Here is a 115,343-nt window from a genome sequence, read left to right as displayed (position 1 = left end):
ATTATTCTCGTTCGGTCCTGAGGTACCATTATCAGCAGCTATGTTCGCGTGCACCTACTCCGGTGAATGCCTCATCCGGTTTGCAAAGGCCTCTTATGAAAGCGAGGTGCAATTGTTTAGGATGGAAATTCCTCTCGAACAGCCCTCAACCGCAAACTGGTGTTTTGCTTCTGAAAAGTTCTACTGCGCCGCCTTGGACCTGAACCGTTCTACATATTAGGAAGTTGTTTAGCTATATTCCAAACATTTGTTAGCCGGATTTCAAGCGAATGAAGTGGGTTTTTAGAAAATTTTCAAATTAAACGGGATTTATGATTGTCATTTATGAAAATAACAATTAACTTTAGACTAGTAGAAAAAATCAAAAGAAGGTTGGCGACCCTCTTTTTTTTACTGGTCTGTGCAATCGTTTGCCCAATATTCCTTCTCTCTAAATGAAAGTTATTGCAATAGCAGGTTGCTGAAAAGATCAAATGAACTGATAGGTATGTCAGCAAAAGGTAAGTTGAACTGGAAGCCCATGAAACTCTAAGGGATTCCGAAACAAGAAAACTTCCAGCTGACAGGAGATTTGGAGCGTTCTTTTAAAAGTGAGTTATATTATTCAGACCCGTTGAACAATGAATCACGTTTTACACCTTCTTTCTCAACAAGTGCACCTAACGGTTAACGCCTTCGGTACAGAATCGGTACACGTCCAAGCCATTGGTCCAAGTAGTAACAAGAGAAAAGGCTCCTCTATGAAGCCATTTTCCTTTCAGAGCCCTATTCCACTACGCTCCCGTTAGTTTCCTTAAAGCATCACTTAAGGAAAACTGTTTTCATCAAAGTCTTTGCTGTTAGACGGTAATTGCTAGTTAATCATTCTTTTTATCAAGATTCTGGTATAGATGTATCTGATTTTTGAATTAAGTAGCAAGACCAAAATGCCAGTTTAAGAGGCATGGTTACCTGATTGCTTATGTAGGTTTAATTCAATTGGCTAGTGCTCTTGGTTTCAATTGGCTTTAGCCTGCTAAGAATGGATCTGGCAAGTTCGCTATTGTCTTACCACGCTATTTGTCACTGCTTGTTATGTGCAAACGATTGCATTTTATCAGTTTCAGAGCATGACCAATCACTAGGCATAGTCAGCTATAGGAAACCCTGTTAAAAGTTTTCCCTAGGACTAGAAGATTTACAAACACAACATCAATCAACCACTTAAAATGTTTAACCTATGAGAAGTATTCTACTTGGGCTAAGGTACCTACTGGTGATTCCGCTGGTATTTGCCTTCACTACCTTTGCAACCGCTCAAGGCCGAACCGTACAGGGGAAAGTTGTAGATGAGAAAGGAGAGGGCTTGATTGGGGTAACCGTTCTCCTGAAAGGTACTTCAACTGCAGGCGCAACAGGGGTGGATGGCACCTATACCCTGAGCGTGCCTTCTGAAGCCGGTACGTTGGTTTTCTCTTACGTGGGGTTCAAAACCCAGGAGGTGCCTATCAATAACCGGTCAACGGTCAACGTGATCCTGGCTTCAGACTCCAAAACCTTTGACGAAGTAGTGGTAATTGGCTATGGTACCGTCAAGAAATCTGATGTAACGGGTTCTGTGGCATCGGTTAGGGGCGAGGACCTTACGGCCATTCCTGTGACCAATGCCCTGGGAGTGATGCAGGGGAAAGTACCAGGCTTGGATTTGACCACTGCCAGCGGTCAGGCAGGTGCTTCGTTGAACTTAAGTATCCGGGGGAACAGATCGGTGAATGCCAGTAACCGGCCATTGGTGTTGGTAGACGGTATCCGCTACGATGGACCTTTGGATGTAAACCCCAATGACATAGCCTCCATGGAGGTGCTCAAAGATGCCACCGCTACCGCTATCTACGGGTCTTTAGGGGCCAATGGCGTAATCCTCATCACTACCAAAAGTGGGGCAGCAGGTAAGCCAAAAGTAACCCTCAACTCTTACTATGGCATTCAAACACTGAATGGCTACGCAGACATCATGACCGGACCGGAGTGGGTACAATTGAGACGGGAAGCCCGCAGAACCGTTGGGGAGTGGAGTTCTCCAGCCGATGACGAGAAGATTCTACCACCCGCTCAGTTTGATAACTTCAGAAACGGAATCTGGACAGACTGGGCCGATCAACTATTGGGCACTGGTAGTCAGCAAAATCACCAGATTGGTATTTCCGGCGGCTCAGACAAGTTAACCTACTATCTGTCTACTGAATACTTCAATGAAAAGGGTCTGCTAAAGATGGACCAGTTAAAACGGTACAGCGGTCGGCTGAACATTGGATATAAGTTGCTGGACAATCTTAAGATCAGTACCAGTTTGTTGTATGCGCAAAGAGATCAGGATTTCAGACGAGATCCGTTAAACCAGGCTAATAAGATGAGTCCTTTGGGTAGGCCTTATGATGATGAGGGCAACTTTCAGGTGTTCCCGGTAGGCGATGCTTCCACCCTGAACGCTCTGGTAGATGAGCAGCCTGGCGCCTTTGAAAACAATGAAATCAACCGTCGGTTCTTCGGGAACCTGTCAGTAGACTACAACCCTATCAAAGACCTGACTATTACCTCTAGGTTTGGAATTGACCAATCCAGCTCCCGAAACGGCTTGTTTGCCGCCACCAATACCATTGATACTGGTCCTAATGGCCTTTCTCTGGCCCGGGCTGAGTTAGGTAATTTTTCCAGATTCACCTGGGAGAACTTCGCAAACTATACCAAGGCTTTGTCTGACAGACATGAAATTTCCGTTTTGCTGGGAAGTAGCATTTGGGGCGAAAGAACCGAGTTGTTTGCTGCACAGGGCAGAAACGTGTTATCCTCTACCTTGAAATTCTATAACCTGGGCGCTTCACAATCGGCCTACCAGCTGGAAAGTAACCTGGTGGAAAGAAGCATGGCCTCTTTCTTTACGCGGCTGAACTATAAATTGATGAACAGATACCTGTTCACATTGGTAATGCGCACAGACGGAGCCTCAGTGCTTGCTACCGGTAAAAAGTGGGATTACTTCCCATCTGCTTCCGTAGCCTGGATCTTGAAAGAAGAGAGTTTCCTGCAGAATGTAAATTCCATCACAGATTTAAAACTACGGGTAAGCTATGGAGTTTCGGGGAACAGCCAGATAAGTCCCTACATGACCTTGGGTGGTTTAGGCAGGTCCACTTACGCCTGGGATGAAACCCCAGCATATGGGTATTATCCTGGTGCGCTTTCCAACCCCAACCTTAGCTGGGAGACTACCGCCACTGCCAACGTAGGGTTAGATTTCGGATTCTTTAATAACAGACTTACTGGTACTTTAGACATGTATCAGCAAGATACCAAGGACCTCTTGTTGGAACGCCTTTTACCTACTACTTCTGGGTATGAGCGAGTGATTGACAACATTGGAAAAGTACGGAACCGGGGGGTAGAGTTACAACTGAGCACTGTAAACCTGGACAAAGTAGATGGCTTCAGATGGACTTCTGATTTCAGCTTCTCCAGAAACAAAGAAGAAGTACGGTATCTGGGAGATGGCGTAGAACGTGATTTGAGCTTTGGTACTTTTGGCTTGCACGTAGGCCATCCTATCAACAGTTTCTATGACTATGAGAAAATAGGTATCTGGCAATTGGGCGAAGAAGAACAAGCCCTTAAAAACCAGCAGAAGCCTGGCGATATCAAAGTGAAAGACCAGAACGGCGATGGGGTAATCACCCCAGCAGACCGGGTGGTAATAGGAAACGGAGTTCCTGACTGGACCTTAGGGGTGACCAACCGTTTCAGCTATAAGAACTTTGATCTTTCGGTGATGGTGTACGCCCGCGTGGGTCAGACCATTATTAGTGAGGCCGCCGGTTCTTACAAGGTAGACGGGTTGGAAAATGGCCCCATGGTAGATTACTGGACCCCTGAAAACCCCACCAACGCCTACCCAAGGCCAAATGCCAGCACCAGTCGGGCCAGTACCCGGTACTACACCACCCTACAGTATGTAGACGGTTCTTTCGCGAAGGTGCGGGATTTAACGTTGGCATATAACTTCCCTAAAACGCTGATTAGTGGGCTGAAACTTTCCCGCCTGAGAGCTTATGTAACCGCTAAAAACTACTTTATCCTGTACAGCGAGATCAAACCCTATGACCCGGAAAGAGGCGGCTCACTAAGCTTCCCGATGACAAGACAAATGGTGTTTGGTTTAAATGTTGAATTCTAAGAACCGGAGGGCAAATCATGAAAAAGTTATTGTATAAAATCTTGTTGCCGGTGAGTTTGCTGGCTACCCCTTCTTGCGAATCATTCCTGAAAGAAGAAAACGTCTCGGGACTCACTGCCGATAGCTATTACAACACCGTAGAGGGTATTGAAAGCTTGGTAAACTCGCTGTACACCCCCATGCGGTTCTGGTACGGGAAAGAAAATGGCATTGCTATCTCTGAACTGGGCACCGATATTTTTACCCGTGGCAGCGGGATGGAAAGCCCACCCATCGCCTTGTATAACTCAGACTTATCTGGTGCCAACACAGCCCTCAACTTCTACTGGACCCGGTTCTACGCGGCCTTGAATGCCTGTAATGCGGCCGTGGCCAGAATACCTCAGTCGCCGCTGGCCGATAACCTGAAGCCGGTGCGTGAAGGGGAGGCCCGTTTCCTGAGAGCCTTTTACCTGTGGCACATTGTGGAAACCTGGGGAGGCGTTCACCTGTCTACCACCGAGACCATTGGTGTGCAAACCACCGCCAACCGCACGCCTGTGGAGGCGTTTTACACCCAGATTTTCCAGGACCTGGAATTTGCCAGTAATAACCTTCCGGTTACCACCAACCAGTACGGCCGGGTGACCAAACCAGCTGCAGAGGCGTTCAAAGCCAGAATGCATCTGTACCGGGGCCAGTATGCAGAGGCTGCTGCTCTTGCCAAAAAGGTGATCAATGACTATGGTTTCAGCCTGGTGCCAACCTATGAAGGGCTCTGGAACATCGCTAACATCAAAAATCCGGAGGCCATCTTTGTTGTGAACTTCACCGCCGACCTGATCCTGAACCGGGAGTTTGACGGGCTAACCAGTGCCACCGCAGATGATATCCTGCTGCGCGATGGTGGTAACAACTCACATATGATGTTCCTGATGACGTATGACCAGCTTCCGGGCATGCAGCGGGACATCCGGTATGGCCGACCTTTTTCACGGTTTATGCCTACTGCTTATTTGTTAGATCTGTTTGATGAAACCAAAGATTCCCGTTTCAATGCCACTTTTGAAACGGTGTGGTATTCTAACCGACCTGGTACTTATAAAGTAACCACCTCTACCGGAGCACAGAAAGACGTTACTTTCAAGGCAGGGGACACTGCCATCTATGCTACCAAGTACGTGGTACCTGCTGCGGTGAAGGATGCCAAGCCTTATACTATTATTGACCGCAGCCGGACCTATGCGCCAGATGGAGCGCCCATGGTGCGGGACCGCTACATGTCCCTGAAGAAATTCCTGGATCCGTTAAGACTGACCATTTCTCAGCAGCAGGGACGCAGAGACCATTTTGTGCTCAGGTTAGCCGAAATGTACCTGATTGCCGCCGAGGCAGAACTGATGCAGGGCAGACCCAACGATGGCTTGCCGTTCATCAATGCCGTCCGCAGGCGGGCAGCCTTGCCCGGAAAACAAGCCGAAATGGAGATTACTGCCGAACAGCTAACGGTAGATTTCATCCTGGATGAGCGCGCCCGGGAGCTGGCCGGTGAGCAGCAACGCTGGTTTGACCTCAAGCGCACAAACAAATTGGTAGAACGCGTAAAAGCCCACAACCCAGATGCCGCCACTAATATCCAGGCGTTCCATATGCTAAGGCCAATTCCTCAGGCGCAACTAGACGTGATCACCAACCCCAGTGAGTTTACCCAGAATGATGGTTACAATTAGAAATCAAAGCGGGAGATGAAAACATCTCCCGCTTTGATTTTAAGGCAAAAGTGAACTTAAGAGTTGATCATGCCAGGTAGGAGATGCATGAGAAAGTCTCTTGTTTCAGATACTTTTAAGCAAGCAGTTATTCTGTGTTACTTTGATAAAGGTAGCATGCAGGAAGTAATTTACTTAGATCTACCCTAATGGCTCCTTCATGTCAAAGGTACTTAAGCCCATTTCTGTATTTAAATAATGCCTACATTGGTCACTGATAGAAGGTTAAGCTGCATGAAAAGCTCTGATCAAAGTACCAATAACTGGAATTGCTCCTTTTATATGAAAGTTAGCGGTAAAAGATAAATATTGAATGATGAAAATTCTTCCACTATTTCTTTTAGTATTGCTTTCGTCATGTGATTTCGGGATTAAAAAAGGTGCAGAATTGACGGAAGATGAAATAAGTTATATTCAAGGTCTTGGCATACTTGATGAGAAAGAGAAAATAATTCTCTTCGACTCTCAAATGGACATCAAAACGAGCGGAAACTTTATATCGGACAAAAGATTAGCTTCTTATTGGATAGACAAACGCGACAAGAGAAAAAACGAGGTGAATTTCGTTTACTATAAGGATATAGACACAATTACATACAAGGACTTATCTAAATCACTTACTTATGCGTCCTTCCTGGAAGCTGTAAAAAAAGACGGCAAAAAGATGAAGGTATATGTGGGCGGAGACAATAATGCGATTAGATACTTCTATAAAGTAGCAAACAGAGAATTGAAGAAAAACTTCTAACCGCTAACAACACCTAAACGACGGCTGCAGACCGACGGCCTGCAGCCGTCGTTTAGCCCAGTCCGTTTGGGTACATTATAGTAGAAAAATAAATTATGGTAAGACATGCTTTAATTTTATTCATAATAACAGTCATTCTAAGTTCTTGCTCTTTAGCTAAGCAAGGAGTATATTATAATGAAATGGCAGAACCTCCACAAGTAAAATTAGAGAACAGCACATTAGTTTTCTCGACAAAGAACTCATCTAGAAATTCAACTCTAATTATTTATAAAGTTGAAGCCAAAGCTAACAACGACAAGAAAGTATTAGTGGTCACGGCGAAACAAGTTGCTCTCAAAAAGGCCCTCAACTCATTTGAAATCCGACTTGATGGATTAGGAATAAAAGACATTAATGGCTTGACCATAAACTGGATTGACCCTGACGGAAATAAAACAGCAATAAAACTATAAAATAACGTGCCTAACAATGTGTAACGTCAACCTGTGGCCGACGGCCACGCGCGTCGGTTATACGAGATCGTTGGCAACAAGCTATATAGATAATCAGATGAAGTCAGTATTTCTTTTCCTTACCTTATATGCAGTTGGGATTACTGATTCCTTTGGTCAAACGTTGAGCAAAACGTATGTCGATAGGTGGATTGCAGGAACTTTTCCGGATTCAAGCATAGATAGCACCGGTCTATATATTTTGAATGGACATCTTGTTGATGCGGACTCAATTGATAAGAAGTTAAGCTCCTACTCACAATCCGACTTGATACAGATAGACTACTTTGATAAAGCTACCGCTGAAAACTTAGTTATCTGCGCCCCACCTAGAGGAATTACGCTGTTGACTACTAAAGGTAACCAGAACAAAAAAACGATACGCGAGAGCTTCTCTAAGGCAAAAAGAGAATTTACCCGGAGTGCATCTAACCTCAGCAGCCCAGAAGAACTCCCTGTTTTGATAATCAATGGACAGCTAATTAAAAATTCAGAAAGTGGACCTGTGTTGAAAAACTTAAGAAAAGCGGATGTTATAGGAATAAACATTATTAGAAGGCCCGTTTCCAGGCAGCTTTATGGAGAGAACGGTAAAAACGGATTAGTCGTAATTTCAACCAAATAGAAAAGAAAGCCAGTTGCCAACGGTTAGTATAAAAGATGGAATCTCATAATAACTGGAAGTCTAAAACCTTAGAAAGTCTTGAGAAAGATGTTTAGCCTTCAGAAGATTCAGGGTGTTTTGTAGGTTATTCAAGCTTTTTACTGTTCACTGTCATTGGCTAAGACGGACAGTGAATTGGTTTAAAACGACCCCTTCTCACAGCGTAACCGCTATCTGGTTGTATAATCACCCCGTTGGCAACCTGTTGCAGTAAGATACCAACGGGGTGAGATGTAAGGGCATTTGCTTTTACTAGGGGGTGGTTAAAACTTTCTCATAGGCTCTTCTAGGGCTTCCTCTGAAATACACCTCGCCACAATAGACATACCCCAGTCTGTCAAAAATTGACATCATGGCTAGGTTATCAAAATTGGTGTCGGCTTTGATGCTGTGTATATTATTACTCAGGGCAAACTCTTCTATAAACCCAAAGATTTTCTTGGCTAACCCTTTCCCAAGGTATCCTTCTGCAAGCGCTACCCTATGGACCACTACAAAATCATCGTTTGTGAGCCATTGTCCTATGATTTTGGCGTATTCTGGCTCGTTGTTGATCATGAGAGCGCTATAACCAATAACCGTTTCCCCTACGGTTAAAACATAACCCGCTCCGGTTTCAATGTCTTTTTGTACCACATCCGGGTTGGGGTAGCCGTCTTGCCATTGATTGCTGCCGTCCTGCTTTCTGCGAAGTATTGCTCCCTGCAAAATCTCCCAAATCTGGGAGTGGTCTGCCTGGGTTGCCTTTCTGAAGGTGTATTCCATTCTTAATGTGTATTCAAATACTGTAAGTTGTAAAAGTGATTAGCTGCTTAAGGATACATCGGTTGGTATACGCTCAACCAATATTGATTCCTGGTCTGTTTTCTGCTGGAGTAATGCTTTCCGTATCATATAACAGAGGATGATGTTTATACAGGCTAAGAGCAGAAATGCGTAAAGAAAGACTGTAACACCAAACTGCTGAATCAGAAAACCACCTGCAAAAGGCGTCAGGGCCTGGGCAATCAGAGGTAAACGAGCTAATTGCCCGATCATTACCGCATAATGCTCTTGCCCGAAGACAGATAAAGGCAAGGTCCCTCTTAGGATAGAGCGCATTCCATTGCCCATCCCAAAGAAGATTACTCCAAGAAATGCCCCCCTGGGATCCAGGAAAAACAAAAGAATTCCCGCTACACTGGCGAAAGCCGAGACGATGGCGGTTTTGACAGGCGTGATGTTGGATAAAACTAAATTCAATACCCTAACACCTGCCTGGCTTGGCCCTAGAAAGGCAACAATGCTGAGCACAGTTGCCATTGCCAGCTTCTTGTCCAGAAGAATATCTATCAGGTGCACTACAATTCCGGTTGTCAGGATTGCGCCTAATGTGAAATTGATGAGCAGCAAATAGTAGATCTTTGATCTGTACAGTTCCTTTGTACCTGCTTTCTTTTGATTTCCCTCATGTGGATTCGCTGCCGTGCTTTTTGCCGAAGGAAAGACATAGCTATGAATGGGAAAGATGGTCAGCAATAAGATGGCCGCATAGATAAAGCAGGTAGTACGCCAGTTGAAACTACTCTCCAACATTGATACAAGAGACCAGGAAATGGTAGGAGCCAGGCTGGCAATTAAGGTCACCTGAACAATGGCTTTGCTTGTATGCTCTCCATAGTTTTTGCCAATCGAAGCGAACAGCGCATCATACAAGCCCATCCCCATGGCAACGCCAATGATGGTCCAACCCAGCAGGAACAGGAGAAAGTGCTCTGACAAACCCAGAACCGTCAACCCCAGGGCCATGACCACGCCTGCATATTGCAAGACAAAGTTTCGCTCACTAGAGCTGATTAGTTTCCCTATGCTGGGCAGCAACAAGCCTGAAACTAACAGCGACACCGACAAGCAGCCATAAACCATCTGGTAGGTCCAACCGGTTTCTTTCATGATCGGTTCTGCCAGCACCGATAGGATAAAGTAAGAGCCACCCCACAGCAAAATTTGAGCAATACCCAAAGCCACGTTCTTCAAAAGAGACGGCTTCGGGGTTTCTAAAGAAGCATCCACAGTAATTATTTTCGCGCGACAAAGGTCCGAAGAATCAACAGATTCGGAAAACCTTATTTCAATAGATTGTATGGGTAAATCCGATCTGCAAAAGGAGAGCTAAGAAACCGCAGCCGTCAGCGTGTTTCCGGGGTATTTTCCCTGAAGCTGGTCTGAAACGAATTTGCATAGAAAACCCCTCTATCTTGCCTCACAAGGAAGCAGGATAGAGGGCCAGCAATGATCATTCAGGGGGTTACACCCCAACAAACTTTTTGTCGGTGGCAGGGGAAGTCAAGGGGAGCCGGATGGTGAATTGGGTGCCTACGCCAATTTGGGAATCAACCAGGATGGTACCCCGGTGCTTTTCAATGATGCCGTGAGAAATTGATAGCCCTAAACCCGTTCCTTCGCCCACGGCCTTGGTGGTGAAAAAGGGCTCAAAGATCTGCTGCTGCACTTCCTCTGACATGCCCACTCCGGTGTCTTCAATCTGAATCACTACTTCCTCCTTCTCCTGGAAAGTAGTGATGGTGATGGTCCCTCCGACTTCCATAGACTGGGCCGCATTGCTGAGTAAGTTCATGAACACCTGGTTCAACAAACCTGGGTGGCAGTCTATTTTAGGTACCTGCCCATAGTTTCGCTGTACCTTGATGTGGTCTTTGAGTTGCGTGCTCAGGATGACCAGGGTAGAATCCAGGCCCTCATGGATATCGGCTTTTTGCAGGCTGCTTTCCTCCAAGCGGGTGAAGGTTTTAAGGCTTTTTACAATCTCTTTGGTACGGGTGGCACCGTTTTTTACGCAGTTCAGAAGCTGGGCAGATTCTTCAATCAACTCTTCTACTTCCAGTTCTTTCTTCAGCTTTTCCAGCTTCTGCAACTGTTTTGTGTTATCGGCACCGGGTTTCAGGGCCATGTACCGGGTGAACACTTCCCGGATATCGGAGAAATTTACCCGCAGGGAGTCTATGCCCGCCGACACAAAGTTGATAGGATTGTTGATCTCATGCGCTACCCCGGCGGTTAACTGACCAAAGGAGGCCATTTTCTCTGTCTGGGCTAGTTTCTTTTTGGTGCGGACCAGGCTTTTATATGTCTGTTCAAGGTAGGTGCGTTGGCGTTCAAGTTCCTGCTTTTGGGCATCAATGACCGCATTCTTCACCTGCAGCAGCTGGTTGGCTTCTTCCTTCGTGCGAAAGGAAAACAAAACAAACGTTGCCAATATCAGGAAAACCAACCCAATGAGCAGGGCTTTCTGCATAGGCTGTTGATGCAGATTGATTTTTTGCAGATCAAACTCATGCAGAGCCAGGCTGATATGCGCCTGTTGCCTCACCGGCACGCTGGGAACGGTAAGCTCAGAAAGTTTATTTACAGGGCCTGTTTGGGCCAGGGTGTCCTGTACTTCCAGCAGCAGGTTATGGTAATGGAAGGCTTTTTCATAGTCAGAGAGCTTGCCGTAGGCCTGGGCTATGCCCGCGTACGCCTCGGCTAATTCCCCGGTTTCTCCCAAGGAAAGGGCAAGGCTTCTGGCTTTGGCAAAAGTGGTCAGGGCCTGGTTCGCCTGGCCGCCTTTTACCTCCAGGTGCCCAATGTAATTCAAGGCCTGGGCCACCTCGCGGGTAGCGGCGACGGATTCGGCCAGGATCTTCGCTTTTTGGTGATACACCAGGGCTTGCTCATCTTTGCCCAGTACCGAGTGCAGTGCCCCAATGTTGTTTAGGAGATGACTGGCTCTTACCTCATCGCTTAGTTTATTAAAACGCTCTAAAGATTGGTTCCAGTAGCGCAGGCCCAGAGTGTGGTTTCCCTGGTTTACATACACCAACCCTATGCTGCTCAAGGCGTAGGCCTCTCCTTTGGAAAAGTGATGCTTTCTGGAAAGTTTCAACGCTTCTGAAGCGTATTCAAGCGTTTTGGTATGGTTTAATCCCTGGTAGGCATTGCTTAACTGCAGTAGTAGGTTCACCCGGGAGGTATCTTTTGCTGATCTCAAAAGGTCCCTAAGATGATCCAGCGGCTTTTGGTGCGCAAAGGCTGAAATTTGCAGAAATACAGTGAGCACCAGATACATTGCTACTTTCATGATGCTTGTGTTAGGTTTGGTGTCTGCTATTTTGGTAAATACTTTACAGTCAGTTGAATAGTTCCTGTAAGGCGCTATTTGAGTAAATTCATGGCCTGATAAAGTAATATTATTTGTTTTAATTGTATAATGTACGCGTTCTGTATTTTAAAACCAAGAACGATGTTCATTTATTATGTTTATCAAATGTCCGTTTGGAGCTGGTTTATAAAAAGTAGCCTCTAAACGAGACGGGCTTTGTCTGGTTGGAGCCAGGAGGTAGCTAGTATGACAGCGATTGCCGCCCGGAAAGTAGACCAGTGTTCCTGAATATCGTGCGATAGAGCACCTATCGTCGGTTTCAGAACGCAGAAGAAACTAAAACACCTTAGGCTTTTCTTTTAAGAAAGGGCTGAGCTGCAACTGCTTCTTTCTTAAAATAGAAACCTAAGGTGCTTCTGATTCTGGGCTACTTTCTGAAAAGGAGGTGTAAAAGGGTGGAGTAGGGGAGTTATCTGATTTGGTTTTTTTAGCTTAGTTTGGTTTCCACAAAGTACATGTCTACCTCGCCTTTGTTTTTAGCCAGCACTTTTCCGCGGTAAAGACACCCAAACCATTCTTTCACGGCCTCAAAGGTTGTCTCAGAGATGTTGACCCTGCCTCGTTCGCCACAGGATTCAATGCGGCTGGCAATGTTCACGGTATCGCCCCAGATGTCATAGGCAAATTTTTTGCTGCCAACTACGCCTGCTACAAGAGGGCCCGTGTGAATGCCAATGCGCAAATCCCACCTAACTAATCCCTTTGCCTCCCTTTCATCGTTGAAGCGCCTCATATAATCCTGTATTTCTATGGCGGCTAAAATGGCGTCTACCGCATGGGTTTTGTTTGGAACAGGAATGCCGCCGGCGCACATGTAAGAGTCCCCAATGGTTTTGATTTTCTCCAGGTTGTTCTTCTCTATAATAGAGTCAAAGACCAGAAAACAGGCGTTCAGCTCAGACACCAGTTCATTGGGGCTAAGCCCCTCGGCAATTTTGGTGAACCCTATGAAATCAGTGAAAAGAACGGTGGCGCTCTCATAGTAATGGGGCGTGGCTGCTCCTTTTTCTTTCAGTTCGTTGGCCACTTCTACCGGCAAAATATTCAACAGTAGCTTTTCAATCTCTTCTTTCTGCAGGTTCACCTGCTGGGTGCGTTCCTCCACTTTCTGCTCCAGCACTTCATTGGCCTCCTGAAGCTCATGAATCAATTGTTTGTTTTTGCGGCGCAACTGAAAGGCCTCTATGGCATTGTCCAGGGTGATTTTTAATTCCTCTTTGTCCCAGGGCTTGGCAATGTAGCGGTACACCTGCCCGGTGTTAATGGCGTCAATAACAGACTCCATGTCGCTGTAACCCGTCAGGATCATGCGGATCATGTCCTTTTCATCCGGGAGGTTTTTCAAGAACTGAACGCCGGTCATGCGAGGCATGCGCTGGTCTGTGATCACCAGGCTGGCATCCAGCGATTTCAGGATCTCCAGTCCTTCCTCGCCAGATTTGGCCGTATGCACATTGTAGTGTCTCCTGAACGCCGATTTAAAAACCACCAGATTATCCTCTTCATCATCTATGTAAAGAATGGAAGGTTTTTCAGAGACTTCGGTGAGTGGGGAAGCAACTTGTTCCAAGGTCATGTTTTCCATAATGGTAAAGGGGATAAGAGGTGGTCTGTTTGCTTACTGGTGTTATTCTACGGTCTCCAGTTTCTGGACCTGGGAGACTGGGGTAAATTGCAATGGAATTCTGATGGTGAACTCAGTACCCTCGCCGGGGTGGGATTCTACTTCTATCTTGCCTTTGTGCTTCTCAATGATGCCGTAGGAAATGGAAAGCCCCAGACCGGTGCCTTCGCCCACGTCTTTGGTGGTAAAGAACGGCTCAAAGATGTGTTTCTTCACTTCCTCAGTCATGCCCGTTCCCGTATCCCTGATCTTAATGACGGCATAATCATCATCTGTGTAGGTTTTGATAGCGATGGTGCCCTCCCCGGGTATCGCCTGGGCGGCATTGTTCAGGATGTTCATGAACACCTGGTTCAGCTGGCCCGGATAACAGTTGATCTCCTGCAGGTCGCCGTAGTTGCGCACGATTTTGATCCGGTTTTTCAATTGGTTGTTCAAAATAACCAGGGTAGAGTCTAAGCCTTCGTGCAGGTCTGCTTTTTTGAGGTTGTCTTCGTCCAGGCGGGTGAAGTTTTTCAGGCTTTTCACTATCTCCTTGGTGCGGGTGGCGCCGTTTTTCACGCTGGAGAAAAGGTGCTCAGATTCCTGAATAAGGCTTTCTACCTCCACTTCTTTTTTGAGTTTTTCCAGCTTCAGCAAATGTTGGGTATTATCTTCGCCGGGCTTCAGCTGGAAATATCCTTTTGCCACTTCCACAATGTCTGCAAAGTTCACCCTAAGCGATTCTATGCCCACAGACACAAAGTTGATGGGGTTATTGATCTCATGGGCAACCCCGGCAGTGAGCTGGCCCAGAGAAGCCATTTTCTCTGACTGTACTAACTGCTCCTGGGTGTTGAGCAGGTCATTATAGGTTTTCTCCAGATGATCCCGCTGGGTGGCCAGTTCTTCTTTCTGGGCATTGATCTCGGCGTTCTTGCGCTGCAACAATTGGTTCGCTTTTACCTTGTTCCTGATGTTAAAGAACAGAACCACCGCAATGATGATGATGAGCCCCAAAACCGCCAGCAGCGCATTCCGGAAAACCTGCTGCCGTTGCAGACTGGCTTGTTTCAGCTGACTGTCTTTGGTTAACAGGTCAATCTGGTTCTGCTTTTTCTCGTTCTGGTAGGCGGCTTCCAGGTTGTTGATTTTCTCTTTGGTCTCGGCGTTGTACAGGGTGTCTTTTATGCCCAGCAGCAGCGACTGGTATTGGTACGCTTTCTGGTAATCTGCGAGCGATTGGTAAGCCTGAGCTAAGCCAGCGTAGGCATCTTTCAGTTCATGGTTTGCCCCTAACGCACTGGCAATGCTCTTGGATTGCAGGAAGGTAGCCAGCGCCTGGTTTGCCCGGTTCAGCTTAAGGTTAATCTGACCAATGTAATTCAGGGCCTGGGCTTCTTCCAGCTTCGCTGAGACAGAATTGGCAATATCCCGGGCTTTCTGGTGCTGTTCCAGAGCCTTTGGCAAGTCTCCGCGGGCAGCATACACCTTGCCTATGTTGTTCAAGGTATAGGCTACTTTGTCTTTGATACCATCGGTTTGTAAGATGTTCAGGGCTTCCTGGTAGTATGACAAGGCTTTGTTGTGGTCACCTTTGACAAAATAGATTTCGCCAATGTTCACAGTAAGTGTACCCAGAGTGGTCTTATCCCCAATCTCCTTGCTGAGCGGCAAGGCCCGCAGGTAGTAGGCCAGGGCTTTGTCTACGGTTGCAGGGTTGTTGTAATACTCCGCCCCAATGTTCAGCAGCGCAGTGGCGATCCGGAGTTTATCGCCACTTTCTTCTGCCTTCTTCAGAGATTTAAGGTAGAATTCAATGGCTTTGGCTTCCCACCCCTGGATAGAGTAAATCACCCCAATGTTACTGAGCATGTTACTAGCCCCCACTTTGTCGCCCAGCTGGTTGAAAATGGCTAATGAACGCTCCCAGTAACGGATTACCTCTGGGTAATTTCCTACGCTTACAGAGGCCAGTCCCAGGCTTTTCAGGGCATAGGCTTCTCCTTTCGGAAAATGGTGAGTTCGGGAGGCGGCCAGTGCTTCCTGGGCATAGGCAATGGCTTTGGCCTGGTCTGATCCGTTATAGGCCTTGCTCAACTCCAGTAAGATGTTCACCCGTGTGGTGTCTGTGGCGGTTTTGAGCAGGGCCTGCAAACTGTCTTGGGAAGCGGTTTGGGCCACCAGTAAGTTTGACAGAAGAAAAGAAAGCAACAGCAACAATGATTTTTTCATATCTCATGCTTTAAAGTGCTTCTAAGTACTCTCAGGTCTGCAGCCATTCCTGTTGAATCAGGAGTGGCTGGTGCCTGGGTTTACAAGTTGTATCCGGGCGTTCCTTTCTGCGGAGCAGCGTTACTCCCGTTTCACAAGTCTGAAAGATTTCACCTCGTGTCCGTATTCTACCTTCAGCAGGTACACCCCGGAGGCAAGATGTCTGGTGTTCAGGATATGAGCAGCGGTGCCTGCTTGCAGGGTCTGCCGTTTTAGGCTCGTTTTTCCCAAAACATCTACAATTGACACAGTTACTTCTGTTTCTTCCAGGGTGCTTAAGTCAAGGGACACCTCATTCCCTATGGGGTTCGGATACACCCGTATTGCTTCAGTGGCCTGTTCCGGGATGGTTTCCAGTTTGCTGGCCAGTACACCCTGCGGCGTGGTAGTAGCACAAGGGGAGATTATGCCAATATTGCTTTTGCATCTGGCGGAAGTGGAACTAGCCGAGGAAGCGACAGACGTCTTTTTGACTCCCTGGAAGCTGGTTAAATCCCAGGTTAGTTTAGAACCATCAAATTCCACCGAGAACGCGTAATTTCTACCCGGTTTGAAGATGGTAGGAATCATGGTTCCGTTTACAAAGCAAGGCGGTTGCGTACCGGCAAAAATGAGCTTGTTTTCACTGTTGAGCGGTAAACCCACGGTTTGGGTATTGGGGTTTTCATACCAGAAATGGGCAATATAGAACCCCGGCCGACTAGAGACCTGCACGCATTCCAGAATGGGTTTCACGGCTCTTACCCCAGTTCCTATGGGGTTCACAAAGAAGTTGCCGGGTTCACCGTAGGTCACATTCACGTTGGGCGACAGGAGGGAAGCAGGTGCCCAGCGGTGCGCTCCCAGGGTGTACCCGGTGATCAGGTTAATAGAAAACAGTCTGGAAAGAACCTCATCTGCTTCGTTCAGGATAAGGATAGATTTCTCATTGTTGGCAGGCCCTACGGTGTTGGTGTTCAAAACCCGTGCGGCATTCAGGACCCTAGCGGCGTTAATCACCCGGGCTCCGTTGATTACCCGGGCGGCATTCATGAGGTAGGTGGAATTGAAAACGGAAGATATGTTCAATTCGCTGCTGTTTACCTCATTCAAGAGTCTGCTGCTGATGTTCAGAACCCGGGTGGAGTTGATGACCCGGGCAGCACTGGTTTCGGCTAGTTCACTCACCAGAAAGCTCCGGTTTCTGATAGACTCTATGTTTAGCAGCTCGGCTTCGGTGACTAACGCTACTTTGTTTGTCTGAAGCGCCAGATGGGTCTGTAGCAGGTTATTGCGCACCAGTTCAATCCGGTCGCTGGTGTTCCTGATGGGTGTGGGGAAATTGAAGGAGTATGCAAACCCAGTGATGGGAGCGCCCTCGGCAATGGCCACATCCCGGGCTCCTATTTCCAGCGCGATTTTCTCAATCTGCAGTATACCGGGCTCATACACCATCTCGTACTTGTCAGACCTCGCCAAGAAGGGATGACCCGCCACCAGAGATGGCGTAACCACATAAGCTCCCACATCGCTTAGGTCGGTGGCCAGCGTCGTGAACCTTATATCGCTTGACCTAAGGCTATCATTGGGGGTAAAGGTGGCGGTAAAGGTTGGCAGGGCGTCACCGTAGCCTTTGGTCAGGGTATTGGCTTTTATACTGATAACTTTTTTAGGGAACAGGTACAGGGGCTTAGAGCAACCGCCGTCCCCACCTTTGATGCTGGTAGACGGGCTGCAAACCTCAATAGAGGGGTTCCCTGCATAAGCCGGAATCACGGTCTCCAGCTGCGTCTCGCTGATGTAAACCGTAGGAAGTTCTGTGCCGGCAAACTTGATTTTGGAGATGCTGCCCTGGCTGGTTCCCTTGAAGTAGTGCCCCTGTACAATCAGTCTGCTTCCCGCCGATACGCCATTAGGGGTAGAGATACTCAAGGCAATAGGGGTGGGCGTGGCAAAGGTGGAAATGGCATTGTCTGGCCTGATGAACCCATACCCGCTGGCCACATCAGGCCCGGCCGGGCCCATGTCCAATGCCGAAGTCCGTAACAGGTTTCTTACAGCCGCCGGAGCTAGGGTTGGGCCAGAAAACTTCACGTGCGCTTCCATTACCAGGGCCGCGGCGGCGGCGGCGTGGGGAGCCGCCGCGGAGGTCCCGAAGAAGTTATAGAAAGAATCCCCGTCATTGTACAGCACCCCAATGGGAACCGTAGTATTGCCTCCGTTGGGAGCCACAAAATCTGGTTTGCTTCGGATGGTGGCCCCAGCCGCAAGAAGAGGCGTGCCCCCCCTGGAAGAAAAAGAGGCAATGGTGGGCACCGGAGTATTGTAGCGGGGAGTGTTGGAGTACAGAACTGCGCCTACCGTCATGGCTCCGGCGGCATTGGCGTGGCCGGTGATGGTGGAGGTACCTGTGCGGTATTCTCCAATGCCTGCGTTGCCTCTAAAGATAATGTACTTGAACACCACGTTTGGGTCAAGGGTGGCGCTGGCATTCTCTACCACTATGTTTGCCATAGCACCGCCCGCCGATACTTCAAAAGACATGCCCTCAAAAGGAAACGTACTGGCCCGGTTATATCCAATAATGATGTTGCCCTGGTCATCTGTTAAGTAGAAGTCCAGGTCTTGCCCAGTAGAACTGAACCACTGCATGCCCAGGGTGTAAGTTCCCTCGGCCAGAAAAACCCGTTGCCTCACATCGCCGCCGCCAAAATTGTGTTTCCGGTTGGTAGCCGGGTCTACGGGTGTGAAAACTCCCTGGTAGGAACGCTCCCCAAAATTACCGGCCGCAGAGAAATAGGCGACTCCCTGGGCCACTACCTCATCTACCGCCTGGGCTACAATCCCATCCCTGAAGAAGGGATCGTCTATGTACGTGATGTCATCTACTATAATGTTGCAGCCCGTGGCTTTCAATTCCCTTATGCCTTGTGCCAGGTCAATGGGGCCATCAAACCCGGTCCTGAATACCAGCGCGGCTTTGGGAGCCACATCAAAGATGGTTTCCAGAATTGCCCGGCCTTCGTCGGTGCCCAGGTCAGAACCGTTGGGCAAGTCTTTTAGGATCTGCACCGGAAGCGGGTTGATGGGATTACCAGGACCGGGTAAATCACCCTGTTGTACCCCCAGCAAGGCTCCATTGCCTAACCTCGCATTGTAACTGTCTGAGAGTACCCCAATCTTGTTTCCCTGCCCCTGTACACCAAAGGCAGTCCGGAGCAGATCGGTGCGTTGGGCCAGATCTCCCTGGGTGGTAGTGGCTCCGCCGTTGGTTAATGGGGTGAAAACTGGCATTGCCAGGTCCAGGCTGGTTAGTCCATTCAGGTTAGGCAGTTTGGTAATAGGCAACCAGCCGGTGATATGCAGATTGCTGATTTTGGGGTTTAACAAGCCAAGAATCTTAAGGTCATTCAGTAGAGTTGTAACCGCGCCTTGCACGGCATACAAACTGATGAACACATAGTCCTGGCCGTTAAACTTCTCTATCTGGTAGACCTGGTTGCTTTTCAAAAGCCCCGACTCTGGTAAAATGGTGAGTTCTGACCCAATCTTGGACAGGTTCTTTCCCGGCGAGGTGATAACGGGCGTTATGTTGCCTCCGGTGGCGCAAGCGGTGGAACTGCTACTCGCCGAAATGGATCTGGGTTTGCCGCTGGGGCCAATGACGGTCCAGACAAGCACCGGACAATCAAACTTCACTGAAAAGGCAGCGAATACCCGGCCTGGTTTAAAGGTTGTGGGTACTTGCCCGGCTAATACGGTGGCGTCACAAGACAGGGAACTGTTTTCCGGAGGAATGTAGGTCTCAGTTTTACTGGGGTTATTGTACCCAAAAACAGCCTCAAATTTGCTATCCGCCGGATTCCACTTCACGCATTCCAGCATGGGGATAATTTCAATTTCGGTGGTGGTAGTCTGGGCAGTGGAAAAAGGTAAATGACAGAAAAAACTTAGGAAGAGGGTGCAAAAGAGAACGAGTGCTTTAACCGGCGCAGCAGAAAGGGGATTTCTGAGGCTGCCCAGATTAAGTTTAGTAAAGGTTGCCATCATGAAGGGTGTCATTTAGGGATGAATGGGCCAACGTAGGAATGAAAACGCCTTCTGATTGCAGGGGGAGGGAGGGCGTGGCAAGGAGCGGGAGAAAAGGGAGACCAATAGGAATTCTTAGGCTTGCAGTAAGCGAAAGAGTGAAATAGAAGAAGTAAGCCCTGCTTCCAATGGAGGGTACAGGCTGCGTACTTCTTTGATATTTACAAAGGGTACTCTACAGGTTTGTTCTACAGCTCTTTTCCTGAAATGTGCTAGAAACCTTTTCCCGGAGATGGGATGGTGGTGAGGGGCTTTGATTCCTTACAACCCAATAGAGAAGGAGATCAGAAGTATTACAAAAATTTCCTGCCAAGATACTAAATAGGAGGGGTTTATTCAAGAAAACCCTTAACATAATACAGAGGGAGTGGCTAGACCATAGAGCCAGCTTTACGTAATGGTGCGAGTTTTATAGGCTTATTGCTATCAATAAGGAAAGCGGTAATCTGTTTCAGGGCTGGATTTTGGAAATGTTCTCTAAACCAAATGCTAATAGGAAGGATGCACCCGCTTTTGAGTTGGGCTTTCGCAGGTTCTGACAAACGGGCAAATGAGCTACTTTTCTCAATGACTGCTTACTTCACTACCAACTTCTCGTTTCTCGGTATTCCTAAAACCTCCAGGTTGGCGTTCTGGAGGAAATCCTTTGCGTAGGTGTAACCGGTAGCGGCAATGGCATCAAAGTTATTGAGGTCCAGCAGGCTGAACTTGCCCACCGGCGGGTTCATGAAAAGGTGCAGGTCGTTGATTTGTTTCCGCTGGTGAACCATGCTGGAGAGAATGGTGGACTTGAGCATGATGGCCGAAATACTGGGGCTTTTATACCGTTTCAGGAAGGGGAGGAACCGCGAAAAGAAGAGATGCCAGCCGCTCGGCAGATTGGTATAGTTCAGTTTGTATTCTTTGTCTTCCAGCAGGTTCACGCCAATCAGTTTTCCGCCGTAGCGGGCTTTCATGACATCCACCGGGAAATTGTTGAAGGAAGCGCCGTCTATGAGCAGGTTGTTTCCTTCTACCACCGGGGGCAACACGCCTGGAATGGAAACCGAAGCGGTTACGGCTTTCCACAGCGGCCCACGTTCATGCACCACCATTTCAGAGAGCGTGTAGTTGCTGGAAATACAGAAGAAATTCAGCCAGAGGTCTTCTATGTGATGCTCCCCAAAATACTTTTTGTTGGTAGCCTGCAGTTTGTGCCCTTTGATGAGCGACAGAACGGGCAAGGTATAATCGCTCATAGGTTTATCGGTGACAAAGGCGCTTCTACCTTTCTGATAGATTTCCTCGGGGCTCCATTCATGGGCTACGGCCGCCGCAATGATAGCGCCTATACTGGTGCCGCACACCATGTCTATGGGAACCTCTGCCTCGTGCAGGGCTTTGAAAATACCGATGTGGGCAAACCCTTTGGCTCCGCCGCCGCCAAAAACCAATCCTATGCCTTTGTTCATGAGCATGCGGGCTAAGCGGTTCAGGTGTTTGCTGTCCTGGAGCCGGATGTTGTAATGCCGGGACACTGGTCGGTTCTCCAGTAGCGCGTGGGTTTGGGCAGGCTGTTGGGTTTCGGGCGGGTACAGCAGGGCTACTTCAATGGCCTGGTTCAGAGATGGGTCACCGCCGCTGAAAAGAAAACGCTCCAATTCAGAAAGAGCAGATCCGTGGGAGGCTTCGGTCAGGAGCAGGACTTTATCGGCTTGCCGCAGGCAGTGGTTGGTCCACTCCAGGTTCTCGGGGTCTGCCTCAAAAATCACAAAGCCGTGGTCCACAACCTGCTCGGCCATCCAGTTATGGATCTCAAAAAAGCGTTCCTGGGGAGATAGCGAAGAATCACTCAACGATAGGGGAAGCAGTTCCTTGTGGACGTACCTGATCCTGTACTGGTTTTCCAGGGTGTTCACCAGTTGGTGCATGAAGTCCCGGGTGACAGGACTAGCAGTGGCGGGAACCAGCACAAAATTGGTGTTTCTGGCTGGCACCCTGGTATGGTGCATGGTAAAGGTGAGACGGTCAATGATAAGTTTGGAAAGCGTGACTACTACCTCGGGGTGGTGGGCTACCAGCTCATCAAAATCAGACTTAAGCAGTTTGGCCAGCATACAGGTGCGCATGGCCACAATGGTAGCCGAGCGGGTCTCCCCGGTGATGAGCGCCATTTCACCTACACTTTCGCCCTGGGCAATCTCGCCTACCCCGCGGGCCTCCGGGGTGTTGAAATCTACCCAGGCCTTCAACCTTCCCGATACCAACAGGTACACACAATCTCCCACCTCGCCTTCCCGGCATAGGATTTCCCCCCGGGGGAACTCAACCCACCTGAATTTCAGCAGCAATTCCTCCAAAACGGGTTCCTGCAAATGACTGAACTGGGCTTGTATAAGGTGTTTTAACCTTGCCATACGAGCCCCTGGCGGATGGTTCTCCTGCAGGGGCTCTGATACATAATCTTGTTCCATAAGACTGGGTTTTTAAAGGTAATTCATTGAAATAAAGTTAGTTAAAATATACCCTAAAAGATAGCGAGAGAAGGGGAGTAAGCATGCATAGACCTCGGATTGGCCTGACTCCTGTCCGGTATAAACCTTGCCCACTGAAGGAACTTATGTTTATAGGCTAGATTCTGCAAAGAAGGATTAAATGGGAAACCAGATGCTTAAAGGAAACCAGCTAGTTTCTTAATGACCAAGCAACACTGGTGAAGACAAACCAGTGAAGGATTTGAGAAGAGATGAATGCGTTTAAAGCCTGATTTTACCAATTCTGCACAAAAATGAAAGATATAATTTGGTTTAGGCAAAAAGGGTGGCCATATTGTTCTGTCAATAGCCATAAGGAGACAACTAGCACCCAGGTGCTTTTTTTAGATGAAGATGCGCAATCGATTGCGCTTTAGAGCTTGTCCCTTTTGGCATTGGCGTTTATGCTTAACTACACAGGTTTTCCTTACTATGTCCTGAGCAAATCTGCAGTTTTAAAAAGGATAAGCCTGTTTCAGGAAGGGAAAGGAAAGCCTGCAATGCAAACCACATGAAATTAGAACACTTTGCCCTCAATGTAGAAGACCCACTGGGCATGACAGATTGGTACACCCAACACCTAGGCATGCGGGTGATCCGGCAGATGAAAGAAGCGCCTTACACCACCTTCATTGCCGATGACAGCGGCCGAATCATGGTGGAGATTTACCTGAACCCGGTGGCGGAGGTGCCCCCGTACCGCACCATGAATCCGCTTTTGGTACACCTGGCCTTCGTGTCAGAAAACCCTGCCCAGGACAAAGAACGCCTGTGCGCTGCGGGTGCCACCCTGGAATCAGATCAGCACCTGGAAGACGGCTCTCACCTGGTCATGCTTCGTGATCCCTGGGGCTTAGCACTGCAACTCTGCAAACGCGGTACGCCCATGCTGGCGCGGGTAGAATGGTAAGGTACCATATGTTTTCCCCCTGATTTCAGAAAAATGACCCCAAAACAGTATTTGCTGGGAACCGCGATGGCAGTGCTGCTGAGCGCTCTCTGTTCCTGCGGCCAGAAACCCATGAGTCAAAGTAGCCAGAGCAACCAGGCCATAGAGGCCGATCCGTGGGGATACGCCCAGAAGGTGTTGAAGCAGATCAAGGCACCCACGTTCCCCAACCGTGATTTCAACGTGCGCACGTATGGCGCAGAGGGCAACGGTACCACAGACTGCTCGCAGGCCCTTAAGCAAGCCATAGAAGCTTGCCATAAGGCGGGCGGCGGACGCGTGGTGGTGCCCGCCGGCAAATATCTGTCTGGACCTATTTACCTCAAAAGCAATGTGAACCTGCACCTGGAGAAAGGCGCCACCATTCTGTTCTCCACTGATCCTAACCAATACCTGCCCATGGTGCATACCCGCTGGGAAGGCATTGAGCTCATGAACTACTCGCCGCTGATCTACGCCTTTGAGGAAAAGAACATTGCCGTTACTGGCGAAGGCACCCTGGACGGGCAAGCCTCCAACGAGCATTGGTGGCCTTGGGTGGGCAGTCAGCATTACGGCACCAAAGCCGGACAGCCTACCCAAAAAAGCCCCGGCAACCGGGACCGGTTGTTTGAGTTAGCCGATAATTATGTACCCGTGGCCGAAAGAAAGTTCGGGCCCGGGTATTACATGCGGCCGCAGTTTGTGCAGCCCTACCGTTGCGAGAATGTATTAATCCAGGGCGTGACCATCCAGAACTCGCCCATGTGGGTGCTGCACCCGGTGCTGTGTACCAACGTGACCATCCAGGGCGTGACCGTGGAAAGTCAGGGACCCAATTCCGACGGCTGCGACCCCGAGTCCTGCAAGAACGTGCTCATCAAAGATTGTTACTTCAACACCGGTGATGACTGCATCGCCATAAAATCGGGCCGTAACGCCGATGGCCGCCGCATCAATGTGCCCAGCGAGAACATCATCATCCAAGGGTGCACCATGATCAACGGGCACGGTGGCGTGGTGATTGGTAGTGAGATCACGGGCGGTACCCGCAATGTGTTTGCCGAGAACTGCAAGATGAACAGCCCGCTGCTGGACCGTGCCCTGCGCATCAAGTCCAACTCGGCCCGTGGCGGATTGGTGGAGAATGTCTATCTGCGCAACATTGAGGTAGGCCAGATCAAGCAACAAGTGGTGCGGGTGAACATGTTCTATGATCCGTCAGAGCCCAAGGGAAATAACATACCGGTGGTGCGCAACATTGAGGTCCGTAACATGAAAGTGCAGAATGGCGGCGATGTGGGCGTTCTGCTGGAAGGCTACGAGCAATCGCCGGTAGAGAACCTGCGCCTCATCAACGTGGAAATCAACGGGGTAAAACAGCCCTACAAGTTCTCTAACGTCGAGAACATCCTGTTTGAGAACGTAACCATCAACGGCGAAAAAGTCACCTTGCCCAAAGAAACTGCCTCCAACTTGTAATCTGGTTTTATGATGAAGTATACCTCTGCTCTGCTACTGTTCTGCTTTTGCTGCCTGGGGCTTATGTCTTTCATGGTCAATGAGAAACAGCCCATCACTGTGTACCTGATCGGGGATTCTACCATGTCCATCAAGGAAACCAAAGCCTACCCTGAGACCGGTTGGGGCATGCCGTTCAGGTATTTCTTTGATTCCAGCGTTACGGTGGAAAACCACGCCAAAAACGGCCGAAGCACCCGCACGTTCATAGAGGAAAACCTGTGGCAACCGGTGGCCTCGTCTATGAAAGCCGGCGATTACCTGTTCATCCAGTTCGGGCACAACGATGAGGTAAGCACCAAGAAAAGTTACACTACCGAGGCCGACTACAAAGCCAACCTGGAGCGGTTCATTTCCGAGGCCCGAAAGAAGAAAGTAATCCCGGTGCTCATCACTCCCGCCGCCCGCCGCAAATTTGATGTAACCGGCAAGATTGAGGAAACGCACGCGTTGTACTCGGGCATCGTGCGGGCGGTGGCGCAGAAGCAGAAAGTAGCCTTGATTGACCTTGACCGCAAAAGCCAGGCCTTGTTGCAAAAGCTGGGGCCAGAAAGCTCTAAGCTGTTGTTTATTCACCTTAAACCCGAGGAGCATCCCAACTATCCGCAGGGCAAGGAAGACGATACTCATTTCAACGAGCTGGGCGCCCGCGAGATGGCCCAGATTGTCTTAGCCGAAATGAAAGCCCAGAAACTGGATCTGGTTGATAGACTGGTAAAACCGCAAGTGAAACAGTAAAAGATTTCTTCCGGTTGGCGCGCGTTTGCAACTCATTTTCGAATCACGCTACTGATCGCTTTTCCTCTTGTTCTTATTACACCAACCAGATCAGGAAGGCGGAACACTAGCAGTAAACCCGGGCCAGTGAGGAGATTACAGTTGAAAAATCATGCCTTTCTGGAGAGGCCCAAAACGGGAGTAAACTCGTACATAAAACCAAATCGTCTGGTAAAACTGGCTCCGTTTCGGGGCTGTTGTTCAGAAAGTAGACACGAAACGGAGATTCTGTAACCATCAGCCCATATGAAATCAGCCGCTGCCTTTCTCTTCTGTTTCCTTTCTGCCTGGCTGGTTTCTTCCTGTGCCGTACAGAAGCCGGTGCAGTGGAAGATGGAGACCTTGTCATTAATAGGCGGGCATCCTACCACTGTTTTAGGCAATCCCAAACTGATCTCAGGAAAAGGAGGAGCGCAGGTAGTGGCTTTCGATGGGCAAGACGATGGCTTACTGGTAGACCACAACCCTATTGCCGGGGCCGAGGAATTCTCCATTGAGGTGGTGTTCAAACCCAATGCAGCCTGGCCGGCCAACGTGGAGCAACGTTTCCTGCACATAGAAGACATGGGCACCGGGCAGCGCCGTCTGCTTTTGGAACTGCGGCTGAACAACCGGAACCAGTGGTACGCCGATTTCTTCCTGCGCACCGAAAACGGAGCCCTCACCCTCATTGACTCTACCAAAACGCACCCGGTAGGCGAGTGGGCCACCATGACGCTCACCTACAAAAACAAGCAACTGAAAGGTTACGTGAACGGGCAACTGGAGCTTTCCGGCGAAATTGAGTACCTGCCCATCCCGGCCTCAGCCAAAACCTCCATCGGTACCCGCATGGACAAACGCTCCTGGTTCAACGGCGAAATCCAGAGCATCAGAGTCTGGAAAACCGCCCTTCAGCCTAAGAAATATTCTAACTTTTTGTAAGCTGAGCGCTGCTATTCCAAGTTCCTCTACCACAGGTCCCTCGCTCGCCTCTGGCGAGTGTGCGTTATTCTTCGGCCTCTGGCCGATATGGGGGAAAGTTTAATAATTCACATAGCGGCGAGACGCCGCCTGATAACGCACACTCGCCAGAGGCGAGCGAGGATTCTGATAAAGATGTAACTCACCAGAAACAGAGGAGGCGTTTTAAGGCAGGTTTGTTGAAATCTGCCTTAAAACGCCTCCTCTGCTTTTCAAGTTTTTCCTTACAAAGTCATGTACTTCCGCACTTTATCAATCATCTCAGAGGAGCCAATGACCAAGGGGCAGCGCTCATGCAGTTCAGATGGTTCTTTGTCTAAGATGCGGTCAATTCCGTCGGTGGCCTGGCCGCCGGCTTGCTCGGCAATGAAGGCGAGCGGGTTGCACTCGTAGAGCAGACGGAGTTTGCCGGTTTTGTTTTTGGAGGAGCCCGGGTAGAAGTAGATGCCGCCTTTCAGAAGATTGCGGTGGAAATCGGCTACCAGGGAGCCGATGTAGCGGGAAGAGTATTTTTGCTCTTTGCAGAACGCCAAATAGTTCTGGATGCCCAGGGGGAAGTCGCTTACGTTGGCTTCGTTGCAGGAGTACTGCTTGCCGCGGTCAGGTATTTTCATGTCGGGGTGGGAGAGGAAGAATTCGCCCAGGGAAGGCTCGTAGGTGAAGCCATTCACGCCGCAGCCGGTGGTGTAGACCAGCATGGTGGAGGCCCCGTACAGAATGTATCCGGCAGCCACCTGTTGGGTGCCTTTCTGCAGGCAATCTTCCAGGGTGCCTTCCTGGCCGCCATCGGAGAGGCGACGGTAAATCCCGAAGATGGTGCCCGTGGGAATGTTCACGTCAATGTTGGAGGAACCGTCCAGCGGGTCCATGGCCACAATGTACTTGGCGTGGGAGTTACCGGTATGAATCAGGTTTTCCTCTTCTTCTGAAACAATGGTGCAGACCTCGCCGCCGTTGCGCAGCGCCCTGATGAACCGGATGTTGGCAATCACATCCAGTTTCTGCTGGTCTTCGCCCTGAATGTTTTGTTTGCCAAATTTACCAACCGTGTCCTGATCGGCGCGGCTAATCTCCCGGCTTACAATCTTGGCGGCTAACGCAATATCTCTAAGTAGCTGCGATAATTCACCGGTAGCAAAAGGGAAATCTTCCTGCTTTTTCATGATAAACCGGTCCAGGGTAGTGCCAACGGGAAGGGCTAATGCATCGTTCATAAGGAGAGGTACTTAGTTGATAATGAATATATTATATTTTGATAGAATAAAATAAAGTAAATAAAAAGCCCCGTGCCCCAAACTCAGATGCCCGCGCAAAGCTGAAATGGAATGAGGTACGGGGCCTACTTAGTATGTATTAATCAGCTGGCCTTTTGCCAGCCTTGGGCTGCTTTCAGATCAAAGAGACACGCCGCGTTTCCACGGAATGAAATCATCTTGCTGCAGGATTTTCTCTTTTACTTCAATGCGACCGCTGGCTACCTCAATGATGAAATCCAGCACGTCTTCGCCCATTTCTTCAATGGTTTTCTCGCCAGAGATTACGGGTCCGGTGTCAATGTCAATGATGTCTGGCATGCGCTGCGCCAACTTGGTGTTAGAGGAGATTTTGATCACCGGAGTGATAGGGTTACCGGTGGGCGTTCCTAAACCAGTGGTGAACAGCACAATGTTGGTACCGGCACCTACCAGCGCCGTCGTGCACTCCACGTCGTTACCAGGGGTGCACAGCAGGTTTAAACCGGGCTTTTTCACGTATTCTGGGTAATCCAGCACGTCTACGATAGGGGAGGTACCGCCTTTCTTAGCCGCACCCGCCGATTTGATGGCATCGGTGATCAAGCCATCGCGGATGTTGCCCGGGCTGGGGTTCATGTCAAACCCGGAACCAACCGCCTCAGCCGAGGCCGCATACGCGCGCATCAAAGAAGCAAAGCGCTCAGCGGCTTCCTCAGACTCGCAGCGGTTGATCAGTTCCTGCTCCACTCCGCACAGCTCAGGGAACTCAGACAGCACGGTGCTACCGCCCAGGGCCACCAGAATGTCTGAGGTATGCCCAATAGCGGGGTTAGCCGAGATACCGGAGAATCCGTCAGAGCCGCCGCACTCCAGACCAATGGAAAGCTTGCTCAACGGAGCGGGTTGTCTTTTCTGTTTATCGGCTTCAATCAGGCCTAAGAAGGTCTGGCGGATAGCCTTGGACATCAGTTCTTCCTCAGTGCCTTCTTTCTGCTGCTCCAGAATGTAAAGCGGCTTAGAGAAGTTAGGGTTGAGGGCTTTGAGTTTGTTTTCCAGGATGCTCACCTGCGCGTTCTGGCAACCCAGGCTCAGCACGGTAGCACCGGCCACGTTAGGGTGATGGATGTAGTCGGCCAACAGGGCGCAGAGCATGTCTGAGTCTTGTCTGGTTCCGCCGCAGCCGCCCTGGTGCGTCAGGAACTTGATGCCGTCCACGTTTTCAAACACGCGGCGTTGGGCAGGGGCCTGGGTTTTCTGCAGGGTTAAGGTTTCAATGGCATCGGTGTTGCCAGACTGGTACAGGTCTACCATCTGCTGCACATACGACTTGTACACATCGCGCTGGCCAAAGCCCAGCTCGTCCAGGAAGGCCTGCTTGATGATGTCTACGTTACGGTTCTCGCAGAATACCATAGGAATCACCAGCCAGAAGTTGGCGGTACCTACCTGTCCATCGGGGCGGTGGTAGCCCATGAACGTGCGGTTCACCCACTTAGACACGTCCGGGGCCTGCCAGCCAATGGTTTTGGTTTTGCCGGTAAAGCCGTTTACCTGGTGCTTCACGTTGGCGGTGGTGAGTACGCCACCCACCGGGATGTCGGTCACGGCCTTGCCCACCAGAGATCCGTACATCAGGATCTCGTCACCAGCGGCAATAGGGGCTTGGGCAAACTTGTGTTTTGCCTGCACGTCGTCAACCAACACTATCTGAGCGCCATCATATTGAACGGCCTCGCCTTTCTTCAAATCCGTGAGTGCTACCAGCACATTGTCATTCGGATGGATCTTTAATATTCTATGTAACATATCTCTGAACAGGTAGGATGTGCAATCGATTGCGCAAGATATCAATATTTATGAGATATTGAAAAAATCTGAATCAATTCTCTTAAAAAATTAAAGTTTTTTAATGGAGGTTAAGGCAGGTGTTTTGGGGTTTCCATTTTGGGAATGGAAAATGGCCGGTAAGGGCAGCATTCTGGAGAAAAGAAAGCGTTTGCCTGGTTCCATTTGCTTTGGGGTTTGTCTTGCGGTTAATAGGCAAACGGTTGAGCACCGCAAATAATTCCGGTTGATTCGGGGCTGTTTTCCGGAAAACAGCCCCGAATCAACTGGAGGCTTATAGCACCGGTAGGAAAGTCTGTAACAAGCGGTGATTATCTACCCACGATCTGATCCATCACCCAGGCGGTACGGGCGCCGGACTCCCCGTGGCTGGGGCAGGTTCCCTGACCCGTGAGTTCCTCTGCCATGGTTTGGATAAAGGGCTGCTGCACGTGTGCCGGTGGGGGCAGGAAGAATTCCTCGGTGCCTTTCTCGGTTTCCAACTTAATGGGCTCCAGCGCGAAAGAGGGGAAGGTGATTCGTCCTCGGCTGCCAATGATCTCTATCTCGTCTTTGAACTGGGCGGGGGCCACGGTAAAGCACCAGATGCCGGTACCCAAGATCCCATTCCCAAACCGGAACTGACCCGTCACGATATCCTCGGCAGGGTAGAGGCCCGCCTGGTTCGCGACCTGACCGGAGGCGGAGACAATGGGCCCGAGCAGAAAATCCAGGTAGTCTAACTGGTGCGAGGCCAGGTCAAAGAACAGTCCGCCGCCGGCAATCTCGGGCAGCACGCGCCAGGGCAATTCTGCCGGGTTTAGGTTCTGCTGCGCCGGATGAAACAGCTTGATGTTCACGAACCGCACCTCGCCAACGGCGCCGCTGTCCACCAGCTCTTTCACTTTGAGGAATGAGGGCAGGCACCGGCGGTAATAGGCGACAAACAAGGGTACCTGAGCTTCCTGGCAGGCTTTTACCATTTCCTGGCACTGGGCGTGATTCAAGGCCATGGGTTTCTCTACGTACACTGGTTTGCCTGTGGCCGCTACCTTTAGGGTGTACTCTGCGTGGGAACCGGGCGGCGTGGCAATGTACACGGCATCTACATCGGGGTCCTGGATCAGGGCCTGGGCATCATCGTACCACTTAGGCACCCCGTGGCGCTGGGCGTAGTCTCTGGCTTTTTCGCCGTTGCGCCGCATCACGGCTACTAACTGGGAGTTGGGTACTTTCTGGAAAGCCGGTCCGCTTTTGACCTCGGTCACGTCACCGCACCCAATGATGCCCCACCGGATGGTCTTTGTTTTTTCTTCTGCCATTGCTCATGTGCGGTGCCATTCTGGGTACCGCTGCTTAAAAGTAAGCGTGTTCTGCCCAATCTCAGAAGTTCAACAGGTTTTTCTTTAAGGCTTTGTTGGTTTTAGGCCTGTTTTGCCTGAAACAAGGCGGAAACGCTCAAGACACTGCGGGCTTAAGGAGCGCTTACTCCCTGTAATTCCTTTGCTAGATTCTGCCTGGCTTGTGATTCTAGTTTAGCCTGAAATGGTGGAGTTTTAAAGATGCTTTCCTGATCCAGAAAATGGCGCAGCACCTTTTTACGGCCGCTATGGTAGAGAAAATCTGGGTAGAGGCTGTACTCTTTCCTGATTTGCTGGCTGTACTGGTGATAAAGGTCCCAGGGGGCGCCTAAGATGGCCAAGTCAAAGTCCAGCAGGAAATCGGTGTCAGGATTTGGATTAGAGCGATGTGATTTGGTAGCCAGAATCATTTCTTCTACCAAGGCCACCTCGGCTTGTGGCACGCCTAACTCCGGCAGCCTCTTACTGGCCAGTTGGGCACTCTTTTCCTCGTTGTCTGACCTGGAGGAGCTATAGACCGCGTCATGGTAAAAAATGGCAAACCTGACCAGGGCAGGAGCGGTCAGGTTTGCCTCAAATTCATCGGTTAAACGCAACAAGGCTTCAATATGCCTCAGGTTGTGGTAGTGCCTGGACCTGGACGAGTAGGCTGCTTCCAGCTCTTCCCACAATCTGCTAAGCAGGTTCTGATTAACTGAATAACCAGCGGCAGTGCGCTGCCAGGTTTGCCAAAGGTATTGCTCCATACAAGCGGGTTTTTCTACTTAGTTTCCTGGGTTAAGGCTATTTTCAGGATCTCACTGCTTCTTTGAACGGATACTTCTTCCATCTTATAGCCTACATGAGATACCACTAAGATCGCTTTTTGGGTGGGGAGCTCCAGTTCAAATGATCCATCTGCATTGGTGATGACCTCAGTAGTGGTGCCTTTCAGGTGGAGGGCCGCGCCGGAGAGAGCTTCGCCGGAGGCGTTGAGTACCCGGCCGGTGAGTTTCCAGGTGTTTTGCCCGCCAGAGGCCTGAGTGCTGGTGGTACCCGGCTGGTTTTGCCCGAAGTGGCTTTTGTTAAAATAATGATGGTACACCACCTCGCCTAAGGCAAAAAGCAGCACCAGCAAAACCGCTGCCGTTTGCCAGGCCGGCCACTGGAAAACCCGGCGCTTGCGTTTTTTCTGGGCTAAGAGGTTCTTTAACCGGCCACGGGTTTCCCGTACGGCGGTGCGCACCCGGGCGGGCTGGGCCAGGGTCATGCCTTCCACCAGGTCTGAGCAAAGTTCACAGGACAGGAGGTGCCGTTCCACTTGGTGGCTGAGGGGAGCGGATAGTTCCCCGGTTTGGTACTGCCGCAGCACCTCCAGCGAAGGATGCTCGTCGGGGCCCCAGTCTTCGGGAAGATTATTCCTGCTCATAGTTTTTATTCATGTAGTTTTTGAGGTTGCGTTTGCCGTTCTGGATGTAGCTTTTTACCTGGCCAATCTCAAATCCGGTCAGTTCGGCTACTTCTTTGTAACTCTTTTTCTGCAGGTAGAAAAGCTCCACGCAGGTGCGTTGCTCGGGTCCTAAGGTAGTGAGGGCTTTGCTTAAGAGCTGCAGTTCCGTTTCCTGGTCGTTTTCCTCAGAAGTGTCCAGAAACGCGGCTTTCTCTACCAAAGGCAGGGAATGGTTTTCCAGCGAGTCGGTGCCCCGGCTCTTCTTGGACCGCAGGTGCATGAGGCAGTAGTTCTTGGCCAGCACGTGCAGCCAGCTTTTGAAGTTGGTGATCTCATGTTTGTGGAGCGCCGTGATCAGCAACTCAAAGACGTGCATGGTAGCGTCTTTACTCTCGTCCTCGTCTTTGAGGTACTTCAGGCACACCAGGTACACCATCTCGGTGTAGCGCTCAAACAATTCCCCCACCAGGGCTACATCGCCCGTTTCCCGATACTGCTGTATCAGTTCCAGGTCTTGCGGCGGCTTTGAGCGGGAGAATAGCTTTAGAAACATGCGGCTCAGGTAGGTTAAGCGTCAATAAAGAAACAGATAAAAACTCAGGGACAAAACATGCAAAACAGCTTCTCGCTTTTAGAACCAAGATGCCGCAGAGCTTCATTTTCCATAAGGCCTGTCTTACATTTTCCCGCTAAAAAGGCAGATTAACCTGCTTTTGCCGCTATGTCTCTGATTCCCAGAAATAAAAAATCACGTTTAAGGGCCGTTTTATGTAAAACAAGCCCTTAAACGTGATAGATAGTGTCTGAACAAGAAGAGGAGTTTCCGGAAAGCTATTGTTTATGATGGACCACCAGCAGCGGCAGAAACGTGTTGGCGGCAATGTCCAGGAGGTTGTCATGCGCGAAGGGATTCAACCGAAAGCCTTTAGCCCGATAGCCCGCCACCAACAGGTCTGCCTGCTGCCTGAAACAGAACTTAAGAATGCCCTCGCTCGGGTTTCTATCCACCTCCAGGTGCGTGGAGGCTTTCTGGCAGGGCAGGCGTTTGAGCAGAAGGGCCAATCCGGCCTCGGCCTGTTGTCTGTTCTTCATGGTGTCTTCCTCTAGAATGTGCAATACCTGCAACTCGGCCCTGAAGTGGGTGGCCACCTGGCACACCAGGCAGACATCGGTGAGGGATTCTCCTTTCAGGTCGGTGACAAACACAATCTTGCTGGGCGGCCGGAAAGTAGCGTGGGGCGGAACCACCAGCACGGGGCAATGGGCGTCTCTGATGAGGCGCGCCGTGGCAGATTCCCCAAACTGTTCCTGCAGGCCTTCGTGGCCCAGCACCAGCAAATCGGCCTGTTCTTCTTTGGCTACCTGCAGAATGGAGTTGGTGGTGATACCGTACTTGATCTTGCTCTCATAGGCCACAGGGGCAGCGTGTTCCTGCCCGTTCATCTGTGCAATCAGGGCGTCTAGTTTGTCTTGCTGGTGATGGCGGTACTCGGGGTCCTGAATGGCCTCCACATAGGGCAGGGCTTCAAAGGGCGCCAGTTCTACTATCACAGGCTCGTACACGTTGTGGACCAATACAATGCGGGCACCAATATACTGTGCCAGGGCATCTGCGTATTTTATGGCGTTTTCTGAGCACGCTGAAAAATCGGTAGGACAGATGATCGTTTCCATGGCAGTAAATGCTTTAGGTAAGAACAAGTGAATGTCTTCTGTAATATACTGATTTTTAAGTTTATATGGGTGTTTTAGTGGGCGTTTGTTTTCTGGCTTGTTTTGATAAATCAGATGAAACTGAGCCTACAAGAGATGGGTGTTTATGCCGCCCCGAAGTGGATTTTAACCCATCAGAACCAAAAGTAGCAGCTAGGCAGAAAGCACTTTTTCTTATGGTTGATGACTCTTCTTGCAGCAGGTTTTTGGCCTGATTTTGCGGAAAAACCTCTGAAACGCGGAGCTGATCTGCTTCAAAAAATTGACCTTTTCCTATAACTTCTGAAAAAACAACCGTATTAAAACGCTTAGAATCAGGGTAACTCTGTTTTGCGGAGTGTTCGTATTGTTGTAACGTATGAAAAAGGAAGAGATTTATTTCCCCGATTGGCAACGGCTATTGATCGGGAACACACCGTGGGAGTTTATGGCCGAGGTGCTGCTGCGTACGTTGGTCATCTTTATTGTACTTCTGGTGGTGCTGCGGCTGATGGGGAAACGAATGAACGGGCAGTTAACCATTTCTGAATTGGCCGTGATGGTGACCTTGGGGGGGATTGCCTCGGCTCCTATGCAATTGCCAGACAGGGGAGTTCTGATGGGGGTAGTGGCGTTTACCTGTGCCCTGGTCTTTCAGCGGGGCATCAACCTGTGGGCTTTCAGAAGCCGGAAAGTAGAGGTGGTCACCCAGGGAGATTTGTGCATGATTCTAAAGGAAGGGGTCATGCTGGTAAAGGAACTGGAAAATTCCCGCCTGTCAAGAGATCAGGTGTTTGCGGCATTAAGAACCCATAACATACAGCATCTGGGTCAAGTAAAACGATTGTACATAGAGGCAAGCGGAGAATTTAGCGTAGTGAAAGCGAAGGAGCCGAAACCAGGTTTACCCATTATTCCCTTAAGAGACCAAGCCCTCCTGAAATCCTTGCCCAGTGATAATAACTATTCTGCCTGCACCCGCTGCGGCAATGTAGGAGAAACAAACCAGGTGAAAGGGACCGCATGCCCTTACTGCTCCTGCACAGAGTGGATTCCCGCCGCCAAATAACGAATTACCATGAAACCGGAAGATATTCAAATTACAGACTGGCTCCGCATTGTATTAGGTGAGGTGCCGTGGAGCTTTCTCTTTGAAATTGTCATACGCGTAGCGTTCATTTATTTTGTGCTGATGCTCTCCATGCGCCTGATGGGGAAGCGGATGGCTGCAATGCTGAGCAGAACCGAAATGGCTGCCCTGGTGTCTCTGGCGGCGGCAAACGGGGTGGCCCTCATGGACCCCTCCCGGGGCATACTCCCTATTGCCATTATTGCAGTGGTGGTGGTAGGCATTGAAAGGGTCCTTGCCTGGCGAAGCACCCAGGACGCCCGGTTTGAGCGTAAGGTCATGGATGACCTGGACGTGCTGGTAAAAGATGGTTGTCTGCAACTGGATGTAATGGAAAATGCCAGGATAACCCGGGAGCGCCTTTTTGCCGAGCTCAGACATGATGAAATCTATAACCTGGGCAAAGTACAGCGCGTCTACATGGAAGCCAACGGCTCTTTCACCCTTTTCCAGTTCCCAGAAGAGCGCGCAGGCCTGTCCCTGGTGCCCATCATGGACCCGGATTTTAGAAAGGAGCAGCAAGACGCCCCCGATACCTATGCCTGCGGTAGTTGCGGTCAATTATTGAAACAGCCTCAGGAACCCGGTATTGATTGCCCATCCTGTGGGGAAAGAAAGTGGGAAAAAGCAGCGCTCTCCTGAAAGATCAAAAACGTGCGGCTGGCGAGAAGTGACTTCAAGTGGATTCAGGAGTTCTCTTCAGACTGCTTTTTTGAAAAGACCGTAGCCCCCACACTGGCAGCAATGACGCAGGCAATAGAGAGCCATTGGGTAAGGCTGAGGTGCTCCTGCAGGAAAAGCAACCCAGACAAAGCGGCCACGGCCGGGTGCAAACTCATCAGGATGCTGTAGTTCTTGGAAGAAAGTTGCCGCAGGGCGTTCATGTCCAGCGTGAAAGGGATAGCGCTGGTCAAGAGCGCCACGGCTATTCCAAGCAGCAGCAGAGGTCCGTTCAAAGCACTCAATCCACCGCTGAAAACCCCGAAGGGCACCACCAGTAACGTAGCGAACACCATGCCTACGGCAACCGCATCTCCGCCTTTCATGAACTTGGAGACTTTGCCGCCCAGCAATATGTAGCCTGCCCATAAACTTCCGGCCAGGGCCGCACACAAGACACCCACTAAATCAATGGAGTTGGTGTTCCAGGGAGCAATCAGGGCAATACCTAACCCGGCCAGTGCAGCCCACATCAGGTCCAGCAGTTTTCTGGAACCTATGATGGCTAGGGCTAAAGGTCCCATGAATTCAATGGTAACGCCCAGGCCCAACGGAATCCGTTTGATGGCAAAATAGAAGACCAGGTTCATGGCTCCCAGGCAAGTTCCATAGCCGGCGCAATACAAAAGCTGCCTCCTGTTCAGCTGAAGGAGGTTGGTTCTAAAGAAAGCCAGCAGAATGATAGCCGAAAACCCAATGCGGAGAGATGCCGTGCCGCTGGCCCCTAGAACCGGGAACAGGTACTTCGCTACGGAGGCACCCGTCTGCACGCTTACTATTGACAAAAGCACCGCCGGTACAGCCGGTAGCACATAGTTACTCTTGGGAAATGCTTTAAATAGGTTCATTGCAGAAGTAGCCAACCTGCTGCGGGAAATTACCTTAAGGCATCACTCCCAAAGTTGGCTGAGCGCAAGTTACCATTCTCTTTGTTTTTAGCTCTTTTCTCTAAAACTGATGGAAAACTAAAACGTCTGGTCTTTGAAAGAAGAAGCTTTAAAAACTGGACCAAACCTGCCTTACATCGTTTTAGAAGTACTTTTTGAAATTCTGCTTAAAACCAGCCCGTTTCTAAGCCACTGGCGCCGGTTTCTTAGTGGCGGTCCGTTGGTTCTGGAACTGATAAGAGGTAGCGGGCAAGGTTAGCAGGGGAACAAAGGCCCTCAAAGCTAATTTTCTGGTGATGCTGTGGTGGAACAGTTCTTCCAGTAATCCGCGGTCCTGGATAGAAACGGCCAGCACCTCTGCCTGGTCTTCCTGCACAAATTCCTGGAGGCCGGCAATGATGTCATTGTTCCGCAATTGGGCCACGCTGTAGCGGTTATGCGGGAAATGTTTGACAATGCTCTTAAACACCTGGCTGTCTGAGACTATGTTCAGCTGCTTTTCAGATTGGATGTTGATGATGTTCACCTCGGCGTTGAACCCAGAAGCCAGTAGGAAGAGCTGTTTCAGGTACACGGTTTCTTCCGTTTCAAAGTCTGAGGCGTAGGCAATGTGCCGCACCGGGGAAAACGTGGTATGGGCTGGAATCACCAGTACCGGGCAAAGCGCTTCTTTGATGTAGGCCGAGGCGTTGGTGCCCATCAGGCTGTCCAGGAAATTTCCCGCTCCGTGGGTACCCATCACCACCAAATCCACGGCTTGGGTCTTCACCAGCTCATTCAGGTGCGGAATAAGCGGGCCGTACAGGCAAAAGGTCTCGGTCTCAAAATTGAATTCTTTCTTTATCAGTTCCGCCACCTTAAAGAGCTCCTCTTCGCAGTCTTCAATCAGTTGGGAATCCAGGGAGTAGAGCGGCAACCCTTCTGGCATAACCGAGGCCGGAAGGTTAACGGTATGCACCAACAGCAGCCTGCTCCTGGTCTGACGAGCAAGAGCAGCAGCATATTGCACGGCGTTGGCAGCGCAGGAAGAGAAATCGGTGGGGACTAAGATGGTTTTCATGCTCGCAGATAGGTTAAGATTCAAAACTGTAGGCTGAACTCTTCTGCAAAGCTATCGGGTGCCGGGTGGGTTGGGAATGATGCCGGTCAAAGCATTTAATGACTTTGGTCATGCCGGCGGTTTTCCTGCTATTTTCCACAAAACATGCCTGAAAACAGATGCGTACTCCTTATTTCCGGCCCAGAAATGACAAGAATCATTGTGGAAAGGAGCCCGAGTGGTTACTTTTATAAAAACATCTGACCTTTGGAAGAATCTCTGCAGCGCCCTCACCAGATGCACCTGGACGACCAGGCCCGCTTACAAGCCATCATAGACACCGCCATTGACGGCATCATTACCATTGACCAACGGGGGATCATTGAAACCGTGAACCCGGCGGCCGCCCGTATCTTTGGCTACCGGCCCGAAGAAATCATTGGCAAGAACATCAAGATTCTGATGCCGGAGCCCGACCAGAGCCGGCATGACGGCTATATGGAAAATTACCACCGTACCGGGGTAGGACAGATTATTGGCAAAGGTCGTGAGGTGGTGGGGCTGCGCAAAGACGGATCCGTGTTTCCGTTTCTGTTGAGTATTTCTGAGGTGAAATTGCAGGATAAGGTCATTTACACGGGCATTGTGCATGACATCTCGCAGCAGAAGAAAGCCGAGCAGGCCCAGCGCGAAAGCGAAAACAAAATCAACTCCATCATTCAGGCGGCGGTAGACGGCATCATTACCATTGACACCCGCGGCATCATTGAAATGGTGAACCCCTCGGCGGCCCGGCTTTTCGGGTACAGTGAGGAGGAACTGATCGGCCAGAACATAGGCCTGCTCATGCCCGAACCCGATCATAGCCGCCACGACCAGTACATGGAGAACTACCACCGCACCGGCCACCGCAAAATCATTGGCATTGGGCGGGAAGTCTCGGGGCGGAAGAAGGATGGCTCGGTGTTTCCGCTATACCTGAGCATCTCTGAGGTGCAACTCACCGACCGGAAAGTGTATACCGGCTTTATCCATGACATTACGCACCAGAAAGTAAGCGAAGAACGCCTGCGCCGGTACGCCGCCGAGCTGGAGCGCAGCAACCGTGAGTTGCAGGACTTCGCCTACGTGTCTTCGCATGACCTGCAGGAACCTTTGCGCAAAATTCAGGCCTTTGGCGATAGGCTGAAGACCAAGGAGCAAAACAACCTGAGCGACCAGGGCAAGGACTACATTGACCGCATGCTCAACGCCGCTGTGCGCATGCAGAACCTCATCAATGACCTGCTTACCTTCTCCCGCGTGACCACCAAATCCAAACCGTTTGAGAAAGTGGATCTGAACGAGGTGCTTAACGGGGTTTTGTCTGACCTGGAGATCACCATTGAGAAAACCGGTACCGTGATTGATCGTTCGCCGCTGCCCACCATTGAGGCCGAGCCTACCCAGATGCGCCAATTGTTCCAAAACCTGATCAGCAATGCCATCAAGTTCCGGAAAGAAGACGTGACGCCGGTGGTGCGCATATCGGCCCGGCACGTGCAGCGCAAGGCCCACCTCACGTCCACGCCCGGCGATGTGCACGTGGAGATTGAGGTGGAAGACAACGGCATCGGGTTTGACGAGAAGTACCTTGACCGCATTTTCAATATCTTTCAGCGCCTGGAGGGGCAGAAGTACGAAGGCTCCGGCATTGGCCTGGCCATTTGCCGTAAAATAGCCATCAGGCACGGCGGCGACATCACCGCCCGCAGCCAACCCGGGGTAGGCACCCGTTTCATCATCACCCTGGCCACTAAACACCTCCAGGAATAGACCTTACAGAACTATGACCTCAAACAAAAGAACCATCATCATTCTCATTGCCGATGACGACGCCGAAGACCGCATGCTGGTAAAAGACGCGCTGGAGGAGAACCGCTTGACCAACCAGATTGAATTTGTGGAAAACGGCGAGGAGCTGCTGGATTACCTGCACAACCGCGGCAAGTACACAGACAAAGCCAAATACCCCACGCCCGGCCTCATCTTGCTGGACCTAAACATGCCCAAGAAAGACGGCCGGGAAGCCCTGAAGGAAATCAAGTCAGACGAGCACCTGCGCGTGATTCCGGTTGTGGTGCTGACTACCTCCAAAGCCGAGGAAGACATTCTGCGCACCTATGACCTGGGCGTGAGTTCCTTCATTGCCAAACCGGTAACGTTCGCGGCCCTGGTAGACGTCATGAAAACCCTCACTAAGTACTGGTTTGAGATTGTAGAACTACCCAAGGCCTGATTGATTGATTGATTGATTGATTGATTGATTGATTGATTGATTGATTGATTGCGGATTTAGCTTTCTATGGCTTACTATCTATGGCGCGGAAGTTACTTCTGTGCCTAACGAGTGTTGAAAGGCACGGAAGTAACTTCCGCGCCATAGGACATGAAAATTTATGTTCTTAGAAGAGTCACTCAAAGAATGGCAAACCCCCATTAAAAATCATGCCTCCATTTAACACCTGTTTTCTTGAAAACAGCTCCAAAACAATAGTAGAACCCCATGGCAGACAGTATCAGAATCCTGCTGATAGACGATGATGAAGATGATTTCGTGATTACCCGCGACATCATCATGGACATTACAGGCCGCAACTATCACCTGGATTGGACTTCCTCTTTTGACGAGGCCTTGTCGCTCATCCGGGAGAAAAAGCACGATGTGTACCTGGTGGATTTTTTTCTGGGAGCCCATGACGGGTTGGAGCTCATCACGCAGGCCGTGGCCGAGGGTGCCACCGCGCCCTTCATCCTGCTCACCGGCCAAACCGACCGTGAGACCGACGAGAAAGCCATGCGCGCCGGTGCCCTGGACTACCTGGTGAAAGGCACTTTTAACCCGTATGACTTGGAGCGCTCCATCCGGTACAGCATTGAGCACGCCAAAAGCCTGGCCGAAATCCAGTCGCTCAACGCCCAACTGGAGCAGCGCGTGGAGGAGAGAACCCAGGAATTGGCCGAGGCTATCCAGAAACTGGAGAACACCAACCGCATTTTGTATGAGGCGCAGCAAGAAATTGAGAAAGCCCTGCAGAAGGAAAAGGAGCTGAACGAACTTAAATCACGGTTCGTGACCACGGCCTCGCATGAGTTTAGAACTCCGCTGAGCACGGTGCTGTCTTCGGCCTCCATCATCGCCCGCTACAAAACCACCGAGGAGGACCAGAAGCGGTTGAAGCACGTTGACCGAATTAAATCGGCGGTGCAGAACCTCACCGTCATTCTGAATGATTTCCTTTCCATTAGCCGCATTGAGGAGGGCAAGGTGTACAACATCCCCAGCACGTTCAACCTGGTTTCCTTTGCCAATGAGGTAGTGGATGAAATGCAGGCTTTGGTGAAAGACGGGCAGAAGATTGTGTACCGGCATGAGGGCTCAGAAATGGTGGAACTGGACAAACAACTGCTCAAAAACATCCTGATCAACCTGCTGTCCAACGCCAGCAAGTACTCCGCCGAGGGCAAAACCATTCACCTGTCTACTCACGTTACACCAGAAACCAGTATCATTACGGTGCAGGATGAGGGCATAGGCATACCGGCGCAGGACCAGACGCATTTGTTCACGCCGTTTTTCCGGGCGCAGAACGCCACCAACATCCAAGGAACCGGCCTTGGCCTTAATATTGTGAAGCGGTACGTAGAAGTCATGGACGGTACGCTTGATTTCAAGAGCGAACTGAACCAGGGCACCACGTTTACCATTACTTTTCCGCAAACTGTGTAGCTATGAAAAAAATACTTCTGATAGAAGACAACCAGGAAATCAGGGAGAACACCGCCGAGATCCTTTCACTCGCCAACTACCAGGTAGTAGAAGCCGAAAACGGGAAAGTAGGCGTGGATCTGGCCCGCAAAGAGCAACCCGATCTTATCATCTGTGACATCATGATGCCCCAGTTGGACGGCTACGGCGTACTGCACATGCTAAGCAAGAACCCTGAGACCTCCAGCATTCCGTTCGTGTTTTTGACGGCCAAATCAGAGAAAGAGGACTTCCGGAAAGGCATGAAACTGGGCGCCGATGACTATCTCACCAAGCCCTTCGACGACCTTGAGTTGCTGGATGCCGTGGAAATGCGCCTCAAAAAGAACGAGATCCTGAAAGCCGAGTTCCAGAAAAACGTGCAGGGTCTGGACGAGTTCATTCAGGAAGCCAAAGGCTACGAGGAGCTGAACAAAATGATCTCAGACGAACGCCGGGTCACGGTTTTCAAGAAGAAGCACAACCTGTTTCTGGAAGGTAATTACCCCAACGCGTTGTTTTTTATCAGCAAAGGCAAGGTGAAAACCTACAAAGCCAACGAAGACGGCCGCGAGTACATTACCAACCTGTACAAAGACGGCGATTTCATTGGCTACCTGGATCTGCTGGAGGAAAAGCCTTACCGTGAATCGGCCATGGCGCTGGAAGATTCAGAAGTGTACCTCATACCAAAGGAAGACTTTTTCTCGCTCCTGCACCAGAACCGCGATGTGGCCAACAAGTTCATCAAAATCCTCTCCGATAATCTGGCGGATAGAGAAGACCGGCTCCTGAAACTGGCATACAACTCTGTGCGCAAACGCGTAGCTGAGGCTTTATTACTGGTTGAAAAGCAGTACCAACAGGAAGGAAACAGCATCACTGAGATGTCCATTTCCCGCGAGGACCTGGCCAGCATTGTGGGCGCTTCCAAAGAAACCGTCATCCGTACCCTCGCCGACTTCAAAGACGAGAAACTCATAGACACCCGCGGCAGCAAAATCTTCATCCTCAACTCCCAGAAACTCGCTAAAATGCGGAACTAGGTAGATAATGAGAGAATGAGTGAATGAGAGAATGAGAGAATGGGTTTTGAGGCAGATTTACGGAAAACAGGCTTAGAATTCAGGTGTACTGTTATCAGACCATTTCGCTCAACTCATTTCGCTGGCGCGAGCGTCCCGCTCGTGTCCGCACGCATTTTGCGATAGTTCTGCTATGCTTATCAGGAATTAAGTTGCTCTATTAGTTAAGCCTTTAACTCTTTTCTGTCTTCTTGGAAAGATCTTGTGGGCGAACTAGAAAGGCGTGAAGGAAACGATTCTGCCGATATCGTTCAACAGATCCTTTCAGGATGACATGCTAGCAGGATTGCATTGTCCTTCGGAATGCGTACTGACACGAGCGGGACGCTCGCGCCAGCGGAAAGCATAAAAGATAGTCACGGAAGTAACTTCCGCGCCATAGTGGGGGCCATAGTAGGGTATCAACAATAAACCTACTACACTATAATTCTAAATAATCCTAAGCATCCCAACAATCCAGAAAATCCTGCTCCAGGAATCCATCAGCTGAATCCCGGTTGAGACTGACCAATTCCATTCCCGAAACTGACAAACATCATATTTCCTGGAGCAGGTTCTGCTGAAATTTGCATTGGAATTCAGACTAGACCATGCAGATACCCTTCAAAGCCCTTACTCTTTCTTATAGACACGCCCCCATAGCGGTGCGGGAGGCAGTTGCCTTAAATGAAATCGGGTGCCGGAACCTGTTGGATAAGATCAAGGAGTTCACCCAGAGCCAGGATGTGCTGGTGCTGTCTACCTGTAACCGGACTGAGGTGTATTATGCTGCGGAGCAGGACTATTCCAAAGAGATCATCAAGCTGATTGCCCTGGAGAAAGGCTTTATTGCCACGAGTGAGATTGCGCCTTATTTCAAACATCTTACCCGCCCGCAGGAAACGGTGCAGCATTTGTTCAACGTGGCCATTGGGCTGGAGTCTCAGGTGGTGGGCGACATGCAGATCATGAACCAGGTAAAGAATGCCTACCAGTGGGCCGCTGATGCCAACATGGCCGGCCCGTTCCTGCATCGTCTGCTGCACACCATCTTCTTCACCAATAAACGCGTGGTGAACGAGACGGCCTTCAAAGACGGCGCCGCTTCGGTTTCCTACGCCACGGTAGAGTTGGTGGAAGAACTGACCAAAGGCCTGGAGAACCCAAAGGTGCTGATGCTGGGCGTAGGCGAGATTGGAGCCAATGTTTGTGATAACTTCCAGAAGTCTGAAGTGCGCAACATCACCATCGCCAATCGCACCCATCATAAAGCCGCGGAATTGGCCCAGAAATGCAATGCCCAGGCAATTTACTGGGAAAACGTGTGGGAAGCCATGGCTACCGCCGATGTAGTAATTTCCTCGGTTCCCGGCGATTGCTTCTTCATCAGCAAAGAAGTGATTGCCCAGATGAGGGAGAACCGGCCTTCGTTCTTCGTGGATTTGTCTATGCCTCGCAGCATTGACAGCGCCCTTACAGAATTAACAGGAACGGAAGTGTACAACGTAGACAACATCCGGAACCGCGCTACTGAGGCTCTGGAGAACCGGTTAGCGGCCATTCCGGCGGTGCAGGAAATCATCTCTGAAGCCATAACGGAGTTCCAGACCTGGACCCGCGAGATGAGCATGTCGCCGGCTTTACAGCAGTTCAAAAACCGGTTAGAGGAAATCCGGCAGCGGGAGGTGGCCCGTTACGTGAAACAACTGGGCGAACAGGAGAAAGAACTGGTGGAAACCATCACCAAGAACATCTTGAACAAGATTGTGAAAATGCCGGCCCTGGAGTTGAAAGCCGCTTGCCAGCGCGGAGAATCAGAGGCCTTGCTGCAAGGGTTAAGTGCTTTGTTTCACCTGGAAGACAAACCTGTTGCGGTTTAACCAGGGAATGTTCAATTATTATCTATAAAGTGCTAATTGCTGCTGCTTTATTGTGTTTTAATATATATTAATCAAAATATAGTTTAAATAAAATTTAATACTTCCTATTCCATTCAAGATTGAATAAACCAATTCAGTAGTTTGTCAGTGTTTTGTGAGATAAAAAGAGAGCCGGACATTTTGCCCGGCTCTCTTTATATCTCAATAGGTTAAATGCTTTCGTGTTAGGGTCCCTTTTCTCGGCTAAGCATCTGGGTGGCAGAGAATAGGCTCAGGGGTAAGATTTCTTAGAACTGAATCCTTTTTGGGTGTACAAGCAGGAGCGGCAGGTTGGTCCGGTAGGTATGCTCCAGTTCTGGCTGGAATAAGCGCTCCCAAGCATCAGCAGAGTGGGCCCCCATTACCAGCATATCAGTGTTGTGGCTTTGGCAGAACTGGTTGATTCCCTCGGTAATGCAGGCGTTCACCGCTACATGGTGGGTAATGCGCTGGTAAGGAATCCGTTTGCTAAGCCTTTGCATTTCTTCCATGGCAAACTGACGGGCCGTTTCATCTTCTTTGGGAAGCACGTGCAGTAACTGCAGTTGCGCTCCAAAGTAGCTGGCTAACTTAAGAATCAGGGTCATGTCAGACAAGCAGAAGCCTCTCAGATCAGTGGCCAGCACCATTCTGCGGATAGGTCTGAAAGGAGCGTTGTTAGGAACCATCAAAACGGGGCAGGATACCTGTTGCACCACCCGTCCGCTCAATGATTTGGTTACAATTTCTTTCAAGCCTTGGGTAGCCGTAGTGCCCATTACCACCAGGTCGGCTCTTTCTTTCTCAGCCAGGGTGGAGATAGATTGGTTTGTTTCACCAAATCCGATCCTGGTCTTATACGCTACCGGTATGCCCCATTCAGTTGATTCCAGAGAGGCCTTTATGTGTTTCAGCTTAGCAAGTTGTTTCTTCTCCAGCTTACCTTCATCCTCCAGGGTATCAATTGCTTCGTTCCCGGTTACGACCACTGCCGCTTCAACTGGTTTGGTGATGTTATGAAATAAAATTATCTGCGAATTGATCCGTTGCGCAATCTCATCTGCGTACCGGATGGCGTTCTCAGAGCTTTTAGAAAAATTAGTAGGGCATAGTATAGTTTGCATATAGAATAGTAATATTTAATTGGCAGACGAAAGTTACCAACTAAATAGTTCCTGCAAAATGACTTTAATCATGATTTTTGTAGGATTCATCCATGAATTAAGTAGTTGTTGTAAAATAGGGTGTTTATACTTTTTCTGAATTAAGTATAAATACTATGAAGAACTCGTGCTAAAACTGTTTTAATATTGATTTCAGCAAAACAGCTCTAAAACAGGGATTTCCTGACTCACGGGTTAAAACCTGAGTTTTAATAGCATGTGAGTGGTAAACAGAAGGGAATGAGCGTCTGGCGAAGAACACCTGGAGGGAAACCAATTCTTATTGCTGGAGGAGGGAGCTCAGAGAACCAAAAACTCAAAAGGTGCAAATGCCTGTTTCCCGGGAACCTTGGTGCGCTAACGAATTAACAGCAGGAATCAGCTGATCTTTGAACTACTCTTTGAGGTGAAAGGAATTATGTAAAACGCCGCATCGGTTTTAGGGCTGGTTTTCTAAAAATAGCCCTAAAACCGATGCGGCGATTATCTCAAATCTGTAAGGGAAGCAAAGGCAGAATCAATCTTTCCAGCGCCACTCACCGGCAATTTTCAAGGGTTCCTTTAAGTTGCTTTGTAACAGAAACGCTTTGGTTTCTTCATCGGTGAGGTGCTTGGCCGGTAGGGTAGGAGCATCGGCGAGGCCGTACAAGAGCATGCTGCTGAACCGCACGGTATTTTTCATGCCTTGCTCGTCTACCAGTTCAAAAGAATCGCAATCGGCGTGGTAGCAGTCTCCGGCTCCTTTAGGCAGTTTTCCGCCTGAGGAACCACCCGTGGGAACGCCGTGCAGCATAAACGGTTGGTGGTCTGAATGCAGACCGGCCCGCGCGCTGAAACTGTTCTTGAAGGTAGTGTCTATTTGGGCAGCCATGGCCCCGATGGACTGGAACAAACCTCGGCAAGATTCCTGGCTGGCGCTGTAACCTTTCGGGTCATTGGTCATGTCATAGTTCAGCATGAACGCCAGTTGGTGTATGGTTTTGTTTTTGATGGCTTCTGCCACATAGGCCTCAGAACCCAGCAAGCCTTCTTCCTCGCCCATGAACATGACAAACTCAATGGTGCGTTTTGGCTTCAGTTTCAGCGCCTGAAAAGTACGCGCCATATCGATCACCGAGAAAGACCCGATGCCGTTGTCTATGGCGCCGGTGGCTAAGTCCCAGCTGTCTAAGTGCCCGCCCACCACAATTTTCTCGTTCGCCAGGGAAGTGCCTTTGAGCGTAGCAATCACGTTGCGGGCTTTGATTTTACCCGAGAAATTGCTCATATCAACCTTTGCGGTCACAGGTTCTTTCTTCAGTTGTTCCTTCAGCTTCATGCCGTCTTCCAAACCAATGCAAACTGCCGGAATAGTAATTAGTTTTCCGGTCACTGAGGCGGTACCGGTAAGCAGGGTGCCACCGGCCACGGTGTTGATGATGATGATTCCTTTCGCGCCATTCTTAATGGCCAGGGCGGTTTTCTCTGAGCGGTGCAGGCTGCGGGTACCCTCCGGGGAGCCGGGTAGCACGCCTAAGTACACCAAGGCAATCTTGCCCTTTACGGCATTGGGCTTGGCGGAATAATCTGCTTCCAGGCCGTTCCCCATGTCCACCACTTGCCCGGTCAGGTTGACTTTTACCGGTGAGTGCGCCAGGGAAACAGATTTTACTTGCCGGAGGTGACTCGCATCCGGGCCCACCTGCAGTTTAAGATCTCCCCGGCTCCAGCTTTCCACCTCAAACGGTTGGTATTTCACATCTGTGAATCCGTAGGCTTTGAAAAGGTTGTAGGCAAATTCCTCGGCTTTCTTGCCGTTCTCAGAACCCGTCATGCGGTGCCCAATGGTTTCAGAGGCGGTTTTCAGGGAGCTGTAGGCCTTGGAATTGGTTTGAACCTCGGTGTTGATCTTTTGGAAAACTCCTGGCCAGGCCGGATCGCCCTGGGCCATCGTCTGGAAGGAAAACAAGAAGGCAAAGGCACTAGCTGCCCAATACTTTTTCTGAAGCATACGTGACGGATTAGATATGTGCAGGGAAGATACTAGATGTAATTTTAGGGGCCAACCCTATACTGTCTGGAACCAAACACCCTGAACTAGCAATGCTTAGCTAAGTTCAATCTTATTGTTGGTATAATCTAATTTGTAATTGAGTTAAAACGGTTTTTTTGGGCTTTTTGAAATAAAATTATTTAGAGTGAATGTGCTTATTAATGAATAAATTATCTTTGGATGTTGTCTGAAGGTAAGTTCTGGCACTATCTATCTTTTCTGGGGAGGATTGCAGGGTTCTTGATTTAATTATATGAGAATACTTTACGCGCTAATGTTTTTGTTACCAGGCTTGGCTTGGGCACAGGAGAACAGGGTTGAGCAACTGAAGCATCAAATCACAACTGCCCCAGAGGATACGGCCAAAGTGGGCCTGCTCTGTGAACTCAGCCGAGAATACCGCCTCTCTGATGTGAAAAAAAGCATGGAGCATGCCAAGTCGGCTTTAGCCTTAGCTAAACGGCTGCACTACGCCAAGGGAGAAGCCAAAGCCATTGGCCTGATTGGCAACGGGCACCTGGTGCTGGGCGAGTTTGACAAAGCATTCCCTAATTATTTTACTTCCCTTAGGATTGGGCAGGAGTTGAAAGATACGGCCCTGTTAGTCTCCACCTACAACAGCCTGGGTATTCTCTGCTTCAAAACCAATGATGAAAAACGCGCCCTTCAGTATTACAACAAGTCCTTTGAACTGGCTTTAAAAACCAACAACCAGTCTGGCCTAGCCAGGGTGTACAACAATCAGGGCGACATCTATGAAAGCCGGGGCGAGTTCTCTAAAGCACTTGCCTATTACCAGAAGGCCGCCAACATTCAGCAGAAGCTAGGCGATAAGAAAAGCTATGCGGTGAACCTGCTGAACATCGGCAACCTCTACAATGCCATGGGCAAACCAGCCCAAGGCCTGCCCTTCCTGTTTAAGGCGCTGCAGTTAGACGAGGAGATCAACAACCTCATGAACATGACCGTGACTTTGCGGGGCATCGCGACCTCTTATGTTGGTCTCAGGCAACTGGATACTGCCCTGAAGTATGCCCTCAAAAGTTATGAAGTAGCCGAAGAAACGGAGTCGGGGAAAAAGATTGTGGCTTCGGCCCGGCTTCTGGCAGAAATCTACGCTTCTAAAGGTGAGTACCAGCAGGCGTACCATTACCAGCAAGCATTTGCCCGACAAGATTCCGTTCTGGATAATGAGCGCCAAAACCGGGTGGCAGCGGAAATCATTGCCCGGTATGAAACCAAGCAGAAGGATCTGGAGAACCTGGAACTGAAAGCCCAGAAACGCCTGCAGGAAGCCGAAATAAGGCAGCAGGAAATCACCCTGATGCTCGGCTGGGCCGTTCTGGGCCTGATGCTGCTGGTGGTGGGGGGATTATACCTGAGCAGACAGCATTTCAGAAACATCTCCCGGCAGTTGAGGGAAGCCACGTCTTTGCTGACGTTTAAAAACGAGCAGATCACGGCACAAAAGGAAGAAATCTGCCGTCAGTCAAAAAGCCTGCAACAAAAAAATGCCCAGTTAGACCGCCACAACAGCTTTAAGAACAAAATCTTCTCCATCGTTTCCCATGACCTTCGGGCCCCTTTCAGCTCCATCCAGGGCATTCTGCAGTTGGTCCAGAACCGGACTTTGACCGAGGGCGAAGTAAAGCGCATTTTTGAAACCCTGGGCCGTAACATGGAGGTGATGGTGAACATGATGAACAACCTGCTGGCCTGGTCCAAAGCCCAGATGAAAGGCTCTGCGCTGGAAATGCAGCCCTTGAACCTTCATGAATTTGCGGGGCAAAGCCTGGAGGTGGTATATGAGCAAGCACAGGCCAAACAAGTGAAGCTGCACAATCAGGTCAGTCCAGATCTCATGCTGTTCACCGACAAAGAACGCCTGGCCTTCGTGCTGAGGAACCTGCTGAGCAACGCCATCAAGTTTTGTTTTGAATCCGGGGAAATTACCCTGAGCGCGCGCAAAGCTGAGGCCGGGGTGGTGGTAAAGGTGCAGGATACCGGTAAAGGAATCTCTGAGAGAAACCTGGCCAAACTGTTTTCTGAAAAGCGTTTCACTACGCCCGGAACATTCAAAGAAGAAGGCACGGGGCTGGGGCTCATGCTATGCAAAGAGTTGGTGGAAAGCCTGGGCGGAGAGATCACGGTGCAGAGCGTAGAAAACCAGGGCAGCACCTTTATTATTTTCCTGCCTTGCGTGGTGAAGAATGAACAGGTCCAGGAGCTGGAAAATGCAGTGCAGGCCTAAGTAATTCATTCCATAAACCGCACAGTCACATACGCATTGGTATTACGGCCCTGGTCATCCAGGCAGGAGATTTTTAGCTTCCCGGCTTGCTGCGGTTCAAAAAACACCGGTTCATCGCGCGGGGCGGCCCGCAGGAGCTGGTCATTCACGTACCAATACACTTTCTTTACCTCGTTGTGGGCGTTGCACTGGAGCATCAGTTTCTGGTGATCGGCGCGCTCCAACAGATATTCCATGCCTTGTGTAGGCGAGGCAATCACCGGGGCAAAATCCTGGAAAATGCGGCTACAGCTGGGATTGTGCGGCGGCAAGGCTACGTAGGGCTGGTGCTGCGTGACAAAGTACGTCAGAATCTCCGGCGAATGGTTGGGGTACCATTTCTGCTGATACCCGCCCTCCGGCAGGCAACTGGTGCAATAGGCGTACTTGCCATCCAGAGAGACCGGAACCTGTTTCAGGTGGCTGCATTTAGTGACTGAGGAAATGCCGGGCAGGTACGTATCCACCACCAGATCCTGGCAGAAGCTGTTGGCGGGCAATCCACTCTCCAGACAAACACTGCGGGTACTAATGCTCTTGGGTGCTTTGTACCACCCGTTGGGGCTGTTGTAGTCAATGGTGTTGAAAATAGAGAACAGGAGCGGGGTGGCCGTATCGGTGCCGTTCAGTTCCGGCACGCCTTCGCCTGAGAAATTCCCTACCCACACGCCCACCGTGTACTTCTGGTTGTAGCCAATGCTCCAGGCATCTTTCCGGCCGTAAGAGGTTCCCGTTTTCCAGGCTATTTTCGGTAAATGGGCGCTATTCAAGGAGTTGTGCGGCAGATCGGGCCGCTGCAGTTGGGTCAGGATCTGGTTCACCATAAACGCCGAGCCGGGGGATAGCAGCCGCTTTTCCTGCCGCACTGTGTCTCCCTGAAGCCAGCGCAAAGGAGCGTAAGTGCCCTCGTTCGCGAACGCCGAGTACAGCGCCGTGAGTTCTTCCAGTTTTACCCCGCATCCGCCCAAAATAAGCGATAAACCCAACTGGTCGCCGTGCTGCTTCATCTGCGAGAACTCGGCCTGCGTTAGTTTCTGCACAAAAGAGTTCACGCCCACCTGGTCCAGGAGCTTCACCGCCGGAATGTTCAAAGATGTGGCCAACGCTCGTTCAATGGTGATGTTGCCGCTGTACGTCCCGAAGTAGTTCTCGGGCCGGTACCCGGCGTAATCAATGGGCACGTCTGAGATAATGGTTTTGGGCGTGATCAGGCCGCGTTCAAAGGCCGTGGCGTACAGGAAAGGCTTCAAGGTGCTGCCCGGAGAGCGGATGGCCCGCACCCCGTCCACCTGACCGCTGTGCAGCACATCGGTGAAATCAGCGGAGCCCAGGTACGCTTCCACTGCGTGGGTTTGGTTGTTGATCACCAGCACCGCCGCGTTGTGGATGTTGCGGTACTTCAGCTGCTGCAGGTAATTGTACGCCAGTTGCCCCACTTTCTCCTGCACTGCCGGATTCAGCGTGGTTTTGATAATCGCCTGATTTTGGTCCGTTTTATGCAAACGAAGGGCAAAATGCGGTGCCACCTTGGGAGCCTCCAACCGATGGGCATTCAGCGGTTCGTACAGCGCATCCTCAATCTGCTCCTTCGGGAAAGCACCTTCCAGGGCGTAATACCGTAGCCACTTATTCCGGAACGCTACAATTTTCTCGTTCTGCCGCCCGATACGCAAGGAGGACGGCTTGTTGGGAATGACCGTCAGCGCCACCGCCTGCGCCAGACTCAATTGCCGCGGCGATTGGTGGAAGTACAGCACCGAGGCTGCTTTCACGCCCTCAATGTTCCCGCCGTAAGGCACCAGGGTGAGGTACAGATGCAGAATCTCGTCTTTGGAGTAGCGCCACTCCAGCTGCATTGCCCGGAACACCTCGGTGAGTTTATGCCGGTAGGTGCGCTCATTGGGGTACAGCAGGCGCGCTACCTGCATGGTGATGGTAGAGGCCCCGGAGGTAGTTTTGCCCTGCGCGAGGTTCCTGAAAAAAGCCCGGCCCACCGCCAGCGGGTTCACCCCCGGATGGTAATAGAAATACTTGTCTTCCTTCAGCAACACCGCTTTTTTCAGCATAGGACTCACCTCATTAGGCTCCAGCTGCATCCGCCATTTTTCGTCTTTGCTCAGGAACGAGTGCAGAATACTGCCATCCGAGGCGGTAATCACAGGGGAGTAGGAAATGTCCACTCTCAGCGGGAACAGCAGATTCAGGAGAATAAACAAGCCCAGGAAACAAGCCAGCGTTCCCAACAACACGCGCGGCCACCGTTTCCCTTTAGCAAAGGACCCTGTGATGAAAGCGGATGTTCTTTTGGTAAGCGGCATGTTTAAAAAGTAAGATTTTTCTGGTAATCAGGTGCCAACTTCTCAATCTGACACCCTTCTGTTTCAAGCCTATTTCTGCAAAAGAAGCCCAAAATGAATTTCCTGAATCAACCCTCGCTCGCCTCTGGCGAGTGTGAGTTACAAATAGGCCTCTGGCCTAAATGGGGGTAATGTGTGTTCCCCCAACGTGGCGGGACGCCACACCATTACGCACACTCGCCAGAGGCGAGCGAGGGAGATTGTCTTTTCTGTTTCGGGGCTGTTTTGTTGAAATTAGCCCCGAAACAGGCAGAAATCTACCGCACCTTCATGATCCCGGCGCCATGGTACGAGTGGTAGTCGGCGTTGTACATGGCATCGGCCCCCACCGGACCCACCTGGAAATCGCCTTTGGAAACCGCCCGCACCTGATAGAAGAAGTACTGGGTTTTGGGTCGGGCGGTGGCGTAGAGATTGATGCGGTCGTCGCGGATGTCCAGGTAGTCGGGGGTGGCGGGTTCCATGGCCTGGAGCCAGCTGAACTCCCGCGAGGTCATCAGGCGCGGGTTCTCAATCTCGAAACCGGCGGGCAGCAGATCGGTAATGGCCACGTTCGGGATGGTGCGGCCGTCCAGTGACTGCAGCGCGATGCGCACCACCACCAGATCGTTCTGTTTCACGGTTCGGTTGGTGATCTCTTTGCCATCACGGTTAAAGTACGTGCGGCGCACCTGCAGGAAATTGTCTTCCTGTTTGTAACTGCCGCTTCCGCTGATGCCTTCCATCTGCCAGAAGTAAAACAAAGTGCCCTGGCCTTTGCTCTGCAGGGTGAAAGCTCCGCTGTTCAGTTTATTTGTGAGCGTGAGGTCTTTGCCCGTAAACGCCCCCACGGCTTTGCCTTTCTGTAAAACCTGGGCCGTGGCGTTGCCGCCGCTTCTCCGGGGCTGTTTGCCCAGGGCCAGCAAGGCAAACGCGCGTTCCTGGGTGTTGTACCAGCGGCTGGACCGCAACTCCTGCGACACGTGCCGGGCCAGCGTGGCTACCTGCGGATGATCTGGGTTGGCCTCCACCAGGCTGTTCAGGGAGATAGCCATGTCCCGCAGCGGGGAGTAGAAGGAACCATCTAAGGCCCGCACCGAGGTTTCCCCCGCAAATGCCCGCGGCAGCAGTTGCCTGAAACTCTGCTGGCCGCCGTTGAGGGCGTAGGTGCTGGCCAGCAGGTAGCGGGAATCCAAGGAAAGCAGCTCAGGTTTGGCCTTGTAGTAGTTCATGGTGGGCCAATCGGGTTTGCCCGCCAGGCTGAGCACGTACAGCGAGTAAGAGGCCTCATGCGCCGCGATGTATTTGCTTTGCACCTGGCGGGAGGCGTTGTAGAATCGGTACACCTCGGTGGCTTTGCCTTTCACCATGCGTTGCAGGTAGGTAATCGCGCGGTTCAGCACTGGTTCGTTCACCGGGTAACCGGCCTTGCGGGCCTCCAGCAAAAAGTGGGTGGCGTAGGCGCTGCTCCACCAATCTGTGGTGGTGGCACCCGGCCAGTAGGTGAAGCCGCCGTCGTACTGCTGCATGCCCTCAATCTTGGTGATGGCCTCCTGCACCAGGTACGTCGGGTTATAGGTGCGGCCTTTCTGCTGCTGGTTCAGAGAGCGCGACAGATCTGTGTAATACAGGAGCGGGAACGCCGTGGAAGTAGTCTGTTCCAGGCAGCCGTGCGGGTACTGAAGCAGGTACGTGATGTCATCGGTGAACTGCACCAGCGGCGACGTGCTCACTACCAGTTTAGACGATACCGAGGAAGGCAGAAAATCAGGCGCCGCGTTAATCTGCACGCTGGCCGCGTTCTTCAAGGTGCCCGCCTGGGTAATCTGCGCCAGAGGAGCGGCTGGCCTCACCGATAGTTCCGTGGTAGAGCTGAACTGCTCGCCCAGGGCTTTCACCACCACTTTCACCGAGGCTGGCCCAATCACCGGTGCTGCCACCAGTTTGTAGAGCACCTGTTTCTCGGCATTGGCGCGGGCGGAGTTGGAGGCAGTGGCAGAACCCACCACGCGCAGCGGTCCGGTAACGGAAATGGAACTGCTGAAAGCGGCGTTCTTCGCAGTGGTGTTGCTGATGGTGACCGGCACCAGGAGCGTGTCCTTAGGGCTCAGGAACCGGGGAAGCGCCGTGCTAATTACCACTGGATCGGCCACGCGCATCATTTTCTCGGCAGAGCCGAAAGCATTGCCTTTGTACGCCACCGCCATTACTCTAACGGCCCCGGAAAACTCCGGTATTTTCACGTTCACCGTAGCTTCCCCGTTGCCGTTGGTCTTTAGTCGGCCGCTCCACAGAGATACCAGTTTCACCCGTTTAGACGTCAGCGGATTGATGCGTTTCTCCAGGTCATAGCCATCGCCGCCCACGCTGGAGCGGGTGCCCGAGAGTTCCGGAAACAGGAAAGGATACAGATCGAAAGCCTCTACCTCCAGCGCTCGTTTCTGGTAAAAGAATCCGTGCGGATCTGGCGTCTGGTAATCTTTGAGCTGCAGAATGCCTTCGTCTACTACTGCCAGGGTGACCTCGGCGTTTGGGGCCGTTTTGATGGAAACAGGCTGTAAACGATTAGAGCGGGAAGCCTCCGGCGCGATGATGGCTACATCCAGTTTCGTCTGTTTTTTGGTGACCTGTAGCGGCCTGAAACCCCGGGCAATAGTAAGCGGCATCTGGTTATCCTTGACTTCGCGCAGCGCCACCGCCGAGATGTAGACTGTGGGCAGGTGTTCGTCCTGGATGGGCAACTTCAAAGAGGCTGCTTTCTTGTCGGTTTTGAGGTAATGGTAGCTCAGGACTTTGTTTTGCTCTACGGTCACCAGAATCTTGCCTGCAAACGGAGACTTGAACAGGATGCGGGCATCATCGCCCACCTCGTAGGTTTCCTTGTCCAGGGCAATGTCTACTTCGCCCTCGGTGTTCACTTCAAAAGACGTGCTCTCAGTATCGCCCAAGCCGTAGGCGTAGAACTCCTGGGCCACGTAGTTGTAGGCGCCGGGCCGCATCACGCGCAGCTCATACTCCCCGGAAGTAGCGGGGGTGAACCGCACGGCGGTACCTTCTTTGGGCACCTGCAAGACCGTGTTGAGCAACACGCTGGCCCGGCGCTGCGATTTGTAGTTGTAGTTCTCAGAGTAGCGCTCCATCACCGTTTCATAGGTGTAGCGCACCAACTGCACCTGCACCTTGGTATCGATGGGCTGCCCTTGCGCATTCAGGGCGATGATGGGCACCTGCATCTGCTGGCGGGTGCTCACATAAGAATCAAATTTCCTGATCCCGAAGAAGGCATACTGCGTGCTCACATTGAACCGGTTGAGGCGGTTCACGGGCCGGCCGGTCTCGTCAAAGACGGTGGTAAACAGAGAGCCTTCCAGCAGCCCCACATCCTGAAAACCATGCAGTTCAAACGTCTCCTGACCTTTCCCTTGTTCATTCGTCTGACCCTGGCGTACGCTGTTCTGCAGGTTCACCTCGGCGGAGTTGTTCAGTTCAAAAGTATAGTCAGGGTAGCGGGGTGCTTCAAAGGATTTCTTTTTCAGGCTGAGTTGCACCTCATAATTGCGGCCGGCCGCGGGCGGACCGAACAGGTTCTGCGCCGTCAGATTCACGCTTACCTGTTCCCCAGCCCGGAAATCGGTTTTGTTCAGGATAGTAGATACTTTCAGCCGGTCAGGCATGAATTCCTCCACGCCAATTTTGCGGGAGTTCAGGAGCACATCGTTCCCCGAGTAAACTTCCAGCGTGTACGTGCCGGTCACCACCGAGGGGCTCAAGATAAACCTGGCTTCGTAGGAGCCTTCCTGGTTGAGGGTGCCTTTGAGGCTGCGGTACTCTTTGCCGTTGGGCAGTAGCAGTTTCACTTTTACCGGTAAGCCCGCCACGGTTTGCCAGGCCGGAGTACGCACCAAGGTGTTCACGTAGACGGTGTCGCCGGGGCGGTACAGGTCGCGGTCGCCGTAAAGGAAAGCATCATATTTCAGGTCGGCCATGCGTTTGCCGCCCACGTCAAAGCGGGAGGTGTTCACCTGCGTCTGGGAGTAAGGCAGGTAGTTGAAGTCATCGCCTTGGCGGGCGGTGATGAGGCCAATTTTGAAGCCATCGGCGGTTTTGTTTATGTCCGGAAAGCGGGCCACGCCGTCTTTGTCGGTGGTGGCTTTGTGGATGACCTGGTTGTTCGTGCTGATAAACCGGACCTCCACCTCGGGCAGCACCTCGGCGGTACGGATGGAGTTGGCGAAGACCAGCACCTCGTTCTTTCCCTGCTTCGCGATGAGCCCGATGTCGGAGACCGAGATGATCTTGGAGTCTTTGAGCCAGTTTTGCTCCGTGCTGGAGACGGTGATCACGTACAGGCCTTTGAACTGGCTGTCAAAGTCCAGGTCTTCCAGGTCCAGGTTCAGGAGATGATTCTTGCCTTGTTTGCGCAGGCTGCTGGTCTCGTATTCCCGCTCAAAAATGGTTTTGCCGTTGTCTTCGTTGATGGCGTAGTAAGAGGTTTCGTAATACTCCTCGGTTTCCTCGTCGTAGTGGCCGTCGTAGGTTTTGCCGTCCTGCAGGTACCGCAGGATGTTGTTCTCAAACACCTTGCTGATGCTCACTTTCACCCGGGGCACCTGCGTGAGGTTCAGGGCAATGTTGCGGGCGCCGGCACTGCTCAGGTAAATGCTCTTGCGGTTCACAAAGGCCACCGTGGGTTTAGAGGATTCAAACGTGACCGGGTGCTCGTAGGCCTTGCCCAACGGTTTGCCCACCACGCCGCTCAGCTCGCCGGAAATGGCCAGTCGGTAGGTTTGTTCCGGGGTGAACGTACCGCTCAACACCAGGCCGTTCTCCAGTCGCTCCACCGTGTAATCCCGGCCGGGGTTCAGGGAAACGAGCGAGGTCACATCGGCGTTGGCCACCGGCTGGGAGGTGAGCACGAAGATTTTGTCCTGGCCTTCTTCCTGCAGCGCCACCACTTCCATTACCTGCATCTGCTCGCGGCTGGGTACTTCCACGGTTTGCTGCTCCGGTTCTGGGGTGGCGTGATTGCTGCCGGGGGTGGAAAGTCCCTTCTCTACGTACACCCGCACCGGAATCTCGCCCTGGGTGGCCTGCTCCAGCCCTTTCACCTTCACCGATACATTTTCCCGACCTCCGCTTACCAGTTCCACGGGCAGCTCCGTGGAGCCGTGGTAGACTTTGAGTTTATCGCGCAGATTCTGGAAAGGAACCGGATAGTTGAAGTCAAACAGCAGGTTGGCCTCCAGTTGGGTAGGGTTGTTCTCGTTCTGGGTCCAGTAGGCCTTGGCCGAGGTGAGCGTTAGGTAAGGCGTATGGAACCGGATGTCCTGCCCGGCCGGGATCTTGTATTTGGTGGCAGAGTGGCGCAGTAGTTGAGGCGTGAGCTCGGCGCGGTAATCGGTGCTGGGCGCGAAGGACTGATCGGGGGAAAACACCAGCTCGTTGGGGGCCGTCCACTTGTATTTGCCTTTCACTTTGGGCGTGATCTGCAGGTACGGAATGGTGTCCCACTGGTTCAGGAGCGAGTCTGTTACCAAGTCTTTGTCAAAGGTGAATACCAGGTTCTGTTCCTGGGCAATCTGGGCCTCAAAGTTCTTTTGCTCCAGCCCTAGTTCATCGCTTTTGCCCCGGCAGTTGAAAAGGGAAAAAAGCACCAGGACACAGGCCAGGCGCATAGTGGCAGACCATGGAAAAAGTGGAGGTAGGGGCCGCATAGAGGTAGAGGAGATGGAAGGTCTTTCTTCTCTAAACTTAGGAATAGTTTTGAATGATATATAGAATATAGAAAATATTTTCTGTGTTTTTAGAAGATTTCAGGCCGAAAACGGCTTTGCCTTTTGGGGAGGGATAAGGAGAGGAAATCGGCAGAAGGAAGCCTGCTAAAATTCCATCTATTTGGGAGATGACGGCAGTTGAAAAGCAATGATTTGCTTGGGATAGCGGGGTTTCAAGTAACAGGGTATAACCTGTTTTAAGCCCGCTTTCTGGAAAACGGGTAAAAACGTACGACGTGGAAATAAGCAGGTAGGGCACCCTCAAAAAGCATGTTTTAACTTCGGTTTAAGCCATGGCTCCACCTGGGCAACGGGTACTTAAAAGGAGAGGAACGAGGGATTCTGCAAATTGGGTTTATTGTAGGTGAGTTCGGCAGAGAGGTCTGTTTGGTACACTCCGTAGTTCAAGGCGTTCAGGATGGCATGGGCTGCGGCGGTGTCCCACTCCATGGTGGTGGAGAAACGAGGGTAAAGATCAGCCTTTCGCTCGGCCAGGAGCATGAATTTCAACGAACTGCCCATGGAGATCAGCTCCGCGTCCCTGAACTGCTGGATGTAAGCATCGGTCTCGGAGGTGCGGTGAGTACGGGAAGCCAGTATTCTGATGGATGCTCCGGTTCTGAGTTGCTCCAGGCTTTGTTTCTCAGCCTTGGGCTGCAGCTGGGTGGAGGCTCCGGTTTCTTCCTTGAATACCCCTGTCGTGGGGGAGCCCCAATATAGCGTGCCCAAAACGGGCGCATAAATGACACCTGCTACGGGTTTAGTTGCCCGCATCAAGGCGATGTTCACGGTAAACTCCCCGTTTCTTTTGATGAACTCCTTGGTGCCATCCAGCGGATCAACCAGCCAGTACCAGTCCCATGCTGCCCTTGCGGAATACTCCAGGTGCGTACCTTCCTCTGATAAAATAGGCAAACCGGTAGTTTCAAGGTGCTTGGAAATGATGGCGTGAGCGGTCTGGTCGGCACGGGTCAGGGGAGAGGAGTCGGCTTTCAGTTCTACACCAAAATCCTGGGTTTTATACACCTCCAGAATTGCTCTACCGGCTTCTAAGGCGGCAGATCGAGCGGTTTCCAGAAGTTGGGCAACCGAGGGTTGGAGCTGAGGCGTATCCATTGGGCTTAGGCAAAAATTACAGGCAGAACCAGGTGTATGGCTTTATCTAGGACAATAAGTTCATTGGTGATTTTACGAAAACCTTCCCGAAACAGCGTGAATCAGGAATGTTGCTCCTCATCAAAATCAGAGAAGAGCCACTCCAGGGCCGTATCTTTGTTGGTGAAGGTCTCAAACTGGGTTCTCTTCTCCAGATCGGGGCGGCTGGATAGGGTGCTGTAAATCCGGTGAATATCCAGCAAGCCGATGCTTTCTTTGGAAGAGACCCGGGCATACTTCCGCAACGGCGACTCCATGAGCAACGGGGTCATTTCCCGCAGAATCCAGTTCTGGTCGCCAAAATCAATGTAGGGAATCACCCGGGCATCGCTGAGCCAGTACTCGCTTTTCTGCTCCAGGCACATATTGGCCGCTTTCAGGAAAGAATCCCGGAAGTCTTGTTTGGGAGGGGCCTTAAACCACTCTATATAGATGTACTTTACCTTCTGGTCTACCTCTATTTTAAGGTAGTCGTCCTGGTGAAGGAGTTCTAGTTGTAAGTCAATATGCATACGAAACCTATGTCTCTTTTGGAGCTTCCTCTCATTAAACCAAAATGACATTGTTGTCGTCTGTCTGTGCAATTTATGCAAAAAGCATAGGCAAGGTTGCCTTTCAAACCAAAATGTGGAAAAATATACCTGTTACTCCCCAATTTATTTAAATATCGGCTTGATAAACGACTGTTTGGTTTGAAAAACAGGCCAATTTGTAAGAAGACGGGTGCTAAAATGAACTGGTGAGGAGAAGAATGGAGAACTCCTGAGACTTTGCAAAGGAGGAGAAGGAGGTAGGTTCCCCATAATTAATGCTACTTCTGTCTCAACAGGCGCGCCCAAATAACAGGATGTTTGAAAACCTGTTACCAGGGAGTAACTTGCTATACTTTCATTCTAATAAACTACATGGGTAAGATATCTACTTATTTGATCTGCTGTGCGTTGTTTCTGGTTGGGTGCGTAGGCAGTAAACCAATAGACAGAAAGGCCACCGCAGAAACCAAAGCGCTTTACCAGAATTTAGGAAATCTAGCCAAAAAACACACTTTGTTTGGGCACCAGCACGCCACCGAGTACGGCCATGGCTGGTCTGGCGACAAGGATCGCTCTGATGTAAAGTCCGTCACCGGTTCGCATCCGGCGGTCATTGGGGTAGATTTCAGCGGTTTCTCCGGCCGTTCTCCCGAAGCCATCAAAAGCGCCAAGGAAGCCCTGCGGCAGAACGTGGTAGATACCTACAACCGCGGCGGCGTGACCACGGCGGCCTGGCACTTCTCCAATCCCATCTCCAAAGGCGGGTTTTACTGGGTAGATTCCCTTTCATTGCCGGCGGTGAAATACATCATTCCGGGCGGGCAGGCGCATGAGCAATACAAAGAGATTCTGCGCGGCATTGGCGAATGGGCGCACAGCGTAAAGGGAGCCGATGGCAAACTGGCACCGGTTATCTTCCGGCCATTCCATGAGTTTGACGGCGAGTGGTTCTGGTGGGGCAAACCGCACGCCAGCCGCGAAGATTTTATCTCGCTTTGGCGCTTCACCGTCTCTTACCTGCGGGATAGTTTAAACGTGCACAACTTTATCTACGCTTTCTCACCGGATAATCGCTTCCATTCTGAGGCCCAGTTCCTGGAGCGGTACCCCGGCGATGAGTGGGTAGACATGGTGGGCATGGACAACTACGGCGACATGGGCCGCGACCGCTACGCCGTAGACACCGCCGCCTACAAACTGAAGATTCTGGCCGATTACGCCAAAAAAGCCGGTAAACTAGCTGCCTTCACAGAAACCGGTTTGGAGTCTATCCCAGACACCACCTGGTGGACCAACACCCTGCTGCCTGCCATGCGCAAGTATCCGCTGGAACTGTCCTATGTCCTGGTCTGGCGCAACGACACCCGCAGCCCTACCCACTATTACGCTCCGTTCCCCGGCCAGGTAAGCGTGCCTAACTTCCTTAAGTTCTACCAGGACCCATATACCCTGTTTGAGAAAGACCTGAAGAATATCTATAAGCGGAGGAAGTTTCTAGGTGTATTCTAGCTTTAACCATGAATAGAAGGCTGGCTGTCTTTCCTCAGTAAAATGAAGAATCCTGTTTTGGGAGTGTTTCTAAGAAAACACCTCCAAAACAGGATTCTTTTTTATCCCTCAGGTTGAAAATTCTTAGATTAAGGGACCAGAACCAATGCCTGACCACCAAAGGTCAATACTCTACCAAATATTTTATGACAGATACTATTTCCTACCAATACGCTAACCCTTCCTCCCTCGTCAAGAATGCCAGCCAGGACGAACTCTTTCTAGCCCAGTACAGCGAAGTGCAGAAAAAAGACGCGCCTTGCTTTTTCACCGGCCGCCTGACCAATCCTTACCTCACAGCCCGCTGCTTAATTACACTGTCTAACGTGGTGCAATCCAGCTTCAACTTGTCTCCGTTCCAGCTGGCCTTACTAAAAGACCCTATTGTAACTGCCGGAAACGAGAAGATCAGATTTGAGGGGTTTTCGCATTGTGCCGGGGTATACGCCAGGGTAGATGTGCTACCGGGAGGGCATGACGGAGCATTCCTGGAAAACGGCACCACCAATGTAGACTTCAACCAAGCCATGATCTCGGCTCTGAGCGGCATCAGCAAAAGCGAAAAGGTGTTGTTATCAGTGGGGAAGAAGGAGGTGGCGCTGCAGAAAGGAGCACAGAAGGTGGTGGAGCGCAAAGTGCCACTGCCTGCTAAATGGATAAAAGGATTGACCACGGTTCAGTTATACCTGGCCGAGGCTGAGAAAATGTTCACGTTTAACCGGGTGCAGGCGCTACAATTGTTTCAAAGCATTCCCAGCGGAAAACCCAGGAATGATTACTACCTGGTCATGCGCGGCAATAAACCCATGTTCTCTCCGGTAAAGGCCGCCCACGGAATATGCGTGGGTGGAGTACAGCGGCTTAAACTGATAGAGCCCTTACTGCCGCATGCCACCGAACTCCGCGTTTTCCCCCATCCCACCATGCAAAGCACCACCTGGCAACTGTATTTCGGTGACGTGCGGTTCAGTTTGTCGCTGTCCCGTGACACCTGGCGCGGGTTCTCCGGCGAGGGAGCCGGGCTGGAAGCCCTGATTGAGGATGTGCCAGATTCTTGGCTAGACCTGGTAGACAAGTACAGCTACGCCAACCAGGAGTTTAATCCTACGCTCATGGCCATCCATGAAGGAATTGATCTGAAAAAGGTAGACAACATGACCGGCCGTTTATCGGCAATGGGTTTGCTGGGCTATGATGTAGATGAAAATCACTTCTTTTACCGGCGACTTCCTTTCAAGCTGAGTCGCATCATGAGCCTTAATCCTAGACTCAAAGATGCTGAGACATTGCTGGCGGAAGATAAGGTAAGTATCCTGTCCCGGCAGGATGAACGGGTGGAAGCCCGGGTTGAGGGATCTGGCGTGCAGCACACCGTTTTACTGGAAGGCGACCGTGAAAGATGTACCTGTACCTGGTTCAGCCGTCACCAGGGAGAAAGAGGCCCTTGCAAGCATGTGCTGGCCGTTAAAAAGAAATTGATAAGCTAATCAGAAATTAGGTTATGACCTTAATAGAACAGTACAGCAAACTGTTAGAGAAATCGCGTAGACAGGAAGCAATAGGGTTTCTGAAAAGCTTAGACAACAAGCAAAAAAAGGAGATTGCCCCGGCTTTAAAGAAACTAGCCAAAGAGTATCTGGAGAACCATTGGGTTACCACTGGCAACACCACCAGATCACACCAAAAAGCAACTGATCTACAAAGAGACATGTTGCTTCAGGCTTATTTTGTCTGTATGAACCGGGCAGAATATAGTAAGTTGATATACTCTTCCTGGATCTTAGGAAATGGGCTGCTAGGTGAAATACTGGAGTGGTATTGCCCCACCTGGTTCAGTGACTATCTGAATTCTTTTGCTGATAACGAGTGGGTTCCTGTGGGGCTGACTTACCAATGGGTGATTGAGCTCCAGCACAAAGGCTTTGTGTCACCATCGCCTGAATTGTGGGTGAAAATTTTGCCAAATCTGGTGTATGAGAGTACTTCCAATCATAGGTGGCTTTTCAAACCCGAGAACCTTCTTCAATGGCCTGAGACTCTTTCAGAACATGTCTGGTATTTCTTTGAATGGGATTCAAATGTACATTTTAGTAACCGGTATTTAAGCTTCAAGGAGCCCGCTGTAAAAGAAAAAGCAGGCTGGATTGATGTCTTCAAAATGTACGTTGACCAAGGGCAACTTGACCGCAAGCGGGTGCTTCAATCTGCCGTTCAGGCCACTACCCGCAACTTCAATAAGAACCTGTCTGGCTGGTTTGCTGATCTCTTTCAAAAACTGGAACCTACCTCTGCTGAGTTGCTGGAAATACAGGAGAGTTTGTTCAACGCCTTGAATTCTGCGCATAGCAAGCCTGTGAATACCGTGCTAAGCTATTTTAAAAAATTAGCTGATGATAAGGAATTCAAAGCAGATGATTTTCTGGACCATGTGCCTCTGCTTTTAAGCTCAGAAACCAAAACCACCGTGACATCGGCTTTGATGGTTTTGGAAAAACTGGCCAGAAAACGCCCAGCCCTTCGGGGACGGATTTGCGAAGTGGCTTTGCAGGCCTTGGTGCACGCAGATGATGCGTTGCAAACCCGTGCCGCAAAGCTGGTTCAGAAATTTGGCGACCCCTCTTTGGCAGAGTTGCAGCAAGCCCTCACGCTTTACCAGGACAATCTGTTCTCCAGCGCCAGAACGCTGTTGCAGGCTTTCGTACCTGTTTCTGACATTTCTCAGGAAGAAACCATAAGCCATGAGATTGACCTGGCTAACTACCGACTATCTCCCGAAAACGAAATACCGAAAATTGAAACCGTAGAGGACCTGGTTTTTCTGAGCAGCCAAGCGTTTGATAACAATGAGCCCTATCATATAGACCTGCTACCAGCCGCGTTGATTCAGTTACAGGACCAACTTAAAGGTGAGAAACTGAACGCCTTGCAACCTGCTTTTCAACGGGCGTACCATTTGTTGCTGAACCTGGGACAGGGAGGTACCGGCTATTTAGACAATTTGTTGGCTACCTTCTTTGTAGACTATGCCCGCTTCCTTTTTAAGAAATACCCCGCTCATACCGCTGATATTTGCGCTATCCATGACAGCTACGTTAAGAAAGATAAGGAAACACTCAGTAGCTGGTTAACACAGGAAAGGATTGGCTCTTTGGATAATTGGAAAACGCATCACAATGATGTAGTATATGAGCCCTTTAAACTGGTGCTAAAAGTCGCATTGGAGAAGCTAAAGCAGGAAGACCAACTTCCTTTGTTGTCAACACCCACCCATAGTCCTGGCTGGGTTTCTCCTCTGGAACTAGTTAAGCGCTTGCAGCAATACCAATCCTGTAACCAATTGCCAGATGCCCTGGATCTTCAAGTAGCCATATCCCGGTGCGCGCTTGAGCAATCAGATGAGGCTTTGCACTACGCCAAAACACATCTGACAGGTGAGTACCTGCGCCTACTGCAGTTCCTGTTACAGAAAGAGGCCCAACCAGAGGGGCCGTACAAGTTAAAAGGTGCCTGGATGGTAGCAGGCCTAACCAAATCACCATTAATCAAATTTCCCGCTTTCGAAGACTTTCCGTTCACTCATTTGTCCAGAACGGTTCTTACGGGGCAGTATACCTGGCGCACCTCTGTGGAAGGATACACCTATAGTGCGTATGATCATCAAACCAAAAAGATGGTGAAAATACCGGGAGTGCATAAGGTGCTTAAATTAGATCTCTATCAGAAGCCACTAGGTAAATTAGAATCAGGTTTCAAGAGCTTTGTGGCGAAGCTCCTGCCTTTGGGTAAAGAAAAAGAAGAAAAGCTCTTTCTGTATGACTACATTAAGTTAAAAAGAGGTTTGCCTTGGAACGGGCATCATGACCTGAAGCGACTCCTTTACTTGGTGCCTAACAACCCAGAGCCTTTGTTGGGGCAGATCACTGCCAGATGCCTTAATTATTCTACCTTTTCAGAAGAGAACGAGAAAACAGTGGTGCGGTTAACCTTAGAAACGTTGCTAGGCATGTGGAGAGACATGGGTGCAATGGCGCACTTGTTTTTGGCTACCAGTATGCTATCCAGCGACAAAACCGTACGGGCGTACGCCGCCGAAATCTGGGTGAACCAAGTGTCTCAGAAAGATATTGATAGCGGCTTGCTAGGGGAGATCATCGGTATTCAGGAGCGTATTGAGTTTGCCCCCCTGAAACGATTCACGGATTTGGTGATCAGTAACATGTACCAGATCTCTGACCAACACAACAGAGCGCTGGAAACTCTCCTGCAATGTCTGCTGTCGCAATTACCAGATGAACCTATCAAAAATTTGAAAGCCTTATTGCAGATCTACACCGAGGTGTTAGCCTTGAATAACTCTACCGTCAAAGATGAAGTTCTACTGGAGCGTTTGGCCATCTGGAAGAAAACCAATAGCCTTAAGAAGCTAACGGAGCGTCTGGAGGTGGTAGGATAGAAAAGCGAATCGGGGCTGTTTTTCTGAAAACAGCCCCGATTCGCTTTTTATGTACTCCTTTTAAAGCCTTGGGTCAACTGACTCACTTTCCATGGCCAGAACCCCAAAAACACATTCATGCACCCGGCGCAAAGGCTCCTTTTGAACAAATCGGCGCAAGCTTTCAATGCCTAAAGAGAATTCCTGGATAGCCAACTCCCGCTTGGCTTTCACACTGCGTTGCTTCAGGCGCTCCAGGTTTCCATCCAAGTCATACTCGGGACCGTAGATGATGCGGAGGTACTCGCTGCCCCGGCACTTCATGGCAGGTTGAATGAGCCGGCCTTTGTGGGTGGAAATGAACTCCAGCGGCTTCACCACCATGCCTTCGCCTCCTTTTTCCGTAAGGTCGGTCCACCAGTCAACGGCAGCCTGTATGCTTTGCTCGTTGGTCAGGTCTACAAAACGGTGCTCCGTCAGCAGCAAGTACCGCTCGTCTTGGCGGCAGATGTCTCCTAATTGCTCCATGTGCCAGGTGTGCGGCTGGTCTGCGTGTACTTTTCCCTCGGTAGCCAACAAGTGAAACGGGGCGAACTGCATGCCTTCAATGCCTTGGGTTTCCCGGCTGTAGTTGTGGTAGGAGGCAATGTACTTGTCAATACTCTCTGCCCGTTCTGAGACAGATTGCAGCAGGTTCTCAACCGGCAAGCCTCGGCTCACGGCCAGTTGCAACACTTCTGAAGTTCGGGCCAAGCCGTTAGCGGCTGATGAACCTACAGCGGCGTATTGGTTAATGATCAGGTCCCGGGCTTTGGACGACCAAGGCAGTAACTCCCCATCAAGGCACACCCAATTGGTGTTGAACTTGTCCCAGATGCCGGCAGCAGTAAGTGCCTGGTTCAGCACCTGCAGAAAAGCAGTTTCAGAAGCCTGATCGGGAAAGAACTTCCGGCCGGTACGGGTATAGATGGTTCCTAACGCTGGAATGTGCATACCAAAGCGAGTAATTGCTACTTCCGGGTCTTTGCACACCACCGCAATGGCTCGGGAGCCCATGTGTTTTTCTTCGCAGATCAGGTGCTGCACTCCGTTCTTCTGGTAGTAGTTGAAGACTTCCAGCGGGTGCTCCAGATAGGTGGGCAGCGCACTGGTCTCGGGTGGCGACATGGTTGGGGGCAGGTATACCAGCCATTTAGGATCTAAGGCAAAACGGCTCATGACCTCCAGCGCGGCAATGGCGTTCTCTTCCCGCACAATAACCCGATTGCCCAGACTGGTTTCCACAATGTATTTGTCTTTCAGCAGGCCAATGTCTAACAGGTTATCAAACTCATGCTGGGCAGGTTTCAACTCTTCTGGTGAAGGGTGTAAGGGCCTGATAGGTTCACTGTAGACCTCTTTGCTCTGCACCGATATGGTTTCTTTCTCTGGGTAGCGCAGGGCCGTGAGTTTACCGCCGAACACGCAACCGGTATCCACATTAAGGGTATTGTTGAGCCAGTCCAGGCCGGGTACCGGCGTGTGTCCGTAGACCACCATGGCTTTGCCTTTGTAGTTCTTAGCCCAGTTGTAGCGTACGGGCAAGCCGAACTCGTCAATCTCGCCGGTGGTTTCGCCATAGAGGCAGAACGCCCGCACCGCCGAGGAAGCCCGTCCGTGCATTGATTCGGGTAATCCGGCGTGTGCCACCACTAGGTTACCGCCATCCAGTACGTAATGGGCAATCAGGCCATCCAGAAAGGTGCGTACTTCGGCTTTGAATGCTTCTGGTTCCGGTTCAAGCTGGGCAATAGTTTTCTCCAGACCATGGGCAATGGTGACGTCTCGGCCTTGCAGGTATTTCACCAGCTTATCGTCATGGTTGCCCCTGATGCAAAAGGCCGTACCCGCCGCTACCATGTCCATGACCAGCCGCAAAACCTCCGGCGATTTTGGCCCCCTATCAGTTAAATCGCCCAAAAATATGGCCCTGCGGCCTGACGGTGCCTGTACGGTAAAGCGGCCGTTTTCTTCCCGGGAGAGGGAATACCCCAACTGCGTTAACAGCTCGGTCAGTTCGTCAAAACAGCCGTGCACATCGCCAATGATGTCAAACGGACCGGTTTCTTCTTTGCGGTTGTTCCAGAGCGGTTGCCGAACGATGTTCACTTCTTCCCCGTCTTCCACGGTGTACACGTACCCGAAACCTTCGCGCTTAATGGTCTTAAGCGAGCGCCGGTAATTGTCTACCATTTTCTCCAGGGCGTGCCGGCCAAAGGTTCTGTCTGTGCGGGCAGCATGCCGTTCATACAGCGTTCTGATGGGCGTTTCCAGTACAATGGCCGCCGCCAGGGCGTAGTTGTCTTTGGCTAACTGTACTAACCTGGCGCGGTCTTCCTTGCGGATATTCAGGGCGTCAACCACCGTGAGTTTGCCCCGCTTGAGGCGTTTTGCCGCCAGAAAGTAGAGCAAATCAAAAGCATCCTGGGTGGCATCCAGATTGTTTTCATCATCAGACACCAGGGCGCGGCAATTGTCGGAGGAAATGACCTCGGTGCTTAGAAAGTGCTTCCTGGCGAACGTGCTCTTCCCCGAACTGCTGGGACCCACCAGTAAGACAAGGGCTATTTCGGGTAGTTTTATTTCTTTACTCATGCTGATTTCTTCTGAAAAACGGCCAGTTGGGAAGGTGCCCCCACGTTTGATTCTTCCTGTCCAACGGGCTCAATGCTTACCTGATAGCCAAACTGCTCACACACCCGCGCGCACCATTGGCTGAACTGTTCCCGGGTCCACTCAAAACGGTGGTCTTCGTGGCGGAAAGCCTCAGGGTCCATGCGCTCAAACACCACATTGTACTCAGCATTGGGCGTAGAAAGCACCACAGTGGCAGGAGAGGCGTAGCCAAAAATAACCTGTTCCATGGTGGGCAGGCGCTCTTCGTCCAGGTGCTCCACTACTTCCACCATCGCCAGTGCATCGTAACCCAGCAGGCGCTCATCCAGGTAAGTGACGGAGCCCTGGAAAAGGGTGAGCCGCTCCCGCATGGCTGGGGAGGCCTCGTCTAAGCGGAAGTTCTCCTTGGCTTTCTGTAGCTCACCGTAAGACACATCCATGCCCGTTAGCTTGCTGAATTGGCTATCCTTCACCAATAACCGCAGGAGTTTGCCTTCGCCGCAGCCCACGTCCAGCACCCGTTTGGCCCCGCTTTCCTTCAGGCGCTCATACGCCCGGTTCAGGCGTTGCTGGTGCAGGTTCTCCCGGATGGGGGAGTCTGGTTTCTCCTCCGGCAGGGCTTCTTCCCCGGCCAGCCGAAGAATTGCCTCTGAAGTAAGTGTGCGGATATTGCGGAGGAAGCGCCGGGAGATCCAGTCACGCTCCCGGTGCTGCTCCAGCCAGCCGTGTCCTTTCTGCAGCAGGATGTCTATGTCATGCTGAGAAACATAGCTGTGGCGGCTGTTGTCCAGCACCGGAATCAACACATACACATGCGATAACACTTCCTGCAAGGGAGCGGTTTTGTGCAGCGTCAGGTTCACGTACTTGCTCAGGCCCCAGTTGGGGAAAGCATTGTCCAGGGGAATGGTCTCGGTTTCCAGTTCATAGCCCAGCGGCAGGAAAAGTCTTTCCAAAGCTTCCAGCGGCGCGTCTACCCGCAGGGAAGTGAGCCGAACCGTTAAGGGCAAAGGCGTTTCTACCAGATCTGGGCGGGCGTTGCATTTTCCGTTCAGCGCAGACCCAAACGCTTTAGAAATGGCCCCGCTCAGGAAAGAGTTGGTGGTGTAGGGCCGGTCGTTCACGTATTGGTCCTGCAGGGCAGTGTTGCCCTTTTTCACCCGTACCAAATCTACCGGGTTGATGTCCAGCAGCAGGCAGGCGGTGCAACGATCTGGGGTGGCTTCGGGATAAAATACGTGGGCATTACCGGCTGCCAGCTCTACCGTCTGCAGCCTGTCTGGATGTTTGTGCAGGAGGAATCCTAAATCGGTGGCGGGTTGGTGGGTAGTGGTAATTTCTAGAATCATGTTCGCTTTGCTTGAAAGCAGTTGTATTAATCCGGCTGTTTACCAGGAACTGTTTTCAAGGATAGTAATAAATTATAAGTATTTAATGATGAGTATCTCTTTCAATCACAAAACGGAAAAGCCTTAGATCGCTCGTCTTTCTTGCCGGTGGCTACAATCACGTGCTCCTGGGTTTTGTTGCCTGCCACGGCATCGTTGAGGAAATCTACCAGGATCTGCTGGTTTTTGTGGAACAGCTCACCGCTGAATTCATGGCCTCCGCCGCAATAAGTGATAAGACGAGTGCTGCTGTTCAGGTTCACCAGGTGCTGGTAGATGGAGTAGGACCCATGCAGCATCAACCAGTTAGAAGCATTGGTAGGGCAGTTGTGGTGGGCAGCGGTGGCATAAGGAACCACGGTATCTGAGCTGCCATGGAACAGCAGCACCGGCATTGCGTTTTTAGGCGTGATCAGGTTCATATCCATGATGGCCCCGGCCCCAGAGATAACGCCTTTGTAAGTGAAATTGGCGGGTAAAGTGGTCTTGGGGTAAAGGTTCATGAGTTTGTAATCCCAGAAAGCGGCGTGCAAAGCGGCCTCGGCACCGGCACTGCTTCCGGCTAAGAAGACCTTGCCAGGGTCAATGTTGTATTTCTCTGCGTTTTGCAGAAAGAAAACAGTAGCCAGCCACAAATCATTGGCGGCGTACTGAAAGGCTTTGATCTTCTCGGGTAACTGACCGTTGCACCCAAAGTTCTTGCCTTTGGCATATAGAGTATATGTAAGCGTGGCCGCCACATAGCCCTTGTCGGCCAGGAAGCTGCAGAAACTGTGCCCGCTGTTTCTCTCGCCGCCCGAGAAGCCTCCGCCATGCTCAAACAACACCAAAGGAAGCTTTTCTTTGCCAGCCTTTTTTGGCAAAAACAAGTCCAGTTCCAGCTTCAGGGAATCATCCTGATAGTAGGTGAGGGTGGTGAATTTCTGGGCGTGGGCAAAAGGCATCATACCTGTCAGGATAAGGACAAGAAGCAGCAGGGCTTTTCTCATGGCAGCAGCAGGAAGTAATAGATGTATCGATCTTCTGTGATTACTTCTCAGAAGGAGCCATAAGATAGCTAAATTTCAATAGTAGAGGAGAATTTGACTGCAAGCTGACCAGAAAACGAGTCCCATGTTCTCAAGGAACAAACTTTTTAGCCTTCTTTTTGAGAAAACAGGGGCAAAACGTTCTTCCCGTGTTTTCTCAAAAAGAAGTCAAATTCAGCCCAATAGATTGCTGCGCTGAGATCAGTCAATTTTTACCAAGGCTCTGCCTTGCATCTTTCCTTTCAGGATAGTTTGAATGGCCTCGGGCAGGTCTGGTAAGGTGATCTCGTGGGCCAGGCTCTCCAGGTTGGCTGGTTTCCAGTCGGTGGCCAAGTGCTGCCAGATGGCGGGTCTTTGCTCGGCCGGAAACTCCACGGAGTCAATGCCAGCCAGTTGGATTCCCCGCAAGATGAACGGGAAAACCGTGATGGGCAATTCGCCTCCGTTCACCATGCCACAGGCAGTGACGGTGCCGCCGTAATGCACGCTCTTGATAACGGTGGCCAGAACATTTCCACCCACGGTATCAACCGCCCCGGCGAAACGGGTCTTAAGCATGGCCTTGCCCGATTGGTCTTCCATTTCGGCCCGGGGGATGATCTCGGAGGCTCCCAAAGACGTTAAAAAGTCTTGCGAAGTGGTTTTGCTGCTCACGGCCTGAACGGTGTAGCCCAGCTTGTGCAGAATGGAGACTGCCACCGATCCCACGCCGCCGGTAGCCCCGGTGACCACCACTGGGCCTTTCTCCGGCGTAACTCCGTTTCTCACCAATGCCGCCACACTCAGCGCAGCCGTGAAGCCGGCGGTTCCGTAGGTCATGCTTTCCCTGAGCGTCATGCCTTGCGGCAGTTTTACCAGCCATTTGGCGGGCACCCTGATGTATTGCGCAAAGCCGCCGCTGGTGTTCATGCCCAGGTCAAAGCCCGTGACAATCACTTCATTGCCGTGTTGCCAATCTGGATGGCTGGATTCTTCCACCACCCCGGCCGCATCAATGCCGGGCGTGTGCGGATAGTTTCGGGTGACTCCTCGGTTCCCTGAGGCTGATAACGCGTCTTTGTAGTTAAGGGAAGAGTACCGCACGCGCACCAACACATCACCCGCGGGTAAATCCTGAATGCTTTTCTGGGTTACTTCCAGGTTGAAACCACCTGCTTCCTGCTGGGTTACCAACAGGCATTGAAAGGTATTTTCCATGATCATCAAATTCAAACTAACGTACTGGGTTTGCCTCTTTGCGGCACCTCAAAAGGCGCGCGCCTGGTCTTGTTGCAGCCGCAGGAGTCATGCCAGGTGACAACTGCAACAGTTCAGAGGCAATGGTTAGCTTACGGGTGGTTTTACCTATCCGTTGTGGTAGCCGGTTGATAGGCACTCTTATGTTTCATGGAGGAAGCCTGCCCTCTGCACGTGTCAGAAAGCAAACTCAGCAGAATAAGGTTTTTGGCTTGGTTCTGTAAAAAGACGCTCAAAACCGATGCACTATCTCTTCTGAGATGAATTGCCAATATTCAGTGGAAACCTAGCGCAATGGCTGTTTAAAGGCTCAACACCTTACCAGGAATAAGAAAATCCGTGGGTAGGGGAGCTGTTGACAGGATGGAAGCCAGGCTCTAACGCCTCTACTTTTACTTGCAGGTTTTGGAAGCTGAGATTCCCGAAGGTGCTGGCGAAAGCGGTTTCGGCGGCGTCTGCACCGGTGGCAATTTTCAGGAGGCCGTTGAGGGGAACCATGCGGGTGGCATCAAATACAACCCAGTGACCGCCCAGGTACGCTTCAAAGCAGGCGTGGAAATCAGGCGGCTGTAGACGGTAGGCGTAACAGGTGAAGTAGCGGGCCGGGATGGTCAGGGCCCGGCATAGGGCCACCCCCAGGTGCGCGAAGTCCCGGCACACGCCCACTTGTTCGGTAATGGTGTCAAAAGCCGAGGTCTGGGGAGTGGTGTGGCCGCCGCTGTATTCCACATGCGCGTAAATCCAGTCGCAGATGGCCAGTACCTTTTCAAAGGCATGGTGGAGGTGCCCAAAATGATGGGCCGCAAACTTGTACAGCCTGTCTGACTGGCAGTACCGGCTGGGGCTCAGGTAAGACAGCACCTGGGCGGGCATCTGCGAGATGGGCACATCGGTCAGGTGCTCGCCGGGCAAAACCTGGTATCGTGTCTCCACCTGGGCAGCGTAGGAGAAGGAGATATTCCCGGCATCGGGCACCTCAATCACACAAAATCTTTTTTCGCCGGTTTCTGAGTACAGTTCCCGCATTCTGGCCGGGGGCGTTGCTTGAAAGGTTTCCTCCAGCAGAAGCTGGTTGGCCGAGGGAAGCGGTTTTATGTTCAGGAGTACCGTGGAGGAGGCAAGGACCTCGTAATCAAGCCGGGCCGATACCTCAAATCTCATGGTTGCCTTCCTTGTGGTTTTCTTCCTTGGTGATGGACATTTTTCTGAACGCGGCTTCCATCCAATCTTCCGGAATGCGTTCAAGAGCGGTTTTCAGTTCATCGGCCCATTGGTCAGAGATCCGTTCCAGATCCTTTTTGGTATAGCGGTGCTCTACCATCTCAAAGCTGTTGTTGCGGTACAGGACCACGTCAATGGGGAAATCCACGTCATTGGCGCTCACCCGGGTAGAGTCAAAGGAAAGGAAGCCGGTTTTCAGGGCCATTTGCATGGAAGAGTCCTCGGTGAGGGCGCGGTTCAGGATGGCTTTCCCGTGGCCGGAGTTGCCAATGACCACAAACGGTGCCCCTTGCCCCAGTTCTACCCAGTTCCCCTCCGGATAAATCAGGAAGAGTTTGTGTTCTTCATCGTCTTTCAGTTGCCCGCCAATGATGGTGTGTAGGTTGAACCGCAAACCCGACTGTTCCAGGGCTTCTTTGTCTTCCTTGGCTACCCGTTTCACCTGCGCCCCAAAATCATTGACCGCTTTGTAGAGTTTGTTATGCTCTGCGCCTTCCTCAATCAACTCTTTGAAATACAGTACCGCTTTGTCCCGCACAGACCTAAGCCCGCTGGTCATGATGAAGAGCGAGTAGTTGCCGTGCTGTTGTATGTAAATCTTCTTTTTCTCAGTGGTGTCTGAGCCGGAGGTAATCCTGGTATCGGCAATGGCCACTAAGCCTTCTTTCACTTTGATTCCTAAACAATATGTCATAACGGGTATTGTAAACGCAAAAGTAACCAGGATGATTACCCTTGCCTGGGGAGAAATGTTCCTGGCTGGCTTATGAAGAACAATTTCTGTTTATAGCCTGTTTGCCTGCTTTCCACAAGAAATCCGTTTTGGGGCTGATTATCAGAAAACAACCCCAAAACGGATTCTGGTTTTATAAGCGTGAAATTGCCTTGCTCAGAAGTTCACTGTTACAGAGTACGTGCTTCCTCTAAGAACGACTTTGGCCATCAAACCGTTTCTGCTAGTGCTTGAGGAAAGCAGGTGAGCCAAAAACAAGCTCTATAACACAGTAACCCGTTTAATGACAAATCCATTGCTGGTCTGAAACCGGAGGGTGTAAATGCCCGGGCCGAACTGGGTGATGTCCAGCTTCACCTCGTCTTCTGCAAGGGGGTTTAGCTCTTTGCCTGACACCAGTTGCCCAATAGAGTTGTAGACAGAAACCTTCTCTACCAGGAAATTAGCCTTCAGCCAGTTGATGGTTAGTTCTCCCCTGCTAGGGTTAGGGTACACCCGGATGGCTTCTGCCGGGCTGAGGTCTGGAACCATGAATTCACCCGCTTCTGCTTTACCGCCTGCTCCGGTAACGGAGAGCAAGCCTGTCTGAACGTATTTTGGTGCCTGCACCTGCAGAGAGGTCTCAGTGGCTTTCAATACTTTGGCTGGCTTGCCGCTGAAAAGTACGGTATCGGTTTGTGCATCGGCGTTGAAGTTTTTTCCGGTAATGGTTACCACGGTTCCCGCATTGCCGCTGGCAGGAGTAAAAGACGTAATTACCGGCGCAGGAATAAAGGTGAAGCTGGTAAGCGATGAAACCGTACCGCCCGGGGTCTGTACTCTGATCTTTCCGCTTGCGGCGTCTTTGGGTACGCTCACAGTGAGCTGGTTGGCAGAGGCTTTAATTACCTGGGCAGTGGCATCGCCAAACCAGACGAAATTACGGGCAGCTGGCTCCGCGAAGTTGCTTCCCTGCAGCGTAACCGTGGTGCCGGTTTTTCCTTTACCCGGACTGAACTCCGTTAGGGTGGGAGGGTGCCACACTACAAATGACTGGGCGCTTTCCACCTGCCCGCCCAGCGTTTTAAGCCTGATTTTCCCAGAAGTGGCTCCAACGGGAACCTCCACTTTCAGGCTGTTCTCAGAAGCCTCGTGCACAGTAGTGGCCGCCACTCCGTTGAAGGTAACCGTGTCCTGAAGTGCGAGGGAAGAGAAATGGGTGCCCGTTAAGGTAACCACAGAGCCCGGTACAGCCTCAGCAGGTGTTATGGCAGTTAAGGTTGGGGGTTGGAAAATGATGAACTCAGTGCTGCTTTGGGCAGACCCGTCTGGCGTTTCCACTTTGATCTTGCCGGTAAATGCCCCGGTAGGTACCATCACCGTCAGAGAAGTGGCCGTAGCGCTTTGCACCGCTGTCGCTACCCCGTTAAAAGTTACCCTGTTGTCTGCTTTCTCGGCGGCAAAGTTCCTGCCGGTAATGGTGACTTGCTGCCCTGCCCGGCTCTGTGCGGGCGAAAAGCCGGTAATAACCGGTGATGCGACAATATTCTTCAAAGAAAGCTGCTTGTCTGGGTTCACCTCCTGGGGCATGTCCCAGATCCGGTTTACGGTGGTGTTGGTCCTGACCGGCTCATTGTAGTCGAAGAAGATGTCGGCGAAGTTCTCAATCCTGGTTTTCTCCGGAAGCGCGGCTTTGGGCTTGATGCTGAACTGGATAAATCCATTGCTACCGGCCTGGTCTACAGAGCTGTCTGGCAGCATAATGTTGCTGAACGTGAACGTGAGAACTGGTTGCCCTTTGCCGTTTACCTCCAGTTGGTACGGGTGGGAGACAGCCCCAATTTGGAGGGTGCTCAGGTCCAGTTCATTGGAAAGGGTATCTACCACTACCACCCGGTAGGCAACATCGGTCCCGGTGTTCTGGAAACGTACCGTGTAGCGTAACGGCGTGTTGGTAGGGGTGTAATGCTCAGAAGTGAGCCCCACGGGTAAAACCTGTTTGTCATTGGGGTCAAACGAGTCAATGATAGGCAAGCATTCCTCGGTTATTTCTGGCTCAGGGTCGTCTGGCGGGAAGGCGCTCATGGCCAGCGACGGCAATCTAGAGGTGTTGGCGCTCTTTATCTCTACGTTTGCGCCCGCGGTCGCTTTTACGGGATGCCCCTGAGGTTGGTCTACTTCAACCCGCACGGCCCGGCCGGTGGGGTTAAACCGCAGCACCAGGCTGTCATTAGCAGAAAGTTTGTACTTCTCTTTCAGGAGCAACTCCTGGTCCTGGAACACCCTGAAAGTGAGACTATCGGTCATGTTGCCTGTTCCCTTGTTGCTGATCACGAAACGCGTCTGGTCCTGGGCTGAGCTTGTACCCGATACCGTGATGTTTGCCTGATTCCAGGCCGGGTTAGGCGGATACGTGTTGCCGGGTGTGATCCAGGCTTTGGTGCAGACGGTCAGGCCCCGGATGTTGGGATCTGCGCAGGAAACTGAATCTGTGATGGAAATAATACCTCTTTGGCTAGGCTGTAGGTTTCCTACGTCAAAGACATAGTTGCCCTTGTGGTCACGGGTGTAAGGCGCACTAGCCGAAATAAAAGACACATATTCAGGGAGCTGCACCGTTACCCTGGCGCCATAGGCAGTTGCAAATCCGGTGTTGGAGTAAGAGACAGAGGTTACGTTCTGGAAGCAGCGCCGCCGCCGGTTAGAGGAGAGACTAACGTTCAGGATTGGAATGGAAACTACTCGGTTCCCGAAGTCTGGCCCTTTTACCATGGTGCCGTAGCTCTCTACTGTAACGGACTTAGGGGGAACAACACAGACAGGAGTTATTTCTCTTCCAATATCCTGGGGAAGAACAGGAGTGACGGTGAAAGTGCCGGTATCTACCGGAATGTTGTAATTGCCCAGTTCATCAGAAATACCATAGTAAGGGCCTGGCTCTGCCTTGATCACAATGCCCGCCAATGGTTTATCAATTGATTCTGTGGTACAGTTACCATTAGCATCGTGGTAGATATTGCCGGTGATAAGACTTTCCCTGGCAACGCTGCCGGTCAGATACTCCAGTACCAGGTTTCCGCTAAGAACAAGCAGCTTTGACTTGGCAACATTGAGTGAAAGGTATCCTGGGGCTTTGGGAATCTTGCTTACTTCTTTTCCTGACGCATGGTAGATTCTGATGTATCCGTCCCAGCCGTTCCAGGTGAATAGATTGCCGGCCAGGTCTACCGCAATAGAGGCAGGCTGCGTGTTTATGCTTGAATCTCCTACTGAAATAGAACTGAATACCGTTTGTACCTGGCCGGCAGGGTTGAACTTCTGGATGCGGTTTCCATTAAAATCTGCAATGTAAACGTTTCCTTTTTGGTCTACTGCCAGGGCTTTAGGAACGTGTACTTGTCCTTTTCCCCGGCCCCAGGTTCCAAATTTTGTCAGGAACTTGCCCGTTGGGCTTATCATTCTAACGCATCCTCCATAATATTCAGACACGTACATGTTGCCCTGGGCATCCAGCGCCAGGCCTGAGAACCGGCTATAACCTAAATCAACCCCAAACTCCTCAAACTTGGCTACAAATCTGCCGTCACTGGTGAATTTCTGAATTCTGGCCCAGGTATCTGTGCTTTCCAGGCAATAAACATAACCGGCGTTGTCCACGGCTAAGGCAACAGGGGCATAGAGCTGGCCTTCGCCTCTTCCGGTAGTGCCAAATTGGGCAATGGGCTGCCCGTAAGAGTTGTATTTCTTGATATAAGACCCTATGTAGTGAGAAAGCAAATAGTAGTTGCCCTGTTTGTCCTGCGCAATGGAGTTGAAAGATTCTGTATTGCCCAATCTTTTTTCTAGCGCTCCCGTGGCGTTGAATACCTGAAGGGTACTGCCTCCATGATGGTCCCGGTCTGTGGTGTACAGTTTGCCATTGGACCCAATAGCCATCCCGATTTTGGTCCCGGAGAAATGACCTGTGGCGTAGGTGTCTGTGCCAAAGCTTTGCAGGTATTTTCCCCTGGCATCTGTTTTGTGGACTCTGTTGCCAGACAGATCAGAAAGGTAAATATTCCCCGCTTCATCTAGGGCTATGGTGTTATCTCCGCGTTGGGCCTTGTCTAAATTAGGGATGTTGAGGGTAAGGGTCTCTATTAATTGTCCCTGGGGGTTCAGCTTAAGAATTCTCAGGTCGTTTATCAGGATGTGTGCAATCCCATTCTTTCCCACCCTTACCGCAATAGGCTTAATATAGTAGGTGCTGGGACTCTGCTCTTCTTTGAATTCAAAAAGATACTTGCCGGTTTTATCAAACTTCAATACCCTTGAATTTTCTGTGTCTGCCACATAGATATTCCCGTCCTCATCCAGGTCTATGCCGTTAGGGGTACTCATTTGGCCTGGCCCACTACCAAAAGAACCAAATTCCAGAACCAGTTTCCCTTCTGGGTTGAATTTCTGGACAACTCCGTAAGAAGTGTTGATCACGTAGATATTCCCTTCTTTGTCTAAGGAAAGGTCTACGGAGGTGCCTTGTCTGTCATCTATGAACAGGTCATAGTTTTTAACCAGGTTTCCCGCCTGGTCTAATTTGTTGATTGAGTATCCTTCAAGGATATACAGATAGTTCTGGTTGTCTACCTCAATGGCGTTGGGGAAGTAGACTGGGGTGCCAAACGTCCTGTTTAGTTTAAAATCAGGAATCTGGGCTTTTAGGAGAAAACAGGCAAAAAACAGAATTTGAAAAAAGGCCAAACGGAGTAAAAGTTTCTTCATAGGGAGTGGGCTTGTCTGGCTTTGGATTTTTTAAGGATGATTTTATTGAATATAGAATATATGTAAACTTATGAATATTCTGCCGAATAAGCAGAGTTGGAGGCAAGCAAATCTGTGGTAGTTAGCTTCAACCTGTTTGGTTAGAACAAGGAGCAACCGGCCTGTAAACTTAAGGGAACTTGAAGGGAAGAATTTACCTGTTTTTGGAAAAAGGACCTAAAAACAAAAGGCTGCTACTCTGTGAAGAATAGCAGCCTTGCTGTAAAGAAAATCTAAGGTTGTTATAGAACGGTGCTCCGGTCGTTGTCAAGGTCTGTGCGGCCGGTGCGGTTGCGGTCCAGGTCATTGTCATAATCGGTTCCAGTGGTGTAGCCGGTGCCGGTGGTGCCGGTAGTAGCGTCTGTTCCCAGGTTCTCCACGTCCACTTCGGTAGACCGTACGGTGTCCCTGATCACCTCGTCGCGTTCCTCCACGTCTTTGTTAAGGGAAACTTCTTCTACCACCCGGGCTTCCTTGTTCACAATGGGTACCTCGGCGTGTTCTGTGAGGGTAACATCTCCTTCCCTGAAGGTGTTGAAGTCGGCATCGGTAGCGGGACGGTCTACGGGGCGGCGTTCTACCCGCACGTGTTCTGAGCGAAGACGCAGGTGCTCCTCTACAGGGCGCTCCACTATTCTGCTGCGCAGGCGGGCTCCGCCGGTTTCCACCTCTCTTTTACCTACCTGCAGGTTTTCCTCAATGATGGGAATGTTGGTGGTATCTGAGGTAGTGTCTGAGAAGTTATTGTCTGATGTAGCGCTGGTTCCGGTGTAGGAGGTGTCTGTTAGGCCTGTTCCCGTTCCAGCGTAGGAGGTATCTGTTAGGCTGGTTCCGGTTCCGGTATAAGCCGAACCGGTGGTGCCGGTGCCCGCGCCTGTTCCTACGCCTGATCCAAGGGTGGAGGTGTCACTGGCAATGTCGCCGGAGTAAGAGCTGCCAGAGCCGTAGGTGTTACGGGTATAGCCGTACTCTGTAGCGCGTTGGTCTACGTCAACGGCACCGTTCCGGTCCAGGATATCGGCGGCGCGCTGGGCCTCGTCCTGGGTTTGCGCATGAACGGTTACAATGCAATCACTATGGCGGGCCACGTGTGAGTAGGCGCCAGCATAATCGTCTTTATCGTCATCCCCAAAAAGTGAGCGGAAGAATCCGCCAATGCCGTCATTGTCGTCCCGATGGGAACGGTCGGTGGCCGAGGTGTCGGTAGAGGCGGTGGTGGCATCTACGGTGTTGCTGCGGGCGCTGGAAATATCAATGTTGTCATCGCTGATCCCCAGCGTTCTAAGTTCCTGAAGCGCTTGCTGCGCTTCAGACGAATTATCGAAAATTCCTACTACTGTCTGTGCCATAGTTTTACTGATAAGTATATATAAATGGTTAAGAAATGAAATGAGGGGCTGTCTGGTTATACAGGGCGCGGAGCTTCGGGGCCTGGTTCATCCGGGGAGATGCGCTCTACCCTGATTTCCTCTCTGCGCAGGTTCACGTGCTGGGTTTCCTGGGTCTGCACCCGGTGTTTGGTGATGTGCAATTCTTCCACCACCATCAACCGTTTCTGGACCACCATCACTTCTTGCAGAATGGGAATGATCATGGTGTCGCCCTCGTACCGGATGGGTGGCGGCGGCGTGTCTACATACTCATTCACGGGTACCCGCTGGATGTCGTGCTCTTCCTGCAGAAGCGGAATATTCACCGGGATTTCCTGTTCATTCACTGTCTTCACAATGCGTACCGTGCCTTTTTCCACCACTTGCTTGTCCAGGTGCACGCGTTCCTCAATCACCGGAATGGTTAAGGGTTGCCCGCGCCGGGAGTTGGGGGAATCAGTGGGCTGAACATTATTGTCTCCGTAAGGCTCTTTTCCAGGATCTGCTGTGTGGTCCATGTTGTTTCTTGTTTGTTTTAGCTAAACGAGGGTAAAAACCGTAAGTTTCTGAATTTGTGTTAAAAATTTGCACTTTTTACTATTAAGAACCGTGTTTATAGTATTGTTATATTATCAAGGAAGAATCTTTATAAACAGGTAAATATCTGCAAATCAAAGTATAGTGATTTTTACTATTTTAACTAGTTGGGATTGAAAGTTTTGTAGTAAATATGAAATTACTTAGGTGGTGGGTTGCGGTCTTAGTTAAGGGAAAGGCTTTTTACCCCAAGGAAAGCAGGGCTACAATAGGGTAGAGGAGGAGAGAAATAGATTTTTTATGAATAGCCACTCAGGAGGCTTTTTCACGGAGGTGATTAGGAGGTTGGATAATCCTTTAAAAGAAAAGACCTTCAGGCTCTGGCCGAACCGAAGGTCTTTATGATGTTAACTTATGAGGTGGGCGGTGTGGTTCTGGGGGAGTAGTTGCTCCTTAGTTCCTCCACCTGCACCTCGGTGTTGCGCACCGTCTCATGGATGATCTCCTCATGGATCTCTACTTCTTTGCCAATAACAATTTCCTCCACCACCCGGGCTTCTTTGGTAAGAATGGGCACTTCGGCAAACTCGGTTAACTCTATCACGCCTGCCTGGAAGCTCCCAAACTCAGCACCCGTAACCGGGTGGTTTATGGGCAAGCGTTCTACCACCATGCGCTCTTCCCTAGCTAACTCATACTGCTCCTGCGGCGCTTCCCATGCCTGGTTACCGGGTGTGGCCTGGGGCGCATTCCCGTACTCAGGGCTTTGGGGCTGCGCTTCCGGGGAGGGCATAAAGGGGGAGGGCTGCGCCGGCGGAAATTCTGTGGTTGCCTCCGGGCCGGAGGCGTGCTCTACCTGAATCTCCAGTTCTGAGGTCCGGTGCCTGTCCAGGATCTCGGTGGCTTCCTGAATTTCTGCCGGTGAATAGGCATGTATCACCACCAGGGCGCTGCTGTGCTGTAATTGGTTCTGGTATGGCTGGGCTTCATCAGGCGTGTCAAAGAGGGAATAAAAGTACTGCTCAAACGTGCCAGGTGTACTTTCTTCTGTTATTTGCCCGGGTTGCCGGATGGTGGTTTCTATGTTTTCTGGTTTAAAGCCTTTGTTGAGGAGTTTCTGCGTTACCCGCTGTACGCTGCCGGCATCTTCAAACAACCCAATCACTTTTCTGGGTTTGCGGTTACGGTACAGGTTGGTTTGATTGTAGTGTTCATGGCTGTAGTCCTGCCGGGGCTGCTCTAGGGCGGGGCTGGGGCTTGCGCCGTGCACGTGGTTGCTCATGAAGATGCGCTGCACCCTGATTTCGGTTTCCTGCGAGAAGGTGTTGCTTGCATACTCCGGCAATGCCTGGAGGTGCGCAGGCGTAACATTCTGAACCACCACCACATCATCGGTCTCGTGCAACTCGGCTAGGCCAATTGGGATCAGCACATCTTTGGGGGACAGCTCCAGTTCATTGTCCTTCAGATCCAGGATCAGATACCTTACTTTCCGGGCTTGTAAATCGCAGAGGAGCTCCGTGACCTTGCCCAATTTCTTTCCCTGCTGGTCCCTTACTTGCCAGCCCCGGATGTCTGACTGGCCTTTGGCCACATCAAACTTAATGTCCCCAAGTTCCTGCAGGTGGGTTTTGCTGGTAGTGTCTTCCGTATTTTCCATGGTCTTGCGGTTATAGTGGGCATCTGGTTTTAGCCAAGGCAAACCAACGCCAGGTACGGTGTTTCTGTAACTGGTTGTTTCACAATGATTAATCTTAAAGCTTACGAGCCCCCGCGCGAGATGTTGGAGTAAATACCGGAATGTATTCCGGAAGGCAGGGAGTAAAAAGCCTGTTTTACGCCTGTTTTCCTCCATTAAGGACAATTCTGCCCTGATAGCCTATCTTTTGCCAACCCGGAATACTCTCGGTTTATACTATAAATAGTTGATTTATACGTAGTTTAGTTTGGTTTTGGAATTATATTTAGTAGATTTCGTTAGCCCGGGAAGAGGCGTAAAGGACCTGATATGAAGAGAAAAATACCCTTAGAAACCGTTATCCGCATTATTGAGAGGGCAGACCTGTCGGCTTGTACAGATGCCGTGGAGTTTATCAATAGCTTGGATTTTTATGAATATTCTCAGGAAGAATTGAAATGTATCAGTGATAAACTCAGTGAGCGCATTACTACCCTCATCCGGCTGGAGCTTAGAAACAGCAGAGGTTCTGCCGCCGTGAGATAAGCCTTTCATTTTCTTTTAGGTACAAAGGTAAACTCAGGTAGAAAATCTCCTGCTAACCCCTGCGCCTGCCTTCTTGTGGAGCATAAAACACAGCAGCGTACGTTTTTGCGGCTTGGCTCAATCCTGCACAAGGATTCTTGCGCCCAATCCTTCGGGGTTTCAGGTATCTACATAAATTTTTTTGAAAGAACCCTGGGTTCTAAAAGGCAAGGCAGCAGAGCGCAGAAAGGTGCCTATGTGTGTTTTAATGGTACTTTTCTGAAATGAGGTCAGGAACAGCCCAGGGGAAATGCAGCACCTGGCAGAGTGCTTCACAGGAACAAACCCGTAACGGCCTCGTACAGATTTGGAAGAAAGTGGAGTTGGGCAATCCGGCTCCTGATGTTCCATCTAACTAACCGTTACAAACATGTGGCAACCCATTACCCGGCCAATGCATGGCATTGCTGAGGCAGCCTATATCCCGGCCATCGCCTCGGCCCCGGAAACCGTTGGTTTCACCGAAGAAGAAACTGCTACCACGCTGTGTCGCGCTATTGGCGGCATGGCCCTCACTTCCTCCCTGGTTACCAAAGCTGAGTGGGGCGCTGTGCAGGTGATGCCGTACAAAACCCACCTCACCATTGACTTTGTGACCAGCGCGTTTACCCTGGCAGCTCCGTGGCTGTTTGGCTTCTCCAGAAACGAGAAAGCCCGCAACTCCTTTATAGCCATGGGACTTACCGGATTGGTGGTAGGACTTCTTTCCAGGCCCGAGGAAATGGACCCTGCCAAAGTGAGAAGGCTGCGCCGGAAAGCCGATACGCATCCCGCCTTGTAGTGCAGGGGTAGTTCTCCACGTTTTATTTCAGTGCCTTGTCTTTGTTTTAGGGCTGTTTCTAGAGAAACACGCCAGAAACAAGGGCAAGGCTTTCGCATTTTTCAGGGCAAAGCTATTTCTGAGAAGCCCGTTGCCCAGGGTTGGATTGTTCTATTCTGAACGTGGCAGGCACCGCCAGGTGCCCATGTGGCAAGTACCAATGCGGTAAGTCCCAGGAAAATGAGTTTAAAATCAGAGTTTTACACCTTTTTCTGTACTGACCGTAGTAATAAGCAAAACAATTAAATAAGTCATTATGAAACCGTTAGCTTATACAAGAATAGCCTCTGGCGCTTTCGCCTTGTTTTTCCCGGTGCTGGTGGGCTGCTCTGTGCTCCCGGGCGGCACAAGTTATTCCAGCGACCCCGTGGTGGCCGAGCAGCAACGCCGCATCGAAACCCTGAGAGCAGAACTGAAGCAGGCCGAACGAGACACAGAATATGCAGAGGAACGCGAAAAGGCCGCCAAAAGCAAACTGAAAGCCGCAGAAGATGAGCTGAAGGTGCTGAAAACCGCCGCCGGTCGCAGAAACGGCTAAGTGCTTACCGCTTCCTGTGCGTTTGCGGCAGCATCTGGTCCACGTCTGATGAATTTTGTATCAACCTTGGTTTAAGCACAGCTTAGATGACCAATCGCTGGAAGTACACCTGGCACCTGACCAAACAGACCTTCAAGGAATTCACCGATGATAAACCGCTGGACTATGCCGCCATCATAGGGTTCTACACCATTTTCTCGCTGCCGGCAGTTTTGATCATCATGATCAGGATTGCCGGCGCGGCCTTTGGGCAGGAGGCGGTGCGGGGGCAGGTGGTGCGGCAAATCAGCGGCCTGGTGGGGCGTGACAGCGCGGAGCAGATCCAGAACATCATCCAGAACGCCAACCAGTCCTCGGCCAGCATGCTGGGTACCATTGTGGGGGTGTGCACCATGATCTTTACCGCCACCACCGTGTTTGTGGCCTTGCAGGATGCCCTCAACGCCATGTGGCACGTGAAAGCCAAACCCCAGAAAGCCTGGCTTAGTTTGATTGTGAGCCGGGTGCTTTCGCTGGCCATGGTGGTGAGCATGGGCTTTCTGTTGCTGGTTTCCCTCTCCATAGAAGTTGCCCTGGGTATTCTGAATGACTACCTGCAGCAACAGTTCTCTTTTATAGCCGTGTACCTCATCAACGTAGGGAACCTGCTGGTATCGGTGCTCATCAGTATTGTTATTTTTGCGGCCATTTACAAAGTGCTGCCAGACGCCAACATCCGCTGGAAGAACGTTTGGGTAGGAGCCACGGTCACAGCCATTCTGTTTGTGATAGGCAAGCACATCCTCAATATTTACCTTCAGCATGAACCGTTAGGCGATACGTACGGGGCCGCCGGTTCTGTGGTGCTGCTGCTGGTGTGGGTGTACTATACTTCCATTATTTTCCTGCTGGGGGCCGAGTTCACGCAAGTCTATTCCCGCGAGCATGACAGAGGCATCATGCCCTCTGAGCACGCCGTGAAAGTTGAAACCAGAGAGATTGAGAAAGACAGCCCAGCGTAGAAAGCTTCAGGCGCAGTCTGGTTTGTTTTAAGGCTTGTTTTCTGAAAACAGGCTAGAAATAACCCTGCCTTTTACGCTTGGGTATTCTTTTTCCTGTATCTTAAAATCAGGAACCAGGGAAGGCAGCCAGAGACAGGCCTCTCGATTTTGACCTCTTTTTCCTGTCCGGTCACAATTTCATAACAGTGCTGCCTTGGCCCCGTACAACTTTAACTAAACCCAACCGGGGCTAGGACCTTGAAATGGCACCCTGCTTCACCGGTTATGGTCCTAAACGTCATCTTTCACCTTAAACTAACACTATGGAAAAAGTAAAATTGGCCGTTATTTACTACAGCCAGACGGGTACCAACTACCAACTTTCTCAGTGGGCCGCCGAGGGGGCGCAGGAAGCCGGAGCCGAGGCAAGGATTCTGAAGGTAAAGGAACTTGCCCCGCAGGCGGCAATTGATTCCAACCCCGCCTGGAGAGCCCACCTTGATAATACCCAGAATGTGCCAGAGGTGAGTTTAGATGACCTGGAGTGGGCCGATGCCATTATCTTCAGCATGCCCACCCGCTACGGCAACCTGCCTGCCCAGATGAAGGAGTTTCTAGACTCTACCGGTGGTTTGTGGTTCCATGGCAAACTGGCAAACAAGGTAGTGAGCGGTATGACCAGCGCCCAGAACCCGCACGGTGGCCAGGAAGCTACGCTGCTGGCGTTGTATACTACCATGTACCACTGGGGAGCCATAATTGCTGCACCAGGGTATACAGATGCGGTAATCTTTGGGGCCGGCGGTAACCCGTACGGTACCAGCGTGACGGCAAACCGCGAAGGCATCCAGAGCGATGCCCGTACTGCCGTGCTGCACCAGGCCAGAAGAACCGTTACAGTGGCCTCCTGGGTAAAACAGGGGCTGCAAGGCTAAGAGTAAAAAGGACCTGCTTTCTGTAAGCAGGTCCTTGGGTATATAAATATGTTAAATAAGCCTGGGTTCTTCCAGGCTTTCCCGCTTGAGTTGACGCAACATGGCAAAGTATGCTAGAATAGCCAGTACCGGTAAACCTAAAGTAGTGATCATTGGCGGTGGATTTGCCGGGCTGGAGTTGGTGAAATCCCTGAGAAACGCAGAGGTACAGGTTATTCTTATTGACAAGCAGAATTACCACACCTTCCAGCCGCTTATGTACCAGGTGGCCACCTCCGGGATTGAGGCAGATTCCATTGTGCATCCGTTCCGGAAGGTATTTGAGAGCCAGAAAAACTTTTACTTCCGGATGGCCGAGGTGCAGTGCATAGACACCCAGCAGCGCCTGGTGGAAACCAGCATCGGGCTCATCCGCTATGATTACCTGGTCATTGCCACCGGTGCCACCACCAACTACTTCGGGGATGCGCAGATGGAGAAAAACGCCATCGCCATGAAAAGCATTGACGATGCCATCAGCCTCCGCAATACCATCCTGGACAACTTTGAGCGCGCCCTGCAGCTAGACGATGAGGAACAGCTCAACAGCCTCATGGACTACGTGATTGTGGGCGGGGGAGCCACCGGCGTGGAACTGGCCGGCGCCCTCACCGAGCTGCGCAAACACGTGTTCCCCAAAGACTACCCTGAGCTGGATTTCAAATCCATGGACATTCACCTGATCCAGAGCGGGGGCGAGCTGCTCAAGGGCATGTCGCCGGAGGCTTCCAAAAAATCACTGCAGTTCCTGGAGGAAATGGGCGTGAAGATCTGGCTGAACCGGCGGGTGAAGTCTTATGACGGCTACACCGTTACCCTTGACAACGGCGAAACCCTTATCACGCGCACCCTCATCTGGGCCGCGGGCGTAACCGGGAACCCCGTTAAAGGGCTCCGGCCCGAAAGTATCCTGAAAGGCAACCGCCTGAAGGTAGACGTTTACAACCGGGTGGAGGGGTATGACAACATCTTCGCCATTGGCGATGTGGCCGCCATGATTACCCCCGAAAATCCGCAGGGGCACCCCATGCTGGCCCAACCGGCCATCCAGCAGGGAAAATTGCTGGGGAAGAACCTGGTGAACCTGCACCACGGCAAACCGCTTACGCCGTTTGTGTACAAAGACCAGGGCGCCATGGCTACCATTGGCCGTAACAAAGCCGTAGCCGATCTGAAACTGTTCAAAAAAGACATCCGGTCACAGGGCTTCTTTGCCTGGCTTATCTGGATGTTCATTCACCTCATCTCCATTGTGGGCTTTAGAAACCGCCTTGTGGTCATGACCAACTGGTTCTGGAACTACTTCACCTATGATTCGGGCAACCGCCTCATTGTCGGGAAAAAACAGGAAAACATCCCCATCACCGAGACCATCACGCACAAGACCGTTATCTAAATCTCGGGTGTTCCTTTCGGTTGGTTTTGCCTTCAGCTGAAGCCCGCATGTTTTAGGGTGGCATAGCCAGGCTCGGCTTTAAGAGAAAAGGGGCCGTGTTTGCTTTTTAAGCAGTCGTGTGTGAATACGGCTCAAGGTTTGTATTGCCCTTACCAGTCCGTTGTTTATGGGTGTTTTCAGGCAAACTCCGTGGGATTCTCTCTGCGGTGTTCCTTCCTTTTTTCAGCTCGTTTTTCTGGAGTTACAGACAAACTGATGAGGGTATCACATGGCCTTTGTGACTTGGGAACCGGGCAGTACAGTGGTATTCTGGCAAAGGCCATGGACTGTGTTCCCGCTTGGTTAAGTGCAAAGGACTTTCTTCTTCAGAATTTATCTGGCTTTGGTAATAACCTAATGAAAATCAATACATTAAATTATTAGACTCGTTTAATATAGAAATAATTATAACTAAAATTTCTATCATGAAAACAGTCTTACTTTCTCTGTTCATGGTGATGGTGGTAGGGTTCAGTGCCCTTGCCCAAACCATTACCCCTCCGCAAAGCACAGCTCCAGTAGCTGCCACCGCTGTGCGGGATGGAAACTGGCTCATTGGGGCCGATCTTGCTACCATTGGACATAACTTCAAATCTGAGACGTTCACGTTAGATGTTGCACCAAGGGCCGGTTTCTTCATCAGCGACAATGCGGCTATTGGGGCTCAGGTGCAATTGGGGCTTGAGATTTTTGACGGAGGAGAATTCTTTAGTTACGGACTCACTCCCTTTGTCAGGTACTATTTTCCCGAGGGGGCTGCCCCAACTCACCGTTGGTTTGGCGAGGCGCTGGTGGGGTTTGCCGGCAGTAACCTGGAAGATGTGGAAGGCGACAAGTTCTTTTCTACCGTTTACGGGGTAAGAGCCGGTTATGCCCACTTTGTGGCGACCAACGTGTCTCTGGAAGGCACTTTGAACCTGGTGCGCAGCCACGCCAATATAGATGTGGGTTCCGGCACCTCGGGCAATACCGGGCTGTCCATAGGCTTGGGCTTCCAGATCTACCTGCCTTCCAGAGGTAACCGATAACCCTGCCCCGCTGCCAGAATGCTTTGCCGGTGACGGTTCAATAACGATGACCCCATGTGAAAAGCCGTGTTTCGGGGCTGTTTTCCAGGAAACAGCCCCAAAGCACGGCTTTTCTGTGGCTGGGGACCAGATCAGAAAGGATACTGCCGGGGCTCTACCTGCACGCTGATCCACTGCACAGTGGTCATCTCATCCAGAATAAAGTCATCCCCGAAACGGCCCACGCCGGAGTTTTTCTCGCCCCCGAACGGCGTCTGCGGCTCATCGTTCACCGATTGGTCGTTGATGTGGATCATGCCGGTTTCCACGCGTTTGGCCATCTGAATACCGCGTTGCAGGTCTCTGGTGTGCAGGGCGCCGCTCAGGCCAAACTCGGTGGCGTTGGCCAGGTCAATGGCTTCTTCATCGTCTTTGAACGAGATGATGCCCACGGCCGGGCCGAACACTTCTTCCTGGAAAATTGGCATGTCTCTGGTGACGCCGGTGAGCACGGTAGGCTGCACCACGTTGCCATCGGCGGAGCCGCCCACTTCCAGTCTGGCCCCGGCGTCTACGGTGCGCTGCACCAGATCTACCACGCGCTTGGCGGCCTTGTTGTCAATAAGCGGACCCACAATGGTGTCTTTCTCCCGCGGGTCGCCGTACTTGAGCTGCCTGGCTTTCTGCACAAATTTCTGGCTGAACTCCTCATACAGGCTCTCATGCACCAGAATGCGGTTGGTAGACATACAGATCTGCGCCTGGTGCATGAACCGCCCGAAGATAGCCGCGTCTACAGCCCGGTCTACATCGGCATCGTCCAGGATGATAAATGCGTTGTTGCCGCCCAGTTCCAGCGCCAGTTTCTTGAGGCCTTCGCCGCCTATCTTGCCAATGCCTTTGCCTACCGGGGTAGAGCCGGTGAACGAGATCAGTTTAGAAACCGGGTGGCCGGTGAAGTAATCTCCGATGACGCTGGATTTACCTACCACCACGTTCAGCACCCCGGCGGGCAGACCGGCTTCCTCAAACAGCTTGGCGGCAAACGTACCGCCCGTCACCGGCGATTGCGAGGCGGGCTTCACCACCACCGTGTTGCCCACCGCAATGGCCGGCGCAATGGAGCGCATAGACAAGTACAGCGGAAAGTTCCAGGGGCTGATGATGCCCACCACGCCCAGGGCCTTCCGGAAGATGTAGTTTTCCTTGCCGGGCACCGAGGAGTTGGTGATCATGCCCTTCATGCGGGTAGGGAAGGAGCTGGCCTCCAGAATCATGTCGCGGGTTTGGGCGTACTCCACGCTGGCTTTGAGGTAGGTGCTGCCCGCCTCGTTGATGAGCCAGTCTATGATTTCGTCTTTGCGTTGCTCCAGCACCGCTACCGCTTTAATAAAAATCTCGCGGCGTTCAATGGGCGGGGTCTGGCTCCAGGTTTTACTCGTTTCTTTGGCCACATCAAAAGCCCGGTCCACGTCCTGGGTGCCCGCGCATTTGTAGCGGTTCAGTACGGAATTGTCATACGGGTTGAGGTTCTCCAGAAAGTAATCCTCGGAGCCGTCTTGCCATTGGCCGGCTATAAATTGTTTGTCTAAGTCTTGGTACTGTTTCATTGTGTTGGGGTTTACCAATTACCCTCTTGGTGTACCCCTCCCATTTTAGATAGGTTATCTTGTATATTGAGAATCAGCCTTTTTCTGCAGAATATGAAGCTGATTCTCAATGCTGTTTTGAGGGTGTTTTCACAAAATCAGTTCCCAAACAGGTGGCCCTTGTGCCGTTGTTGGAGTTCTCGCCAAACAACCTGAACTGCGGTTCTTCCCGCAAAATCCTCCTTTGAAGGGGCGAAGGGGGAATGTTTACACCTGCTGCTCTCTGCCTGGTTCAGGTTTGTGATTTGGACCCACCGTAAACTGAAGTTGTTAGCCGTTGATCTGAGGAGGAAACAGAAATCCCTTCGTTTCGGGGCTGTTTTTGGGAAAACAGGTCCGAAACGAAGGGATTTCTGCTGGGGCAGTTGAGAGGCAGGGGTGCTGTCCTGCTTTCTGCTCGTTTGTGACGATAGTGCACCAGAACTTAGTGGGCCTTTAGCCCGCCAAGATTAGTAATGAAGAACTTTCAGGGCTTCCTCATTCCCAATCTTCTCAGCCATTTCGAGGGCGGTAAGACCCCGGCTGTCTCTCAGGTGTTGATCAGCGCCGTGCTCGGCAACCAGTCGCATTAACTCATGGCGACCAAACATGGTGGCAAACATAAGAGCGGTTCCGCCGCTGTTGTTCTGAATGTTCAAATCGGCACCTCGCTCAATCAGCAGTTCGGCAATATCGGCGTAGCCTTTAAAGCACAAGCCCATGAGGGCCGTGTTGCCACTGTAATCCTGCATATTTACATCGGCCCCAGCGTCCAGAAGAGCTTTGGTGGCTTCATAATGCCCCTCGTAAGAAGCAAGAATCAGGGGGGTGAAACCACGACCGTTCTGCGCATTGATGTCTGCGCCTTCGGCGATCATTTCCTGTATTGTCACCACATCTCCTTTACGGGCGGCGTCAAACAGGATGTCCTCTACTTTAGTGGATGTGAAATTCATGGGGAATGGTTGTTATAAGATGCACGTATGAACTCCTTATACGTGGAATATGCAGAAAGGGCTATGTTATTTTTGGTATCTACTTAGTTGTGGTTGATTATCAGATAGAAAAATTTTAAGCTTTTTTCACTTCCTTGTTTCTGTGCAGACGAAACCTGTTTTTGGGCTATTTTAACAGAATTAACCCGTAAACGGCCGCCGCTGCAGTACAGTATTTACTTTGAAGAAATAGTACTTTTCACCAAGCGTTCCTGGAGCGGGGTTCTGCCCGGTGCTGTGGGTTTCCTTTGATTGCTCAAAACCTAAGATGGTTGTTTTGGGGTTAGCGCTTCTGGAAAAGCAAGGTCAGGATTCTGGGAATGGTGGTGCGGTCATCGTTGTCAAAGAACTCGTTCAACTCTGCCAATTGCAGGCCGTGCTGTTGGGCGGCCTGGGTGAAATCTGAGACATGGTGGTTGAAGCACTCTACCACGTGCCGGCCCTCTGGGGTGTCAAAGCGGGCTTTGGTGCCGGTGTACTGCTTGAACGGGTGCAGTTCGCCCAGGTAAACGTAGCCGCCGGGCTGTAGGCTGGCAGCGGCCTTTTGGAAGATGCCCGCCAGGTGCTCAATATGCTCCAGCACCAAACTGAAGGTGACCAGGTCATAGAGGCCGTTTGAGAAAGTCCAGTCAGAGGTGATATCTGCCTGGGCGAAGTGCACGTGCGGCGCGGTGACTTTGGCCTGGGCTTTCCGGAGCATCTCTTCTGAGAGGTCCACGGCGGTAAGTTCAAGTGCTTTCTGGGCCAACCAAAGGGTGTTCTTGCCGGTGCCGCAGCCAATCTCCAGGCATCGGCGGAACGGGATGGGGGCTAAAACAGTGCGCAGGGCTTTCCCTTCCAGGTCGCGGGTTTTGTTGTGGTTGGTATCATACTGGGCGGCCCAGGTGTTGTAGGCTTGTTGGGTGTTCATCTTGCAGAGACGGATGGTTGGTTTTCTAAGGCCCAAAGTTGCTCTACCTGCCGGAAACGCTCCAAGGACATTTGCCATAATTTTACGGGTTGCTCAAAGTTGATCCAGCCGGGCGTAGTGGTGTATTCCTGTAGCAACTGAAAGCCTACTTTCTGCAGGGTTTTATTGGGGGCCGGGTTAAGGGCGTAGGGCTCGCAGAACAAGGTCTTTAGTTGCAGGTTCTGGAAGAAGTGCGGAATGGTAAGTTTCAGGAAAGAACTGCCCAGGCCTTGCCGGCGGATGTCTGCCTCCCAGATGTGCAGGTGCATGTAAGCCTCCTGGCCAAAGATGATTTTGTTGGTATTGGAATGCCCCACGGCTTTACCGTTCAGTGTCCAGATGAGGCAGTAGGATTGCTTTTCTTTCAATGGCGTGTGCACCTGGGTTTTGAGCATGTGGATCCATGCGGACCGGCCGGGTATTTTGGACAGCTCCACGCCCATGCCTTCCAGGTAAGCGGCATCGGCGGTTAGCCAATAGTTTACAATGGCCTCAATGTCGCTTTCCTGCAACTCTCTTACAGCTAAAACTGGCGTGTTCATACGGCTAGGTTTGGGTTGATTTTCACTGTGTATAGTGGAGACAGGCAAACGGTCTTAAACCCTTTTCCAAGGATAGGAAGAGAGCAGGTTATGGCCATGCGCGGCACGGGGGCAACTTTATGGAATGATTTGAAACAGGAAGGCCCCCGGATTTTCTCCGGGGGCCTTCCTGTTTCATTGAGGTGCATCAGTCACGTTTAGCGTCTCTCTTTTGCTGTTTCTCCGCCCTTTTCTCTTTCAGGGTTTTGGCGGGGGCTTTCTTTCCGCTCTCTTTGGTGGGTGTTTTTCCGGCCATGGCTTTAATAGTTAAAGTGTGAGACTCTTGCTTAAAGATAAGAGTTAGAACAGATAAATGATACGGATATCAGCTTATTTGTTCTTTTGTTCTCAATCAATTTTGCCTGCTTTTATGGGAAATAGTTCTAAAACGCTGGCATGGTGCCGGTAAGCTTAACTCAACAGAATCACTTTGTTGTTGCGGTAAATGTCTATGCCCACGCGGGTGAGGTGCTTGATACTGATCCTGATTTCATACTGCACCAGCTCGCCGTTCTCCTCCCGCTCAAACCGGTGGTTTTCGCCCAGCAGTGATTTCTTTTCTGAGACAATCTCGCCGTTGTACTTAATGGTTTCCAGTCCGGTGAAGCTGTTGTCTACTTCAATTTTTACGTTGTCTGTGAGGTTAAGGGTTAGTACGTTCATAGGGCTTTTCAAGGAGATCAGGTAAACTCCGGAGGCTTGCCGGAGCCTGCTGAAAGATAGAAAAGTTTAAGGACAGTTGTACGTGTACCGGCGCTTGACAGTGCCGTCTGCGTACACCCGCACCGCCTCAGTGGGGTAGCCCTGTTCATTGTAAGTATAGGAGGCGGTATAGCTCACAGGGCTGATGCTGCCGTCTTCTCTGTTCACCACCTTGTAACTGGTCACATTCCCGGCCGACAACCCGAATGCCGGATGGGGATCACCGAAATGGAGGTGGAAATCAATCATAGGCAGCAGGGGAAGCGGCTGCTTTTTGCCGTCATAAGTGATGGTGATGTCTTCCACAAAGCCGTTTGCCGCATACGTGGTTTTCTCCACGTGCGTGATCATGTTGTTGGTGTAGTGGTACACGTACCGGTATTGGGTAAAAGAAGGCTCGTTGGCTGAGTGGAAGGTAGATTCCTGCAGTTGCCCGGCGCTGTTGTAGGTGTGCAGATAGAAATCCTGTTCTATGCGGCCGCCGGCGCTGAACGTACGGGTTTGTTTTACCAACTGGTCCTGGGTATTGTACTCGTTTTCCCAAACCACATCTCCTTCTTTTTCAGTGAACAAGCGGCCCTTGGTGTCATAAGTTAACCTAACATCCAGGCCCGAGGTATCTGTCGCGGTGATCCTGGTGAGTTGGTTCTGGTCATTGAAGGAGTACTTGAGCGTAAACGGGTATCCGGTACCTCCATCTGCCGTGGTACTGATCTGGCAGTCTCCCAAAGGGGCCGGATCGGTCTCGTTGCCATCCAAACAGCCAAAAGCGAATAATCCTAAGGTGAAAAAGTAAAGTAGATTTTTAAGCATGTGGTGCAAATAAGAGATATGGTCTGATTAGTAATATTATATAATTGCTATGTTTTCAGGAAAACAGGCCTGAAACGAATATACAGGCTGCTTTTATAAACTGAGATTTAGTTCTTTCTTTCAGGTCTTTAGCCGGGCAAGTTACGCAGAATTAAGCCGCTGTTAAAAAGCAGAGGAAAAATAAATCCAATTTTGAAGCCGATAACAGCATTGCGGTTCTGGGCCTGTTTTCTGTAAAACGAGCCGAAATCAGCGACCGCTGTGGAAAGACCCAGCTGGCCACGCCTGGCCAAATACCGCAGGAATGCCGTACTTGCCAGTAAAGGCAATAGCGTAGTAGCTTTCGCCTGGATCACCCTTAAACCTGAGTTTTATGTGCGGACGTTATTCCATCATCCCGAAGAAGAGCAAATCCACCGCTGCCAAAACGGGCGGATCGGTGGCCGAAATCCTGAGCAAGTATGAGGAGAAGGCCCGCTACAATGCCGCGCCTTCGCAGCTGTTGCCCGTGATCACCAACCAGGAGCCCACTACGGTGCAGTACTTTTCCTGGGGGCTGCTGCCCAGCTGGGCCAAAGAGAAAGAACACGGCCTGCGGCCTATCAATGCCCGTACCGAGACCATTCTGGAGAAACCCCAGTTCAAGCGGCTGATGAGCAGCAAACGGTGTCTGGTGCCCGCCGACGGTTTTTACGAGTGGAAACGCGTGGGCAAAACCAAAACCCCGTACCGCATTGTGCTTAAAGACCAGGAGCTGTTCACCTTTGCCGGGCTGTGGGACGAGTGGGTAGACCAGGGCAGCGGCGAGGTGTTCAATACCTTCACCGTGATCACCACTGAGCCTAATGAGCTGATGGCCGGTATCCATAACCGCATGCCCGTGATTTTGCACCCCGAGGAAGAACGCCTCTGGCTCTCTGAGACCAATGACGTGCAACGCCTGGCGGAACTGCTCAGGCCGTACCCCGCCGAGGAAATGAAAGCCTACCCGGTGTCTGCGCTGGTGAACTCAACCAGAAACGATGTACCCGCGGTGCTGGCGCCCGTGGCCGAGCAGGGAGGGCTGTTTGGGTAGAATCTGCGACCAAGTAAAACAAAAAGCCCCTCTGCCTGCAAAGACAAAGGGGCTTTTTGTTTGAGGTGAGCCTCTGGTTGTTACATGGCATCTACCATGGTTTTCAGCTGCTGGGCATGCTGCAGGTGCATGCGTAACGCAGGCAGGGTAGCGTCAATGAAAGCCTGTACCTCAGCATCTGTGATTTCACGGTCGGCTTGCTCGTACAGGGCTATTGCCTCCTGGTGCGCCTGCACCTGCACGGTGGCAAAGTCTTTGTCAAAAGTAAGGCCTGTTTCACCGTTCAAGCGGTTCACGATGGTCATTTTAGCGGCCGGAAGGGTAGTAGGCAACTCAATGTCACGCTCATCGGCCATGTCCATGATTTCCATGGAGGTAGCGGTGTGGTCTTCTACCAGCATTTCCCCAAACTCCTGAACATCATCGGTTTCGCCCTGTTCCTGAGCCATGGTGCCGGTGGTAATCTCAAACATATCACTGGCGGCAGCATTCTGCATAAATGTAGCTATGCGCATGCGATCTTCCTCCATGTTCGCGTCTTCATCGTCGTCGTCACATGATACCAAAACGGCACTGCTCAACATTAGCCCGCACAGGAGCATCCATACGTTAATCTTTTTCATAGGTGGTTAGAATATAAATTGTGTTTTCTTAACAACCTTTGTCTACGCGTATGGTTTTGAAATGCCCTGTTAATATGTTAATTACGCCTAATTTCACGTAGAAACACGAATCTTAATATTTAAATACTGATATGATTTTATTTATGCGTTTCTAGGCTGATTTCCCGGTTTTTGAAGCAGAACAGGTGCTGTGAAGTCTATTAAATGAGCTGAAAAATAATTTCATCTTTTTTTAAGCTTTTTCATGGATTAATGTCTTAAAGGTGACTTGTTATGTTTAATAATAACTTTGGCAAGCTACAGGAAAATGAGATTACCCTTTAAAACACTTACAAATCGCTGGCTTAAAAAAAGGCTGATCTCTTAATGCGCGTACTGGCCTGAAGGTAGCTAACCGTCCGAGGTTGTTGTACCGCAGGAAAGCAGGCTGATGGTCTTGCTTTGTACCGCCACTGGGTGGGTGCCCAACATCGCTTCTGCTTTACGGCTACGGTTTACTCCTGAAAAATGCGCAGGTACCGTTTCACAGATCGGTCAACCGCTTCTTTGGCCCCAGTGGCAATTACCTGTCCTTCAAAGGCGGCGTGCAGGGTATCAAAAGCCAGTGGCTCAACCCGCTGCCGGATGAGCTCTATGGCTTTCTGGGGCAGTGGCACCAGGTTGGGGAAACTGTACATGAAAGAAACATGCTTCCGGTCGCGGGCTACGTAGATGGAATCGCCGGTGAGCAGGGTGCCGTTGGTGCCGTGGTGGGGAAGGTGCAACACGGTGCTCCCCGAAAAATGACCGGCCACGTGCACAATCCTGATATCGTCCCAAAGCGCCATTTCCGCACCATCCCAGAACCTGAAGTGCTCGCTTTCGTCCTGTACCCACTCCTGGTCAGCTTCATGCAGGTAAACGGGACAATTGAACACGGCTGCCCACTCGGCCATGAGGCCGTAGTAGTGCGGGTGCGAAATAGTGATGGCTTTCAGACCTCCCAGCGACTGAATATAGGCTATGGTAGGCTCATCCAGGTACGGAAGGCAGTCCCAGAGAATATTGCCGCTCTCTGATAAAACCAGGTGCGCCTTCTGGCCAATGGCAAACGCAGGCACAATGATAAGCTCGTGCAAACCGGGCTGCAGCCTAGTAAACCGAATGCTTTTGCCTTTGCCCAGTTCCTCATAGCTCAGCCAGGCCTGGCCATGATCGCCTACGTACTGCCGCTCGTCCAGGCAAATGGGGCAGCTGTCTGCAGCATCTTTAGCCGAGGCATAACGCGTGCCGCAGGTAGCGCAAATGTTTTTCTGGTGTGGGTCTCTGACGGTGAAAGCCATACAAGTGTCTTTAAGGGAATCTGTAAAAGCTAATGCCGAACTGAAGCGAGAACAGGTAAAGCCAGGTGCAGAATTCTAAGAAACCAGACCGCCTTAAGGCTCAGCTAGGCTATTGATTAAAAATAACCAATTCTATCAAAAAGTGGAGGAATGCTGGGTAAATAGCTACCTCCTTAAGGCTTGTTCTAGTCCGTTGTCTCCAGGTTGTCTATCATTTCTAATTCTTCACGCTCCAGGGTGGGGCAGTGCGCGTTTTCGGCTTGGTTTCCTGTAGCGGATGGAAAAGTGACCGTCTTCATGTCGCGTGTGTGTGTTGTGAATCCTAAGGCAAAACTAAACCCCAGGGCACAAGGCTGCTTTACACAATTTCCTGAAACAAGTAACATAATTTCCAGCCGCACCAAGAGCGCAATGGCGCTTCCGTTTTAGCCTTCTTTTCCAGGAAACAACCCCGAAACGCTTACCAAACCTTGAGTAAGCCTTCCAGTCTGGTGGTGTAACAGGGCGAGAGGTTTTCGCTTTTCAGTTGCCATTTCTTGCCGGTGCCCTGCACGCCGTAGCGCAGCGCCGTATGCCCGAACCGTTTGCGGAGGAAATCCAGCGTCTGCATCAGGTCCTGATCGCGCTGGCGATGGTCTGGCTCAAAGAGGCTTTGCTGCACCTGCGTGGCCGGCACCAGGCCCGAGACCAGAATGCCGGTGCGCTTGTACCGGAAGCCGGGCCGGAAAAGGATGCGCAGTGCCTCCAGCGCTTTGGGTACCAGCACCAGTTCGCTGGCGGTGGGGCTTTCCAGTTGCACCGTGCGGCTGTTCAGGTACGTCTGTCTGGGGTCTATGAAGCGGCTGGTTTCCAGGATAATGGTGAAAGCGTTGGCGCAGCTCTGTTGTTTGCGGAGCTTGGCGGCGCAGCGCACCGTGTGGGCGGCCAGGGCTTCCTCAATATCAGAAAGCTGGGTGAGCGGCTCCCCAAACGAGCGCGAGGTACAGATGTTCTGTTTGGTGGGTGGGGCCAGTTCCAGTTCTATGCAGGGCTCGCCGCGCAGTTCGCGCACCGTGCGCAGGCCCACCACCGTCATGTGCTTCTTCACAAAGCTGTCGGTTTGCTGCGTGAGGTCATAGGCGGTGTAGATGCCAAATTGCGCCAGTTTTTTGGCGTAGCGCCGGCCCACGCCCCAGATATCGCCTACCTCGGTGGCTTTGAGGGCCGCTTCTATGTGCATGGGATCGGTGAGAACCAATACGCCGTTGGCTTTCTTTGATTTCTTGGCCAGGCGGTTGGCTAGCTTGGCCAGGGTTTTGGTCACGCTTACACCCACGGCCACAGGAATGCCGGTGGCGCGCGGCACCCGCTCCCAGATCTCGCGGGCGTGCTGCTCCAGGTTCACGTGCCGGAAATTGCCCAGATCCAGAAACGACTCGTCAATGGAATAGATCTCCAGGTTGGGCGTGTACTCCGCCAGAATCATGGTCACGCGCCGGCTCATATCGCCGTAGAGTTCGTAGTTGCTGGAGAACACGTGCACGCCTTCGCGTTCCATCAGGTCGCGTATCTCAAAGGCCGGGGCGCCCATCTGAATGCCCAGGGCCTTGGCCTCGTTGCTGCGCGCAATCACGCAGCCATCGTTGTTGGAGAGCACCACCAGGGGTTTGCCCTCCAGGGTGGGATTGAAGGCCCGCTCGCAGGAAGCGTAGAAGTTGTTGCAGTCCACCAGCGCAAACAGGGACGTCATATCCGCTAGAATTTACGGTGAATGCCTACTACCACGCCCCAGATGATGCCGCCCTCCGGGGAATCGATCTTGATGGGCGGGTACTTGGCGTTCTCTGAAAGCAGGTAGGCGGCTTCTTTTTTGACCTCCAGCCGCTTGATGGTGAAGCCGCCGTCCACGAACGCCAGGACCACCATGCCGCTGGCAGGCCTGATCTCGCGGTTCACAATGGCCAGATCGCCGGGCATGATGTGCGCCCCAATCATGGAATCGCCTACCACTTTCACCAGGAATGTGGAGGCCGGGTGATTGGAGGCGTAGGTGTTCAGGTCAATGGGGTCGGCGGAGTAGTCGGTGGCGGGGCTGGGAAAACCGGCCTGCACCGTGGTGGTGTAAAGCGGCAGGGAGTTGCCTCTGTCAATGATAATCAGGAACCGCTGCTCCTGGAGCGGGTGTAAAGGGATGATCGCTGCTTCCATATTGCCTCTGCTGTTTCTGCGGTGTTTTACGAACAAAATTAGCAAAAGCTATATATTTAGCTAAAATATTTAGTTTTAAGGCCGATTTACCCCCGCTGAACAAGGTTTTGGCAAACCAGAAAGGAACAATCTGCCTAATGGTGCAGGCCGAAAGCAAAAACACGAGGTTAGTTGATACTCAAGGCTTTGCAGGCAACCTGCGGAAATGAGGTTAAGTTGAAGTGCCAGTTGAAACCACCCGGTCATAAATTTGCCTGAGCTGCGCATCACCGAAACCGTAAATGCCCTCTTTTCTGGAAAACGCATCAAAAGCGGCGGCGAACTCAGGGCCGGCACTCTGGACGATTTCTTCAATCGCTTTTTCCGGTCGGCCTTTCTCACCGTTGCCAGGAAACCGCTCCAGGTGAGCGGCGCATACTTCCCGCAGATACGGAAAGCAGGCAGACTGCCGCTTTGATAGTTCTTCCAACCTGGATGGATCACCGTTTTTATAAGCTTCCCACAGATCTTTGCCCAAAGCCAGGTCTTCCTGGTTTAACTTCACCCGGTCCTGAAAGCAGTTGAGCAGATCCTGCGCAGAGGCCAAGCCGAAGTCTTGCCAGACATCGGTTCCGCTCAGGTATGTAGGATAGACCACAAATACTTCTTTGTGGGACTGCTTGTGCAGCAGCGAAAGAATGAACCACAGGTTCACCTGGCAGAACAGGTCATAGCCAAACCACAGGTTGAACTCAGCGTCTGCGGGGGCGGAAGTGAGTTTCTCCAATTGGGGCACTACCTTGGTGTAATAGCTTTCCTGCACGGTTGGGTAAGTGGCTTGCAGGTAGGCGGCCCTGGTGCGGTAGAACTCCGGGAGCGTATCGCCGGTTACATCGCCCTCAATCAAACATTCGCGCATGATGACTGCTTCGCCGTTGAGACCGGTGGCGGAAAACCTATCCAGCAGCGCGTCTCCGTTCAATACATGGTATACCATAGAGGAAGCTTTTCTTGGGTTAGGGATCAGTGGCGTTAAAAACAAGCTGCCGCCTGAGTCAGTTGACGGCTCTTTTACAAGTACGTACAACGGGCCCAGACGGCAGCCTGCGGGTGGGTAAATCAGAACTTCAGGTTCAGACCCAGGCCGTTGCCGGTGAATCCCAGTTTCAGGTCAAAGTGGTTCATGCCGGTTTGGGTTAAGCCGGAGTTGTAGATTCTGGCGGCGTTCTGGGTGTGCTTGGAAAACGACGTGGCAAACGGAATGGCAACGCCAATCAGTCCGGCGCCAATGCCCGCCAGGGCCCAGTTGGGTTCTCCGCCGCCAATCGCCGCCCCTATAGGCCAGCCCACCAGAAATCCGCCCGCGTAGCCAAGTACATTTGCTACACCGGCCTTCCCTTTCGCGATCTTCATTTCCTTGTACGCCTCGGGGTTTGACTGGGTAATGTCCAGCAGTTGCTTAGGCGTGAGATTTCGGCCATTCTGCCGGAAAACGGTGGAGAAGCCTTTCTTTACTTCAATGGTGTCTGAGACGCTTTGCGCAAACACCTGAACACAGGTCAATAACACAAGACAAAGGAGTACAACTTTCTTCATGCTTTACATTTGGGTTTAGTTAGAATAGTAATTTGAGTAGTAAGATAAGCTTAGTTTTTCAATGGTAAGCAACCGGTACCGCTTGTGGTAGCACTTACCTGTTTTAAGGCTGTTTTTCCTGGTTTATGCCTAAAACAGAACTCCCGCCTGCCCACGGCAAAACAGAAAAAGCAAGGCCCTCACAGTTGAAAACCATGAGGGCCTTGCAGGGCAGGAGATAAGAATAAACGATTTTGCCGCAGTTTGCCTGGGTAAGTCTTTGAAAAGGGTTGGTGGCTTAGGAAGGGGAATGGGTAAGAAGCCGTTTCGCCCTGAGGATTCCGGTAAAGGTCAGGTACAGGACCGGAGGGTTGCGGAACGAGCTTACCGCAACAAAGCCGTTATCGGCCAGGGAATCGCAGAGCGCCAACATCTCCTCCTGCGAGATGCCTAGCTGCGTGCTTAGTTTCTCCGCATCCATGGGAAAATCGTTTGGCTGATCCATGGTCTGCACTTTCTTGTAAATCTCCTTTAAAATAAAGTCTTCCTTCTCCATAGCTGTCAGGTCATGTGTTGGAGGCAAATGTATCTTTTCCGGTGCTGGAAAGCATCAGTATTACAACTGCATGTGACCTGAATTTACCCTTAAAATAGCTGTAGTAGCCTGGCAAATTGCTCTCTGGCGGTCTGATGGCTAAGCAAAAATGTTAAACCGGTGCAGCATCGGCAAGATGTGCTACTTCTGGTGCATCGGGCTGGCTCTTTAGGGAGGGAAGGCTTAGAAAGGCGCTGTTATAATAAGGGAAACGTTTGTTGCAATACTTACTAATAAGTATTTTTGCGGGAGTATAGACAGTATTTCTACAGATGAAAGGCGGCGATAGGGCTTAAGAGTTGAGGTTGGTCGGGAGTGTAATAGCAGGAATCTGTCTGTCGTGCTATTCGTCTGTCAAAAATATTCCGATTTGTAAACTAAGACGCGCTGGGGGTTCGATTCCCTCCGCCGCCACTCTTTCGCTCATCTTTCAGAAAAACCCAGTTAAAACAGAAGTATCAATCTGAACAAGGGCAAGCTGCTCAAGTTGGTTGATGCTGACTGGCGAATAGGAGGATACCACGGAAAACCTAACCATAACTCCCGTTTTCCATAGATTACCTTGGTGCATCTGATTATAGTTCCAGATAAACTATGGTATTGGTGCTTGTAGGCCTTGTTCTGCTTTGTTTTGTGCAAATACTGTAAAGGGTGAAAGCCCAGATTTGTATTGTTTGATACCACAGGCTTCATTTGTAGGAGAAGTGCCCTCACTTATCAAGATCTTTTCTAAAGGAAACTCCAATCTCCATCACTTATAAAGGCAGCATTGCCGAAAATACCCGTTATTCATGATTTTGGGTTTAAGGGTTTAATAATGCCTTTTCAAACCCATTTTGCAAAAGAAATACCTGCTTTCTTTTCTTTGACAAAGAGTTTTTGACCTGTTTTCTGGAAAAATAGCCAAGAATCCAGTCTGCTTCTACTTTTGGGTTTTCTCTTACAACAGAGCAATGTACCCTTAGTAAAAGCTGAGGGAAGAGAATAAATGACTGCATCAGCTACTGTGACCCAAAAGCTCCAGTTCTTAGGTTGAGAAAGCTAAATATCACTTTTCTAAGTAGAATAGCTTGTGCGTTTCCTTGGAAATTTTGGGCAGCAGCAAACAAGAGTTGCCTTAATTCAAGGAACCGGGTAACAGGTTGTTTTGCGGGGGAGAGTCATCGCAGGAGGCGATGAACGCTGGAGGAAGAATGCAAGAGATTGCGCCAGCGGAAAAAGGCAGGTGTAAGCGTATGGAAACGCCTTTCTCAGCCTGCAAACGACATTATAGGCAATCCCAGGATGATGATCAAGGCAAACAACGCCATTCTCATAAGTGATTTCTCCTGTGATCTCGCCTCCATCTTTTCAATGGTGAATGCTCCTGCAATGAACAGAATTGCACTGACAATGATAAATCCTATGTATAGCATGGGTAAGAGAGTTAGGTAGGAATTATAACTTTCTAAATGAAGATAGTACTAATACTGCTAATAAACAAGATGAAATCAGTAGAAAATCAAAGAAGTATTTACCGTCACAGCATAGATGCCAGCCTTTGAAGACAGCTTAGGGCCAGAGCGTAACGGGAATTCTCTGTAGTGGAGGGGCTTTGATGTGGGAGTGGTGTTAGTTAAGGAGTGCTTTCATACGCTTTTTTTCAGGTTAGTGTGGTCATCTCATTAAGGTAACTACCGGAAAACCCAGCAGAATGATCAGAAAGAACAGCATGGCAATCAGGGCGATTTTCTCGCTTTCCTTAATAGCCAGCTTGTTGATTGCTATGGAGCCGGTCGAAAAAAGGATGACACTCGTGATAATAAAACCGATGACAATTAACATATAAGATTCTTTTATTCTGATTAAACTATTAGATATGAGTATATATAGCTTCATATATATATAGGGTATAGGTGAACGGATGGCCAGTGTTGGTCAGCACAGCGTAGTAAGCCTTTGTTGGAAAAGCCTGCTAAACATCAGTTCCGGAGAATGCAAATGCTCTTTTTACTAAGAAGGGGAGGGAATTCTTGACGTATGGGTTAGAGTTGGTCTAAGCGCGAAATTCATGTACCACGCAGGATCACGTGTAACCAAAGGGCAGCAAATGGAAGAAAAGTACCAAAGCAGAAATTCAACGGCTCACAAGATACTTTTAGCGGAAAGCGGTTCTATTTCTTTGGGTAAGAAATAGAATTTATATCAAATATCAAAGCGAAAATAGAATGTTTAAGCGTTTGGCTGATGTACTAACCTAAGATGAGTGCCCTGAGAGTGCGTGAGAAGTTGGTGCGGAGGCGGTAGCCGCAGCTACATAAAAAGAAGGAGGCCTGTGTACGGCAAATGCATAACTCCGCTACTCAGCAGAAAGGAAACTTGCCAAGAAGTACTGAGATAGAAAACAGAATCTGTGCTTACGAAAGGGTCTGATCTCCTGTGAGAAGGGGAAGGGTGGAGGAATGATATAGAGTTTTACCGGCCAAAGCACCTGCCAACGCCTCCATCAACTCCTCCCGGTTCCTGAATACTACAGCTTAGATGGCTTCTACCGGAGCAAGCGGGACTGCATCGGTGGAGGTGCCATTTAAAAGAAAGGTAATCACAGACTTGCTGAACCACAGGCCTTCCTGTAGGCGTCCTTCTTCCACTTCTGCTTTTGCCTTCCCAAGCATCTGGAAAAGAAGGGTTAGGCGTTCATAGGCTTGGGTGCCTGCAGGGGTAGTTTCTTTCAGGTCAGAGAGGATGTGCCCTGTTTCCTGAATAGCCTCCAGTTGATGGGTGATTACCTCTGGTGTGTCACTTGCGCACTCCTCCATTTCTTTCAAAATTCCTTGAAGCGTCTGGATGCACTCTTGTCTAAGTTCTATCATTCTGGTTAGTAAATTTTATACTTTTCTAAACAATTCAAGAGGCTTTTTCGGCCTGTTGTAAGCTAAGCAACCCCAGGGTATGTGGTAAAATAGGGCCTGAGACGTACAACGCCCCCAAACCTTGCTGCAGCTGGCGTATGTCTCTGGTAAAGAAACATTTCAGCAGCCGTTTATGGGCTCTATATTATACAATTCTTTTTAAGTTCTTACCTTTCTTGTTATTTTCTGTAACAATATATAGAAAAGAACGGCATTTTCAATGGTCTTAAAGAACAAAATGGCGCCACCTGTATAAAGAGCGCTTAGTTTTTATAGCGTTGGTGGTTTAGGTGAGTTTTGATCACTCAGCTTCATAAACGCCCACACTGCAGTTTCAAGAAAGCTTTCAGGTTGCGTTTAGGAGGTAAGTCCTACTTTGTTGCCGAGGTTTGGTGAAGGAAGTAGAGAATCACCGACTCGCTGAAACTTAACCCATCGCCCACGTTCCCGAACTCCACCTGTTTAATGGCCATCTCCAGTTTCATGAGGCAGTAATTGATAACTGTGCTCGTTTGCTCGCCTGGTTTCTCCCGCGCCAGAAGCTCCTGAAAAATGGACGAGGCTTCATGTAATTGAGTCAGGAGCGAGAAAGTAACGTCCCGGTGCTGGAGGCGCTGTTCCTCCAAGTCCCGAAGATTGTGCAGGATTTGTTGAAGGGCTGGAATGCTTTTCTCCTTTGTTTCCATAACGGCCGCTTTTTTCTAGGCTATTGGTGATACCGTGTATTAACGCCAAGTCAATATACATAGTAGGCAAACATGTAGTAGCCTGATAGAGGTTTGGTATTGGTTATCAAATTGTTAATAAAGATTGGCCGCTAGCAAAATAGTAAGATGACTTCATTGGTTTAAACGTGCGTTGCCTCCGATAGAATTGAACCTAAGCTATATTCTGGTTGGATTGGTTTGTCTGCCCATTGGTAAGCAAGTAGTAAGCCTAAGTACTTAGTGGTAAACTGCTATAAAATGTAAGTTTCCTAAAATAATATTGACGAGTAGGATTATTTATGTTAAAAATTTATCTTATCATAGAGCTTTGTTTCTAAATTTAACTAAGTATTGTCCTATATTGGCGACCTATGGAGCAAACAATGGTAGAGGTAATAGCGCCTCATCAAGTAGAAAGATACCCCGTTGAAACGGAAAATGCAGATTCCAAACGAATTATTGAACTGGACTGCACCCGGAGGATCACCGCCTTTATTGTAGTGCTCTTTCACTTTGCGGAGGTAACTTCCTATAAAGCTTACCTGGCCATGTTTGCGGGCGGTACCGATCTGTTTTTCATCATCAGCGGTTTTGTTGGGTACAACCTGCTTCGTTCCAGCCCTTCTGCTTCTGAGTACGCCAAAAGGCGTTTTGTCAGGCTGATTCCAACGTTTTGGGCATGTGCCTCGCTTACCTTCCTGTGTATTTTTGCTTTCCAGGTAAAACACGGCCTTTCACCTGTGCAAACTATTCTGCAGTATCTTTCCAATCTCACTCTCCTGAATTTCTTCATGGGCATCCCTTTTCTGGATGGCGTGTACTGGACGCTTCTCATTGAGGTACTGTTCTACTCCATGCTAGGCGGGTTGCTCTTTCTGAATTGGGGGAAGTACCTGGAGAAAGCTGGGGCAGTAGGGGTGCTGTATTTATTTCTTACAAGTATAGTGCCCCTGGGGAGTTTTAACGCCGTTCATTGGACAATTCTTACCTGTTTTCCGCTCATGGTGGTGTGGCCGGTTTTTTATGCGGGTATTGTCTTCAATAAAATAAAATATGATGGCGGTACCGTGGGCAGGTGGTTGCTCTTGCTGCTGGCTTTCATCACCAACATACTTGCCGTGGGTAATTCCGCTAAAATCCATGGGGTGGTGCTACACCGGCCGCTGTATGAACACGCCCTGATGACGTTCGTTTACTTCGGGTTCTTTTACCTGTCCATCAACAATCGTCTCAGGCTCATTGTCAACAAGGTCACCCTTTTCCTGGCCGGTATTTCGTATTGCCTCTACCTGATCCATATGGTAATCGGGAACCAGTTTGTGAAGCCCCAACTGAAAGAATTGCCGCAACTATGGCAGATCCTGCTGATGACAGCAATAATGGTTCTAGTGGCTTCTCTGCTCACGTATTTTGTGGAGAGACCTCTGGTGAAATGGGTGGGGAGAAAACTGAAAATCAAAGGCGCTCATTAGAAGCCTACTCTGCGAAGGTGAGCCTGAATCAGCGGCTTTCAGGAAGCAACTTGTTGAAAGGTTAGCTTTCTGATTTTAGGGCAGTTTTCCGTAATGGGCAATAAAAAGCTGCTCGGGTTCCTCACACCATCCTCGGCAAATATCCGCCTGAATCGGAACGGACTTTTTCTGAAAGTTCAGGTTTTCTTCCGAGCCAGAACCCTTCATTTTTCTGCTTTCTTCTTTCAACCTGGCGCATACAGGTATGAGCCAGGTCGAAAGAAGAATTGCTCAGCTCTCGTCTACCAGCCGAATAATCTTGTCGTCTTGGAAGTGGAAGGTAGACTTGCCGCTCAGTTGCAGCACAGTGCCTGCTTGCAGGCCATTGGGTAGGTCCCTGGCCAGAACACCGGTGTAGTCAATGTGCGCTTCGGTGGTGGAATTGGTGGACTGGAGAGAAAGCACCTTCTGCTCTCTTTCCCGGAAGAAATCTTTGGCGTTTTCGGCCTGTTTTCTGAATTCCTCCAGTCCGTGGGTGGTCAGGTTGACCTCTCCGCCCGAGATGTTCTCAAAGCAGACATCCTGGTGCAGGTGCTGGAGCATGCCGTCTACATCAAACGCGTTGTAAGCCCTGATGTAGTCCCTTACTGTTTCTTCTTGCAGATGACTCGTCATATGGTAGTTATTTGATGATGGAATACCGGTGTTCGTCCCAAATCTGGCCGTTCTTGACCAGTGATTTCCTGAAGATGCCGTCTTTCTCATAACCGTTCTTCTCCAGTACCCGCATAGACCCAGGGTTGTATTCAAATATACCGGTATGGATGCGGAGAAAGCCAAGCTGGTGGAGGCCGTAGGCAGTAATGAGTTTCACGGCAGTGGTGGCAATGCCCCGCTTCCAGAACGGCTCGCCTATCCAGTAGCCTATCTCGGCGGTTTTCCGGTATATGTCGGTTTGGCCCACCAGCCCAATGATACCACAGAACTGCTGGTCAAAGGCAATGGCAAAGGTCATGGGCTCCTTTTCTTGCCGGGTGAGCTGAATGAAGGCGTCCGCATCGGCGGGGGTGTACGGGTGAGGAAGAATGTCCCGTAGGTTGTCCCAGATCTTCTTGTTGTTGGCAAGCTGGGCCAGGGCATCGCGGTCGTGGTCCTGTAAAGGCCTGAGCGTAATCTTTCCTTCCGTTAGCATGTGGTTCAGGTTTGCGTGCATTCTTGTTTTTTCAGCTTTGGGTAACCAAAGGTAAAGATTTGGAGCCATTACGGTGTGTAAAGCAACCTGATCGGGAAGCAGGCTGCTTCCTGGCTTCCTTTCCATCATTTCGTTTTAGGTGTCTCTTCCCCAAAACTACCCTAAAATGCGGCCTGGGATTTCGGGAAAAGAGAAAGCCCGTTTGGCGCTAATCCAGAAGATAGGGGAATCTGGGCAGATTAGGCGCCAGTGACCCAATTCACAATGGCCGGGCCCCAGTAGTATAAAGTGAAGTAATAGGTGCCCACCATCAGAAAAACGGTAGCCAATAGCAATACAACCGAGGCGGAAAGCCTGAGGATAGGAGAGGCGGTAAACCGCCGCGCCCTGATGAAGGCCTCGGCCACCAGCAGGTTGGGCAGGTAAAAGAAAAACACCATCACCATATCAAACGCGCCGCTGAACTGGCGGGTGTGACCAAGGCCGTCTGTGAGCATCAGCCAGAAGCCGTAGTCCATGCGGTAAAGCCACGACCCGATGGCCAGCGCATACAACCGCAGCGCCCAGGCGCGGTGCTTCTCCATTTGGCGGGCAAGGGCGTGGCGGAGCGTTTCCACGGCCGCAACAAACATGAGTACCCCGTACAGCCCGAAGCCAATGTTCATAACTGTGCCCCCAATAGTGCCTTTCAGGAAGATAAACACCAGTCCGCCAATGGCCGCCAGGAGAGAAGACAGAATGTAGACTCTCCCAATCCAGCGGTGCAAGGCAGGAAAACGCTCCCGCACTTTGTCTATGAGCTGAATGCTCCCCAGCACCAGGATAATGCCGCCGGTGGCAAAGTGTAGCCCAATGCCCGAGGTGGAGGCAACAGAATCACGCACGTACAGGCCGGGCAGCACACCGTTCCAGCGCTGCATATCGCCTTCGTAAAGGGCGGCGGCGTAGAAAGCCAGGATGTACAAGCCAAACAGGGCGGCGCTACACCAGACCGTAGCCACCAGCAGAAGGCTGGACCACCGGAAGGCGGCCGCGCTTAACTTGGCTATGGACCGGGGTTGGGTTGCAGGAGTAATGGGTTTGCGCAAGACGTTACTCATCTGGGTGTCTTTATGGGTGGCAGAGTCTATCTAAAACAGCATTGGGGTTCATGGAGGAGCGCAGCTAAATTTACTAAAAATACCTGAACTGAGGGAGCGTGACTTCTGGATAATTGCCCAACTATAGCTTGTGGACCAGGAACTTACCCAATCCTGTTTCAAGCCTCTTTTCTGAGAAATAACCCTAAAATCAACAAGAAAGGTCTAACCCTTTACCCAAAGCAGGAAGCTACTCTGCTATCCTGAATTCCTGCAGGATATTCCATTTGCCGCCGGCTTTCTGTTCTATCAGGCTGATGGTGCGGAACTTCAACTGAGCGGGAAATTTATGTTGCATTAACTGAGCGAAAATCTCGTCTGTGCAGGCGGAGTTTCTGGGGTGCATTAAAGTGACGTGGGGCTGATGGTCTCTGGGGTGTTCCACAACACCGGTGAGCACGGCTTTCCTTACCGCATGAAATTGCCTGTTTTCTCCGGCCGAGGGCAGGAATGCGCCTTTGCCGTCTGCTGTGCGCAAAATCTGCCCCAGATTAACCTGCAGCGGGGTTGCCAGCTTTATTGCCGCGAGGTTCGCCCGCACCTTGTCCAGGTCTTGCAGTTCCTCTTCGCGGCATAGCGTCACGTGGGCGGGGATGAGGCGGAACTGCGCCGGGTTAAAACGGGCCCTGATGCGTTCAATGGTTTCCTGGTTCTCCGTCAGAAATAAGGTGAGCTGGTGCCTGGTTTCCATCCTGAAAAAGCCAAAAGTGGAAGGGAAGGCCTGCGGAACCCATTGCCCGGGCATTATCCCTTAGGTAAATAAAATACGTGTTTTCGCCCCGGTTTCCTGAAAAGAAGGCAAATACAGAAAAGCGTCTGCCTCAGGTCAGCGCAACGGATTCTTAGAAGTAAAACTAATCGCTAATTACTGGACTTACAGGAGTTTACTTTGTAAATTAGGTAAAAAGTAGGGCGGTTTTTTTCAGGTTGTAAAAGCGTGTAGATATGGAAAAAGCAATTCTGCGAAAAGCATACGGCTGTGCGTATCTTTTTCTATTGGTATGGCTGAGCGGTAGTGTACCTGCCGCCGCCCAGAACCCTTCGCAAATCCAGTTTCCCAATTCTGGTAAGCCGCAGGCGCAGAGAGCGTTTCTGGAAGGCGTGCTACTGTTGCATAGCTTTGAGTACGAAGATGCCGCAGAAGCCTTTCAGAAAGCCCAGCAGCAGGACCCCGATTTCGCTCTGGCGTATTGGGGCGAGGCCATGACGTACAACCACCCCATCTGGGGTGGACCCTCTGAAAGTGACAAAGCCATTGCCTGCTTAAACAAACTAGGGTACAGTGCCTCTGAGCGGCTGGCCAAGGCACCCACCGAGAAGGAAAAAGGGTTGCTGAGGGCGGTGGAAGCCCTGTTTCTGGAAAAAGGGGAAAAGAGGGACAGAGACCTTGCTTACCTGAGCCAGATGCGGCAACTCTACAAGAATGACCCAAACGACCTGGAAATTGCCTCGCTTTGCGCGCTGGCGTACATGGGCGTGAGCATCCCGGATACGGCGGCCATGATTGCCAAAAAAGTAATGGGCAAAGAACCGTACCACCCCGGGGCGCTGCACTACTTTATCCATTGCCATGACAATGCGGCCCAGGCGCACCTTGCCCTGGAAGCGGCAGAACGCTACCCCAAAGCGGCTCCGTATGCCCAGCATGCGCTGCACATGCCGTCCCACATCTATGCCGCCCTCGGGCGATGGGATGGGGTGATAGCTTCCAATGAGGCGTCTATGGCCGCCGCCGAAGAACGGCGCAGAAGAAAAAACCTAGGCGTGGAAGACCGTGGCTACCATTCTATCTGGTGGCTGGAGCACGGCTACCTGCAGCAAGGCCGGTTTAAAGAGGCGCTGGCGCTTTTGCAGGAGGTGGAAGAAAATGCCCTGCAAAGCAATGCTCCGCTCATCCGGAACCACGTGGTTCTGATGCGGGCCCACCATGTAATAGAAACCAAAGACTGGAACAGCGATTTTCTTACCAGACCGGTGAAATTAGATGACCTTCCGGCCGAAAGCCAAACCATAGCGCATTTTACCAGAGGATATGCCGCAATACACAGAGGTGACCTGGCCACCGCCCGGCAAGCGCTTGACTCCATCCGCGTAGCGCTGGGCAAAACAACCTCCGTTGGTATGGAACAGGGGCCGTATGACCATTGTGCTCCCAATACCCCTACGGTGTACTCACTGGCTACGGTCTTGCAGAATGAGCTGGAGGCGCTGCTGTTGTTCAAAGAAGGGAAAAGGGAAGAAGCCGAGCGGAGTTTGCAGGAGGCCATCCGGAACGAAAACCTCAGGGGGGCGTTTGTGATGCCTATTTTCATCAAGCCTGCCCATGAGCTTAGGGGAGAGATGCTTCTGACCTTGAAACAGCCTGCCAAGGCAAAACAGGCATTTCAGGCGGCCCTCAAACTTGCGCCCAACAGGGTTTTATCGCTTGAAGGCCTGGCAAAAGCAGCTCAGTTAAGCGGCGATAAGAAGCTGTTTACGTCTACCCAGGTCACCCTGAAAGCGATCCGGCAGCAAGCCAGTAAAATCTAGCCTTGTGAAACATAGGGGGTGATGTCCTCCGCCGGGAGCCTAAAGTGCCCCCTTCTCCTGAAGGTACCTGGTGAGCGTGGCGTAAAGAGCGGCAGCTCCTTCTTTTCCTCTGCGGCGGAAGAACAATTCAATGGCCTCTGTAAACTCTTTCTGTATTTGCAGGAAATAGGGGCTGGGTTGAGTACCGTTTTCAATCTTCTCAATTACCTGCATGGCTTCTTCGGCTATTTGGAAGACAACGGTTGGGAAGGGCCGCGTCATGGGTAGGCATTTCTCCAACCTTGCCCGTTGCTGCCGAAGGTTCATGAATTCAGGCTCCATGGTGGTTTCTGTTGCTGCTACGTTTTGGGTGTCTTTTCTGGAAATTGAGCGCAAAACAAACCACCAAGCTGAAGGCTTAGCTATGACTCCTGAAGTAGGTACTCTTTCCCGCGTATACGGTTTCCGATAGAAGAGCGAAGAGCTGAGTGCAAACCAAAGAATTGGCTGTTTCAGGCGGCTGCGCCGGATCTGCTGTATTTTAGTTTGTTTTTAGGCCCCTGTTGGGCTTTGGCTATCTCTTTGAACAGGCGCAACTGTTCTGGGGAGAAATCTCTTTTGGGAACCACGTTGGCCACCTGGGGAGTAGTCCAGATAAGTACCCAGTCCTTGTTCTCGGTGAGGCTGTGAATCTTGTCCCAGGTGAAATTTGACTGGAAAGACTCGCCCGTGATCCTGACCATATCCCGGTCAAACTCATAGACAATGGTCTCGCTTACCCGTTGATGGGTTTTGTAAGCTTTTTTAGCGGCAAAGTAAAGCTGAACGGGAAAGCCCACCGTGAAGTAGAGCCCAAAAATCAACCCTATCCAGGGCACCTCCGTGAGCGCATCCGTGAGGTACAGGAAAAGCACGCTCAGGAGTGAGAAAATCCCAAGGGCAAGAATGAATTTGCTTTTCCATTTACGGAACACAAAATGGAAGTTGACTTTGATGTAATCCTGTTCGCTTAGCTTAGTGGTGAGGGTGATGTTGTCCATGAAAGGTAATGGGGTTTACTTCTTCATCAAAATGGGCTATTCTAGTGGGTTTTTCAAATCTTTCCCAGAAATAGCTCAGAAACTGGCGGGCAGCTTGGTCGCGAAGACGTGGCAAGAATAGGTTGGTTGGCCTAAATCAACTCCTGAACTTAAGCCAAAGGTACGTTAAGCCTGCTTAACCCTAGCCAGAAATACCATACCTCCTGCAATTTCTAACGCATGGAAGTTGGGCAAAGAACAAGGCGGTTGCAGGTTTTCCTTGCCGCGCTCACCTGGCACCAGGCTACGGAAGACAGACCAGAGCACAACCCGTAGTTGCCGAGGAAATTAGTATAGAAGTTCTAGAATATAGTATATTCGTTAGTCCAGTTACGTTTATCCGACCAACGGTAGCTGAATAAACGTATGTTTGCCTCCGTACATAGGACCAATAACCGGAATAACTACGTTTATACAGTAGTTAATCCGTCATTGGATTATTTTCTGCTCTTATAATGGCGAAGCTTCCAGGCAAGGGGAAGTAAGGAATCAAAGGTCACTAAAGCGGCAAAAGCCTGAAGAAGAGCCAAAGGCCCGAGCCTTTGATGAGGGGCTGGGGAGTCTTGCGGCGGCGGTGCCGCTGAAAGCGCGTGCTTTCGGACGGGAGCGTCCCAGCAAGACTTGCAGATAGAGCGAAGTTAGCCTTTTGGGAGGACAAAGTCAAGGAGGCTGACTTCGGTAGGTGGTTCTTCTTCAGGGTTTTGCGGCAATAGCTGCAATGATGGGTTGATTTATCAGACCTTGCCTGCCGCCTATGGCAACGTTGCCAATACCTCGCTATTAACAGCATTGCCAGAGGGCTGAAGCCGCCATTAAGAAGGAAGGATAATAGGAGAAAATAATCCAACTAGCCCGTTGTTTTTCCAGAAAGAAAGAAGAAATTACCAGAAAGAGTACCTGAAAATGGAAAAACAACTGCGGATAACTACGTCTAGAAGGCATCCAACCTCTACAATGCGTGCAGGACGCCTTCTAGCCTTGTTCGTTAGGTGATATTAGAAAAAAGAATGAAAAGCTTTACTCCAAAATATTCCACAGGAACATACCTTTACTATCCTTTGGCCATAGGAGTGTCATTTTGGATAAGTAAAGAGGCCGTAGGCAGTTATCAGTCAGGAATAATAAATTTATATACAACGGTTTTTATTATTGTTGTAGGTGTAGTTCTGCTTTTTTGGCTTTACCTTTTTACCAAAAACAAATTTAGTGCTATTGATTTTTATGATGGTGAATTAGTTTTCACTAATGTTCTTGGAATAATGACAAGGGTTAAAAAAGAAGAAATCAAAAGTATAACCTCATTGGGAATAAGGACTAAAACCCAAATTATGCCTATCTCCTTTTATTTCATGAACAATAATTCTGAATTGTATTTCTGGATAGAAGGATGGAGAAAAAAATAAAAAAGTAAAAATAACACCACCTAACACAATGTATGCAAAACCCTTGCTTCGCTGCGGGCTTTGCATACACGCGCCCGTTAGCCAAAACTTAAAAAAATGAATCTGAAAAAAGACAAACCTATTTTTACAATTAAATTCCTGATAATGCTTCTGGTAAGCACAATTCTAATTAGGACAATAGGAATGCTTTTTGAAAAGGAGATTGGTGAATACCTAATTCTATTTCCGAGTAATTTATCTCAACCTTTGCATTGGTATAGATTTCTGACGTACCCACTTGAAAGTGTTGGTTTATTTGGTTGGATAAGAATAGCATCCATAATTTTACCAGCAGGATATATTATAGAAAAAAGAACACATCAGAATAACCTCGTTACCATTATTTTAATTTCAGCTTTACTAGGAGGATTATTGTTTGTCTTAATCAATCATAGTAATGAATTAAATCGACCAATTGCTTCAGCAGGATTGATAGCTTGGGGTTTTTGGATTGCTGCCATTACTTGTGGGGTACTTCAATGGAAAGATTTGAATAAGATTGAGAAAGCCATCATCATTTTATTCTTATTGAACATATTTAGCTTCACCCACACCGACTTAGGGTATTTTGTAGCTCAAATTGGAGTTGTTGTAACTGTTCTGGCTTTTGCATTAACATTCAAACTGTTTAAAAGAAAAGCATTGGCTAACCACGTGTAAACGTCAGCCACGGCCGACGGCCTTGCCGTCGTTTACACAAGTACGTTAGTTGCAATTAGTATAAATGAAAATAGAAACTAATTCTTTGATGGACTCATACTTGGACCAAATTCAGTTCAAGTTTGAAAGTGCCGAAACAGACCTGCCAAATGAATTAGAGAAACTACTTGATTCTGGATTTAGGATTGAACAAGATTGTGTACTGATTAAAGACTTCCAGTATTTCGGACCTGGCATCCTAGACACAGA

The 115,343-nt window shown here is 50.7% G+C and carries 91 protein-coding genes (1 of these 91 running past the window's edge); 33 read left to right on the top strand and 58 right to left on the bottom strand.

Translation table 11 applies throughout. From position 1 onward, the window contains the following. Positions 1–1,219 precede the first annotated feature (1,219 nt). The 5 genes from JT719_RS05905 to JT719_RS05885 all read left to right on the top strand — a co-directional run bounded on the left by JT719_RS05905 (position 1,220) and on the right by JT719_RS05885 (position 7,822). Positions 1,220–4,207: a SusC/RagA family TonB-linked outer membrane protein gene (locus tag JT719_RS05905; RefSeq protein ID WP_207431579.1), complete on the top strand. Its 2,988-nt coding sequence runs from the start codon at positions 1,220–1,222 to the stop codon at positions 4,205–4,207. A gap of 17 nt (positions 4,208–4,224) precedes the next feature. Continuing rightward, positions 4,225–5,916 carry a RagB/SusD family nutrient uptake outer membrane protein gene (locus tag JT719_RS05900; RefSeq protein WP_207431578.1) on the top strand — a complete coding sequence of 564 codons (1,692 nt, stop codon included), beginning with the start codon at positions 4,225–4,227 and terminating at the stop codon, positions 5,914–5,916. Between the two features lie 352 nt (positions 5,917–6,268). After that, on the top strand, positions 6,269–6,703 hold the full coding sequence (locus tag JT719_RS05895; RefSeq protein ID WP_207431577.1) for a hypothetical protein: 435 nt from the start codon (positions 6,269–6,271) through the stop codon (positions 6,701–6,703). Between the two features lie 95 nt (positions 6,704–6,798). Beyond that, positions 6,799–7,158 carry a hypothetical protein gene (locus tag JT719_RS05890; RefSeq protein ID WP_207431575.1) on the top strand — a complete coding sequence of 120 codons (360 nt, stop codon included), beginning with the start codon at positions 6,799–6,801 and terminating at the stop codon, positions 7,156–7,158. Between the two features lie 97 nt (positions 7,159–7,255). Then, complete coding sequence (locus JT719_RS05885) at positions 7,256–7,822, top strand: hypothetical protein (RefSeq protein WP_207431573.1); 567 nt, start codon at positions 7,256–7,258, stop codon at positions 7,820–7,822. A gap of 291 nt (positions 7,823–8,113) precedes the next feature. Here JT719_RS05885 and JT719_RS05880 read toward each other — a convergent pair whose 3' ends face one another. The 7 genes from JT719_RS05880 to JT719_RS05850 all read right to left on the bottom strand — a co-directional run bounded on the left by JT719_RS05880 (position 8,114) and on the right by JT719_RS05850 (position 22,460). Then, a complete protein-coding gene (locus tag JT719_RS05880; RefSeq protein ID WP_207431571.1) occupies positions 8,114–8,626 on the bottom strand; it encodes a GNAT family N-acetyltransferase in 513 nt (170 codons plus the stop codon). Between the two features lie 39 nt (positions 8,627–8,665). Continuing rightward, entirely contained in the window at positions 8,666–9,913 is a 1,248-nt protein-coding gene (locus tag JT719_RS05875) for an MFS transporter (protein WP_207431570.1), read from the bottom strand. A gap of 235 nt (positions 9,914–10,148) precedes the next feature. Beyond that, positions 10,149–11,981, bottom strand: coding sequence for a tetratricopeptide repeat-containing sensor histidine kinase (locus tag JT719_RS05870; protein ID WP_207431568.1), 1,833 nt, complete (start codon positions 11,979–11,981; stop codon positions 10,149–10,151). Positions 11,982–12,489: 508 nt separating this feature from the next. Beyond that, entirely contained in the window at positions 12,490–13,647 is a 1,158-nt protein-coding gene (locus JT719_RS05865; protein ID WP_207431563.1) for an adenylate/guanylate cyclase domain-containing protein, read from the bottom strand. A 42-nt stretch (positions 13,648–13,689) separates the two neighbouring features. Further along, positions 13,690–15,900, bottom strand: a complete 2,211-nt coding sequence (locus JT719_RS05860) for a tetratricopeptide repeat-containing sensor histidine kinase (RefSeq protein ID WP_207431562.1) — start codon at positions 15,898–15,900, stop codon at positions 13,690–13,692. Between the two features lie 120 nt (positions 15,901–16,020). Next, positions 16,021–19,803, bottom strand: a complete 3,783-nt coding sequence (locus JT719_RS05855) for a S8 family serine peptidase (RefSeq protein ID WP_207431561.1) — start codon at positions 19,801–19,803, stop codon at positions 16,021–16,023. A gap of 779 nt (positions 19,804–20,582) precedes the next feature. After that, positions 20,583–22,460: a cyclic nucleotide-binding and patatin-like phospholipase domain-containing protein gene (locus JT719_RS05850; RefSeq protein ID WP_207431560.1), complete on the bottom strand. Its 1,878-nt coding sequence runs from the start codon at positions 22,458–22,460 to the stop codon at positions 20,583–20,585. 571 nt (positions 22,461–23,031) lie between these two features. Between JT719_RS05850 and JT719_RS05845 the strand changes: the two genes are divergently transcribed. The 4 genes from JT719_RS05845 to JT719_RS05830 all read left to right on the top strand — a co-directional run bounded on the left by JT719_RS05845 (position 23,032) and on the right by JT719_RS05830 (position 26,670). Next, positions 23,032–23,430 (top strand): VOC family protein, encoded by a 399-nt coding sequence (locus JT719_RS05845; RefSeq protein ID WP_207431552.1) that lies wholly within the window; start codon positions 23,032–23,034, stop codon positions 23,428–23,430. 111 nt (positions 23,431–23,541) lie between these two features. Next, positions 23,542–24,930, top strand: a complete 1,389-nt coding sequence (locus JT719_RS05840) for a glycoside hydrolase family 28 protein (protein WP_207431551.1) — start codon at positions 23,542–23,544, stop codon at positions 24,928–24,930. Positions 24,931–24,939: 9 nt separating this feature from the next. Next, on the top strand, positions 24,940–25,707 hold the full coding sequence (locus JT719_RS05835) for a rhamnogalacturonan acetylesterase (protein ID WP_242693082.1): 768 nt from the start codon (positions 24,940–24,942) through the stop codon (positions 25,705–25,707). Positions 25,708–25,992: 285 nt separating this feature from the next. After that, on the top strand, positions 25,993–26,670 hold the full coding sequence (locus tag JT719_RS05830; RefSeq protein WP_207431550.1) for a LamG-like jellyroll fold domain-containing protein: 678 nt from the start codon (positions 25,993–25,995) through the stop codon (positions 26,668–26,670). A gap of 263 nt (positions 26,671–26,933) precedes the next feature. Here JT719_RS05830 and fbp read toward each other — a convergent pair whose 3' ends face one another. The 8 genes from fbp to JT719_RS05790 all read right to left on the bottom strand — a co-directional run bounded on the left by fbp (position 26,934) and on the right by JT719_RS05790 (position 34,665). Further along, on the bottom strand, positions 26,934–27,923 hold the full coding sequence (gene fbp / locus JT719_RS05825; RefSeq protein WP_207431549.1) for a class 1 fructose-bisphosphatase: 990 nt from the start codon (positions 27,921–27,923) through the stop codon (positions 26,934–26,936). A 180-nt stretch (positions 27,924–28,103) separates the two neighbouring features. Continuing rightward, positions 28,104–29,750 (bottom strand): UxaA family hydrolase, encoded by a 1,647-nt coding sequence (locus JT719_RS05820; protein WP_207431548.1) that lies wholly within the window; start codon positions 29,748–29,750, stop codon positions 28,104–28,106. A gap of 350 nt (positions 29,751–30,100) precedes the next feature. Next, a complete protein-coding gene (locus JT719_RS05815) occupies positions 30,101–31,090 on the bottom strand; it encodes a Gfo/Idh/MocA family protein (RefSeq protein ID WP_207431547.1) in 990 nt (329 codons plus the stop codon). A gap of 152 nt (positions 31,091–31,242) precedes the next feature. Beyond that, a complete protein-coding gene (locus tag JT719_RS05810) occupies positions 31,243–31,875 on the bottom strand; it encodes an HD domain-containing protein (protein ID WP_207431546.1) in 633 nt (210 codons plus the stop codon). A 14-nt stretch (positions 31,876–31,889) separates the two neighbouring features. Next, on the bottom strand, positions 31,890–32,537 hold the full coding sequence (locus tag JT719_RS05805) for a carboxypeptidase-like regulatory domain-containing protein (RefSeq protein WP_207431545.1): 648 nt from the start codon (positions 32,535–32,537) through the stop codon (positions 31,890–31,892). Continuing rightward, positions 32,524–33,111: an RNA polymerase sigma factor gene (locus JT719_RS05800; protein ID WP_207431544.1), complete on the bottom strand. Its 588-nt coding sequence runs from the start codon at positions 33,109–33,111 to the stop codon at positions 32,524–32,526. The genes JT719_RS05805 and JT719_RS05800 overlap by 14 nt, the downstream gene beginning before the upstream one ends. Before the next feature lie 278 nt (positions 33,112–33,389). Then, entirely contained in the window at positions 33,390–34,232 is an 843-nt protein-coding gene (locus JT719_RS05795) for a universal stress protein (protein WP_207431543.1), read from the bottom strand. Positions 34,233–34,293: 61 nt separating this feature from the next. Then, positions 34,294–34,665, bottom strand: coding sequence for a hypothetical protein (locus JT719_RS05790; RefSeq protein ID WP_207431542.1), 372 nt, complete (start codon positions 34,663–34,665; stop codon positions 34,294–34,296). Between JT719_RS05790 and JT719_RS05785 the strand changes: the two genes are divergently transcribed. Both JT719_RS05785 and JT719_RS05780 read left to right on the top strand, forming a co-directional pair. Next, positions 34,630–35,319, top strand: coding sequence for a DUF421 domain-containing protein (locus tag JT719_RS05785; protein WP_207431541.1), 690 nt, complete (start codon positions 34,630–34,632; stop codon positions 35,317–35,319). The two genes, JT719_RS05790 and JT719_RS05785, sit on opposite strands and share 36 nt — an antisense overlap. A 9-nt stretch (positions 35,320–35,328) precedes the next feature. Further along, positions 35,329–36,021 (top strand): DUF421 domain-containing protein, encoded by a 693-nt coding sequence (locus JT719_RS05780; RefSeq protein WP_207431540.1) that lies wholly within the window; start codon positions 35,329–35,331, stop codon positions 36,019–36,021. A 44-nt stretch (positions 36,022–36,065) separates the two neighbouring features. On the opposite strand, the gene JT719_RS05775 is transcribed toward JT719_RS05780, so the two are convergent. Both JT719_RS05775 and JT719_RS05770 read right to left on the bottom strand, forming a co-directional pair. Continuing rightward, the gene (locus tag JT719_RS05775) at positions 36,066–36,884 is read right to left on the bottom strand and encodes an EamA family transporter (protein ID WP_207431539.1); all 819 of its coding nucleotides are present in this window, start codon (positions 36,882–36,884) and stop codon (positions 36,066–36,068) included. A gap of 286 nt (positions 36,885–37,170) precedes the next feature. Beyond that, complete coding sequence (locus tag JT719_RS05770) at positions 37,171–38,046, bottom strand: universal stress protein (protein WP_207431538.1); 876 nt, start codon at positions 38,044–38,046, stop codon at positions 37,171–37,173. A 246-nt stretch (positions 38,047–38,292) separates the two neighbouring features. On the opposite strand from JT719_RS05770, the gene JT719_RS05765 reads away from it, so the two are divergent. The 5 genes from JT719_RS05765 to hemA all read left to right on the top strand — a co-directional run bounded on the left by JT719_RS05765 (position 38,293) and on the right by hemA (position 44,756). Continuing rightward, positions 38,293–39,840: a sensor histidine kinase gene (locus JT719_RS05765; protein ID WP_242693081.1), complete on the top strand. Its 1,548-nt coding sequence runs from the start codon at positions 38,293–38,295 to the stop codon at positions 39,838–39,840. Between the two features lie 13 nt (positions 39,841–39,853). Continuing rightward, a complete protein-coding gene (locus JT719_RS05760) occupies positions 39,854–40,303 on the top strand; it encodes a response regulator (protein ID WP_207431537.1) in 450 nt (149 codons plus the stop codon). A gap of 267 nt (positions 40,304–40,570) precedes the next feature. Further along, positions 40,571–41,794 (top strand): hybrid sensor histidine kinase/response regulator, encoded by a 1,224-nt coding sequence (locus JT719_RS05755; RefSeq protein ID WP_207431536.1) that lies wholly within the window; start codon positions 40,571–40,573, stop codon positions 41,792–41,794. A 2-nt stretch (positions 41,795–41,796) separates the two neighbouring features. Continuing rightward, positions 41,797–42,858: a response regulator gene (locus JT719_RS05750; RefSeq protein ID WP_207431535.1), complete on the top strand. Its 1,062-nt coding sequence runs from the start codon at positions 41,797–41,799 to the stop codon at positions 42,856–42,858. A gap of 629 nt (positions 42,859–43,487) precedes the next feature. Further along, positions 43,488–44,756, top strand: coding sequence for a glutamyl-tRNA reductase (gene hemA / locus JT719_RS05745; RefSeq protein ID WP_207431534.1), 1,269 nt, complete (start codon positions 43,488–43,490; stop codon positions 44,754–44,756). 287 nt (positions 44,757–45,043) lie between these two features. Here the strand turns inward: hemA and JT719_RS05740 are convergent, their stop codons facing one another. Further along, entirely contained in the window at positions 45,044–45,898 is an 855-nt protein-coding gene (locus JT719_RS05740; RefSeq protein WP_207431533.1) for a universal stress protein, read from the bottom strand. Positions 45,899–46,454: 556 nt separating this feature from the next. Then, the gene (locus tag JT719_RS05735; protein ID WP_207431532.1) at positions 46,455–47,927 is read right to left on the bottom strand and encodes a M28 family peptidase; all 1,473 of its coding nucleotides are present in this window, start codon (positions 47,925–47,927) and stop codon (positions 46,455–46,457) included. A 316-nt stretch (positions 47,928–48,243) separates the two neighbouring features. On the opposite strand from JT719_RS05735, the gene JT719_RS05730 reads away from it, so the two are divergent. After that, positions 48,244–50,220 (top strand): ATP-binding protein, encoded by a 1,977-nt coding sequence (locus tag JT719_RS05730; protein ID WP_207431531.1) that lies wholly within the window; start codon positions 48,244–48,246, stop codon positions 50,218–50,220. A gap of 5 nt (positions 50,221–50,225) precedes the next feature. On the opposite strand, the gene pbpC is transcribed toward JT719_RS05730, so the two are convergent. The 5 genes from pbpC to JT719_RS05705 form a co-directional block, all read right to left on the bottom strand. After that, entirely contained in the window at positions 50,226–52,577 is a 2,352-nt protein-coding gene (gene pbpC / locus JT719_RS05725) for a penicillin-binding protein 1C (RefSeq protein ID WP_207431530.1), read from the bottom strand. 296 nt (positions 52,578–52,873) lie between these two features. Further along, positions 52,874–58,309 carry an alpha-2-macroglobulin family protein gene (locus JT719_RS05720; RefSeq protein ID WP_207431529.1) on the bottom strand — a complete coding sequence of 1,812 codons (5,436 nt, stop codon included), beginning with the start codon at positions 58,307–58,309 and terminating at the stop codon, positions 52,874–52,876. A gap of 37 nt (positions 58,310–58,346) precedes the next feature. After that, positions 58,347–58,628 carry a hypothetical protein gene (locus JT719_RS05715; RefSeq protein WP_207431528.1) on the bottom strand — a complete coding sequence of 94 codons (282 nt, stop codon included), beginning with the start codon at positions 58,626–58,628 and terminating at the stop codon, positions 58,347–58,349. 59 nt (positions 58,629–58,687) lie between these two features. After that, positions 58,688–59,485, bottom strand: coding sequence for a 3'(2'),5'-bisphosphate nucleotidase CysQ (cysQ, locus tag JT719_RS05710; protein ID WP_207431527.1), 798 nt, complete (start codon positions 59,483–59,485; stop codon positions 58,688–58,690). A 101-nt stretch (positions 59,486–59,586) separates the two neighbouring features. After that, complete coding sequence (locus JT719_RS05705; protein WP_207431526.1) at positions 59,587–60,036, bottom strand: hypothetical protein; 450 nt, start codon at positions 60,034–60,036, stop codon at positions 59,587–59,589. 393 nt (positions 60,037–60,429) lie between these two features. Here JT719_RS05705 and JT719_RS05700 point away from each other — a divergent pair, with 393 nt between their 5' ends. The 3 genes from JT719_RS05700 (at position 60,430) to JT719_RS05690 (ending at position 66,058) form a co-directional block, all read left to right on the top strand. After that, positions 60,430–61,566 (top strand): glycoside hydrolase family 26 protein, encoded by a 1,137-nt coding sequence (locus JT719_RS05700; protein ID WP_207431525.1) that lies wholly within the window; start codon positions 60,430–60,432, stop codon positions 61,564–61,566. Between the two features lie 185 nt (positions 61,567–61,751). Beyond that, a complete protein-coding gene (locus JT719_RS05695; RefSeq protein ID WP_207431524.1) occupies positions 61,752–63,092 on the top strand; it encodes an SWIM zinc finger family protein in 1,341 nt (446 codons plus the stop codon). A 14-nt stretch (positions 63,093–63,106) separates the two neighbouring features. Then, positions 63,107–66,058 (top strand): DUF6493 family protein, encoded by a 2,952-nt coding sequence (locus JT719_RS05690; protein ID WP_207431523.1) that lies wholly within the window; start codon positions 63,107–63,109, stop codon positions 66,056–66,058. A 60-nt stretch (positions 66,059–66,118) separates the two neighbouring features. Here the strand turns inward: JT719_RS05690 and JT719_RS05685 are convergent, their stop codons facing one another. From JT719_RS05685 to JT719_RS05640, 10 genes are all read right to left on the bottom strand, one after another. Then, complete coding sequence (locus JT719_RS05685) at positions 66,119–68,671, bottom strand: polynucleotide kinase-phosphatase (protein ID WP_207431522.1); 2,553 nt, start codon at positions 68,669–68,671, stop codon at positions 66,119–66,121. Continuing rightward, on the bottom strand, positions 68,668–70,041 hold the full coding sequence (locus JT719_RS05680; RefSeq protein WP_207431521.1) for a 3' terminal RNA ribose 2'-O-methyltransferase Hen1: 1,374 nt from the start codon (positions 70,039–70,041) through the stop codon (positions 68,668–68,670). Before JT719_RS05680 ends, JT719_RS05685 begins: the two co-directional genes overlap by 4 nt. 101 nt (positions 70,042–70,142) lie before the next feature. Next, positions 70,143–71,069, bottom strand: coding sequence for an alpha/beta hydrolase (locus JT719_RS05675; RefSeq protein WP_207431520.1), 927 nt, complete (start codon positions 71,067–71,069; stop codon positions 70,143–70,145). Between the two features lie 240 nt (positions 71,070–71,309). Then, the gene (locus tag JT719_RS05670) at positions 71,310–72,305 is read right to left on the bottom strand and encodes a YhdH/YhfP family quinone oxidoreductase (RefSeq protein WP_242693080.1); all 996 of its coding nucleotides are present in this window, start codon (positions 72,303–72,305) and stop codon (positions 71,310–71,312) included. A 357-nt stretch (positions 72,306–72,662) separates the two neighbouring features. After that, positions 72,663–73,505 (bottom strand): transglutaminase-like domain-containing protein, encoded by an 843-nt coding sequence (locus JT719_RS05665; protein ID WP_207431519.1) that lies wholly within the window; start codon positions 73,503–73,505, stop codon positions 72,663–72,665. Continuing rightward, the gene (locus JT719_RS05660; protein ID WP_207431518.1) at positions 73,495–74,259 is read right to left on the bottom strand and encodes a proteasome-type protease; all 765 of its coding nucleotides are present in this window, start codon (positions 74,257–74,259) and stop codon (positions 73,495–73,497) included. Before JT719_RS05660 ends, JT719_RS05665 begins: the two co-directional genes overlap by 11 nt. A gap of 300 nt (positions 74,260–74,559) precedes the next feature. Further along, positions 74,560–79,038 (bottom strand): DUF7619 domain-containing protein, encoded by a 4,479-nt coding sequence (locus JT719_RS05655; protein ID WP_207431517.1) that lies wholly within the window; start codon positions 79,036–79,038, stop codon positions 74,560–74,562. Positions 79,039–79,319: 281 nt separating this feature from the next. Continuing rightward, a complete protein-coding gene (locus JT719_RS05650) occupies positions 79,320–80,426 on the bottom strand; it encodes a YsnF/AvaK domain-containing protein (protein ID WP_207431516.1) in 1,107 nt (368 codons plus the stop codon). Positions 80,427–80,482: 56 nt separating this feature from the next. Next, positions 80,483–80,965, bottom strand: coding sequence for a YsnF/AvaK domain-containing protein (locus JT719_RS05645; protein ID WP_207431515.1), 483 nt, complete (start codon positions 80,963–80,965; stop codon positions 80,483–80,485). Between the two features lie 431 nt (positions 80,966–81,396). Then, entirely contained in the window at positions 81,397–82,644 is a 1,248-nt protein-coding gene (locus JT719_RS05640; protein ID WP_207431514.1) for a PRC-barrel domain-containing protein, read from the bottom strand. A 348-nt stretch (positions 82,645–82,992) separates the two neighbouring features. Here JT719_RS05640 and JT719_RS05635 point away from each other — a divergent pair, with 348 nt between their 5' ends. The 7 genes from JT719_RS05635 to JT719_RS05605 all read left to right on the top strand — a co-directional run bounded on the left by JT719_RS05635 (position 82,993) and on the right by JT719_RS05605 (position 89,022). Further along, a complete protein-coding gene (locus JT719_RS05635; protein ID WP_207431513.1) occupies positions 82,993–83,208 on the top strand; it encodes a hypothetical protein in 216 nt (71 codons plus the stop codon). Positions 83,209–83,617: 409 nt separating this feature from the next. Continuing rightward, positions 83,618–84,028: an SPW repeat domain-containing protein gene (locus tag JT719_RS05630; RefSeq protein ID WP_207431512.1), complete on the top strand. Its 411-nt coding sequence runs from the start codon at positions 83,618–83,620 to the stop codon at positions 84,026–84,028. Between the two features lie 295 nt (positions 84,029–84,323). Beyond that, on the top strand, positions 84,324–84,605 hold the full coding sequence (locus tag JT719_RS05625) for a hypothetical protein (protein WP_207431511.1): 282 nt from the start codon (positions 84,324–84,326) through the stop codon (positions 84,603–84,605). 86 nt (positions 84,606–84,691) lie between these two features. Next, positions 84,692–85,606: a YihY/virulence factor BrkB family protein gene (locus JT719_RS05620; protein WP_207431510.1), complete on the top strand. Its 915-nt coding sequence runs from the start codon at positions 84,692–84,694 to the stop codon at positions 85,604–85,606. Positions 85,607–85,908: 302 nt separating this feature from the next. Next, complete coding sequence (wrbA, locus tag JT719_RS05615; RefSeq protein ID WP_207431509.1) at positions 85,909–86,520, top strand: NAD(P)H:quinone oxidoreductase; 612 nt, start codon at positions 85,909–85,911, stop codon at positions 86,518–86,520. A 100-nt stretch (positions 86,521–86,620) separates the two neighbouring features. Further along, entirely contained in the window at positions 86,621–87,955 is a 1,335-nt protein-coding gene (locus tag JT719_RS05610; RefSeq protein WP_207431508.1) for an NAD(P)/FAD-dependent oxidoreductase, read from the top strand. Positions 87,956–88,419: 464 nt separating this feature from the next. Beyond that, a complete protein-coding gene (locus JT719_RS05605; protein WP_207431507.1) occupies positions 88,420–89,022 on the top strand; it encodes a hypothetical protein in 603 nt (200 codons plus the stop codon). A gap of 131 nt (positions 89,023–89,153) precedes the next feature. On the opposite strand, the gene JT719_RS05600 is transcribed toward JT719_RS05605, so the two are convergent. The 7 genes from JT719_RS05600 to JT719_RS05570 all read right to left on the bottom strand — a co-directional run bounded on the left by JT719_RS05600 (position 89,154) and on the right by JT719_RS05570 (position 95,025). Continuing rightward, positions 89,154–90,611 (bottom strand): aldehyde dehydrogenase family protein, encoded by a 1,458-nt coding sequence (locus JT719_RS05600; RefSeq protein WP_207431506.1) that lies wholly within the window; start codon positions 90,609–90,611, stop codon positions 89,154–89,156. Between the two features lie 488 nt (positions 90,612–91,099). Further along, positions 91,100–91,585 (bottom strand): ankyrin repeat domain-containing protein, encoded by a 486-nt coding sequence (locus JT719_RS05595; protein WP_207431505.1) that lies wholly within the window; start codon positions 91,583–91,585, stop codon positions 91,100–91,102. A gap of 322 nt (positions 91,586–91,907) precedes the next feature. Next, the gene (locus JT719_RS05590; protein ID WP_207431504.1) at positions 91,908–92,534 is read right to left on the bottom strand and encodes a class I SAM-dependent DNA methyltransferase; all 627 of its coding nucleotides are present in this window, start codon (positions 92,532–92,534) and stop codon (positions 91,908–91,910) included. Then, the gene (locus JT719_RS05585; RefSeq protein ID WP_207431503.1) at positions 92,531–93,115 is read right to left on the bottom strand and encodes a GNAT family N-acetyltransferase; all 585 of its coding nucleotides are present in this window, start codon (positions 93,113–93,115) and stop codon (positions 92,531–92,533) included. The genes JT719_RS05590 and JT719_RS05585 overlap by 4 nt, the downstream gene beginning before the upstream one ends. Positions 93,116–93,565: 450 nt before the next feature. Continuing rightward, positions 93,566–93,817: a hypothetical protein gene (locus JT719_RS05580; RefSeq protein ID WP_207431502.1), complete on the bottom strand. Its 252-nt coding sequence runs from the start codon at positions 93,815–93,817 to the stop codon at positions 93,566–93,568. Positions 93,818–93,883: 66 nt separating this feature from the next. Next, positions 93,884–94,669, bottom strand: a complete 786-nt coding sequence (locus JT719_RS05575; protein ID WP_207431501.1) for a hypothetical protein — start codon at positions 94,667–94,669, stop codon at positions 93,884–93,886. 128 nt (positions 94,670–94,797) lie between these two features. Continuing rightward, entirely contained in the window at positions 94,798–95,025 is a 228-nt protein-coding gene (locus JT719_RS05570; RefSeq protein ID WP_207431500.1) for a hypothetical protein, read from the bottom strand. Positions 95,026–95,042: 17 nt separating this feature from the next. On the opposite strand from JT719_RS05570, the gene JT719_RS05565 reads away from it, so the two are divergent. Then, positions 95,043–95,744, top strand: coding sequence for an SOS response-associated peptidase (locus JT719_RS05565; RefSeq protein WP_207431499.1), 702 nt, complete (start codon positions 95,043–95,045; stop codon positions 95,742–95,744). Positions 95,745–95,824: 80 nt separating this feature from the next. On the opposite strand, the gene JT719_RS05560 is transcribed toward JT719_RS05565, so the two are convergent. From JT719_RS05560 to JT719_RS05510, 11 genes are all read right to left on the bottom strand, one after another. Then, positions 95,825–96,367: a DUF4142 domain-containing protein gene (locus tag JT719_RS05560; protein ID WP_207431498.1), complete on the bottom strand. Its 543-nt coding sequence runs from the start codon at positions 96,365–96,367 to the stop codon at positions 95,825–95,827. Between the two features lie 494 nt (positions 96,368–96,861). Then, positions 96,862–97,689 carry an MBL fold metallo-hydrolase gene (locus JT719_RS05555; RefSeq protein WP_207431497.1) on the bottom strand — a complete coding sequence of 276 codons (828 nt, stop codon included), beginning with the start codon at positions 97,687–97,689 and terminating at the stop codon, positions 96,862–96,864. Between the two features lie 460 nt (positions 97,690–98,149). Further along, positions 98,150–99,418 carry a Y-family DNA polymerase gene (locus tag JT719_RS05550; protein WP_207431496.1) on the bottom strand — a complete coding sequence of 423 codons (1,269 nt, stop codon included), beginning with the start codon at positions 99,416–99,418 and terminating at the stop codon, positions 98,150–98,152. A 5-nt stretch (positions 99,419–99,423) separates the two neighbouring features. Continuing rightward, entirely contained in the window at positions 99,424–99,876 is a 453-nt protein-coding gene (locus JT719_RS05545) for a LexA family protein (RefSeq protein ID WP_207431495.1), read from the bottom strand. Positions 99,877–100,087: 211 nt separating this feature from the next. After that, positions 100,088–100,852, bottom strand: coding sequence for a hypothetical protein (locus tag JT719_RS05540; protein ID WP_207431494.1), 765 nt, complete (start codon positions 100,850–100,852; stop codon positions 100,088–100,090). 122 nt (positions 100,853–100,974) lie between these two features. After that, positions 100,975–101,451, bottom strand: coding sequence for a hypothetical protein (locus JT719_RS05535; RefSeq protein WP_207431493.1), 477 nt, complete (start codon positions 101,449–101,451; stop codon positions 100,975–100,977). A gap of 277 nt (positions 101,452–101,728) precedes the next feature. Continuing rightward, positions 101,729–101,986 (bottom strand): hypothetical protein, encoded by a 258-nt coding sequence (locus tag JT719_RS05530; protein ID WP_207431492.1) that lies wholly within the window; start codon positions 101,984–101,986, stop codon positions 101,729–101,731. 1,289 nt (positions 101,987–103,275) lie between these two features. Further along, positions 103,276–103,440: a hypothetical protein gene (locus JT719_RS05525; RefSeq protein ID WP_207431491.1), complete on the bottom strand. Its 165-nt coding sequence runs from the start codon at positions 103,438–103,440 to the stop codon at positions 103,276–103,278. A 241-nt stretch (positions 103,441–103,681) separates the two neighbouring features. Then, positions 103,682–103,849 carry a hypothetical protein gene (locus JT719_RS05520; protein ID WP_207431490.1) on the bottom strand — a complete coding sequence of 56 codons (168 nt, stop codon included), beginning with the start codon at positions 103,847–103,849 and terminating at the stop codon, positions 103,682–103,684. A 692-nt stretch (positions 103,850–104,541) separates the two neighbouring features. Next, the gene (locus JT719_RS05515; RefSeq protein WP_207431489.1) at positions 104,542–104,877 is read right to left on the bottom strand and encodes a hypothetical protein; all 336 of its coding nucleotides are present in this window, start codon (positions 104,875–104,877) and stop codon (positions 104,542–104,544) included. A gap of 410 nt (positions 104,878–105,287) precedes the next feature. Next, positions 105,288–105,602: a hypothetical protein gene (locus JT719_RS05510; RefSeq protein ID WP_207431488.1), complete on the bottom strand. Its 315-nt coding sequence runs from the start codon at positions 105,600–105,602 to the stop codon at positions 105,288–105,290. Positions 105,603–105,994: 392 nt separating this feature from the next. Here JT719_RS05510 and JT719_RS05505 point away from each other — a divergent pair, with 392 nt between their 5' ends. Continuing rightward, positions 105,995–107,095, top strand: a complete 1,101-nt coding sequence (locus tag JT719_RS05505) for an acyltransferase family protein (RefSeq protein ID WP_207431487.1) — start codon at positions 105,995–105,997, stop codon at positions 107,093–107,095. A 270-nt stretch (positions 107,096–107,365) separates the two neighbouring features. Here JT719_RS05505 and JT719_RS05500 read toward each other — a convergent pair whose 3' ends face one another. The 4 genes from JT719_RS05500 to JT719_RS05485 form a co-directional block, all read right to left on the bottom strand. Then, positions 107,366–107,749: a nuclear transport factor 2 family protein gene (locus tag JT719_RS05500; RefSeq protein WP_207431486.1), complete on the bottom strand. Its 384-nt coding sequence runs from the start codon at positions 107,747–107,749 to the stop codon at positions 107,366–107,368. A 7-nt stretch (positions 107,750–107,756) separates the two neighbouring features. Next, a complete protein-coding gene (locus JT719_RS05495) occupies positions 107,757–108,266 on the bottom strand; it encodes a GNAT family N-acetyltransferase (RefSeq protein ID WP_207431485.1) in 510 nt (169 codons plus the stop codon). A 239-nt stretch (positions 108,267–108,505) separates the two neighbouring features. Beyond that, positions 108,506–109,366, bottom strand: coding sequence for a DUF2306 domain-containing protein (locus JT719_RS05490; protein WP_207431484.1), 861 nt, complete (start codon positions 109,364–109,366; stop codon positions 108,506–108,508). A gap of 229 nt (positions 109,367–109,595) precedes the next feature. Continuing rightward, positions 109,596–110,150: a 2'-5' RNA ligase family protein gene (locus JT719_RS05485; protein ID WP_207431483.1), complete on the bottom strand. Its 555-nt coding sequence runs from the start codon at positions 110,148–110,150 to the stop codon at positions 109,596–109,598. 200 nt (positions 110,151–110,350) lie between these two features. Here JT719_RS05485 and JT719_RS05480 point away from each other — a divergent pair, with 200 nt between their 5' ends. Further along, positions 110,351–111,934: a tetratricopeptide repeat protein gene (locus tag JT719_RS05480; protein WP_207431482.1), complete on the top strand. Its 1,584-nt coding sequence runs from the start codon at positions 110,351–110,353 to the stop codon at positions 111,932–111,934. Between the two features lie 39 nt (positions 111,935–111,973). Here the strand turns inward: JT719_RS05480 and JT719_RS05475 are convergent, their stop codons facing one another. Then, a complete protein-coding gene (locus tag JT719_RS05475; protein WP_207431481.1) occupies positions 111,974–112,309 on the bottom strand; it encodes a hypothetical protein in 336 nt (111 codons plus the stop codon). Positions 112,310–112,425: 116 nt separating this feature from the next. Then, a complete protein-coding gene (locus JT719_RS05470) occupies positions 112,426–112,953 on the bottom strand; it encodes a YcxB family protein (protein ID WP_207431480.1) in 528 nt (175 codons plus the stop codon). Between the two features lie 1,046 nt (positions 112,954–113,999). Between JT719_RS05470 and JT719_RS05465 the strand changes: the two genes are divergently transcribed. The 3 genes from JT719_RS05465 to JT719_RS05455 all read left to right on the top strand — a co-directional run. Continuing rightward, the gene (locus tag JT719_RS05465) at positions 114,000–114,395 is read left to right on the top strand and encodes a hypothetical protein (RefSeq protein ID WP_207431479.1); all 396 of its coding nucleotides are present in this window, start codon (positions 114,000–114,002) and stop codon (positions 114,393–114,395) included. A 96-nt stretch (positions 114,396–114,491) separates the two neighbouring features. Next, complete coding sequence (locus tag JT719_RS05460; RefSeq protein ID WP_207431478.1) at positions 114,492–115,094, top strand: hypothetical protein; 603 nt, start codon at positions 114,492–114,494, stop codon at positions 115,092–115,094. A 64-nt stretch (positions 115,095–115,158) separates the two neighbouring features. Then, positions 115,159–115,343: the 5' portion of a hypothetical protein gene (locus tag JT719_RS05455; protein WP_207431477.1), read on the top strand. 319 nt of this gene lie beyond the right edge of the window; only the first 185 of its 504 coding nucleotides appear in the window; the start codon lies at positions 115,159–115,161; the stop codon falls past the right edge of the window.

The sequence above is a fragment of the Sabulibacter ruber genome (genome assembly GCF_017355955.1).
In the GTDB taxonomy this organism is placed as follows: Bacteria; Bacteroidota; Bacteroidia; order Cytophagales; family Hymenobacteraceae; genus Nibribacter; species Nibribacter ruber_A.
Note: the sequence above shows the minus strand (reverse complement) of the source record. Positions and strands in the feature narration are given on the sequence as shown.

What these genes read in the sequence shown, in the direction of transcription:
- JT719_RS05905 (WP_207431579.1), top strand. Translation starts at nt 1,220, where the DNA reads ATGAGAAGTATTCTACTTGGGCTAAGGTACCTACTGGTGATTCCGCTG.
- JT719_RS05900 (WP_207431578.1), top strand. Translation starts at nt 4,225, where the DNA reads ATGAAAAAGTTATTGTATAAAATCTTGTTGCCGGTGAGTTTGCTGGCT.
- JT719_RS05895 (WP_207431577.1), top strand. Translation starts at nt 6,269, where the DNA reads ATGATGAAAATTCTTCCACTATTTCTTTTAGTATTGCTTTCGTCATGT.
- JT719_RS05890 (WP_207431575.1), top strand. Translation starts at nt 6,799, where the DNA reads ATGGTAAGACATGCTTTAATTTTATTCATAATAACAGTCATTCTAAGT.
- JT719_RS05885 (WP_207431573.1), top strand. Translation starts at nt 7,256, where the DNA reads ATGAAGTCAGTATTTCTTTTCCTTACCTTATATGCAGTTGGGATTACT.
- JT719_RS05880 (WP_207431571.1), bottom strand. Translation starts at nt 8,626, where the DNA reads ATGGAATACACCTTCAGAAAGGCAACCCAGGCAGACCACTCCCAGATT.
- JT719_RS05870 (WP_207431568.1), bottom strand. Translation starts at nt 11,981, where the DNA reads ATGAAAGTAGCAATGTATCTGGTGCTCACTGTATTTCTGCAAATTTCA.
- JT719_RS05865 (WP_207431563.1), bottom strand. Translation starts at nt 13,647, where the DNA reads ATGGAAAACATGACCTTGGAACAAGTTGCTTCCCCACTCACCGAAGTC.
- JT719_RS05860 (WP_207431562.1), bottom strand. Translation starts at nt 15,900, where the DNA reads ATGAAAAAATCATTGTTGCTGTTGCTTTCTTTTCTTCTGTCAAACTTA.
- JT719_RS05855 (WP_207431561.1), bottom strand. Translation starts at nt 19,803, where the DNA reads ATGCTGGAATGCGTGAAGTGGAATCCGGCGGATAGCAAATTTGAGGCT.
- JT719_RS05850 (WP_207431560.1), bottom strand. Translation starts at nt 22,460, where the DNA reads ATGGAACAAGATTATGTATCAGAGCCCCTGCAGGAGAACCATCCGCCA.
- JT719_RS05845 (WP_207431552.1), top strand. Translation starts at nt 23,032, where the DNA reads ATGAAATTAGAACACTTTGCCCTCAATGTAGAAGACCCACTGGGCATG.
- JT719_RS05840 (WP_207431551.1), top strand. Translation starts at nt 23,542, where the DNA reads ATGAGTCAAAGTAGCCAGAGCAACCAGGCCATAGAGGCCGATCCGTGG.
- JT719_RS05835 (WP_242693082.1), top strand. Translation starts at nt 24,940, where the DNA reads ATGATGAAGTATACCTCTGCTCTGCTACTGTTCTGCTTTTGCTGCCTG.
- JT719_RS05830 (WP_207431550.1), top strand. Translation starts at nt 25,993, where the DNA reads ATGAAATCAGCCGCTGCCTTTCTCTTCTGTTTCCTTTCTGCCTGGCTG.
- fbp (WP_207431549.1), bottom strand. Translation starts at nt 27,923, where the DNA reads ATGAACGATGCATTAGCCCTTCCCGTTGGCACTACCCTGGACCGGTTT.
- JT719_RS05820 (WP_207431548.1), bottom strand. Translation starts at nt 29,750, where the DNA reads ATGTTACATAGAATATTAAAGATCCATCCGAATGACAATGTGCTGGTA.
- JT719_RS05815 (WP_207431547.1), bottom strand. Translation starts at nt 31,090, where the DNA reads ATGGCAGAAGAAAAAACAAAGACCATCCGGTGGGGCATCATTGGGTGC.
- JT719_RS05810 (WP_207431546.1), bottom strand. Translation starts at nt 31,875, where the DNA reads ATGGAGCAATACCTTTGGCAAACCTGGCAGCGCACTGCCGCTGGTTAT.
- JT719_RS05805 (WP_207431545.1), bottom strand. Translation starts at nt 32,537, where the DNA reads ATGAGCAGGAATAATCTTCCCGAAGACTGGGGCCCCGACGAGCATCCT.
- JT719_RS05800 (WP_207431544.1), bottom strand. Translation starts at nt 33,111, where the DNA reads ATGTTTCTAAAGCTATTCTCCCGCTCAAAGCCGCCGCAAGACCTGGAA.
- JT719_RS05795 (WP_207431543.1), bottom strand. Translation starts at nt 34,232, where the DNA reads ATGGAAACGATCATCTGTCCTACCGATTTTTCAGCGTGCTCAGAAAAC.
- JT719_RS05785 (WP_207431541.1), top strand. Translation starts at nt 34,630, where the DNA reads ATGAAAAAGGAAGAGATTTATTTCCCCGATTGGCAACGGCTATTGATC.
- JT719_RS05780 (WP_207431540.1), top strand. Translation starts at nt 35,329, where the DNA reads ATGAAACCGGAAGATATTCAAATTACAGACTGGCTCCGCATTGTATTA.
- JT719_RS05770 (WP_207431538.1), bottom strand. Translation starts at nt 38,046, where the DNA reads ATGAAAACCATCTTAGTCCCCACCGATTTCTCTTCCTGCGCTGCCAAC.
- JT719_RS05760 (WP_207431537.1), top strand. Translation starts at nt 39,854, where the DNA reads ATGACCTCAAACAAAAGAACCATCATCATTCTCATTGCCGATGACGAC.
- JT719_RS05755 (WP_207431536.1), top strand. Translation starts at nt 40,571, where the DNA reads ATGGCAGACAGTATCAGAATCCTGCTGATAGACGATGATGAAGATGAT.
- JT719_RS05750 (WP_207431535.1), top strand. Translation starts at nt 41,797, where the DNA reads ATGAAAAAAATACTTCTGATAGAAGACAACCAGGAAATCAGGGAGAAC.
- hemA (WP_207431534.1), top strand. Translation starts at nt 43,488, where the DNA reads ATGCAGATACCCTTCAAAGCCCTTACTCTTTCTTATAGACACGCCCCC.
- JT719_RS05740 (WP_207431533.1), bottom strand. Translation starts at nt 45,898, where the DNA reads ATGCAAACTATACTATGCCCTACTAATTTTTCTAAAAGCTCTGAGAAC.
- JT719_RS05735 (WP_207431532.1), bottom strand. Translation starts at nt 47,927, where the DNA reads ATGCTTCAGAAAAAGTATTGGGCAGCTAGTGCCTTTGCCTTCTTGTTT.
- JT719_RS05730 (WP_207431531.1), top strand. Translation starts at nt 48,244, where the DNA reads ATGTTTTTGTTACCAGGCTTGGCTTGGGCACAGGAGAACAGGGTTGAG.
- pbpC (WP_207431530.1), bottom strand. Translation starts at nt 52,577, where the DNA reads ATGCCGCTTACCAAAAGAACATCCGCTTTCATCACAGGGTCCTTTGCT.
- JT719_RS05720 (WP_207431529.1), bottom strand. Translation starts at nt 58,309, where the DNA reads ATGCGGCCCCTACCTCCACTTTTTCCATGGTCTGCCACTATGCGCCTG.
- cysQ (WP_207431527.1), bottom strand. Translation starts at nt 59,485, where the DNA reads ATGGATACGCCTCAGCTCCAACCCTCGGTTGCCCAACTTCTGGAAACC.
- JT719_RS05705 (WP_207431526.1), bottom strand. Translation starts at nt 60,036, where the DNA reads ATGCATATTGACTTACAACTAGAACTCCTTCACCAGGACGACTACCTT.
- JT719_RS05700 (WP_207431525.1), top strand. Translation starts at nt 60,430, where the DNA reads ATGGGTAAGATATCTACTTATTTGATCTGCTGTGCGTTGTTTCTGGTT.
- JT719_RS05695 (WP_207431524.1), top strand. Translation starts at nt 61,752, where the DNA reads ATGACAGATACTATTTCCTACCAATACGCTAACCCTTCCTCCCTCGTC.
- JT719_RS05690 (WP_207431523.1), top strand. Translation starts at nt 63,107, where the DNA reads ATGACCTTAATAGAACAGTACAGCAAACTGTTAGAGAAATCGCGTAGA.
- JT719_RS05685 (WP_207431522.1), bottom strand. Translation starts at nt 68,671, where the DNA reads ATGAGTAAAGAAATAAAACTACCCGAAATAGCCCTTGTCTTACTGGTG.
- JT719_RS05680 (WP_207431521.1), bottom strand. Translation starts at nt 70,041, where the DNA reads ATGATTCTAGAAATTACCACTACCCACCAACCCGCCACCGATTTAGGA.
- JT719_RS05675 (WP_207431520.1), bottom strand. Translation starts at nt 71,069, where the DNA reads ATGAGAAAAGCCCTGCTGCTTCTTGTCCTTATCCTGACAGGTATGATG.
- JT719_RS05670 (WP_242693080.1), bottom strand. Translation starts at nt 72,305, where the DNA reads ATGGAAAATACCTTTCAATGCCTGTTGGTAACCCAGCAGGAAGCAGGT.
- JT719_RS05665 (WP_207431519.1), bottom strand. Translation starts at nt 73,505, where the DNA reads ATGAGATTTGAGGTATCGGCCCGGCTTGATTACGAGGTCCTTGCCTCC.
- JT719_RS05660 (WP_207431518.1), bottom strand. Translation starts at nt 74,259, where the DNA reads ATGACATATTGTTTAGGAATCAAAGTGAAAGAAGGCTTAGTGGCCATT.
- JT719_RS05655 (WP_207431517.1), bottom strand. Translation starts at nt 79,038, where the DNA reads ATGAAGAAACTTTTACTCCGTTTGGCCTTTTTTCAAATTCTGTTTTTT.
- JT719_RS05650 (WP_207431516.1), bottom strand. Translation starts at nt 80,426, where the DNA reads ATGGCACAGACAGTAGTAGGAATTTTCGATAATTCGTCTGAAGCGCAG.
- JT719_RS05645 (WP_207431515.1), bottom strand. Translation starts at nt 80,965, where the DNA reads ATGGACCACACAGCAGATCCTGGAAAAGAGCCTTACGGAGACAATAAT.
- JT719_RS05640 (WP_207431514.1), bottom strand. Translation starts at nt 82,644, where the DNA reads ATGGAAAATACGGAAGACACTACCAGCAAAACCCACCTGCAGGAACTT.
- JT719_RS05635 (WP_207431513.1), top strand. Translation starts at nt 82,993, where the DNA reads ATGAAGAGAAAAATACCCTTAGAAACCGTTATCCGCATTATTGAGAGG.
- JT719_RS05630 (WP_207431512.1), top strand. Translation starts at nt 83,618, where the DNA reads ATGTGGCAACCCATTACCCGGCCAATGCATGGCATTGCTGAGGCAGCC.
- JT719_RS05625 (WP_207431511.1), top strand. Translation starts at nt 84,324, where the DNA reads ATGAAACCGTTAGCTTATACAAGAATAGCCTCTGGCGCTTTCGCCTTG.
- JT719_RS05620 (WP_207431510.1), top strand. Translation starts at nt 84,692, where the DNA reads ATGACCAATCGCTGGAAGTACACCTGGCACCTGACCAAACAGACCTTC.
- wrbA (WP_207431509.1), top strand. Translation starts at nt 85,909, where the DNA reads ATGGAAAAAGTAAAATTGGCCGTTATTTACTACAGCCAGACGGGTACC.
- JT719_RS05610 (WP_207431508.1), top strand. Translation starts at nt 86,621, where the DNA reads ATGGCAAAGTATGCTAGAATAGCCAGTACCGGTAAACCTAAAGTAGTG.
- JT719_RS05605 (WP_207431507.1), top strand. Translation starts at nt 88,420, where the DNA reads ATGAAAACAGTCTTACTTTCTCTGTTCATGGTGATGGTGGTAGGGTTC.
- JT719_RS05600 (WP_207431506.1), bottom strand. Translation starts at nt 90,611, where the DNA reads ATGAAACAGTACCAAGACTTAGACAAACAATTTATAGCCGGCCAATGG.
- JT719_RS05595 (WP_207431505.1), bottom strand. Translation starts at nt 91,585, where the DNA reads ATGAATTTCACATCCACTAAAGTAGAGGACATCCTGTTTGACGCCGCC.
- JT719_RS05590 (WP_207431504.1), bottom strand. Translation starts at nt 92,534, where the DNA reads ATGAACACCCAACAAGCCTACAACACCTGGGCCGCCCAGTATGATACC.
- JT719_RS05585 (WP_207431503.1), bottom strand. Translation starts at nt 93,115, where the DNA reads ATGAACACGCCAGTTTTAGCTGTAAGAGAGTTGCAGGAAAGCGACATT.
- JT719_RS05580 (WP_207431502.1), bottom strand. Translation starts at nt 93,817, where the DNA reads ATGAACGTACTAACCCTTAACCTCACAGACAACGTAAAAATTGAAGTA.
- JT719_RS05575 (WP_207431501.1), bottom strand. Translation starts at nt 94,669, where the DNA reads ATGCTTAAAAATCTACTTTACTTTTTCACCTTAGGATTATTCGCTTTT.
- JT719_RS05565 (WP_207431499.1), top strand. Translation starts at nt 95,043, where the DNA reads ATGTGCGGACGTTATTCCATCATCCCGAAGAAGAGCAAATCCACCGCT.
- JT719_RS05560 (WP_207431498.1), bottom strand. Translation starts at nt 96,367, where the DNA reads ATGAAAAAGATTAACGTATGGATGCTCCTGTGCGGGCTAATGTTGAGC.
- JT719_RS05555 (WP_207431497.1), bottom strand. Translation starts at nt 97,689, where the DNA reads ATGGCTTTCACCGTCAGAGACCCACACCAGAAAAACATTTGCGCTACC.
- JT719_RS05550 (WP_207431496.1), bottom strand. Translation starts at nt 99,418, where the DNA reads ATGACGTCCCTGTTTGCGCTGGTGGACTGCAACAACTTCTACGCTTCC.
- JT719_RS05545 (WP_207431495.1), bottom strand. Translation starts at nt 99,876, where the DNA reads ATGGAAGCAGCGATCATCCCTTTACACCCGCTCCAGGAGCAGCGGTTC.
- JT719_RS05540 (WP_207431494.1), bottom strand. Translation starts at nt 100,852, where the DNA reads ATGGTATACCATGTATTGAACGGAGACGCGCTGCTGGATAGGTTTTCC.
- JT719_RS05535 (WP_207431493.1), bottom strand. Translation starts at nt 101,451, where the DNA reads ATGAAGAAAGTTGTACTCCTTTGTCTTGTGTTATTGACCTGTGTTCAG.
- JT719_RS05530 (WP_207431492.1), bottom strand. Translation starts at nt 101,986, where the DNA reads ATGGAGAAGGAAGACTTTATTTTAAAGGAGATTTACAAGAAAGTGCAG.
- JT719_RS05525 (WP_207431491.1), bottom strand. Translation starts at nt 103,440, where the DNA reads ATGCTATACATAGGATTTATCATTGTCAGTGCAATTCTGTTCATTGCA.
- JT719_RS05520 (WP_207431490.1), bottom strand. Translation starts at nt 103,849, where the DNA reads ATGTTAATTGTCATCGGTTTTATTATCACGAGTGTCATCCTTTTTTCG.
- JT719_RS05515 (WP_207431489.1), bottom strand. Translation starts at nt 104,877, where the DNA reads ATGATAGAACTTAGACAAGAGTGCATCCAGACGCTTCAAGGAATTTTG.
- JT719_RS05510 (WP_207431488.1), bottom strand. Translation starts at nt 105,602, where the DNA reads ATGGAAACAAAGGAGAAAAGCATTCCAGCCCTTCAACAAATCCTGCAC.
- JT719_RS05505 (WP_207431487.1), top strand. Translation starts at nt 105,995, where the DNA reads ATGGAGCAAACAATGGTAGAGGTAATAGCGCCTCATCAAGTAGAAAGA.
- JT719_RS05500 (WP_207431486.1), bottom strand. Translation starts at nt 107,749, where the DNA reads ATGACGAGTCATCTGCAAGAAGAAACAGTAAGGGACTACATCAGGGCT.
- JT719_RS05495 (WP_207431485.1), bottom strand. Translation starts at nt 108,266, where the DNA reads ATGCTAACGGAAGGAAAGATTACGCTCAGGCCTTTACAGGACCACGAC.
- JT719_RS05490 (WP_207431484.1), bottom strand. Translation starts at nt 109,366, where the DNA reads ATGAGTAACGTCTTGCGCAAACCCATTACTCCTGCAACCCAACCCCGG.
- JT719_RS05485 (WP_207431483.1), bottom strand. Translation starts at nt 110,150, where the DNA reads ATGCCCGGGCAATGGGTTCCGCAGGCCTTCCCTTCCACTTTTGGCTTT.
- JT719_RS05480 (WP_207431482.1), top strand. Translation starts at nt 110,351, where the DNA reads ATGGAAAAAGCAATTCTGCGAAAAGCATACGGCTGTGCGTATCTTTTT.
- JT719_RS05470 (WP_207431480.1), bottom strand. Translation starts at nt 112,953, where the DNA reads ATGGACAACATCACCCTCACCACTAAGCTAAGCGAACAGGATTACATC.
- JT719_RS05465 (WP_207431479.1), top strand. Translation starts at nt 114,000, where the DNA reads ATGAAAAGCTTTACTCCAAAATATTCCACAGGAACATACCTTTACTAT.
- JT719_RS05460 (WP_207431478.1), top strand. Translation starts at nt 114,492, where the DNA reads ATGAATCTGAAAAAAGACAAACCTATTTTTACAATTAAATTCCTGATA.